Raw genomic sequence first — 99,345 nt, 5'->3', positions numbered from 1 at the left:
AAGGCAACACAGGCGATGGATTGGATATCAATAGCGATCGCAACTTCGTCTCACTTAAGAAAGTAGACCTGAGTGGTAATGGTGTTGGTGCAGCAATCGAAATCGAAGATGGACTCGAAATTGATGGTAGTAACAACACAATCACCATCGCTGACGCCACCATTAACAACAATCCCGGTGATGGTATTGACTTCAACGGCAGCAACAACAAGGTAACTGCTTCCAACATCAGCATCTCTGGTAATGGGGAAGATGGCATCGAAATCAGTGAAGGCAGCAACGATAATGTTCTCAACCTGACCAATGCCGATATCAAAGGCAACACAGGCGATGGATTGGATATCAATAGCGATCGCAACTTCGTCTCACTCAAAAAAGTAGACCTAAGTGGTAACGGTGTTGGTGCAGCAATTGAAATCGAAGATGGACTCGAAATTGATGGTAGTAACAACACAATCACGGTGAGTCACATCACTAGCAACAACAATCCGGGTGATGGCATTGACTTCAACGGAGACAACAACAAGGCTGTCATAACTGGTGCAACTATCATTGGCAATGGTGAGGATGGTATTGAAATCAGTGAAGGCAGCGATGACAACACGCTTACCGTCACCAAGAGCAAGATCAGCAACAATGCAGGTGAAGCGATCGCCAATCGAGGTAGCGACAACATCATCATCCATTAAGGCATCACGTCAAGCTTGCGTCACTACCGATGTAGGGAGTGGTAATCAAGCTTGTTAAAGTTCATAACTGATACTGTGTCAATTCAGGGGTCAGAAACCCTAGAGGTCTGCCAACCCAAAAATGCTAGGTGGAGGTTGGGTAAAGGGAAAAGGGTAAGGGATAAAAAACATGAGTCCCTTTCACCCTTCCCCTTTACCCCGCTTGCGTTGCCTTGGCGTACTACTAGATTCTGAACCCTGAATTTAACAAAAAAATACGCATTTTGCAGATTTTTAGCGAAATCGCGTTGATTCATTCAACAATTCGAGGTGTGATTCATGAAACTTCAAAAATTACCTGTATTACTGGCGATGGTGACTTTTTCATCCATTCCTTTTGTGTTTGCAGTCTCATCCGCTCAAGCTGCTGATTTAGCATTCAGCGCGAATTTTAGCAATGGATATTCAGCTAAAGGTTCGTTTACAACGAAAAGTGGCACTCCGGCTTCTTTCTCGGAAATTAATCCGAATTTTCCATCGGTTCCATTTACAACTCAATTTTTAGAATCCACGTCCCTATCGATTTTCGACTCCACTAATAGACTTCTTCAAAGTGGTAGTGGGGCGAACAACGGCATCTCAACTAATGCGTTCTTGCGTTTAGATTACGATAGTTCTCTAACTGCTAACCTTCCAGCCTTAAATGTCAGCACGGAGACACCTAGTCAGAATCCTTACTACTTTATCGGCAATAACGTTGATCCAAGTGGTAGACGCGTTGCACCTGGTAGCACTAATTACAACCTCTTTTTGTATGACAAAACTACTGACAACTATACTTTCTTAGGTGACACAACTAGCATTAAGGCAATATCCGTCCCTGAACCTTCTTCAGCATTAAGTTCACTCGCACTTGCTGCTTGTGGTGTTGGTGTTGCTTTGAAACGGAAGCTGAATTAATAAAACTTAGAAGCGATCCCCATTATTGAACCGAGGAAATGATGGGGCACAGCTGTTATACGAAAGGATGTAATGATGGAGCGATCGCGTTTTGTAATATTAATTCCGATCAATATCATTAAAAATCAAGAATAATAAGCAATAAAAAGGCGAAAGACGATCAATGCTCCGAAGGTGGCCTTGTACTACTCTAAAGCGTCAGTCTCGGAGAACAATCAGGAATTTAGCCTGATTTTCCGCTTGAGTGACCCGGCACCGTCACTCATCAAAAAGCAAATACCTTCAGCAGTAATGTGAGTGAAATTTTTGTTTAATTAATATCTTGCACCATTCTTAATAATGGAACTTAACCTAATTGCACTGATAATTAAAATCGCCAGCGCGGTTTATTTCCATGCCTAAAATTCGTTGCAAACATTATGGTCTAATTATTAGTTTTTTTATATCAGTCGATTATAGGTTAATAAAGTATCAGATTTGGAATGGACATTATTAGAAGGTTCTTTGAGAGAGTACGCTAGTAGTACTTATTTTCTCATGCCCAAATAGCAATAGTCAATGTTCGCTATCTAGTAGTCAAACTTTTAGCTATTCTCATTGCTGCACCTTGCTTATTGTATTTCTTGTGGAAATTTAGGTAAAACCTAAATCGATGTTTTTCCTAGACTGCCTCTCTAGGTTATCTGTTAAAATATTGCTTTGCTGCTAGTATCTGAAATGTTGTAAGCCACCTGTCTGTAGTAAAAGTTTAGTTAGAATAAACCCTCTACCTCAGCAAATTTCCGCAATCGTGGTATACACTGACGTTGATAGAAACTGCTTAATGTCGCAATTGACAGCCCAAAGTCTTGAGATAATTCTTTCCAGCTAACTTCCGGGGGTAAGCGCTTGAGAATTAATACCTGACAATTTACGTCTGGACGCCCTTTAATGTGAGTACTACGTAGTTCCATATCCGAGTCTGTCTCCACCCATGTCTCCAGGTTTTCCAAAATGGGAGGTGCTTGGGGGGTAGCTGGTATATTATCTATCGGGTCAATAGTTTCACCAATCTCACCCGACTTAGACTGACGAACCCCAAAGGAGACTGTTGTGGCTTTTTCTCGGTTTTGGTTGAGATAAAAATCTTGTAGTCTGCGTTTAAGGTAAGCATCCAGCCAATTAATCACACTACCTTGAGTCGAGTCATAGGCTTGACCTGTCAGACCATCACAAACGTTGCGGCAGAAATACAACCAAGTTTGTTGCAGTGCGTCTTGATAGTAGGGAGTATTTTCCTTCCAAAGTTTACCTTGTGTCAAACGAATGATTTGTGTGAGCAGTTTCTGACGTTGAGGGCTTCCAGGTGAGTGTCTACGGGCTTGGACAACTAAGGATGTTAGCTGTTCATTTAGATCCTCCTTACCTGAGGTTTTAAGCAACAGATGCTTGACTTTCTGGGCTACTGGTAGTGAATGACTCTGAATGTCTAAATCAGTAGTAACATCTTCTACAGTCAAAGAGTTCTTGCTTACTTCATCAGTTTCAATAGCAATACTATCCATGTTTCTTTGCTCAGATGCCTGAATACTGCGATGAATTGTTTCTTCAGGCGGGATAAAATCTTGGTTTATACAATTTTTTCGCATCTTATTTTCTTTCCTCAAATTTCTTTATTGGGCATACTTTGTAGGTTTGATGCAGTACCCAAGCATCTCTTTGCTTGATTTTTGATGCTGTCATTATCTGTCAGATATCAGAGGTAACAATAGCATGGTTGCAATGGGCAATACCCTTTTGCTCACCGACTCAATTCAATCCACATAATCAACTCAGTAGGAGGACATAATTAAATGTAAAACGCAAATCAAAAGAACCTGTTGCTGTTGGGGTTTTCCCTTCTGCTTCTATTTATTAGACGTTCTTGAGGTTCTGGATTGAAGTTTACTTTGACCATATCTTTAATTTAAGTAAATCATTCACTTTTTGACAGCATGAAAAAGTCATAATTCGTCAGGAATTTTGCCGTCAAAGTTTTATTAATTTATGTAAAAAATGTCAGTAACGTAAGAAAAAATCTCTTTTCCCACCTGTGTTAGCAATTTTGGATTATAAGTCTTGACTAAAGGTATCTTCCAGCAATCTCAGACTACATATTCATTTACAGAATTTTTGATACAAAACACTTTAGCGGGTTGCTGAAATAATGTTAGTATAAGGCGATATCGCGGACACTAGCACAGTGATATTCCTGTCCGTTTAACTCCAAATAATTGACAGTTATTTCCACGGCTATGTCCTGACCATCTTGAGTTCTTTGGCTAGACTCAAAAGTGAGAGAGCCTTTTTGTCTAACTTCTTCCCAGTGCGATCGCCAAGCAAGCATCGAAAAATTTGGATTTATATCGTAAACAGTCATGTTCAGCAATTGGGCGCGGGAGTATCCAAGATGACGACAGGCGGCTTCATTCACGTAAACAAGCTGGGCATCAGAATTGACAAAAAAGATAGAATCCTTAAATTTATCTAGATAAAACTGACTCAGGCGCAGGGCTGATTCTGCTTTTTGGCGATCGCTAATTTCCTGCTGCAAAAGTATATTTTGCTGGGTCAGTTGTTTTTGCAACCTTCGGATAGTCAAGTTATTTTCTACACGCGCAAAAACCTCTTCTTCACTAAAAGGTTTGGTAATATAATCCACTCCCCCAACTGCAAAAGCTTTAACTTTGTCAAAAACTTCATCCAAGGCGCTAATAAAAATCACCGGAATATCACGGGTTTTCTCTGAGGCTTTCAAATGTTGACAGACTTCATAACCATTCATTTCTGGCATCATGATGTCAAGCAAAATTAAATCGGGCGGTGCAGCTTGTGCTGTTTTCAAAGCTGTTTGTCCGTTAATAACTCTCCGAATTTCATAGCCAACCTGAGTTAGCATAGCGGATAAAAGTCGCAGATTATCGGGTGTATCATCAACAACAAGAATATTTGCTTTTGGTAGCTGAACTTGATGGTTATCCATATTTATTAGAAATAATTTATTAGAAAATAATTCAGGAGTCAGAAATCAGAATTCAGAATTTAATTGGAGTCCGACTGGTAAATCAATGAGTTTAGTATAAGATCCCTACCAAATCTTCTAGTGCATTCACTACACGAAGATTTAGCGATATTTAATTAGTGGCAGGTCTCAATCCCCACTTTCTTGTTCTGACTTTTGAATTCTGATTCAAAAATCATTTCTTACAGTTGTGTTAAATCAATCACTTTATCAATACGAAAGTTATTAACCCAATCAGACAGAGTGTTTGTTAAAAGAGCAGATTCTTCAGGAATTTGCTCAAGCAAGCTAAAAATCAGCTTTTCATCAGTACACAGTGCCGCTTGGTGGAGCTGTGCTACCCACTCAGTAGGCATTTGAGCCAGCATCTCTTCTAATGATAAAAGTTTAAGGTCGGAATTTTCGGCAAATTCGTCTTTTTGAAGGGGTTTATCTTCATATACATAACGCACCCCTAAATATTTAGACATCATATTCAAGATTACTTCCTCTCGGAACGGCTTACGTACAAAATCGTTGCAGCCAGCCGATAAAACCACAAAGCGCTCCTCATCAAAAGCACTAGCAGTTAGGGCAATAATGACAGTAGCTTGACCTTTTAAAGTAGCTCTAATTTGTTTAGTAGCTTCATACCCATCCATTACAGGCATCCGCATATCCATCCAAATTAGTTGTGGTTCCCAAGTTTCCCAAAGAGTCACCCCTTCTTGACCATTCTCAGCGTAACGTACCTCGAAGCCAAGGGATACTAGCATCTTAACTAGGAGTTCACGATTTTCCCATTTATCCTCAACTACTAAGATTCGGTATTTTGGTTGATTAGGCTCTAAACCAATTACTCGTCGTTTTAGCTGTCGAATTGGAGCTTCAGCTACTTCTGCGAGACTAATTTGAAGATCAAAAGAAAAAATCGTTCCTTGACCCAAAGTACTGCTAACAGTAATACTTCCCCCCATTAGATGCACGAATTGTTGGCTAATAGTTAGACCCAAACCTGTTCCTTGCTGAGATTTCTGACCTGCTTCTGTTTGGACAAAGGGCTTAAATAACTTTTCAATTTCGGCAGATGCAATCCCTGTCCCGGTATCTTCAACTTCAAAATGAAGCCAGAAGAATGAAGGGTGGGAGTTTTTTATTACTTGTGTACCTTCTTGTTGCTGTAGTTTACTTTCTTCCTTCATCCTAACTCGCAAACTCACGCCACCTTCTTGAGTAAATTTGATAGCATTACCAAGGAGGTTAATTAAGATTTGACGCAATTTACTTTCATCTGTATGCACATATCTAGGAACTTCAGGTCTACGCTCAAACATCAACTGTAAACCTTTGGATTCCGCTTTAATTTGAAACATCTCTTCAAGTGAATCAAGTAGAGTGTACAAATCAAAGCTATTGTTGTTCAGTGTCGTTAAACCCGCCTCAATTTTGGACATTGACAACACATCGTTAATCAAGGTAAGCAAATGTTCTCCACTGCGACTGATAATTTCTAAATGTTCCAACTGAGAAGCATTGATAGAAGAATCGCGCATCATTAGCTGAGTAAAGCCAAGAATGCTGTTAAGAGGAGTACGAAGTTCGTGACTCATGTTTGCGAGAAATTCGCTTTTGGCACGGTTGGCAGTTTCGGCTTCTTTGGCTTTTAGTTCTAATCTATGGCTGTAATTCTCTAACTGTTCGCCAGAGATTTTTAACTGCCGCGTTAGCCAAGACACTCCAATCAATAGAAATCCCATTGATAAGAATCCCACTAGCATCATCGTCCCCGCTAATCGCCGAGCCGGCGCAAAGGCTTCTTCCTGGTTCATCTCCACCATTAAGGCTAGGTCTTGATCGTTGAGCCAGTGATATACGCCAATTACTAACACTCCGGCGTAGTTTGGATAAAGTCCTTGGCCACTAATTCCACCCATTGCTGCATCAATACCTTGGCTGCTAACTCCTTGAGAAAAGTCTGGAGTTTTATCTTTATCTTTAGAAATAAAAGCATTTTTAGTTACTAAAGAACCAACTAAATAAGTTTCGCCACTCTTACCTAAACCTGTACGTTCTCGCACAATTTGATCTATTCTGTCTAAATTCAAATCAGCTAAAAGAACACCTTGGCGCACCTTGGCAGCATCACGTAGAGGCGTTGCAAAAGTAACTGATGGCTTGCGAGTAATCGGTGAGACATAGAAGATAGGGGCAAAAGAATCTCCTGGTTGAATTTGTTCAATATAAGTGATATTAGCTGAAATTTCATATTGACCTTCACGCTGCTTATTAGTAGACAAAATAATCCGATTACTACGATCGAGAATAGAAATTTCTCCCAGACTTGGCTTGATTTTAGCCATATTTGCGAGGTAATCAGAAAGAACTTTGTAAGCTTTACGATAATTTGCGTCAGAGGCTTTGGAATTTAAAAGTATTTGAAAATTATTTTGTACGTCTGGAAACTGAGTGACTAAGAGAAAGTCTCGTTGTTGGTCTTCAAACCAACGGGTAATTTCTTCCTCTTTCAGAGTAGCAGCAGCATTGAGTCGTTCAAAAGCAGCTTGCTTTAAAGCTTCCCTCGCATTCAGGAAAGCAAAGCCTCCAACTACACCTACAGTTACCAATGATAGGAATAAGAAGGAACTGGCAACTTTAATAGTTAGGTGCTGATTCCAGAATCTCATATATTTACAAGTTGTTTCTTATTCTAAAGATATTTATATTTTTTTTGATTCATGCAAATAGGCTATTCCTTTAGTTAATATAAATAATTATTGATTACCATTGAGCAAAAATTTGTTTAATCTGCTTAATTGCTTCATCAGTTGCTTGCTCTGAAGAAATTTTATCTACAATTATTCGATTAAGAGCTTTTCCCCAGATATTCTCCTCTAACACTACGCTGTATGCTGGGTTTTGGACATAATAGAACAACCGCGTTGAACCTTCCGTCACTGTGTTTACCGCAGTTGAAACGTGTGGGTCAGCTAGGTTTTTCCAAAATGGGTCTTGCCAAAGTGTCTTGATGACAGGTAAATTACAGCCTCCAGCAGCTTTCAGATACTTACCTATCACCTGTGATTGGGTGAGATATGCAAGAAAATCCAAAGCTTTTTTCTGCTGCTGGGAATCGGCGAACAAAACTGCTTGCCGAAGTGTGAGTAGATAACGCATTGGCTTGCCGTTGGGTTTGTTGGGAAATTTTAAAATACCAAGCTTATTGCGATAGGTGTCGCGATCTTGGCGCACAGAGCAAGGAATTGAAAGGGTGTTGTTAGGAGTCATCATCACCACACGGTTGAGCAAGCTGCGATTATTATCTGGATTTAACCAATTGAGTGCATCTGGTGGCACATAACCTTGTTGGTAAAATTTGGTATACCAATCTAATGCCTGGACAATTTTTTGTCTGACCTTTGGATCGTCGATCAGGAGTTTACCTTTTGAGTCGATAATTTGCACATCGTATGCTTCTAAAATATGCTCAAAAAAGATGTAGGTATCTGAAGCTCCAATAGAAAAAGGAAAACCTAACCCATAAATATTCTGTTTTTGCTGTTTTGCCCGCAGTTTGTTCTGTGCTTGTTTCCAAAACTCCCAAAACCCATCCCAATCTTTGGGGATATTCCTTTTGCTGCGACCTATTTGCTCTAGCAAGTCTCGCCAGTAGAAAATATGAACCGTTGCCTGATTAATTGGAACTGCATAGTAACTTCGCTTTTTTGCAGCATTATTATAATAATTAACAGCTTGCAGGGCATATTCAGGATAAAAATTCTTGACTGGCTCAATTACATCCGTTACATCCGCCAGTTTACCTTCCCAAGCCAAATGCGGATTCAACGCTCTTTCAGCGCCGTAACTCATCATGATATCGGGTGGATTACCCGCCTGAATGGCTCTACGCGCCTTCTGAGGTAACTCATCACCCATATAGAAAGAAAGCTTGACTTGATTACCAGTTTGTTTTTCCCAGTTGCTTACCAATTGCTGGATTGCTTCATCTTCATCGACGGTAAATCCTTTATCCCACCAAATCTTTAAAACTGTATGGTCAGCAGGGGAATGGGTGACTGAAGATTGTTTTAATTTCGGGGTGTTAGTACAAGCAATAATTATCAAACTGAGTGTCAATACGATGAACACATATCTGCGATAATGGTGATATTGTGCCCAATTCTGAGAGCCTTTAGCAATTTGACTAGCTTTTGTTTTGAATGTCATCTTTGTAAAAGCTTACTGCCATTGGTCAAAAATTTGCTTAATTCGTGCGATCGCTTCATCAGCTGCTTGCTCTGGAGAAATTTTATCTACAACAATTTGATTGATCGCCTTACCCCAAACATTATCTTTCAAAACCAAGCTATAAGCTGGGTTTTGGACAAAAGAAAATGGGCGAGTTTCTCTATTGAGAAATATATCAATGGCGGTCGAAAGATAAGGATCTTTTGAATCTTTCCAAAAAGGATCTTCCCACGCTGATGTTAAGACTGGTAAATGACGACCTCCAGAAGCTTTGAGATAATTTCCCATCACCTTTGGTTCTATTAAGTATGCAAGAAACTCCTTAGCTAGTTTCTGCTTCTGAGAATCGGCAAATAAAAACGCTTCCTTAACCGTAATTAAGTAGCGCATTGGCAAGCCATTAGGTTTATTTGGCAACTCTAAGATCCCAAGCTTTTGATAATATGTATCAAGGTTTTGCCGCACAGCAGCAGGAATTGAAAGCGAGTTGTTAGGAGTCATAACCACGCTTTGATTAAGTAAGCTACGATTGTTGTCTGGATTCAACCAATTTACGGCATCTGGTGGGACGTAGCCTTGCTGATAAAAATTTGTGTACCATTTTAAGCTATTAATAATACCTTGACGCACTTTCGGATCGTCAAGGAGGAGTTTATCCTTAGAATCTAAAATTTGCACATCGTATGCTTCTAAAATCTGCTCAAACCAGTAGTAGGTATCAGCAGAACTAATGCCGAAGGTAAACCCTAACCCATAAATATTCTGTTTTTTATCTGGTATTTTTTTTGTTCGTAAGTCATTCTGTATTTGTTTCCAAAACTCCCAAAATGCATCCCAATCTTTTGGTATATCACTTTCTTTACGACCTATTTGCTTTAGCAAATCTCGCCAGTAGAAAATGTGAATAGTTGCTTGGCTCATTGGCAAAGCATAGTAGCTTCGCTTTTGAGTAACATTGTTATAAAACTGAACAGTTTTGAGGATTTTTTCCGGATAAAAACTTTTAAGTGGCTCAATTACATCTGATACATCTGCTAGTTTGCCTTCCCAGCTAAAACGGGGAATAATTTCTCGATCGGCAGTATAACTGGTAACAATATCAGGCAAGTTACCAGCCTGAATTTCTCTTTGAATCTTCCGTGTTAGCTCATCTGTGGAGTATAAAGAAAGCTTGATTTTGTTGCCAGTTTGTTTTTCCCACTGGCTAACTAGTTGCTTAAGGGCTTCATCCTCTTCCTGAGTAAAACCTTTATCCCACCAAATTCTTAAATCGGTACTTTCACTGGATAATTTATTAAGTGGGGAAGGGGATGATTGATATGTGTTGGTGCAAGCAACAATTATCAAGCAGAGGATCAATGCTATGAGTGCGTAGCAACGGGTGGTTAGTCTTGGTACTACGCTAAAAGCTTCCTTAGCTGTTTGCTGATTCTTCAGGACTTGAGTAATCTGACTAGCTTTTTTTCTGGACACCACACTTCTAAAGCTTATATTTAAACTGAATAGATATACTCAATTTAAGGCTTTTTGTTGATCTCTCAATAATTGACAAGCGATCGCTCTTGCAGGAGATGGGCAACTGCTTGATTTTGGATACATAGCCTCGCCATTTGTACTGGTTAGAGTAATTATTCTACCGCGTGGCTTAATAATTCCATTAATGAATCGAATGCGAGGTGCTTAATATAGCACCTCACATTCTGAAGATTTCTATTTGACTGTGGGGTTGAGGATTAAACAACTAGAACGTTATTTTGACTTAGTGACACTCCACTAGATAGTTGTGCAAATTGTACCTGAGTAAATCCACCCGCACTGCCATCTTGGTCAAAATATAGCGCACCTGTAGTATTGTTATAGATAAATCGCTGATTGCTCGTTGTTGCAGATGTTCCAAGGGTAAAAGAGCTAGCTGAGAGTAAACCTGATGATAACCCGCCACCAAAACCAGCAGCCGATACCTGAATCAGTTCATTAGTCGCGTTGAAATTATAAATGCTATCAACGTCTTCATTGAAACTACTGAAAACAAAGGTATCAGTACCAGCTCCTCCATAAAGGTTATCATTGCCTTTGCCACCTTTGAAGGTGTTTTTACCAGAGGCACCAGCGGCTGTGAGAGTATCATTGCCATCGCCTCCATCCAGTAGGTTATTGCCTGATGAATAGTCAACAATCAAGCGATCGTCATTAGCACCACCATTGAGCGTGTTATTGCCAGAGACAGTATAAGTTCCGTATAAAGAATATAAGGAAGCTGAACCCGCGGCTGTGAGAGTATCATTGCCATCACCCCCATTCAGTAGGTTATTGCCTGATGAATAGTTAGTAACTAAGTTATCGTCACCAGCACCACCATTGAGGGTATTCTTACCAGAGATAGCATCGAGATAAAAATTGCCTCGGTAGTCGTCGTAGGAGCCAGAGACGTCAAGAGAATCATTATCATCACCACCAGAGAGCAAATTATTACCATTTGAATAGTCAGCACTCAAGCTATCCTTACCTGCACCACCAAGAATCGTGTTATTTCCACGTCCCCCGGAGAGCGTATCATTGCCATTGCTCCCCACAATCAAATCATCATAATTTGTACCTGAGATATTTAATTGTTCGATATTCTTGTAGCTAACCTGATTCTGTCCTGCTGTAATCGAACCAGTGTTAGTAGCAACATTGAATGTCGTTGTGATTCCCTGGCCGATGGAATAGTTATAGAAAGACAACAAATCGTTACCTTTCCCTCCATCTATAGTATCCTTGCCATCGCCTCCGGTGAGCGTATCATTTCCATTACTCCCTACAATCAAGTCATTGTAGGCTGTACCTGAGATATTTAATCGTTCAATATTCTTGTAGCTAACCTGATTCGTGCCTGATGTAATGGAGCCAGTGTTAGTAACAGCATTGAATGTCGTTGTGATTCCCTCACCCACGCTAGAATTACTGTAATAATAGGCTTCCAATAAATCATCACCTTTTCCGCCATCGATAGTATCATTGGCACTACTTGCGTAGAGCGAGATAGTATCATTGCCATTACTCCCCACAATCAAGTCATTGTAGACTGTACCTGAGATATGTAATGCATCGATATTCTTATAGTTAATCAGATCCGTGCCCGCACTAATGGAGCCAGTGTTAGTAACAGCATTGAATGTCGTTGTGATCCCCCCACTAGGATAGATATACGAAATGCTCAACAAATCGTCACCTGTCCCCCCATCTACTGTTTGAGTCGCTAAGGAAGGTGGAGAAGTATATAGGACGAAAGAGAAGGAATCATTTCCATTCCCTCCATTGAAAATGTTATTACCAAACCGTCCCTGGGCTTTTTTGTCGTCGTAGTAGCCAGAGGCGCTAAGAGAATCATTGCCATCTCCTCCATTGAGGATGTTATCTCCCGTTGAATAGTTAACACTCAATTGATCGTCACCAGCACCACCATCGAGAGTGTTATCACCGGAGGTAAAAGAGGCGGAATAGTCGTATTCGCGAGAGGCGCTAAGAGAGTCATTGCCATCTCCTCCATTGAGGATGTTATCGCCTGTTGAAAAGTTAGCATCTAATTGATCGTCACCAGCACCACCATTGAGGGTGTTAGTGCCATCTGTCTTAGAGGCAGAGAGATTATCATTGCCATCTTCTCCATTGAGGATGTTATCGCCTGTTGAAGAGGTAGCACTTAATTTATCGTTACCAACACCACCGTTAAGGATGTTATCGCTTGTTGAATAATCAACATTCAAGTAATCGTTACCTTCACCGCCAAAAATTGTATCATTGCCATAATTTGAATCGTTGCCACTACTGCCTCCGAAGAGTAAATCGTTGCCATTGCTTCCGACAATAAAATCAGCGTAGGTTGTACCTCTAATGTCTAATTGTTCGATATTGTTGTAATTAATCTGATTTGTGCCAGCCTGAATTGAGCCAGTGTTAGTAGCAGCATCGAAACTCGAAGTGATTCCTTTGGTAGCACGGGTGTAATATACAGACAAATAATCCTGACCTGTTTCTCCATTTACACTTTGAGTCGTTAAGGAAGAGGGGGCAATTTTTGAAGCGGACAAATGGAAGTCATCATTACCAGCGCCTCCATTTAGAGTGTTTCTACCCCGGACTTCATCGGCGTAAAAGGAATCATCGCCGTCTTTGCCTGAAACCGTATTGTTGCCAGCAGAATAGCTAATATCAAGGTAGTCATCCCCTGCATCTCCACTGAGGATGTTATTTCCAGAAGAATAGGAAGCATCAAGGGTATCATTTCCCTCATCACCCCGCACCAGATTATTACCAGTACCACCACGGAGAGAGTCGTTATCTGTGCCACCACGGAGGGAATCGTTATCTGTGCCACCAAGGAGAGTATCATTGCCTGCACCACCAATGAGGGTATCATTTCCGGCATCACCGCTTAAAAGGTCGTTGCCATTTTTGCCATCGATGATATCATCACCCACTTTAGCGTTAATTGTATCTGCATCCTGACTACCCAATAGAGTATCCTTGCCGTTGGTTCCAATGATATTTACCATAACTCTTACCTTCCTGAATCGATTTTTTGAGTAATTTCAGCTATTAACTTGTTGTTAATGTTGTTTAAGGACACACAGAAATCGCCGAGAGTTAACGCTTTCGACATACTTTTATGTCACCCTTGAGAGGTAGCAATTTTCTCGAAGATTTACCTTATTGATAAGCTTGTAAGCAGGACTTATCTAACTGAGTTGAAAAAGGCAGGAGGTTCAAAGTTCAAGTCTTTACCTATTCCTTATTTCCTTTTTCATTCGTTATTTGTGTACCGTTATAATGCTATTTACGACTATCTAAGTCGTTAGCATTGTACATATTTATGAGCGTGTATTTAGAAAAACACATGGTTTCACGCTTTTTTATCATTCTTGATCCGCAGATGAACCCAGCCATCACTGACAAAGTGTCGAAAAATCAAGCTTGAGTGCCTAAAACCCACACTTCATATTTTTTATCAAAGCGTAAGCCCTACTGTCGTAAATATAGAGAATAATTCACTTTCGATAGGGAAAGAATTTTTATGCAGTTGTTGTGGGTTCTTACCCGTGGGTGTGTAGCTTAAAAATAGGGAACATCTAAATAACACTTTGATAACCATATCTGAATATTTACTGAGATGTCCACACTTAAAGACATATCTTTGCATACTCTTCACATTCTTTGCCGATCAGTATAATGTCAGTACTTCTCTTTATGTATTCTTCATGTCTTTAATAGCCATTAATAATCAGAATGCAGCAGCTAAACAGCACCTAAACAGTTGTTTATGCTCATGTAGCGTGTCGTCCCCTCTAGTAGACCAGCAAATTGTAAGAGTTTTTGCAATCTTGGGTTATGCTGCGAGGTTCTGACGACGAGTTACAAGAGTTGAAAGCGATCGCTTCGCTGTAGAGCATTGCCACATTATCAAGAGCTACTTAGGGATAACCTCCACCAAACATACTCTCGTAGCGTAGGCGTAGCCTGTCCTAGCCATCTCAAAGAAACTACTGAGGACGGTGAATCTGAAACTGGATTATATTGGGAAGTTTTGGACAATAATAGATTTTTATTAAAAAAAACAGTCGTCAGGAAATGAAGGCGTATTAAATAGTGGATTTCTTTAACCATGGCAATTTGAAAAAAGAATGCAATATCAATATATAGATACAAGAGAGTGCCCATTATGGTTAGCAAAAATTTTTTGAATTGGCATCAGTATAGTATTCATATAGATGGCAGTAAACGTCAACTAGCACTTATAGATATATAAATTTATTTCCCTTTACTTAATTAATTCTTCATACAATCAATTGGTGTATCGATTTAACGTAGTATATGCTTCTTGTTTACAGCTATTTTCAGGTCGATAGACCACGCGGTAGGGGCGCAAAGCCTTGCGCCCCTACGATAGGTGTGATTCAAATACATGAAAACTGCTCTAAGTAGGCAAAGAAAATAGTTATGTCATATTCAAAGCTCAATCGGCGCTATTTTATTCTGGCAATGCTAACTAGAAGGGTACGATCGCGATCGCATCCTTCCTAATGATGTGGTCGAACCGATCCGTTTTTCACGGTTGGGTGCATTGCAAATACCCATTGCCGAAAGTAGTGGTGGTATCTCTGCACGCGAGCTGTTCGAGATTGTTATTCGAGTAATGCATGAACTCTGATAATTTCAAGGATCGTGCGATCGCAAACGACGAGATCGACAGTACATCACTGCCAACGCCAAGATTCTTCTAGATTAACCACCTTGTATGGTAATTTCTGAGCTTGATAAATAAATGTAAAGAATAAGTTGGCATTGCATAAATTTTGCTTTCTAGCTTGATGAATTAACTAAAAAGCGAAAAAATTGAACGTATATGGAAAAAGACTTGCGGAAACTAGAGCGTGAAACCCTTCTCCAGTTGGCTTTGGAACAACTGGTGGACATCATTGTGAAGCAGGCGATCGACTTTTGTGAGAACTGGGTCAAATAGAAATCGGGGTAGGAACCCTAGTAACCACAAATGAAAGATATAGATAGTGCAGTGGATAAAAGTGTTAACTCTCTCAAAGAGTGGATACAACAGACGCAGCCCAATATCTATGCAGATGAAACACCTTGGGTGGTCAAAGGTGTAAAACAATGGTTGTGGATTTTTGCCAACACAGTTTTTAGTAGCAAATAAGATGCGTTTGCTCTATGCTAGTGATAGCTATTTAGGCAGTGTCTAGACCAAGAAACCAGATATCCGCTCAATAAATCGGGGCAAACTACCAGTTTAGGAACGAGTTTACGCCATTTGAGCCCTTGTTACTGAGCGATTTACCCCGGATTATTGAGCGGTTAAGAAACCAGTTTAAGTAAATGCTGCATTTATTTGAACTACCTATCTAAGGTTTCTCGCCGCTGACCTACGGTGTACACACATCTTTGTATAACAAAATCGTTGAAGATCCCCCTAAATCCCCCTTAAAAAGGGGGACTTGAAGGGCTTTTGCCCCCCTTTTTAAGACTACGGCGTATACACAAGTCCTAAAATCCTTGCCTGGTAAGATACAAGCCTTAGCAGGTAAGGTTTTGAACTGAGCAAGCTGATTATCAATAGTGTCAGCTTATTGATAGAGGTTTAACGGAAAATCAAGGATTTTAAAAATAATTTTCCGTTCTTTTGTGTCCATTTGATTCCCAACTCAACTTGTGTATACACGGTAGCTTTTTAAGGGGGGTTGGGGGGATCAAAAGCTTGTCAGACAATGTTAAAAGACTTGTGTGTACACCGTAGCCCCGCTAGCGGGGCTACTCATAGATGACAACTCTTCTAGCGAATATCTCTGAATCAAACTTATAACCGAGGGGATTGATATGGCAGACATTATTGGAGACAACAGCAATAACACTCTAATTGGCACGTTTGAGAATGACGCTATCCTTGGTCAGGGCGGTGATGATAACCTCTTTGGTCGGAGCGGCAATGATGACCTCTTGGGTGGGGCTGGCAATGACTCGCTTAATGGCGAGGACGGCAATGACCTTCTCAATGGTGAGGACGGCGAGAATACCCTGCTTGGTGGGTTCGGCGATGATGTCCTCCTTGGTGGATCTAGCAATGACCTTATCGATGGTGAGGAGGAGAACGATCAACTCCTTGGCAAAGGCGGTGACGACACCCTGCTTGGTGGGTTCGGTAATGATGCTTTCCTTGCTGGATCTGGCAATGACCTTCTCGAAGGCGGGGACGGAAATGACCAACTCGCTGGAGAAGACGATGACGACCAACTCTTTGGCGGGGAAGGGTTTGACACCCTCAATGGGGGGGCTGGCGATGACCAGATTGATGGCGAGGATGGCAATGACAACTTGATTGGTCAGGCTGGCGATGACACCCTCCTTGGCGCGGCTGGCAATGACCGACTCGAAGCCGGGGACGGGGAGGATCAAATCTTTGGTGGGACTGGCAATGATACTGCTGACTATTCAAATAGCACTGCTGGTGTCACCGTTAACCTAGCGACTGGAACTGCCAGTGGAGGGGCTGGGAATGATGTCCTATTTAATATCGAACAAGTTTTTGGTTCTGGTTTCAACGATTCCCTAACTGGCGGGCGCGGTAATGACACCCTCTTTGGTAGAGGTGGCAATGACCTGCTTGATGGTGGAGTTGGCAATGACCTGCTGGATGGCGAGGAAGGCAACGATATTGTCCGTGGTGGGGCTGGCGATGACACCTTGCGTGGTGGAACTGGCAATAACCAACTCTTGGGTGGAGCTGGTGTTGATACTGCTGATTATTTCAGTGCCACTGCCGGAGTCACAATTAACCTTGCCACTGGAACCGCTACAGGGCAGGGCAGGAATGATGTCCTGTTGGAGATTGAAAGAATCGTTGGTTCTAGGTTCAATGACACCATCCTTGGCGGAGCTGGCAATGACTTCTTCCTCAGTGGTGGGGACGGGAATGACTCTGTCAATGGTGAGGCTGGTAATGACCGCCTCTTTGGCGATAACGGCAATGACACCCTCCTTGGCGGAACTAACGACGACTTTATCAATGGCGGGTACGGCAATGACTCCCTGCTTGGCGGTAGCGGCATTGACATCCTGCTTGGTGGGGCTGGCAATGACCAACTCTTTGGTGAGGACGGGAGTGACACTCTCATTAGTAGAGAAGGCAATGATACCCTGCTAGGCGGCAGCGGCAATGATATTCTGCTTGGTGGAACTGACAATGACCAGCTCCAAGGTGGAGGCGGGGATGACCAACTCTTTGGTGGAGATGGCGTTGATACTGCTGATTATTTAAATGCCACTGTCGGAGTCACCGTTGACCTTGGCACTGGAACTGCCAGTGGGGGAGATGGGAGTGATGTCCTGTTCAATATCGAGCAAGTCTTTGGTTCTAGCTTTAGTGACTCCCTGATTGGAGGAGGCAGTAGTGATACCCTCTTTGGCAGAGGCGGCAATGACACCTTGTTTGGTGGGGATAGCGATGACTTTCTTGATGGTCAGGAAGGTAATGATCTCGTCTTGGGCGAGGATGGGAATGACAGCCTGTTTGGCGGGGCTGGCAATGACCGAGTCGAAGGAGGAGAAGGCAATGACACCCTCCGTGGCGGGGTCGGCAATGACATTCTCCTTGGAGGGCCTGGAAATGATGTCTTCATAGGCGTTGATACTAACGGTTCTGATTCTCCTGGATTAGGGGAGGTTGATACCCTAACTGGAGGGCCTGGGGAAGATCAGTTCTTACTTGGAGATGCTACTAATGTCTTCTATGACGATAACAACAGTGGAAGTAGTGGTTTGGCAGACTACGCTACCATCAGTGGCTTCAACTCCAACGAAGATACAATCCAGCTTAAAGGAACAGTGGCAGACTATCGCTTGCAGACGGTGGGAGCCGATACAAGGGTCTTTCTGGACAACTCAGGAGAGCTAGATGAACTCATTGGTGTTGTGCAAGCGTCGTCTCTGAGGCTTGATAGTGACGACTTCCTGTTCTACGAGAAAGAAGATGCTGGACAAGGGACAAACAACACACTAGCCACTGCTGAGAAGCTAGGTAATTTAACATCAGGTTCAGAAGTTAATACCTCTGCTCAACTGGCAAGGCTTCCAGGGAACAATCCTGATTTTGACTTTTTCACATTTTCTTTAGCTAATCCAGGAACTGTGACTATTAACACGCCGAATTATAGCAATAGCTATCCAGTTCTCGGCCTATTTAATAGTGCTGGGAACTTACAGAGTTCCAGTACTTCTCAATCAATCACCGCTTCATTAGGGGCAGGTACTTACTCCATTTCAGTAAGTGATTATGATTACTTCCCTCAAAATGGCGGAACTTTCAGTTCTGGCTTTTTTGACCCTGGTGCTTATACGCTAGAAGTCACTGTAGCCTAAAGACAAATGGTACTAAGAAAAGCGGAAACAGTTGCCAATTAAGAAGTTCGCAGTTGTTTACGTAATTATTGTCAGTCTACTAATGCAAAACAAGGGTTTTGCATTAGTAGACTTTATTTGTGTAGTAGCGAATTATATTTGCCCAATATTTTTAAAACATCCTCTGAGCTAGGTAGAGTTAAAATACTGGAATCTCGATGACAAATTCTGTTCCTTCGCCAAGTATAGAATTGCAACTCAAGCCTCCATCATGGGTTTCCTCAACAATTTGACGAGCGATGTCTACGACGGGGTACGCCTACGCTAAAAGTAAAAATTCTTGTAAAGACACCAAATCTGGCGTCTGGTAACAAGCAAAATAATCTTTCAGAGAAATCCCACCAAAATCTTCCATTAGCAACGCATAACCATTTTGATACGCCTCCAGGCTGTAGGTTTGGACGATCGCAGATGAGTGAAGATTTTTGGCAATTGTGTACTGATTGCGAAACTGCAACAGATCGCTGAAACTGGGATATGAATTTTTTAGCAGTTTAATTACTACAGGTAATGAGTCAGTTTCTCGAAACCCCCCATAAACTAGAGTTCTGGAACCATTGTAGATTTCTCGTATCTGAGAATACTGACCATACTGCTAAACCCTGGTGATTTCTGAATTTATTGTTTCCAAATCAGTAACATAAATTTATGTGTGTTATTTAATACAAATAATCATAAGAAATCATCGCAGTAGATAAAACTGTATTTGATGTCCCAAATTCAAAGGCGAATAGCCGTTCAGAAACGAGAACATCTTGCTAGAAGAAAGAAAAGTTGTTAGAAAAGCCTTAAATAATACTCAAAGAAGAAACAAAAGGAAAAAGGTGAGAAAAACCCACCTCTTAAGAATCGATATGATAGAAAAGTAAATAAAATTTAAAAAATATTTATCGAATGGTAGATCAATCATCTGGCTTGTCCAAGGTCAAAGATTCAATAACACAAAAACTCTTCTTGGGTAATGAACCAAATGCAGAGTTAATTGCAATTCTCACCGTTTACTTTGTCCAAGGAATTTTAGGGCTATCGCGTCTAGCCGTTAGCTTTTTTCTCAAAGATGAACTACTCCTGAGTCCAGTTCAGGTATCGGCGCTATTGGGAATTGTCTTCCTACCTTGGATGATCAAGCCGGTGTTTGGTTTTATCTCTGATGGCTTGCCTATATTTGGCTATCGTCGCCGTCCTTACTTAATTTTATCCGGGATACTGGGAACTGCATCTTGGATGAGTCTGGCCACAATAGTTAATACTAGCTGGGCAGCTACCTCAGCGATCGCTCTTGGTTCTCTCTCCGTCGCCATGAGTGATGTTATCGTTGACTCGCTAGTTGTAGAACGAGCCAGAGGCGAATCGCAAGCAAAAGCCGGTTCGCTCCAATCTCTGTGCTGGGGTGCTTCTGCGATCGGAGGTTTAATAACAGCCTACTGTAGCGGTCTGCTGCTCCAATACTTTAGTACCCGTACCGTCTTTGGGATTACCGCTTTATTTCCGCTGATCGTTTCAGGGGTGGCTTGGTTAATTGCTGAGTCCCCCGTTAGCAAAGATGCTCAAGATGGTAATCAGACCAACCCATTACCAATCAAACATCAACTAGACCAGCTACGCCAAGCCATTAGCCAAAAAGCAATTTGGCTACCAACGGCATTTATCTTCATCTGGCAAGCTACTCCAAATGCTGACTCAGCCTTTTTCTACTTCGCTACCAACGAACTCCACTTTGAACCAGAATTTTTGGGGCGAGTAAACTTGGTGGGAAGTTTCGCTTCTTTGGCAGGTGTTTGGATTTTTCAACGTTTCCTCAAAAGCATCCCTTTTCGCGTGATTTTTGCTTGGAGTACCGTCCTTTCGTCACTTTTGGGGATGACGATGCTGTTGTTGGTGACTCACACAAACAGGCTATTGGGTATAGATGACCACTGGTTTAGTTTGGGTGATAGCTTGATTCTGACTGTGATGGGTAAAATTGCCTTTATGCAAGTGATGGTGCTAGCAGCAAGGCTTTGTCCCTCTGGTGTGGAAGCGACATTATTTGCCTTGTTAATGTCAGTATATAATTCAGCCGGAACGGTTTCTCATGCATTCGGGGCATTAATCACATATTGGCTGGGGATCACTGCAACAAACTTTGAGTCACTTTGGCTCTTGGTGGTAATTACTAACCTCAGCACACTGTTACCCCTACCATTTATCAAATGGCTACCTGCTGCTGAAGAGCAAGCTGAGACATCCATTGATGGGGAACAAGCGTTTTTGCCAGATTTGATGTCTGAGTTAGTACTGAGAGAACCAGAGTCAAAAATAGTCGAATAGTGTAATAAATCTCACGCCAATTCGAGCCAGTGCGCTGCCTTACCGTGCTAGCAACTGGCGTAGTAAAGTTGCAAAGAAATTATTTTGAGCAACTACAAATTTTGGTGCAAGGTAACAACAAAAAACAAAGTATATGCATTTGAAAAGTAAAGAAAGCCTAGTTACAGAAAAATCCTACACCCGTGCAGACTGGCAAGGAGGATATCAATCTCTCACCCAAGAGTTTGATTATTGGATTGATGATATAGAAGGGCAAATTCCCAGAGAATTACAAGGTACGCTGTTTAGAAATGGCCCCGGTTTGCTGGATGTGAATGGGCAACCTCTTCATCACCCCTTTGATGGGGATGGGATGATTAGCAAAATTACCTTTACCAATGGTCAAGCCCATTTTCGCAACCGCTTTGTCCGCACAACTGGCTATTTGGCAGAGCAAAAGGCGGGAAAAATTCTCTATCGCGGTACTTTTGGTACTCAAAAACCTGGCGGTTGGTTAGCTAATATCTTCGACTTCAACCTCAAAAATATCGCCAATACAAATGTTATCTATTGGGGTGGGAAACTGCTAGCGCTTTGGGAAGCGGCTGAAGCATATCGTCTCGATCCTTATACTCTTGAAACGCTAGGAAATGAATATTTTAATGGTGCTTTGTCAGCAGGTGAAGCTTTCGCTGCACATCCCCGCGTGGAAAATAATTGTGAGCAAGATGGGGGCGCACCTTGCCTAGTCAACTTTTCGATTAAGCCGGGATTATCTACCACAATTACTATTTTTGAGCTAAACCCAGCAGGTGAAATTGTCAGACAGCACGCTCATAGTGTTCCAGGTTTCTGTTTTATTCACGATTTTCTTATTACTCCCAATTACTGCATCTTCTTTCAAAATCCTGTCACCTTCAATCCCATACCTTTTGTCTTGGGAATACGTGCGCCGGGAGAATGTATCAAATTTCAGCCAAATCAGCCAACTCAAATTTTAATTATTCCTCGCTTCCCCAAAGAAGGGCAACTCGATATAAAGTTTCTGGAAACTCAGTCTGGTTTTGTCTTCCACCACATTAATGCTTTTGAGGTAGGAGACGAAGTTTTGATTGACTCCATTTGTTACCAAAATTTCCCCGAAGTGGAACCCGAAAGCGATTTTCGACAAGTTGATTTTGAGGCGCTTTCACCTGGGCAACTTTGGCGATTTTATTTGAATCTAAAGGATGGGACAGTGCGGCGAGAATTGATTGAGAGCCGATGTTGTGAATTTCCCACTATACATCCGGCGAATGTGGGACGCTCTTATCGATATCTATATATAGGTGCGGCTCATGCAGAAACTGGTAATGCTCCCTTACAAGCATTGTTGAAAATTGATTTAGAATCTGGAGAAAGGCAACTTTGGAGTGCTGCACCCCGTGGTTTTGTCGGTGAACCGATTTTTGTCCCGCGCCCAGATTCCGAAAAGGAAGATGATGGTTGGATATTAGCTTTGGTTTATGATGCTACCAATCACCGCTCAGATTTGGTAATTTTGGATGCTAGTGATTTCTCTAAAGGAACGATCGCTCGCCTACATCTCAAGCATCATATCCCTTATGGTTTGCATGGAACCTTTACTTCTGAGGTTTTTGGGGAAATTTGATCGCCTATTTGGGTGAAACCATTTTTTCGCTGGCAATAATATGCAAATCGATGTTTTTGAGCAAGCAGACTAATTTTTGTGTCAAAGATCCTTTGAGGAGCATTTGCCAGCGCGATCGCTAACTCTCTCCGATTACAATTTGGGTAATCCGATATTCGTCGGCGACTTGGGCGATCGCATTAGCTATATTACTGTTGGTAACACGCAGAAAAGTACCTTCAAATTCTTTATAAAGTTTCTCACAAGTGTGGATATGCAAGCTTTCCTCCTTAGTAAGAAAGCGTTCCGGATCGGCAAGAAACAAGGTATAAAGCGGCGCATTCATGTAGTTAGCCAACCTCGCACCCCGGCGTAACAGCTGCACTGAGTTGGGATAGGTAGATACACACACCAAAACCCACTCGTGAATATTACAAAATTGCCCGTTGGGGGTGGAGGCGTTCGCAAAGCGTGCGCGAAGCGCAATCGCATTTTCTTCCACGTTATCTGCCACTTCGCGCAAAGCCAACTCCCGCAAAGCAATCAGGTTACGGCGTTGGAAAAAATTATTGAGGGATTGTTGGATTTTTGGCTGTGCGTAAATCTTGCCTTCTAATAACCGTTCTTGTAGTGTTTCTGGTGTAACATCCACTACTACTATCTCATATGCTTCATCCATAATCCTGTCAGGAACGCGTTCCCGGACGACTACACCTGTAATTCTGGCTACTAAATCATTGAGACTTTCTAAATGTTGGACATTCATTGTGGAGTAGACACCAATCCCGGCTGCCAAAACTATTTCTACATCTTCGTAGCGTTTTTCGCGTGGAGAACCAGGGACATTAGTATGGGCAAGTTCATCGATTAAGACTAATTGCGGCGATCGCTTTAAAATAGCATCTGTATCCATATCCGTCAGCGTCAACTCACCGCGAGGATATTGCTTACGGGGTATAATCTCCAGTCCCTCTGCCTTTTGGGCTGTCTCCTTGCGTCCGTGGGTTTCCAAAAGCCCAATGACAAATAACAAATAACAAATGACAAATGCCCATTTACTGATTTTACGGACGATTAATATCTTGAAAGTCAAGAGCATAATTCAATCGGAAAACATTCACTCCCGGTTCGCCAAAAATCCATAAAAATCTGCCATCAGTATACCTATTAATTAAACGTAGGATCTCGTCTTCTTTTACTCCTCGCGCATTAGCAACCCGTGTCAATTGCTGCCGTGCTGCTCTCAATGAAATATGCGGGTCTAAACCGGAACCAGAAGTATAAATTATATCAGCGATCGGTTGAAGATTTTCGTCTCGCAATTTATCTGCCTCTTCTAGAATCCGCTTTAGTAGTTCTGGATTGCTGGCAGCGAGATTGCTAGCTCCAGATATGCCGGTTGGCTTGGCTTTTTTTCCTTGACTATATCTAACAGTACTAGGACGAGAATGGAAATATCGCTCAGATGTGAATACCTGACCAATCAAAGCCGAACCAATTGGTTCATCATTTTGACCCAGCTTGATGCTGCCGTTAGCTTGATAAGGGAAAAAAACTTGACCCACTACAAGGATTATCAGCGGATAGATGATTGCAGTCAACAACCAAAGCATTAGAGTTATAAAAATTGCTCTGATAGTTTCTCGAATAATAGCCATAAAAAGTTTTCCAATTGCGCCTATAATTTAATTTTTAATTTTTAATTTTTAATTCTTTTGCCCACCTAGCAGGATCTTATAAGATGCTGTTAGCAACAGCATAAACAACTGGGGCATTTACCACATTCAAGCACAGCAAGATAAAAATAGCGAGTGGTAGATGTTGTTTATGCCATTGCGACTAAACAAAGGATATCGCCAAAGCAGTGCTGAGTGAAAACGATGTTTATTCATATTCTTCTTGTCCCTCCTGTCAACAGGTAAAAGTAAAAATGTTTATTATTTTACTTTGGTCAAGATGCGCTCGTTTCCCAGCGTCTCTACTTTTGCTATCCTTAAGCCAAGCCCACAAGTGTAATTAGTACATCGATCAGCTTAATTGCAATAAACGGCGCAATCACCCCACCTAAGCCGTAAATTAAGATATTGCGTTGGAGTAACTGATTAGCTGTCAGTGGTCTAAACTTCACACCCTTTAATGCTAAGGGAATCAAAGCAGGAATAATCAAAGCATTATAAATCAGCGCTGAGAGTACAGCAGATTTAGGGCTAGTCAAATTCATAATATTCAGGCTTTGCAGATTAGCAGCGACAAATATCACTGGGATAATTGCAAAGTATTTAGCAATATCATTAGCGATAGAAAATGTCGTCAATGCCCCGCGAGTAATCAACAATTGTTTACCAATACCAATGATATCGAGTAGCTTTGTGGGATCGGAGTCCAAATCGACCATATTGGCGGCTTCTTTTGCAGCTTGCGTTCCTGTATTCATCGCCACGCCGACGTTAGCTTGGGCTAATGCTGGAGCATCGTTAGTTCCATCTCCCGTCATAGCGACCAGTTTACCTGCTGCTTGTTCCTGTTTAATGATACTGATTTTGTCTTCTGGTGTGGCTTCGGCAATGAAGTCATCAACCCCAGCTTCTTTGGCAATGACAGAAGCGGTAATTCGGTTGTCTCCAGTTAGCATGATGGTACGCACTCCCATCCTTCGCAGTTGCTCAAAGCGATCGCGGATACCAGGTTTAACTATATCTTTGAGATAAATAATTCCATAGATTTCGTTATCTAGGCTAACTGCTAGGGGTGTACCTCCCAAGCGGGAAACTCGTTCATAGGCAGCATCTAATTCTGGCGTATCGCGTCCGTTGCGGGAGCGGATAAATCCTTTAATAGCTTCTACTGCTCCCTTTCTGACCTCATATCCACCAGGCAAGTTTGTGCCACTCATCCGGGTTTTGGCCGAAAAACTCACTCCTTCTGCTTGAGTGGAGTCAAAATCAAACCGTGCGCCCAACTTTTCTGCCAGTCGGACAATGGATTTACCTTCTGGTGTATTGTCAAAGACACTAGCTGCCCAAGCAACATTAGCAATTTCCGACATTGAATGACCGTTGAGGGGAATAAACTCTTCTGCCAGACGGTTGCCGAGAGTAATTGTACCTGTTTTGTCAAGAAGTAAAGTATTAATATCACCACAAGCTTCGACTGCTCGTCCTGATGTGGCAATAACGTTAAATTGGGCAACTCGATCCATACCAGCAATACCGATGGTACTTAGTAAGCCGCCAATGGTGGTAGGAATTAACGCTACTAATAGGGCAATTAAAATTGGGACGCTAACTGGACTGTTGACATAGTAAGCAAGTGCAGGCAAAGTGACTACCACTAACAAAAACACTAAGCTCAGAACTGCCAACAATACCGTAATGGCAATTTCATTGGGTGTTTTGCTGCGTTCTGCCCCTTCTACCAAGGTAATCATCCGGTCAATAAAGCCTTTACCTGGGTCAGTCGTGATACGGATAATTAGTTCATCTGAGATAATCCGCGTCCCACCAGTGACGGAACTAGCAACGTCGGAGCCTGATTCTTTTAATACTGGTGCAGATTCCCCTGTAATTGCCGATTCATCCACTGAGGCAACACCCATGATTACTTCACCATCGGCGGGGATGATATCGCCAGCAACGACGTAGATGGTATCGCCCTGTTTGAGGCTGGTGGATGAAACTTCACTAATTGTGCCATCGGCAGCAAGTTTTTTAGCGATCGCCTCTAACTTTGTTAACCGCAAGGCATCAGCTTGGGCTTTACCCCGTCCTTCTGCCACTGCTTCGGCAAAATTGGCAAACCAAACTGTAAAGAATAAAATCCCCGATAACAAGGCGTTGAAACCTTGTGGGTTCTTTTGAAGAGCTGGGCCAAATAGGTTGGGATCGATCGTTAGCAATAGGATGATAATTGTTCCTACCCAAACCACAAAGATTACCGGATTTTTGATTGCATACTTAGGGTTGAGCTTGACAAAAGCATCTCTAATTGCTCTTAAGTACAGCCACTTATTATTTGCCCTAGTCTTTTTACGTTTTTGGCGGCGATCGCCAGAACGAGAACTTGGGCGTCTAGCTTTGAAGTTAGTTGCCACTTGATTCATAAATAAAGTTAGCAGTGAGAAGTTAGGAGTTAGGAGTTATAGGAACTTCTAATAAAAAAATATCCAACCTGTAGGATGCGTTAGTAACGCATCCTACGAAACCGGATAATTTATAAGATAATGGCAGGGGCCAGGAGGAAATAAGTATGAATGAAAACTTTAGTTCTGAGTAATTACCCAGTTAAAAATAAGATACTGGTACAAGACGCGTAGTGCAAGATATAGCTGAGTAATGTTAGCGGTAGCGGGGTGTTGATCCCGTGCTGAGTAAACCTAGTAGTTCGTTCTCGTGAACTTGGCGGGGTAAAGGGGAAAGGTTTTAAATCTCTTACCCTTTCCCTTTTACCCCTTACCCAGCCCTCACAAGCACACTTTTGAGTTGGCAGACTACTAGTTGCTTCAAGGCTTTGAGCAATCAACACTGTCCTAACATATCTGACTACAGCTATATAACCTTTCTTGCTTGAATCTCACACTTTTAAGTCTGGGTTACTACTTTCTCCTGCCTCCTGAATTATTATTTGATATTTTCTCAATTTCAAACTTATAACTCATAACTTTTCTAACTGCCAGATGCTAGTTTTAAACCCTCAGCTATGGGGCCTAAAGCCAGAACGGGAAAGAAAGTTAATACTCCCAAAACCAGTGTTACTCCAGCCGTGATCCCAGTAAATACCAGAGAATCAGTTCTCAGAGTAGCAGGGGTTTCTTGTACTGGTTGTTTGCGAGACATCCCATCAGCTAGCAGCAGGATGGCAATCATCGGAATGTAGCGTCCTCCAATTAGGCTAACTAAAGTACTCAAGTTCCACCACAGGGTGTTATCCCCCAAGCCCTCTAAGCCCGAACCATTATTTGCTGCTGCCGAGGCATATTCATAAACTACTTGAGAAATACCGTGATAGCCAGCGTTGCTAATTCCAGATAGGGAGATGGGATAAGCCAAAGCGATCGCACTGGGGATCAAAACTAAAATTGGGTGAATCAACAGCACTACACTAGCGAGAACGATTTCCCGTTTTTCAATTTTGCGTCCTAAAAACTCTGGGGTACGTCCTGCCATTAGTCCAGTAAGGAAGACTGTGAGAATTAAGTAAATAAATAAGTAAGCTGTTCCAGTTCCTTGACCACCCCAGATAACCTGGATAAACAAGTTGAAGAGAGTCGAAAATATTCCTTGCGGCATCAAAGAATCGTGCATCCCATTCACAGCACCAGACATAGTAGCAGTAGTCATCACTGCCCAAAATGCTGTTTGTGCCCAACCAAATCGAACTTCTTTGCCCTCTAAATTGGGCTGTTCTAATCCAAAGGCGGTATTAACCAGGGGATTACCTTGCAGTTCTCCCACGGCTGTCACTCCCACCAGAACGACAAAAATCACAAATACCATCCAAAAAAGTAGCCAAGCTTGTTTGATGTTATTGGCAAATATACCGTAGGTGTAAATCAAGGCTGCTGGTATAGAAATCATGGCGAGCATTTCTATCAAGTTAGAAGCGCCATTGGGATTTTCAAAGGGATGTGCTGAGTTTACGCCAAAAAAGCCACCGCCGTTCTCGCCCAAAAGTTTGATCATTTCAAATGATGCCACCGGGCCTCTAGCCAGATATTGCGTCCCGCCTTCTAAGGTTTGCACCTCCATAGTCCCAGCTAAAGTTTGTGGTACACCTGTTACCAGCAAAGCGATCGCGCCAATAATTGAAATCGGCAGCAATATTCGCGTAATTCCACGGACGAGATCGACGTAAAAGTTTCCCAGTCTTCTACCCGTCAACCCGCGAATAAAGGCAATTCCCACAGCTAAACCTGTGGCTGCGGAGGTGAACATCAAAAAGCCTAAAGCCGCTACCTGACTAAAATAACTTAAGGTTGTCTCACCTGCATAGTGCTGTTGGTCAGTATTGGTTACAAATGAAATTGTTGTATGCAGCAATACATCCCAAGTAGGCGCACCGAAACCGTTTGGATTCCAGGGTAAAAGTCTCTGAAAATAGATCAGAAAATACACTGAAATTGCCATGAACGTGTTGCAACAAAGTACAGCCCGGATATACTCCCAACCCGTCATGTCATCTTTTCTCCGAACACCTGCAAGTACGAACATACTTCGCTCTATGGGGTTCATTAAAAAATCAAGCAGTGTTCTTTCTCCCAAAAAGACACGCGCTATGTATTTTCCGAATAATGGAGTGATTGCTATGACAATACACAGCGTTAAGCCAATTTGCAAAAAACCTTGTCCCATATATTTCACGCTAAATTAAATTTCAGTGGTAGCAAGCCAATTCTTAGAAATAATAGATTAACTGTAGGAGTATTTGATTTCAAGGGATTTCCTTAGACAGTACTGAGTACAAAAAGCAATAATCGCACTCAGCATCAAATTAGTTCCGAGTAGTAAATGCCTCGGCTGAGAGTAGAAAAATTCGTAAGTACTAATTCTTACTTATTACTTTTTTCTCTATACAGGCTAAACGTGCCGCTACCGCTAACATAACTCCTGAATATTTTCTGTTATGACTATTTTCCGGATACTTATTAAACTTTTCGTTAAGAATATTTAATTTTGACTGTTAATTTATCTATCTTACTACTTAGGACTATTTGTTTATACAATAGATTTTCCAAGTTTGCTACTTCAAAGAATATAAATATCATAAAGTATTTTCTTAATGGGATTAGGGATTGGGAAGATAGTGCTAGAGACTGCACTTCTTGTGGGAATTACCCAGTTTCTAGTCTCCAGTTCTCCTTTGCTGCATTTGGAAAATCGGAATTTTCGGGTTATATCATGTTCGCATAATTAGTTATGATTTCCACAGTCATTGCACCCCACACGCCAGATGCTCCACTTGGGGAGACCCCAAGACCGCACTGGCTCCCCTTAATCCCCTCCCCGCTCTTCGGGAGGGGAGACGAAGCGTAGCTTTGGCGGGGTGGGGTTCTTCGGATTTAATAAGTAATCAAGCGAACATGATATTAATTCTTAAATTGGCATTTGCAGATATAGATTGTTGTTAACTCATAATTGATGAATTAAATCGTTATACAGATTGTATAATCATGATTTTTTAGTAAATCATAAATGACGGTATTAAGTCGGTTATTGACTATCAAAGAAGCTATAAATAAGCGACTAAAAACGTATGGGCTAATAGCGATCGGATGGCAAAAGCAATTAAGAAAATGCTGAAATTCTCTACATTGCCCCTGGTAAAGTGCGGGTTCATGTCCATGCTATTTTACAGAAATTAGAAGTACGCGATCGCACTCAAGCCGCAGTCTTAGCTATCCACAAAGGATTGGTAGCACCAGAATTATTGATTAATTAGATTTATCGGGAAAGAAAATCTTTCAAGATTTTGAAAATTGTGATGAGATATCAGGCTGCTGCTCTATAGGAATTTCGATCGCAAACTCTGCTCCTTTGCCCACAGATGAGTTACAGCTTATATTTCCTCGGTGTTTTTGGACGATAATTTGATAACTAATAGATAATCCTAACCCACTACCTTTACCTACAGGTTTCGTGGTAAAAAATGGGTCAAATAAACGCGATCGCAACGACTCTTCAATACCAAGGCCATTATCAGCGATCGTAATTTTGACTAGATTCAAGTTTGTCACCTCTGTATGAATCCGAATTTGGGGAGTAGGTTTTAGAGAATAAGGAGTGGAAGATTGATTCCCCACCCCCCAGTCACCACTCCCCACTCTCTCCTCTATTGCATCAATAGCATTATTCAACAAATGCATAAATACTTGATTTAGTTCACTTGCATAACAAGTGACTAGGGGCAAGTTACCATAATCTTTCACTACAACAATTGCCGGACGATCGACTCCTTCTCTGAGCCGATGTTGTAACATCACTAAAGTATTTTCGATGTCTTCATGGATATTTACCCGTTTCATCTCTGCTTCATCATGCCGAGAAAAATGTTGTAGCGCCAGTACAATTTCCCGAATGCGATCGGAGCCTCTATACATTGCACCTATCAAATTTTGTAGATCCTTAATGATAAAATTCAAGTCTACATCTTTGGATATTTGCTGAACTTTTGGTGTGGGTTTGGGATATTCTTGCTGATAGACCTCAATCATCTTCACTAGGTCTTCCACATATTGGCTAGCATATTGGAGATTTCCATAAATAAAACTGATCGGGTTATTAATCTCATGAGCCAGTCCAGCTACTAACTGTCCCAGCGCCACCATCTTTTCGTTCTGAATTTGTTGAACTTGAGAGGCTTTCAAGTTGTCAAGAGCCTGTTGGAGTAAAAAGTTTTTTTCTTGCAGTTTTACTTGGAGCAAACGTAAATTAATTTGATTTTCAATTCGCAAGACCACTTCTGCACCATGAAAAGGTTTTGCAATATAATCTACACCACCAACATCAAATGCCTTTACCTTATCGACAACATCATCCAGAGCGCTAATAAAAATTACTGGGACTTCGCTAGTTTTATCGTCAGCTTTTAATTGTTGACAAACTTGGTAGCCATCCATACCTGGCATATTAATATCCAGCAAAATCACATCGGGCAAAACCATTTGACATGCAGTCAGTGCCATTTTACCGTTTAAGGCTTTGCGAACTTCAAAACCTTGTGCAGTCAACATCGCCGATAAAAGCCGCAAATTATCTGGAGTATCATCGACCACCAAAATATTTCTTTTTTGATGGTTATTTTGATTAAAATGCATTATTGATCAAAAGTTATGCGTATAATTATTGAGGATAGTAAACCCTTCTTTGAAATAACCTTAAAATTTGTTGACCGATTTCAGCGAAATACTTATATTTATAGTCTAACTCTCATGTGGCTGGAGAGTTTTGCAGATTATTGAAGCTATTGGTCATTTATCACCTTTGGCAACCGGATAAACTGCTGTAAGGATTATAGTAGATAGTATTCACAGATATCTAGCCAAAGAGCAACAATGAAATTTTTCCCCGGTGCTACTTGATAGCTACCATTGAGGTGCTGAAGTGAGCAATTTAAGAGCCAGTTCTTGTTCTATGGGTTTAGAAAATAAATATCCTTGAGCAAAATTACAGTTTAAACTTCTCAATTGGGCTAACTGTTCTTGTGTTTCGACACCTTCAGCGATCGCACTCATCCCCATTGAGTTGGCAATGCCAATCATTGCTGGTACTAACCCCATATTCTCTTTATTTTCCTGCATCCGTTTGACAAAGGATTTGTCAATTTTGAGTGCATTTAAAGGAAAGCTGTGCAGGTAACTTAAAGAGGAATATCCTGTACCAAAGTCATCCATAATCAACTTAATTTTTCGCTGCTTTAGTTGTTCAAGAATTATTTTGATCGCATCGGTATTTTCCATAATTACACTTTCGGTAATTTCTAATTCTAAATATGCCGGATTTATTTTATTTTCATAAATTATTCGGTCAATTTGCTCTACTAAATTCGGCTGCAAAAATAACCTTGCACTCAAATTGACACTCATAGTTAGAGGTTCTGGTGTAACTGGATAATGTTGCCAGATGCTTAATTGATGACAAGCTGACTGTAATACCCAAATATTGATGGCATTAATTAAACCTGTTTCTTCGGCCACAGGAATAAATTCTATGGGAGAAACCAAACCACGAATTGGATGTTGCCAGCGCACCAAAGCTTCAAATCCAGAAATTCTGCCTGTAACCAGGGAAATAATTGGCTGATAGTAAACGAGGAATTCTCGCCTTTCAACAGCCCTCCGCAGGTCATTTTCTAACTCTAAAAGCTGAATAGCTTCCTGATGCATCGCTGGGTTAAAAACGTGGTACTTAGCCCTTCCTTGAGCTTTAGCCCGATACATTGCCGTATCAGCATCTCGCAGCAAATACTCTGGGCGATCGTAATCTTTATTGCCCCAACTAATACCAATACTGGCATTCATAAATACTTCATATCTGGACAGTTGAAAAGCCAGCGATAACTGTTGCAAAATCCTTTCTGCAACTTGGATTGCTATATTGATATCTGTGATATTTTCTAAGAGAATTCCAAATTCGTCACCGCCCAATCGTGCTAAAGTATCAACAGGGATCAGACATGCTTGTAAGCGTTGAGCAATAGCTATCAGCAATTCATCTCCCACCGGATGACCAAGGGAATCATTAACAACTTTGAAGCGATCACAGTCCAAAAAAAGTACTGCAAACTGATAATCAGATTCTTGTTTCGCCCGATTTAGAGCATTTTCTAGTCGCCTAATAAACAAAACTCGGTTTGATAATCCAGTCAAGGAGTCATGCAGTGCTATATCTAGCAGTTGACTTTGCAATTTCTGGCGGGAATGGATTTCTTGCTGGAGTTTTTGGAGAGTTTTTTCTAGCTCTCCAGTCCGCTGTTTTACCCGATGTTCTAGTTCAACATTTAGTTTCAATATTTCTAATCGCGCCGATCTCAATGCCAGTTGATTTTGGACACGCACTAAAACTTCTTGAAACTCAAAAGGTTTGGTGATGTAGTCTACACCACCCGCTTTAAAAGCTTTAACTTTGTCAAAAACATCATCTAAAGCGCTAATGAAAATTATTGGGATATCGGCTGTTAACTCCCAAGCTTTAAAGGTCTGGCAAATTTCATAACCATCTACTTCTGGCATCATGATATCGAGTAGAATCAAATCAGGTAATAATGTTTGAGTTGCTGTCAGTGCCATTTGCCAGTTCAAAGCTTTACGAACGTTATACCCTTCCCTTGTCAATATGGAGGATAAAACCCGGAGATTATCCGCCATATCATCAATGATCAAAATATCTTTTTTCTTAGGGTCTAAATGCTCGTAATTCATTCTAAGTTTGTTGTAGTCAATTCCATGATTTTCTCAAACTGGTAGTTATTTGCTAAATCCCTGAGAACTTGGAAAACTTGAGCATTATCTGATGGAATTTGCTTGAGTAACTCTAAAATCAGTTCATCGCTACAGCTAGCTGCGGCATAATGAATCTGTTGGAGCCACTCAGGTGGCATTTGTGATAAATGGCCCAGGAGTTCGGCAACACTTACAAAAATCTGTGTAGCTTGATCGACAACTACTGTGTTTGTAGTTTCTACTTGATTGGTATATTTTAAACCCAGATGTTTGCTCAGTTTTTCCAATAATACTTCCTGTTTGAATGGCTTGCGAATAAAATCATCACAGCCAATGGACAAAATTTTCTGGCGTTCTTCCTCAAAAGCGCTAGCAGTTAGGGCAATAATGATTGTATTTGTATTGGAGCGATCCGGCATTGTTTCAGAGAAGTCGTAAGGGGGAGCCAAACCTGTTGGCAGCCGCGATCGCAAAGTGGACGCACTAGAAGTATCATTTTCTATGACACCAGTTGTTTCTGGTGTGGAAGACTCTTTGCGTACAACTTTCAGAACCTCACCCTCGACTGAATCGGTTAACTCCTCTGCAAGGTACTGGCTCCCCGATGACACCAGTTGTTTCAATTTTGGGAACCTCCGCGACTTATTGGCTCCCCCATGCCCGATTTCTCTAGCTTTAATAATTCTTGTAGCTTCGTAACCATCCATGACTGGCATTCGCATATCCATAAAAATCAAGTGTGGTTGCCAAGATTGCCAACTAGCGATCGCTTCACTACCATCTGTAGCTTCATTAACTTCAAAGCCTAAAGATGTGAGAATTTTAACTAGCAAGATACGGCTTTCTTTGGAATCGTCAACTACTAGAATGCGGTATACCTTTTCACTGGGTGCTAAAGCTCTAATTTGTGATTTAATTTGGTTTATCGGCATTTCTCTAGGGCAAGTTAGAGCAATCTGAACATCAAAGGCAAATGTACTACCGACACCAGGCATCGTACTGACAGTAATATCACCTCCCATAAGTTGCACATATTTACGGCTAATCGCTAAACCCAATCCCGTCCCTTGTTGGAATTTTCTGCCGATTTCGGTTTGTTCAAAAGCCTCAAACAGCAAGTCAAGTTCTTGTGGAGCAATACCACAGCCAGTATCTTGTACCTCGAAGAACAGAAGAGAGGGATAAGAAAGATTTTGCTCCCCCTGCTCCCCTGCTACCCTTGCTCCCCTGCTCCCCTGCTCCCCTGCTCCCCTGCTCCTCTGCTCCCCTGCTCCTCTGCTCCCCTGCTCCCCTGCTCCCCTACCCCCCTGCTCCCCTGCCCCCAGTCTCACCCGTAGCGTCACTCTCCCTTTATCGGTAAATTTGATAGCATTTCCCAAGAGGTTGAGCAATACTTGACACAATTTATTTTCGTCCGTTTCTATGTATTTAGGAATATCTGGCGCATATTCAAACACTAATTCTAAATTTTTAGATACAGCACGCAAGTGCAACATCTCTTCTAAGTTCTTCAACAAATGAATTAAGTCAAAGCTGTTGCAATTTAAGGTGATTTTGCCAGCTTCGATTTTAGACATTTCGAGAATATCGTTAATTAATTTGAGTAGATGTTCGCCAGCACGATTAATTATTGCCAAGTTTTCCTGATGTTCGCTAGATAGCGAATAATCTCGACTCATGACTTGGGTGAAACCAAGAATGGCATTGAGTGGAGTACGCAGTTCGTGACTCATGTTAGCCAGGAATTCGCTTTTGGCCAGGTTGGCGGCAGTACTTCGCGCCGCTTCCCGAACAGCTGCTTGTTGTTCTTGTGCAGCGATTTTTTGCGATTGAATCAGTTCTTCTTGGGTGGTTTGCAGTTGCTCGATAACTTGCTGAAACTCTTCGGTACGTTTTTTTACTTGAGCTTCTAAGGTGCGATTGTATTCTGCTAATAACTTTTCTGTTTGTTTGCGTTGAGTGATATCAAAAAATGTGGCGATCGCAAAAGCCACATTCCCTGATTCATCATAAATTGGCTTTCCTAAAACCTCAATGCGAGTAATCTTGCCACAACGGCGAATTTCCATATCATCAACCCTGATGCTTTCCCCAAGCAATGCTCTCAAAATCGGCAAGCGATCGCTGGGGTAAAGTTGATTTGTCCCGGCAAGGTAAGCTTGATATATCTCTGATAATTCTGCGACTTTAACTTCTGCGTAGACGCCTAGCGGCTTGTCGTTAGACATCGCTCCTTGACCGAGAATTTGCTGCCCAATCTGATTTGTATAATAAGGTTTACCTTCAGCATCGATGATAAAGATACCGACCGGTATGGCTTCTAAAAATTGAGTTAGCTGACTCTGATTATGAAATAGCGCCTCATTTAAAACTTGCATCTCGGCATTCTTTGCTTCTAAAGCACTAAAGGATGCTTGTAGTTGCTTTGCCATAGTTTCAAATGATTTGGCGAGTTCCCCCAGTTCATCGGAACGCTGAATATCTGGTGTTTCCTCCCATTCACCTTGAGCAATTTTCTTCGCTGATCTGTTTAATTGTAAAATCGGCTTAATTACCCAACGAGCAGTCAAAATCCCAATTCTTGTAGCCACTAAAAAAGCAACTATGCACAGCAAAATCGTGATGCGGGTGTTGGCATTAATTTGCTCCATAAATTCGCCTTCGGGAATCACCGCCACAATTAGCCAATCTAAACCCAGTTCGTCCTTCCAACTTTTTACCTGTACAAAATAACGCATTCCATCGGCGGTAAAACTTAGCTGTTGCTTCCCCACAACAAACTTAAGATTGCCAAAGCGTTCGATTAAAGACTGTGTTGTGAGTTTAATTAAAGGATTTTGACTATCTAATGCTGATAGACGTTTTCCTTTACCATTAACGATCGTATATGGTGGCTCGCTAGTAGAAGAAGCTACTATATACCCAGAACGCTCTAAAATAAAAGTTTTACTCGACTCTTTGATTTTTAACTTAGCTAAAAACTTGCCGATTTGTGATAAGAGCAAATCAACACTAATCACCCCAACAAATTTGCGATTTTTATCGTAAACAGGATAGCTGGAAGATATGGATAAAATTTCTGGTTTATCTTCCCATTGATAAATTTGACTCCAAACTCGTTTGCTTCTCTTAACTGGATCTGTATACCAAGCTTCTAGGCGAGGATCGTAATTTTTGACTTGCTGTAAATGGCGGCGATTTCCCTGCTTGTCTGTAGGATAAACATAAAGTTTGCCTATACCATGCTTGGCGCTAACTTCATTAATTAACAGCTGGCCATTATCTAGACGCTCAACACCGATAAATTCACCTTTGGTATTGGCAAAGCTGTTGTAGCCAACATTGAAAACCTGCATTTGTTTCCAAAAGTAATTGCCAGTGGTTTGAAAGTCCGAAAGGTTGAGCAAACCTAGCTCAATTGCATCTAAGTTGATTTGATTAATTTGCTTCGGGGTTGTTAAATAGCTATCAAGATGCTGTTCAATGCGATCGCAGATTTCATTTTCTAATTGAGTAGCAAGCTCCCTTACCGCTTTTTGCCCGTTTTGATACGAAAGATAGCCCACAAGTCCTACCGCACCACAAATTTGCAAGATAAAGGGCACAATCAGAACATATCTCAGGGGCATCTTGGCATAAACTTTGCCAACTAAGCGATTAAATGATTTGACGGGCTGAAGTTTGGATAACATTGTAGTTTTTTTCTTCCCCAGCATCTACTAGGTGCATTTTGCAGTGCTAGCTACATTTTATATAAGTAGAATTACGGCAGACATCGCTCTTTATGAAAATTTTATATTATTAGTATAAAATTTTACGAAATACCTATAATTGTTTGACTGGCTGACTTCCTCCAACGCCTAATTTTCAAACTTTGTACAGGAGTAGTCCACTATATAAATCGTCAACGTGGGTACGCGATCGCACCTGAATTTGCTCAGTTTTATCTGGCGATATTTCCACAAATTTTCTCAGATGAACTGAAATTTAACCAATAAGCTCCAGTATGCCATTCTAAAATTCAGGTTGCCATTAGCACCCAATTTTAAATTTAATTTTTAATTGCTGACGTGTTGATTTTCTGTCCTGGAAACCCCTGGACTTATAAAAGGACTTATATTTAACTACAGCAATTTTAGAATTGTTATGCAAATACACAGCATAAATAAAAAAAATCTAAAAAAATTTACTTTGTATTGTTTATTTTGACGAAGCGTTAACTTTGTTGTACATTTATGTCAACTCTATGGCCGATTTGTAAAATTTTTCCCGCTGACGACGAAGGCAATTGAGTATTTATACTCAATCTGTAAAAGTGATTAAAAGGCGATGAAGCAACCCAATTTGGCAGAGTTGCTTGTCGCTGGGTTGTAAAGATTTTCTGAAAGTTTGGGTAAGCTTCCCCTAAGTAAGAATTGCGTGTTGGGACTATACAACGCTGACATGGGTTAACCCCAAAAAAGTCTACATCTCCCACTCGAAAAGAGACTAAATCACCTTGTTCGCTAAATAGCCGATCTTCCCAAAATGCTGGTACACCACCAATCTCGATGTTGGCACGCATCCGACGGCGCATTTCATCTACACTTAAACCAGGAAACCAAGAAGCTACCTCTGCCAATGTGGCTGTACTAATTACCGTTGGTCCAAGTGAGTGTGTATCGTCAGGAAAACCCATCAAAGAGTTTTGTCCCAATGTAACAGCAAACTCAAAATAATCACTCAAAGCTGCTTCTAATGCTTGCCGTTCCTCATCCAGATGAAAAATTTGTTGTAAGTTGCGATCGGGGATTTGCAACGAGATAGTTCTATTTAAGAGTGCAAATTGTGCCCTTAGTAAATGAATTTTAGCATGACGCTTGCCATTGACAAATCTACCTTGTTCGTCAAAAATAGCAAACTCGCGATCATACTGTAGTGCGCCACTGGCAAGAACTCTAGCGTTCTCAACTTCAACACCATCCAGTGATTTAACTGGATACAGTAAAATCTTAGCTAGGTAAGGCTTCATAGCAATATTTGGATTTGAGATTTGGCAAAAAGTCGCAGTATCTTGCAAAGAGCGAACTGAACTTTTCAAGACGGATTTTGGATTTTAGATTGGTGATTCAGTAGACTTCTTGGCATTTGTCGGGGTAAAGGGGAAGGTGGGGTCCCCTCTGGGGATAAGGGGCAGGGGAAAAGGGTAAAAAAACTCAAAATCCTTTCCCTTTAACATGCACCCTTTTCCCTAAGAGTGCAAAAATATATTTTTGCAAGAGGTCTAGTAGTCCCCAATCTAAAATCTAAAATTCTTTTGTTCATGAGCTATTTGAGCAATATTGTTTGTTAATTATGGATATACTGGCGATTTATCGATTCCGCCAACATGATTTAAAGGCCAGAAACGAACTACAGCACGTCCAATAATATTCTGGCGGGGGACAACACCCCAGCAGCGGCTGTCATAACTACTGTTACGATTATCACCCAGTACTAAATATGAATCAGCTGGTATAGTCTGGGGTTTGGCCAAAAAAGGTGGCTGTGGCCCTGATTGGCAAACATCAATAACCGTAGTCTGCCCAGAACCGAGGTAATTGGCTTCTGGGAGAGGTTTGTTGTTGATATAGACTTTGCCATCCTTAAGTTGTATTTTTTCTCCAGGTAAGGCAATTATACGTTTAATAAAAGCATCTTGATATTGTTCTTTTTGCAGCTCTTTCGTCGGTGAAAATACTACTATGTCTCCCCGCTGCGGGTCAGCAAATTTATACTTCAACTTATCGACAATAATTTTGTCTGCCTCCCACTGGTTTGGCGTACCATGTAGAGTCGGTTCCATTGAACCAGAAGGAATCCAGCGTGCTTCAGCAACAAAGGTACGAATTCCTAGAGCTAGAACAATACTCAATACAATTGTTCTACCTAGCTCTGCGATCCAAGAATTATCGGGTTGTTGACTAGAGTTGTTATCAGACACTTGATTATGCATGAAATTACTTAACTTAACGAAAGATGTAGGTAATTAACTCACCTAGTGAGGCTTTATCTGTTAATCTTAACGGGAAAATTTTAATTTCCTAGTTATGTTTGCATCTTGACTACCAATTTTAGAGGAAGGAGGGAGGAGGGAGGAGGCAGGGGGTAGAAGGTTTGAATTTAGATGAGGCTTTTATATGAGACGCTCTCTTATTCAACCCTATTTAATTCCAGTCCACCAAATCGGATATATTGTGGGGAACTTAAACTCCTGCTGCCTCTCTTGTTAAAAATAAACTTTTTTTTAAGGCGCGGCAAAAATTGGTTACTCCGATCGCGAATAAGTTTAACCTAAAAGCATGGTTCTCTGTAATACATAGCTCGCTCTCTAAACTTGGTTATCCCTATGTCATCTCCAAAAATGTTACTGATTCGCCGCGCTCGCATAATCTTACCCAATGGTGAACTGATGGTTGGGGATGTGTTGACGCGCGATCGCCAAATAGTCGAAGTTGCGCCAGAAATCTCCCAAACAGCACTAGCCACTGAAATTGACGCAGAAGGCTTAACTTTGTTGCCAGGAGTTATCGATCCGCAGGTACATTTCCGCGAACCTGGACTAGAACACAAGGAAGATTTATTCACCGCTAGTTGTGCCTGTGCTAAAGGGGGAGTCACTTCTTTTTTAGAAATGCCCAATACGCGCCCCCTAACTACGACACAACAGGCTTTAGACGACAAGCTAGAACGGGCCTCACACAAATCCTTAGTTAATTATGGCTTTTTTATTGGGGCAACAGCAGAGAATTTACCAGATTTGCTTTTAGCAAAGCCAACACCGGGAATTAAGATTTTCATGGGGTCGATGCATGGTCAGTTGTTGATTGATGGCGAAACAGCATTGGAGGGGATATTTGCCAAAGGCGATCGCTTAATTGCCGTTCATGCTGAAGACCAAGCTAGAATCAACCAACGCCGCCAAGAATTTGCCAACATTCACGATCCAGCCGTTCACTCGCAAATTCAAGATAATCAAGCGGCGTTGCTGGCAACCCAACTAGCATTAAAACTTTCTCAAAAATATCAACGTCGGTTGCATATTCTCCACATGTCAACAGCTGAAGAAGCAGATTTGCTGCGTCAGGAGAAACCGAGTTGGGTGACAGCAGAGGTGACACCACAGCATTTGTTATTAAATACTAGTGCATATAAAACAATTGGCACATTAGCACAGATGAATCCACCTTTGCGATCGCCCCACGATAACGAAGTTCTCTGGCAAGCTTTGCGCGATGGCGTGATTGATTTCATTGCGACAGATCACGCACCGCACACCTTAGAAGAAAAAGCTCAAGAATATCCCAATACTCCTTCAGGAATGCCTGGGGTAGAAACTTCCCTCGCTTTGATGTTAACTGCGGCGATGGAGGGAAAGTGTACTGTGGCTCAAGTTGTAAACTGGATGTCTAAAGCTGTAGCTGTGGCTTATGGTATTCCGAATAAGGGAGCGATCGCCCCTGGTTATGATGCCGATTTAGTGCTTGTAGATTTAAATACATACCGCCCAGTCCAGCGCGAGGAACTTTTAACCAAATGCCATTGGAGTCCTTTTGAAGGCTGGAACCTGACCGGCTGGGCTAAAACTACCATTGTCGGCGGTGAAATAGTTTATGACAAAGGCCAGGTAAATACGCAAGTGCGGGGTCAAGCTTTAACTTTCTTGTAGCAAATATTTATTTAACCTTACTAAAACCCTGAATTTACGGCAACTACATAAGATATATTCCTCCCCAACCTTCATGCCAGATTGCGCGGGTGGGATATTTTTTTACCTCACAACGTAGAAATTTGCTCTATTTCTAAGTGTTTCAAGTTAAATCTTTAATAACTACTCCATTCCCGCGATCGGATTACCTATTTAGATCGCTAAAGATGTAATAAATCATCACAAAGGCGCGATAAATTGCCGTCAAGACGAAAGATTGATTATTGTAGAGACGGCGATTCATCGCGTCTCTTGCCTTAACCGAATAGTATTGCGCGAGGCGGAGTCTGGGAACGAGACAATATCTAAAAGCTGTTTCTAAGCTGGCTTTCACGTTAAGTTGACAACCAATACTACGCATACCCCCTCTACGCAGAAGCTATAAGTAGTGTCTCGTAGAGAAGGCGCTTTGTTAAAAAAAAACTTAGGTATTCTTCCAGTCGGATAAGTCGGATAAGTCGGATAAGAGTAAACAAGCTAATGGAACCGTATTGTGATTCATCTCATGATGCTTGTCCACAAAAAAATAATCAAAGAGAATTGCTTATGTCCTTCAGAATTTTGGCTTTAGACGGTGGCGGTATTCGTGGAGTTGTTGCAGCACGAATACTTCAACAAGTAGAACAAGAAATTAGAAATCAGGGAAAAGGAGAGTTTTTACACGAATATTTTGACATGGTTGCTGGTACTTCTACTGGTTCGATATTAGCAGGAGGGATTGCTATGGGAAAGGAAAGTGATGAACTCATTAAAATGTATAAAAATAGAGGTAAAGATATATTCCCTCTGGAGATAAAAGAACGCTACAAAAACTTTCCGTCCATCATCAAATCAATTATTAATGTATTTTCTCCATCTAAATATTCTCATGATGGAATTACTAGCGTACTCAAAGATGCCTATCAATCCACAAGAATCAAGGATATCGAAAAACCCATTCTTTTGATTCTTGCTTACGATACGCTATATCGCAACACAACCTTTTTTACAAATTGTCATCCTGATTTAGGAGACAGATGGTACGATGACTGTTATTTATGGGAAATATGTACCGCCTCTGCCTCAGCGCCTACTTTTTTTCCACCATATAAATTAGAACCTGTAGATAAACAAAAATTTGGTGACTGGGAATTCCCACACATTGATGGAGGAGTTTCTGCTAACAACCCTGCTCTTGCAGCTTTGAGTCTATTGATGAGGATCGGTCAGTCTTCAGTATCTCCAACAATCAAGCAAAAATATAAACTAGATAATTTGCAATTGGAAGATATTTCTATTCTTTCTATTGGCACAGGTCAAACTGGTGAACCATATCAATATAAGCAAATCAGTAAATGGAGAGGTTTAGACTGGATCAAAAATCTTACTAACATCTTTATGGAACCTACATCTGAGATTGATAGTACGATTTGCCGACAGATCATGGGTGGATATGAGTCTAAACGTTACTTACGTCTTCAGTTTGACTTAAATGAGACATTTAAACCCAAGCCAAAAGAAACTTATAAAGATCCTCGCATTGTATTACCTCCAGAAGATCGGAAAAATAAATTTACAGGGCAAAAAGTCACTGAAGAAATAGATGATACTAATTCTGAGACTATTCAGCAGTTAATAGATACTACCTCTGCATTTATTGAGCAAGGTCTTACGTACTATACCAGAGACGATTCTGGTTCTCCGATAAAAAAGGCGATCGCGTCTTTTATTAAAGATAACTAGCGAACTGTGTCATTATTTACAATAGTCTACAATTGGTTGGGGTTTGAATACCCATCCAATTGATCCCTACGCCCTGTTCAATACTTTTTCTGGCACGTTCCATCAACTTAGATAATCAAGGGGCGATGCCCTTCGACAGGCTCAGGGTAAGACCTACGGCGGTAAACTACGCACGTAAGCTCTAGCAAGAACTGCCTTCTTTTATAAATTCTATAAATTGTATTTAATTTACTAATTAAAATTTGTTTTTCTGATAAAGTTTAGTAAAGTCAAGCTATACCTCTTCTTTGTACTACTACTATCACATCGTAATAATACCTAAGTTTTTTAATTAAAAATTAACGAGGAGAAGATATAAAAAATCTTTTAGCAACAAAATAGAATGTGTAATCCAATACATTTTTCTCAGCCCTGTTTTGTGTTGTTGCCGCAGTATTTACCGAATGTTTTCCATGAGAACTGAGGCAGAGAAAATTATATGTTTTTAGACATTTTAGCTAGCCTGCAACGGTTATTTGTTGGTTATATTCCAGCCGCTGTATTGGGTAGTTTTATCGGATATTTCATCGGGATAAATAGTATGGTTTATCAGCTATTTCGGCTGATATTTCAGATACCTCATAGTATCCCTCCTATCGCTTTGCTACCTATTGCTCTCATCGCGTTTCAAGAGAGCGACTCGGCTGCTATTGTAGTAGTTTTTCTGGGAACTCTCTGGACAATGATTATTAATACAGCAATAGGGATGCGGCATTTCAGGAGACAGAATAATAACTTTCGAGTAGCTATTTTTCATATATTTCATGCCTTGAAAGTTAGCATTTGGGTAGCCTGGTTTATCGTTATTGCCACAGAAATGTTAACAGGCCCAAGAGGACTTGGCTTTACCCTCTGGGATGCTTATAAAGCTGGCAATACTGATTACATAATCCAGGAAATATTATACATCGGTATTATTGGCTTTTTGCTGGATCAGTTACTAGATTTTGCAGCCTATATTCTCTCGCAAATGGTTTCAGATGGGAAAAAATCTTCTTAAACTTTATCTAGGCTTGCGGATTGCACCCTGCCAACGAATAGTTTGCTTGGCAGAACGTATTCCTAAAGAACGAGTTGCTACGACTTCAATATCAACGTTGACACCAGGGCGTAAAGCGTCGTCAGGAATTTTGAGCTTGCCCAAAGCTAGAGTAAAACGGTTGTAGTCACGAGTCACAAGTTCGGTGGGAATATCCCCTTCAAATTCAGTTTTGTAGCCAGAAAAACCGTGCAAGCTATCTTGGGCGCGGAATTTCACGCGAAATTGAGTATTAATAGCATCAGACTTGGCTGCCAAATCGACTATTTTTAAGTTGAGATTTTGTCCGGCATCGGCAAACTCTGCTACAGCTAACCGGGTGACATCTTTTTTGGGAATGGCATGGTTAACGGTAAATGTTGTCAAGTTAGCCTCACTTTTGCTGTTACCTTCAACCCATAATTCTTCAGAAAAAGTAATTTCTACTTGTTTGTTATCAGTTAAATTTAGTGTTACGGCTTGATTGCCAAAGCTGGTAATGGGTTGTCTTTCTTGCCAAACTATTTGAAAAGCCTCTTCTAGACGCTGTTCAAACTCAAGGTAATCATCGGCGATCGCAGAACCAGGCGCAAGTAGAGAAGCTGCGCCTATGCGTTGATTCCACTTATTCTTCGAGAGGTGGAACTGTTTGTTTATCAGTTCCGAAATTGCTAGCTGCACAGTTGGAGTATCAGCTGCCAAAGGTTCCTTGCTATTGACAATACTCAAAGTTCCTAAGCGCCCTTGGCTACCATCGCTACCATCGCTGCCATCTCGCCCATCGCTACCATCGCTACATCGATAAACCTTGTCAGTACACTTATAATCAGGGCTACCAGGAGTTCCCTCGCAGGTTTTTACTTCCCATCTCCGTCTGTGACAGTTACAGCCCTCCGTACCGTCACCGCCTCTACCACCGCGCCCGCCTTCGCCACCAGTTGCCCGAACAGAAATATTCCGTAAGTCTGCCAAATTGCTGTAATACACTGTGAGGGAACCACCATTTCCCCCATCTCCTCCCTTGCCACCATCACCGCCACTACCACCGTCTGGTGCATTTATGTCATGGCTAACGCGATTGCGTCGGGAACTACAGTCAGGTTGATAACCATGTTCACCGTCTTCCCCGTCTTCACCATCTTTACCCGACAAGTCAAGATTTACAGGTGAACCATTGACAAAAATATTTTGGTTTTCACCGCTGCTACCATCTCTACCCGATCGCCCATCGGTTCCTGCGCGTCCATCTCTGCCATAATCTCTGGCTAATTTATAGTATTTGTCAGAGACAATGGTTGGACATAAAACTGAACCAGAGGCAGGCAAAAAGCTTGTAAATAAGCAGAATGTCAACAGTAGTGGCAGCTTACTCCTAAAACCATTGTGCATCTATTTACACCTAAAACTTTAGTTGAATTATCTACTCCTGACGCTGACTTTCAACAATTTGCTCCCTCTTGTCCAGTGAGATCGTGTTTGGTTAAAGACTTATCATTAAGACCGCAGAGGGGCAGAGGGGCAGAGGAGCAGAGGGCAATTGTCCCAAAGCGATCGCTCATAAGAGTAACTAACAACTTGGGTTAAACTTGTGCATCCTAAAGCGAAGTAGTGAGTGTCCAAGTGTGACACACTTATGAAAAAGGATTAGCTTCTGTCACCACTTCTGGCAGTGGGATAAACTCTGTTTCATCTGGCACGCTAGCAAAACGAGAGTCGCGCCAATCAGCTTTAGCTTGCTCTATTCGCTCTGGTCGGCTAGAGACAAAATTCCACCATTTGTAGCGTGTACCTAACGGCTCACCGCCAATAACAACACATCGAGCATCACCTATAGCAGAAACCTCAACCCGATCGCCTGGCTCTAGAATAGCGAGACGATATTGCTCCATCGGTTGATCGTTAATCCTCAATCCCTGCGTGACACTGTATACTGCCCTTTGTGAATAATCTGTAGGGATAGTGAAGTGGGTGTTGGCAGACAACACTGCATCTAAATAGAGAATAGGTGAGAGGACTTTTACAGGTGAGGTATAGCCAAATGCTTGCCCAGCAATAAGTTTGATGATAACGCCATTCTCTTCCCAAGTGGGAAGGATTTCAGCCGGATAGTGAATGAACGCTGGCTCGGTTTCTTCGTGTTCAACAGGCAGGGCAACCCAGGTTTGAATGCCATGAATAGTAGTTTCTTGGTAACGGTCAAAGTCAGGTGAGCGTTCTGAATGGACAATCCCCTTTCCCGCTATCATCCAGTTGACTGCACCTGGTTGGATTTCCTGCACAGTACCCAAACTATCGCGATGCATCAAAGCACCATCAAATAAATAAGTTACCGTTGCCAGATTGATATGAGGATGCGGTCGGACATCAATGCCTTGATTGGGGGGCATAACGGACGGGCCAAGATGATCGAAAAAGATAAACGGCCCAACCGTTTGGCGATTAGGATATGGCAAACTGCGGCGGGCAGAAAAACCACCCAGATTTTTAACTTCGGGTTCAATCAGTTGAAGAATTGCCATAAATAATCGCAGGTGATTAGTAAATGCTGTAATTATTATAAGTATATTTACTTGCAAATAAGCTAATCTTGATGAGTTATCTGTTTGTTTTGGAGAGTTGATGCCAATGCGATCGCCTGTTCTTTGATAGTTTTTTACTATTAGAAGTATTGTTTGCAAACCAGAGAGTCTTTTGACAAGTGCGATCGCTCACGTTTAACTTTCTTAAACTTCTGATTAGATTTCAGTTTCCTACTGTTGAGGAAATTGATTGCAACCAATTAGCTCAATTACTATCAGATTCTGCAAAGCCTCGTCCATTAGTGCTAGATGCACGAAGTCAAGCTGAGTATGCAGTTAGTCATATCGAAACAGCAGTACGCATAGATCCTCTCACAGAGGACTTAGCAGCAGTTGCAATTTTCCAAGATAGACCAATTGTTGTGTACTGTGCTGTTGGCTATCGGAGTGCAAAATTAGCCCAAAAACTTGATGAAGCCGGGATTAAGTGCATTTATAACTTGAGTGGTGGGATTTTTCAGTGGGCAAACGAAGACAGGCCGATTTTTCAAAATGGTCATCCGACAAAGGTTGTACATCCTTACAATGCAATCTGGGGAAAACTGCTAAAAACTACTTACCATGCTCAGGAGTGTTGACCTTTGGACTAAGAGCTTGTCAACATTAAGCAAGTAGAATAAAAGCAACGATAAAACTACTTATACTGCATGTCTCAAGTTTCGATTGTCATTCCTACTTTAAACGAAGCAGTTAGCTTAGGGCGTACATTAGCCCAATTGACTTTACTTAATCCGCCTGCTTTTGAAGTGATAGTAGTAGATGGTGGCAGTGATGATGAGACAGTGGCAGTTGCAAAGCAATGCTTTGGGTCATTCAATCAGTCGCTATGCGTACAAGTTCTCTCATCTGAACAGCGTGGGCGTTCTATTCAGATGAATTACGGAGCATCGGTTGCAACTGGAGATATTCTTTGCTTTCTTCATGCAGATACTTGGGTGCCGGATGACTTAATCACCGTAATAGAGCAAACCCTAGCAGAGTCAACCATTGCCTGTGGGGGGTTCATTTCTCTGATGAGTGGATCTCAAACGACTCGCTGGGGCATCTCTCTACATAATTATTTAAAAACCTACTATGCACCACTGCTATTTAAACCTCACCTGTTTTTTCGAGGATTGCGCCTGTTGTTCGGAGATCAGGTAATGTTTTGTCGTCGCACTGACTTTTGGGATTGCAATGGATTTGATGAGGCATTACCGATTATGGAGGATGGAGATCTATGCCTGAAATTGGTTAAAAAAGGACGTATTTATCTGGTGAACCGCATTGTTCACTCTTCAGATCGCCGCGTCGCAAAATGGGGTAGCTGGAGAGCAAACGCAATCTACCTTTATATCGGTTTTTTGTGGGGGATTGGCGTTGATGCAAATTATCTCAAACAATTTTATCAAGATATTCGCTGATTCAGGCTCCAGTCATAGTAGAGATAGGAAATCGGCGTTGAGGCATTTATTGGCAGGTCTGTTTCTAGGTAGGAGCGGATATATTCTGGAATAGAGGATTTGACCTTAAGAAAATCTTGACGATACCATTTAAAGATTTTGCTACAGTAGAGCGTTTTACTATCTGAGTCATAACGAACTTTTTCAGGATTGTTTATGAAGCGACGGGTATCTTCATCTAACTGCTGAGTAACTTGTTGAGGAAAATAAGCTCCAGCACGCAGTAACGGGCAACCAACCGAAGCGCAGACAATTGCAAAATGAATTTGTGGCTCCTGTAATTGATTCCGCAGAATCTGGTTCTCTATTTGGGCTAAACTATAATGTTCGTCAAATATATAATAAGCAGGACGTTGGAAAAACCACAAAAAAGCCAACCAGTTGGGAATGCCTAAGATTCGCGGACGAATTGACTCAAGCGGGTATCTTTCTAAAATTGTCGAAATGGTGAACGCATTGTAAAGGTTGATCCACAATGCCAATTGCTCAGAAGTGTTGCTATTAGATGTAAAAGCCAGATTTTTTTGACTCGACAACCAATCTGCGATCGCTTGAGGTTGCTCAGTTTTCCAAGCAATATAGTTTACACGACCCTGTTGATCGACATACTGACGCAACAACCTGTCCCAAGGTTCAAAATCTATCATTATTGCTGTGTTTATATGTTGGCTGTAGCTAAAAGAATTCTTTGCTTTCGCGATCGCAACGTACAGTTGAATTTGTACAAGTATTTATTTAACGAATTATAACAATACTATCTTTGGCAACTTAAAATCAGCGATACACTGAGGAAAATTCCTTGAGGAAACGTTGATGGCACGGTCAAACGGGGTTACAAGTGAAACGTCTGTAGAGGAATTGCCTACAGCTTCAGACAAAGATACGATCGCAATTGAAAATCCACCTGAGCCAGTGGAGGATGCCCAGGATATTGATGACATATTGAACTCACTAAAAACCTTACTGAGTTCTTTAGAAAAGCTCCAAAAAGTCCGGCAGGAAGTGGGCGATATAAAACCTTTAATTGGGCGGATGCTTGATGGCGAACTAGTTGCTGGCGAAGAACTGGAGCAACTCAAGACAGGTGTGAGCAGTCTTTCTCGCCTTGTTCGTGCTTATAATGACCATCAAGTAGCGTTAGCTAAAGCACAATCTGCTAGAGACTTGTTAGATCAAGTGCTGAAAGAGCGTAAAGCTAATTGAGTTGGGATTGGGGATTGGGCACAAGAGGCAGAGGGGAAAGAGGTAATTTTTTATTCTCCCCCTTTCGCCCTGCTCCCTAGTGTCCAATTTAACAAGCGATCGCACTCCTAATTCTCTCAGAAGTGCGATCGCTATAACTGAAGGAATTCTCCAAGCTTGTAAATGTGAAGTCGCTACATATCTAAATCTGTGGTTTCATTTGAAGGATATCAAATTTTGCAAGATATCTATTTATGATGAATGTTGCACCTGCCATTGTAATACTGGGTCAAAATAGCGTGACGGTAGCACGCAAAATAATCAGCGTCTTACCAGGGGCAACACTATACGGTTTAGAGGGTCGCACATCGGAAGTTGATGTCAGCTTTACAAATTTTGGCGAGACGCTCCGCGAGTTATTTATGCAGGGAAGGCCGCTGATTGGCATTTGTGCCGCCGGCATTTTAATTAGGACGTTAGCTCCGGTAATCTCAGATAAACGACAGGAACCACCAGTGCTAGCTGTGGCTGAAGATGGTAGCGCTGTTGTCCCTCTTTTGGGTGGACTTGGTGGAGTAAACGATTTGGCTCGTCGCATTGCCGAAGCGCTGGATGTTAAACCTGCAATTACGACGACAGGCGATTTACGTTTGGGTACAACGCTGTTATCTCCTCCCCCTGGATACCATTTAGCAAACCCAGATGATGCGAAGAAATTTATCTCAGATGTGCTAGCTGGGGCGCAAGTTAAGCTCGAAGGAATAGCGCCTTGGTTGAGTGATAGTAAATTACCGATAGATCCCAAGGGAGATTTGACCATCCAAGTTACAGAACGTTTGGTGACTCCTACAGCCAACTGCCTTGTCTACCACCCAGCAACGATCGCGATCGCAATTAGTGGCATCATTGATGATGCAGTCGCTTTAGTACAACAGCTACTAGCTGATGCCAAACTAGAAAAAGCATCAGTCGCCGGGATATTTGCGCCCATTACCGCCGCCGCCGATCCCGCAATCCACGCGGTAGCTAGCGCCTTAAAAGTGCCCACCCGCTTTTTTACCCCAAATCAGTTAGAAAGTCTACTTTCACAAGGTTATAGCCCCGCCCAAGCCGCAGCGATCGCCGCCACAGGCACATCTCCCATTACTGCTTCAACTCCCCATATTGCGATCGCTATTGCCCCTCAAGTAATTGACCCCAACACCATCGGTCAACCACGCGGACGGTTAGCAATTATTGGCACGGGTCCCGGTGGTTCGCTGTGGATGTCTCCAGAAGTGAAGGAGATACTCAAGTCGGCAACTGATCTGGTGGGTTATAAAACTTATTTAGATTTAGTTGGTTCTCTGGCTGATGGCAAGCAACGGCATGAATCTGACAACCGCGAAGAAGAAGCACGAGCAAAGATAGCCCTTGATTTGGCTGCATCTGGGCGATATGTAGCTGTAGTTTCATCTGGCGATCCCGGCATCTATGCAATGGCAGCAGCGGTTTTTGAGGTATGCGATCGCTATGCTAAACCAGAATGGGACAGTATCGACATTCATGTGGCCCCAGGCATCTCTGCAATGCAGGCAGCAGCAGCAGCCATTGGTGCGCCCCTTGGGCATGACTTCTGTGCTATTTCTCTCTCTGATATCTTGAAACCTTGGTCTGCGATCGAGCAACGAATTGCTGCTGCTGCTGAGGCTGATTTTGTCATTGCTTTCTACAATCCTGTTTCCAAAGAGCGTACTTGGCAACTGGCAGAAGCGAGAAATATTTTGCTACGATATCGAACACCAGATACACCGGTAGTATTGGCCCGGAATCTCGGTCGGTCAGGACAAACGGTAAGAGCGATCGCACTTGACCAGTTAACGCCAGCAAGCGCTGATATGCGGACAATTATTATTGTTGGTTCCACAAAAACCCGAACTATCAAGCGCCGCGATGGTAATATCTGGGTTTATACGCCGCGTCGCTATAGCGAATAGTAGGCACAATCGGCGCTGTCACCGGAGAGCAAAAAAGGCAAGATAAGCACTTTTTTAAATCCACTTTTCTAAGCGATCGCATAATCAAACCCCAGGATTAGAACTTTCTTTCTGGGGATAAAGTAATTCTGTCTATTAAGATAGTTTAAATAAAAAATCCCAGTAGAAATCTGTAGACTAAATGATCTCTATCATCTACTCCGAAAAATTTCTTCAACATGAAACAGGGTATATGCACCCTGAGCAGCCAGAACGACTAACTGCAATTGTAGATAGGTTAAGAAGCTCAACAGTAGCAGATCAAATTCAATGGTTAAATCCTGACACTTCTAGAAATGTAATCAAAGAGATTGAACGGGTTCATTCCACCAAATACATTGAGCAAGTTCGCTCCTATTCTGCAAGAGGTTGGGGTTGTTTTGAGTCAACACAGATTTCTCCTCAAAGCTTTGAAGTTGCCTGCCTTGCTGTGAATGCTTGGTTGGATGGGGTTGATACTGTTTTGCAGGTGGGAAAACCGAGCTTTGTTCTGGCCAGACCACCCGGACACCACGCACTTAAAGATGAAGGGATGGGATTTTGCATTTTCTGCAATGCCGCGATCGCTGCCCTTTATGCTATGGAAATAGGAGAAATCAAGCGAGTTGGAATTCTGGACTGGGATGTACATCACGGTAACGGAACACAAGCAGCCGTAGAAAATGTGCCCAACATTGCTTTTTGTTCAATTCATCAATCACCAGGCTATCCACACACAGGAAAATCTGACGAACATGGCAAATTTAACAACGTATTGAATCTTCCAATAGCTCCAGCTAGTTCAATACAAGACTACTGTAAGTTATTTGAACAGAGGGTTATACCCTTTTTCAAAGATTTCCATCCAGATATATTGATTGTGAGTGCAGGATATGATGCAAACGAGGTAGATATGCTTTCTAAAATCAATTTACAGCCTCATGATTACGCCATTTTGACTGATTATTGCTTAGAGATTACACCGCGAATTGTTTTTGGTCTAGAGGGAGGTTATGAACTAGAAAGTCTCTCTGTCTCTGTCCTTGAGACAGTCAAGCAGTGTTTAAAACTTTTCCTTTGAGACGTATAAAAATTGCGTGCATCCCAGTTTTTATTTCGCGTCTAGAGAATAAAATCTTAATCCCCGTAGAATGCATGGTTTGACAATTAGTACTTTTACTCCATTCAAAAAAGTAGAATGCTCCCTTACAGTTGTGCTACCATACAACTCGTGTATGTCCTTAATTTAAACAAAAATACCAATATGTCTCACCTACCTACTATGTAAATAAGTAAGTAAAAATAATTTATGATTACGCTGTGAAAAATAAATTATTATCAAACAGAATCCATCTGTCAAAAGTCATAATTAATTCTAAATTATGTACTACTAGCGAATGAATCATCAGGTCTAAAAACCTCACAAAACAAGAAACATTGGTGCTGCAACAATTCAGTACTTGGTCTAAATCCCCAATTCATAACCAAGTTCCTTCTCTACGAAAGGCTTTACCAACCAGTCCGCAAGTGTCTTGATTCTGACTTTTGAATTCTTCGTTCAACAAATTTTCATTGGAATTTTCACATTTTAATCTAAGCATGTAGTGATTAGTCAGGAGTTTAGTTTCATGAATCCTAAAGTCTCTGTAATTATCCCTGCTTACAATACTGAAGTTTATATTAAGAAGGCAATAGAGTCAGTCTTAAATCAAACACTCACTGAGCTTGAAGTTATCGTTGTCGATGATGGTTCAACTGATAAAACTGTAGAAGTTGCAAAGAGTTTTACCGATCAACGTCTCAAAGTGATAGTTAATCCACAAAACCTTGGGGTTTCTGCTGCGCGTAATCTTGCTATCAGAGCAGCCCAAGGAGAATGGATTGCTGTTCTTGATTCAGATGACTGGTATGCTCATGAAAGATTAGAAAAGCTTGTGTTGCTAGCAGAACAAGCAAATGCAGATATGATTGCAGATGATGTTTATTTTATCAAAGATGGTGCAACATCTCCTTGGAGTACATTGATTCAAGAAAGTGGAGAACATATAGATAAAATTCTCCAAATTGATATCGTTTATTTCGTAGAGACTGATGTCTATGGCAAAACAGGGCTGCATCTTGGTTTAAGTAAGCCTATGTTCAAACGAGAATTTTTGGTTAAACACAGCATCGAGTATGATGAAACCCTAACCATAGCTGAGGATTTTTGGCTTGACATGAAATGCTTAATTAATGGCGCTCGCTTTTTTCTAGTGCCAGAACCCTATTATTTCTACCGTTCACGCTCTTTTTCTCTTGTACGTGAAAGCCCATTGAAACGTCTAAATCAATATTGCATAGCTACTTATTCTTTCATGCAGCAAAAAGTTGTGAAAAAAAATCTAGCTTTAATACGTGCTTTGTCTTCTAATCTTACAGTTTACAACAGAACTTTAGCTTACTATCAAGTTTCATTCTCTATCAAAGAAGGAAAATGGTTATTAGCATTGAGAGAACTCACGAAAAATCCGAGCTTTTTTTATGATTTTATTTCTAAATTTAACAATATTATCAAACGCCGATTTCAATACTATGTAATGGGTAATAAATTAGTTTTTGAAATGCCTTATAATATCCAGAGAAAAGGAAGAAAACCAATGCATCCCAGTTTCTATTCTCCCAGCAATAATAAATAAGACCAAAAGATTGTTACATAAATATAAATATGAGATAAGGGAGTAATTGGAAAACCCTGTGACTGGAAAGGTTATAAAGCTGTACGTCTTCACAACTTGGTTGCGATCGCAGCCTCATTCTAAGAGGATGTTTGAAAAGTCATGATTGATGTATCAAATATTTTTTACCCCACCCTAACCCTCCCCTTATAAAGGGGAGGGAACCGGATTTTATTGTTTTCCCCCTTTATAAGCGAGGGATATTACTCTCCCTATTGAACACCGCGAAATACTCGATTGAGTAATCATGTTCTATTTTCCAACCATAGGACTGTTATGATACCTATTGCATAAGCAATAATATCTTTCCAATCAAATACACTTCCCAAAGCAACAGCCAGAATTTTGTATTTTCGTAATCCTAAATTATTTACAAAATTAAAATATTGCAGAATCTCGATTGTACAAGAAAAGGCAAAAACTGATAAAGCGACGATGGATGAATGTATATTCCAAAAAGCTTTGACAAAGCAATAAATTAATATAACTACTAAAACATCACCAATAAAAGGACGAATAAAACTATCTTTTATAAAAACAGCAATACATACTTCTATTAAAAATAGTAAAACTGTGAAGTAAAAATATTTTTTATTGAAGATAAACATGGCAATTAATAGCGCTTAAAAAATCCCTACTTTGACTATTAACCTCTTTAATTTTTGATAGACTTAGTTGGAAATTCTATTATTACTGAATAGGTTTCCAAATAACAATGGGAGATAAAAATTGTATAGCAATAAACTTCTCTGTTTTGCCTTCCCTTTAGCAACTTCTGCTTTAACACTTTTGTGTTTTGCGTAGCCTGTAGGAACTTCCGTCTTCCCTGTAAGAGCTTCCGTCTTCACGTTTCCGTGTTTTGCGTAGCTTGTAGGAACTTCCGTCTTCCCTGTAAGAGCTTCCGTCTTCACGTTTCCGTGTTTCGCGTAGCCTGTAGGAACTTCCGTCTTCCCTGTAAGAGCTTCTGTCTTCACGTTTCCGTGTTTCGCGCAGCCTGTAAGAGCTTCTGCCTTCGCGTTTCCGTGTTTTGCGTAGTTTATAGCAACTTCTGCTTTGACGTTATCAGAAACAAACTTGCGTTGTATGACAATACGTTTCAATAGACTTCTTGCAGAAGTGGGGAAAAGGGGAAGGTGGGGCCCCCTCTGGGGATAAGGGGCAGGGTTAAAGGGTAAAGGTATGGAATTTTCCCAAACCCAGTAACCTTTAACATGCACCCCAACATCTTGGCATTTGTTACTTTTGCAAGATGTCTAATCTTTGTTTTATATCATGTCCGCCAAATTACCCATAATAAAAGAACCCCACCCCCAACCCCTCCCCGCTCTTCGGGAGGGGAGACAAAGCACAGCTTTGGCGGGGTGGGGTTCTTCGGATTTAATAAGCAATCAAGCGGACATGATATTATTCGGCTGATGGTGAAGCTTTTATGCTTTCAGCCGGCTCTTGCACTCAATAGATTTCTGGGCATAAGTCGGGAAAAGAGTAAAGGTTAAAGGGGAAGGGGACAATACAGAATTTTTTCCCCTTACCCTTCCCTTTTCCCGATTTATGCAAGAAGTCTACTACCTACACAGCGATAGGATATTTTTTGAGTTGAAAGTTCTTTGACCTTTCAAGACGCAATAAATCGCATCTCTACATCTGGATTTTGGGCTATTCCTGATAGACATTTACTTGCACTGTAAGATTTAATCGGATAATCTGAGCAATCGAGATTGTTTTTCAGGAAAACCAATGAACAAATTCATACTGAGTTTGCTTTCTTCTCCTGTGCTGATTAGCTCTCTTCTCTCTATGGGAGTAATGCTGAATCACGCACAAGCTATGGAGCCAGAACCAGGAGCCAAAACCACAGATCGTCTATCTTGTATACGCAATAAACATAAAGTGGGTTTAGTGTGTGCCAGAGCTTCCGTATTGGCTCAAATTCCTAACTATCAACGTGAAATAGAGTTTTCTAAAGAAGATGCTCCCATGCTGGAATTCAATGATGAAGAAAGCAATGTGGCAATCGACTTATTTGGCTGTGATTGTCCTGCTTGTATAAATTCTTTACGTCAAATGCGCGGTGCGACACCCTTAGTATATTAGGATTTTGCAAATTTATCTTTGTTTATAAGCAACATCCGCAAACTTTTATAAGGGCATAACAATCTTATGCCCTCACTGCGTGTTTTATTCAAAAGAATTAGGCTAATTTTTCCACTCGCAAACCAAAGTATGTCAAAACAAGTTCGGTTGAGCCACTATTGACAACTTCGTGTACTTCTCCCGGTTCGATGGCTACGCAGTTTCCCGGAAGCAAGGGGTATTCTGTACCATCAATGTGAATTACTCCTGAACCAGCTTCCACAAAGAATACCTCGCACATATCTTGATGCGCGTGTGCTGGTGCGGTTTGTCCAGGAGCAAAACGTGCTTGAGAAAAGTTAGTTAAGTGAGGTAAATCGCCGAAGCGTAACATCACCTTTTTCTTGATTTCGGCATTGTGAGAAACTGACTCTTCAGGCAAGTCTTTCAGAGAAGTGGTAATCATTCGGGTCTTAAATCATTAGATAATTCCACAATACCCCTAGACCCATCAATCCTGACTCGTTGACCATCTTGCAAAAGCCATGTAGCACCGCGAACATCCATCACGGCGGGAATTCCATATTCACGAGCAACGATCGCACCGTGAGAAAGTCTTCCTCCAGCTTCGGCAATTAATCCTCCAGCCTTTAATAACAATGGTGCCCAGCCGGAATCTGTGTAAGGTACTACCAGAATCGTATCTCGGTCGATGTCTGGAATGTCTTGTAAATTTCGCAACACTTTCACCCTACCTTCGGCTTGCCCATGACTGGCTCCAATACCTTGTAAAATTTGGTCAGAGTAAAGTTCAGAGGGAGCTAACGGGTGAGGAGGTGTATTGCCGTAGACTAAAAGAGGTATTTGAATGATCTCGCTATCTTGCAGGAATTGCGATCGCCTAAATTCTACTAACTTATCTAACTGCTCTATTAAGCTAGAATCTTCATCTCCAATTAGACGCCGCACTTCATCAAAGTTGAGAAAAAAGATATCGCCTGTTTGCCTAAGTAAACCAGACTCTAACCAAATTTTCTCTAAAGCCAGAAAACTCCAACGCAATTCAGCCAAAAGTCGGGAATAAACTTCGGTAACTCGTCCTTTGATATCCACACGCCGTTGCACAAAAGAGCGTTTGCGCTTACTTGCAAAGATACTATTAATCGCGTCTTTAGCACCTGATTGTGGTTCGTTCCCCTGCATTAGCTGCACAAACATCTGCTGAATCATCTGGGGATTTTCCCGCCAAGTGGGAACGGAGATATCGGTTCCTACTTCGCTTAAGTAGCCGTAATCTTGAAGCAATTCGTTAAATGCTTGGAGGATTTTCTCTCCTTCGGGGGTTTGCTTTAATTGCTCAAATACTTGCTGTGGCTCAAACTCAACCAATACCTGCTTGGCATCTGTAGCGATCGCACTGAGCGATCGCAATGCTGCTACCTCTGGGGTGACGCTATGATCGATTTGCCCATCTTTTACCCGAAAAATCGCCTGTCTTAGGGCAGCACTCAAGGGAGCTAAAATGCTGTAATACGTTCCATGACGCAGCAACTCCAGAATAAAATCAACTCTTGCCAACAACGCGGGTGGTTCCAAGCTATCTATATCTGACTGCGCCAACTGCGACAACCCAGGAATGAACCGTTTGTGATAATCTTCCTTGAAGTCCTTTTCTAAATTTAATTCCCGCTTCAGCAACTTTCCTAGTCCTGGCAAATTTTCCCAAGTTGACTGCAAGGAGGGTTTACTTAATTTAGCTCCTCTGGTTAAAAATTCCAGACTTTCCGGCGGCAGTCCCATACGAAGAAAAATGTCTCCTAAGAGGGACGCATTAAAGTAAGCTCTTGAATAGTGCAGAGTTGCTGTTTTGGTGAAATCTAACCCCAAGGCGCGATCGCCTAAAACTAAAGTAAAAAATTCTCCCCAAACTCCACAAGTTAAAGGACGATTAATTGACCATGTTAAGGGGTGAATTACTCCAGGAATCACTTCAGCAGCGATTTTGCGTGTCCAGATAGGCAACAGAGTGGTGATCGGTCGAGATTGCAACACCCAAAGCGTTTGTCCGTCATAACTCCACTCGATATCTTGAGGAGTGCCATGATAACGTTTTTCGAGTCGGTAAGTAAGGTAAGCAACTTGCTTAATTAATGATTGTGGGACTCGTCCTTGACCCTCTAATTGTACAGAGTAAGAATTTTCTGTTTCAACGACAAAAGCGCGATATTGTTCTGGTGTGATTTTTCCCGAAACGACTTGCGTTGCGCTGCCTGGAAGGGCTTCAATGATGATCGCATCGCCTTGCTGGGTAATGGGATCGCGACTGAAAGCAACACCAGAATATACACTCTGGACTTGTTGTTGAATCAACACAGCCATTGCTGTATCATTTAAACCGCGATCGCGCCGATATTGGATAGCAGATGGATGATTGTAGGAAGCTTGAACTTGGGCGATCGCTTCTTGTAATGCCTCTTGGCTAGTAACATTTACAACTGTTTCATACTGTCCAGCAGCAGAAGCGTGTTCTGAGTCTTCTCCAATAGCGGAGGAACGCACCACCAAGGGAGATAATTCTGATGGTTGGAGAAATTCTGTTAACCCTTCTGGATTGTCGATAGGTACTAGTACCCATCCCTTCGGCACTGGATAGCCCCAGCGCTTAATTTGAGATAATGTGGCCGCCTTTTCTCCGACTATGGCAGCATTCAACTCTTCATCTAGAGAAACCATTGTGCGTTGGCGTAGCCCGTCGTAGACATCGCCGCGTAAAAACTCCAACATCCCTTGCGATTCTGTTTGCGCCTCTTGGGCTGGCAGTTTCATATCATCAGCAATTTTGGTGTAAATCCAGCCCATTAAACCAGCTAAGGCCACAGCAGCAAATATTCTGGGAATATCGCTCAGGTGCAGAAGTGCCACAAACAAAGGAAAAAGCAGCAAAACCCCAAATTTAACTATCTTTCTTGATTGCAGAATTGTAAAAGTAATACCTGCAAAGAAAGATACAAATATTGCAACCAGTGGATCGTGTACGACAAATCCCCAGACAACATTTGTCGTACCTGCTCCTCTGCCTATCCAGTATCTACCGATTACCAGAGCGATTAGGGCAACTAATTCCCAAGACGATCCATCTGGGAAGAAAATGCGGCTGAGTAAGACTGCCGCAACTCCTTTAAAAGCTTCTGACAAGACTGCCAGAATTCCGACAATTTTACCGCCATGAAAAAAGGCAGCTGATACACTAATGTTTCCTGTACCAACTTGTGATAACTGCTTGCGTTTGAGGGCGTAAGTTATCCATGCAATCAGGGGTAAGCCGCCCAAAAGGGGGCAGACAATTAAAATAACGAAAATACCCCAAGGTTCAAACATTCTGGATTTTGGATTTTAGATTTAAATTTTCCATCTAAAACCTCAAATCTAAAATCTAAAGTTTTGCTGAAATTTTTGATGGTTATAAAAGAGTTTTTATTTATTAGTTGCTAAATGGACACTTGGCTAAGACGGAAACCGTTTAAGACAAGTGTCCTTCTAGACTACTAATGGTTTTAGTTTAGCGCATAGGCAGCTTGTAGCGCCCAAATGACGAGAGCAGCGATCGATCCCAGAAGCAACACGGTAGAGATAGTGACTACTTTTGGGGAATCTGCTCCCTTAAATTTCATAATTCCGCGATTTAAGTCGGACACAGCTTTGTAATCCTCTGTTGTTGAAGCAAGAAACATTTGTCCGTTTTGATTGTAGTCCTTCTATTTGCGGATGATGTTAAATTCACTTTAAAAATTTAGGAGCGGGGGCAGGGGAGCAGGAAGAGGCAGGGGAGCAGGGGAGCAGGGGAGAAATTACAGTAAGTTTTTCCTCCTTGCCCCTCTGCCCCTCGGTCACTGAGCGTTGGCCATTGAGCGTAGCCGAAATGAGCCGAAGTGCTGCCCCTCTGCTTCTTGTGCCCAATCCCCCAGTATCATTGAAAAGCAACTCAGTATAAGAGGGTGTGAGTAGGTGAAAATAGCACTGAGCGTAATTTTGGCGGTGGTTGTGGGATTGTTTCTGGTAATCGAGGTTGGATTGCGATCGCTGTTTGGTTTTGGTAATCCCCTGATTTATATTGGCGATGAGCAGATTGGTTATTTGTTGGCTCCGAACCAGCGTACCCGTCGTTTTGGGAATCGCATTGAAATTAATGAATATTCTATGCGAGGTAGTCCGATCAAAAAGCTACTTGCACCTACTGGGCTGCGAATTCTCCTCTTAGGTGATTCTATTGCTAATGGTGGTTGGTGGACAGATCAGACTAATACAATATCTAGTTTGATGATGCGTTCTTTACTATCATCCACTAATAGTAATTATCAGGAAGTAGAAGTGCTAAATGCTTCAGCTAACTCTTGGGGGCCAAGAAATGAATTAGCTTATTTAGAGAAGTTTGGCAATTTTAACGCGCAAGCAGTGGTGTTATTAATTAATACCGATGATTTGTTTGCAACTCCTCCCACTTCTTTACCAGTAGGACGCGATCGCAATTATCCCGATCGTAAACCTCCCCTGGCATTAGTGGAAGTATGGCAGCGTTATATCGTCAAGCAAAAGCCAATACCAGAACTGCAAGCCGTGCAAAATGAATCAGGCGATCGCGTAGGGATTAATTTGGAGGCGATCGCTAAAATTCAAGCCTTGACTCGCCAATCCAACAGCAAATTTCTGCTGGTAATGACTCCTTTGCTACGAGAAATTGGTGAACCAGGCCCCCGCGATTACGAAATTAAAGCACGTCAGCGCTTGAGCGATTTTACCAAAGCACAGCAAATTAACTATATAGACTTTTTACCGAATTTCAATTCAACTACCAACCCCCAAGGTTTGTTTCACGATCACATTCACCTCAATTTGCAAGGAAATAAATTTGTCAGTGAAGTTATGGAGCGATCGCTTTTGGAAATATTAGGAAATTCCTCACTTCGCCACTAATATTCGTGTTTGATATCAAGTCCGGCTAATTAGGGTTTGCTTCCCGAATCTATGCAGAAAGCCCAAAAGCCCCTCTGCTCCTCTGCTCCCCTGCTCCCCTGCTCCCCTACCCTCCTAATAATAAGTCTTTAACCGGACATGATATTAGCTAGATTCCTGAGTATCTCTAACCAAATTATTTAACTCTTCCTGCATTTGACTTTGAACTATTTCATAACAAGCATTCACATAGTTCCGATCTCTAGCTGCATCTCGACCATATCTTTCAAAAGTAATTGGATGACAGACACGAGTGTGAATCTGCACAGGTAGAGGAATATTTGGCAGAGGGCCAATAGCCAAGCCCCAAGGCAAACCTAAGTAAATTGGGAAAACTTTAGGGTCTATTTGATATAACCACGGCAATCCCCACTGATGCAATTGTTTGACGAAATCATAACAATCACATAAAACTATCAAGCTATCATGAGCGCCTACCGAGATTACAGGAATAATCGGAACTTCTTGTTTTAAAGCCAGCTTGACAAAACCCTGATGACCAGCAAAATGAATTTTATGGCGTTGGCTATGAGGACGAAACATATCATATTGTCCTCCAGGATATACCAGAACGCTAGCACCTTGATCGAAAGCCGCACTAGCCATTTTGGGATGTGCAACAATTGCTCCGAATTTCTGGGCTAATCCTGCTATTTCTGGACTCACTTTCCAAGCGGAAGGGTGCATTAGACCATACACCAAACGCTCGGTTCCAAATCTCGAAAACCAATCGTACATCATCATTATTAAATCTGGAGAAGCCATTCCCCCATTATGAGAGCCAACCAGTAGTACTTTCCCTGTTGTTGGTATATGGTGCCATCCATCAGTTTTTACTTGAAAGTAATAACGGTAAAACCATTCCCATATAGGCATCAATGATTCAATAAACTGAGTATCTCGCTGTGTTAATGAGTGATGAATCTTTTTCGAGAATTCTGATGTTAAAGAATTGTCAGCGCTGACAGAAATTTTCTCTACCTGTTTTGGAAATTCCATAATTAATCGCCCATCTTCCATCACTAGTCTTTTTTGACCGCTGCATAATACTGTTACTCATTATTTAATAACAGTTGTTCTTTTTTTTAGGTCTATCATCGGTCGGACATGGTTTGCAGACATGGTGGAATCTGGTACGCGTAGGCATAACCCGTCGTAGACATCGCTCTCAATTCAAGCAGTAGCAAATACTGGGGATTTTTATTTACAAAGATTCGCCAAAGTTATCAGTGAACCTGTTCCCGTTGGTGCAGCTCCAAAATAGGATATAGGGCGATCAGAATAAGGAAAGGAATAATTACTAACACTTGAGTATTAGCACTAACTTAAGATACAGTCATTGTCCCAACTGGTTAAGAGCCTCTAAGAATACATTCCTAGCCTTAAAACTTGGAACGAGGCTACACGAACCTTTAGGCTTTACAAGGGTGCCATTCATGAAATACTTTCTTGGAGACGAGTAAGCAAAAAATTTACAGCTTCAACAAATTGAAAACACTACCTACAATCTATTAATCAATCGAGAGAGATCCAACCACCATTAGTCAATTCAACTAGTTTTTCTTCTAACCAGGCTTCAAAGAGTTCATCTAGCAGTCGCTGGCGCATTGATTTATCTAGTAAAGCTGGGATAAGTATCTCTAGTTTTACAATCACCAGCCATTCTCCTAAACGAGTAGGACGCCATAGTTGACCCGGTTTACTGCCATACAACATTTGTGCTAGCTTTGGGGAGATTTTGCCGAGTTCGACTGGCCCACACCAACCTCCGCTTTTTGCTTCTGGCCCTTGCGAAAATTGTCGAGCTAGTTCAGTAAAGGATTGCTCTTTTTCCTGAAGTCGGAAATAAAGCTCGTCAGCAAGCCCTTCATCTTTCGTCCTAATTAAAGAATAAATTACTTTATTGAGTAAAGACTTATGTTTCAGGAAATGACTTTCAATTTTCGACCCCCAGTTAGCTTGTTTAAACTTCTCAATTCTTAGTTCTCGAATAGCTATAGTTTCTAGTTGCTCTGGAGTCATTTCATAGAGTTCTAGCCATTGCTGACGTTGTAACTCGGAAGTCAGCTGCCATTTCTCATAAAATTGCTCGCAAGCACTGGCTTTTTCTTCGAGCGTACAGGTAAAGGAAGCGATCGCCTGGTCAGTGATAATCTCACGTAAAAATTGCGGAAACAGCTGATAGCTCGCCAACAAGCTAACAACTTTTTCCATCGGAATTTTTTGATTTTTAACTTGCAAAATCTGAGCCATATCTGAAAAACCCAAAGGATTTATTCATATTTGGATCTGTTTTGCAAGCAGAGACCAAGCCTCTGCTTGCAAAACTCATCTGGGCTTTGAAAGATAATTTTCAGCTACAAGCACACAAGAAATTTTTACTTATCTATGTAACTGAAAATTCTAATGTATAGTTGCCCCCATTGCCAGAAAACGTGAATCCATAATAGCCAGGTGTTCCATCAAAGTAAATTCCGCCGTCTTTGATTGTGCCTGGATCGCTACCGAAAGTTTGGCGTATGGATGTAAATTTGTCGTCACCACTAGGATCGTCTTCCCAGAGTGTAAAAAACAGAGGATCTGATTTAGTTGCCGGATCGTTTTCGAGTAGTTTGCCTGGGAAACCGTAGTCAAAGTCTTCACCAGCATCAAAACTATTACTCACTGTATTTTTCCTAGAACCACCCTCAACTAAGTAATAAATTTCATCATTGTTATCACCACCACGGGGATCTTGCTCGTCGATAGATTTTATATACGATAAGTAGACTTTAGCCATGATGCTTATTCTCCTTCAACATTTTTTAAATGCCATTTTATACTTGAGCTTTGGCTAGTTTGCGGTGCGCAACCCAAAAGCTCTACAGTAATTGAGATAGGGCAAAATGCAGTCAATTGCAAGGCTTAATTCCTATTGAAAAGATATCACGCTGATCAATATAAGTGCTGGTTCTAGTCATAAAATTTCATATTGACTTATACAAGCGTCTCCCATCCATAAAATTTGCTCATCTATCTACACTTTGTGATAAAACGTTGTACTGCATCTGAATAGAAACCGCTATAGGCTTATTCATCCTCAGAGTTATTTGTCAACTCACGTAATTTGCGTATGTTTTTAGGCTCGATCGAATATTACTAAGAAAAGCTCTCAACTATACGGAGTAAACATTTAAACTGTTAATCAATAAGTAGTGAGTGGGCAGATGGAGCGATCGCATGATTACACTAGCTGAAACCCAGCCAAAATTTTCTTCACTTTCTAAACAAGATTGATACAAGTCTGGGTGGTTTATTTTTATCCTGTTCATGCCACCACTCTTTGAAGTCTTCAAGTTGGAAACCATGAACTTTCGCTGTGTTAAAAAAGTCTGATAAATGATGCACAAATGCCGGAATTTCAATGGACTCTTGCTGTCTTTGAAAATTAGCTTTTGTTCCTTGATATTGCTTGAATGGATGAAGCTCACAGATGAAAAAGTATCCTCCTTTAACTAATACACGAGATGCTTCTGAAAATATCAAGCTGAGGTCTTCGATGTGTTCTAGAACAAGATTACAAGTGACTAAATCGGCAGACTCATTATCACAAGTCCATTGCTTGGTAATGTCTTCTGTAATAAACACCACATTAGTAGACCTCACTTTCTCTTTCGCTTTTTCAATCATCTGTGCTGAAAAATCGATCGCACAAACTTTCAAAGCAATTTGTGAAAGCAAAAGCGTATTTTTACCTGTGCCACAGCCAATTTCCACGACTGATTTACACCTCAAACCCATCAAAGTTTCCCTAGTGACGGTTTGATCGAGATCGCGCGTCAGATTTTCGTCAGCATCGTATGTAGCTGACCAATTATCGTATGCTGCTTGAATACTCATATAGCTTCATTTTACTGAGCAAAGGGTATTATACCTATTCATCATTCCTATTTCACTGTGCGATCGCACAGTCCAAGTATAAGTGCTGCTGCAAGTGCCGCTATTGTCCGAACATGGTTCCAGAACGTCCAATTGGTAAGGTATCTAGCCCATAGGTTCGCGCCTTCAGTACTATCCGGTTTGGTGATCGCTAAGGCATCATTCAGTGGCACATTGAAAGCGATCGTCACTAGAACGGTGCCAATGAGATAGATCAAGCTACCGATAAGCAAATAGGCAGCACCAGGTTGATGCCACTTTAACACCGAGGAAACCGCTAGAAAAATGCAAGCCACAGCCGTTCCGAAGAGTGCCAACATAAACAACGGATTGATCGCAGTGATATTGATGGATTGCATAGCGATAATGCCCTCCTTTGGCTGGAGTCGTGCAAGGGCATTCATCACGAAAGTCGAGAAGGCAAAGAAGACACCAGCCACCAATCCGCAGCCTAGTGCTGTGAAAAGCGTCAAAGGGAAGCGCAAATTATCAAAAATTACCATAAAGCCTCCTGTTAATTACTGCCCAATGCCTTATTCGCAGTAGATGATTGGTCTTTGAAGATGCGATAAATCGCGTCTCTACATCTGGGTTTTGGGCTGATCCGATCGCACACGATATTATTTTATTTGCTGTTGCTCCCATCGCTAGTCTTATTACTGTGTTGCGACGCAAGCAGTTTGTTTGACGAGCGATCGCACTGCTTGCGACAATGTATTTACAACCTTTTGATATTAACGAGCTACAGACTACATTACTGTGAATTTGAAACAAATATTTTAGCTGTATAGCTTGATAAGTCAGTAACTAAACCATCCTCTCCAGATTTCACTTCTTGATTGCTAACCCAATCTCGCCAATACTCAGCAGTTGGGAAGCCTGAAATTTTATATTGATTTAGATTTTGGTCGGAGAAATTTACCACGACAACAACATGAGAATTATGCTCATCCCAACGGGTGTAAGCCAGCGCTTTCTCAGCTGCATTTTCGTAGAAAAACTTAATATTGTCACTTTGTAAAGCTGGAGTTTCCTTGCGTAAAGCAATCAGCTTTTGATAATACTCAAATAAACCATGATTCTGTTCGCGTGACAACAAAGACCAATTAATCTTCTGCGGCTTAGTCACATCTTCGCTTTTTTGCTGGTATTCGCCAAACTCTTCTCCCATCCACAGCATCGGTATACCCATCGCTGTGATTAACAGAGTAGCTGCTAACTTGGCTCGTTCAAATGCCGCTGCCTCAAAGATGCCGCAATTGCCTAATTCTCGTAATAGACGTTCGCGATCGTGGGTTGCCAAATAATTGATCGTATTGGTAGCGATCGCATAACCCTGCTGTTTGGGATCTAAAATCTGTTTGAGTTGTTCTAAATCAAATGATTTCCCACAAATATATGGAACTAGAAAGTAGCGAAAACTCTCATGCCAACAAGCATCTAATGGGCCATCTGGCTTGACTACAGTTTTTGTATCGGGAATGTGTTCAGCAATGTTGTAAAACTGTTTGGGTACAGCATGGTTTTTCGCTTCTTTAGTCAGCCAGTTGAAAAATTCAAAGTTAGCCAATTGCCGCACTGCATCAAAGCGAATTCCATCAATGTGATACTCCTTAATCCAAAATTCTACCACATCGCCGATGTATTCCCATGCAGGTTTAATATTTAAATTTTTATCGTAATTATCATAGTTAAACTCTGGCCCCCAGTAATTATCTGGATCTTCAGGATAATGCTTGTTTTCGTAATACCAATAATTTCGGTCAATTAGTATTAAAGGGCATTCTTCATCTGTATGGTTATAAATTCCATCCATAAAGACGCGAATGCCTCTACCATGACACTCGTCAATCAACCGCTTTAAATCTTCTGTTGAACCGTAACTAGATTCTGTAGCAAAGAAGTGGCGAATTTTATAGCCCCAGTTATAATCACCAGGGTATTCATTAACTGGCATTAATTCAATTGCGTTAATTCCCAATTCGCAAAGATAATCTAACTTAGCAATTATCCCTAAATATTTGCCTTGCTCGTTAGAATCAACTTCATCACCAGTAAAATCGGCAACGTGTATTTCATATATTACTAATTCTCGGTTATCAGGCAACGGTATTTCATTGTTTTGCCAAAGGTAATTATCAACAATGCGTTGCCCATCTCGAATGCGTACTATGCTGTATTTTTCTGTTTCATTAACATCTGTTGCTTTGGGATCGATAACATCTATCCATTCATCAACTGCAAAATTTGGGCTTTTGGTTTGAATGCGAAATTTATATTGATAAACCCCATCTTCCAGTTTGATTTTCGTGCGAAAATAACCATCTTCACCTTTTGACATGGGAATTTCTTTCCAATCTGAAAAAGACCCAATTAAAGCTGCTCCTTTGTTGCGAGGAGCAAATAATGTAAATTCAGTTAAATTTGCCATTTTCACACTTTTAAATTTTAGCTAGTTATAGTCACTAAAATTATTGTGTAATATAAAATAAGTTGCAGCTTCTTTCTTAAGTATTATCAATATTTTCCTAATCTGATGGACTTAAACCAGATATTGCGATCGCTATTATTATTAAAGGTAAAGTGACTATCTAAATCGTAACTAATTATGCGGACATGATATGATAGTTTCGCTCAATCGTCTCTGGGGTTTCGTTATCAAAACCCACTCCATGCGTTCTTGAATTAAATGTCTATTTAAAGACAGTAAACGCAATGGCTTTTTCTAGCATCACATTACTCCCTCTACTGGCTGATTTTAAAATACCTATCCTTGAAAGATAGATAGTGGGGAGCAGGCGAGGAAGGGTAGGAGAGCAGGAGAGGATAATTAATGACAAATGACAAATGACCAATGACTATTTACCAATATCTTCATTCCAAAGTTCGGGGTTAGTTTCAATAAACTCACTCATCATTTGTTCGCATTCGTCAAGATTAAGATCGATAACGTCCACACCGTGAGATACCATAAATTCTTTAGCACCAGGAAAAGTTCTAGATTCTCCAGCGATGACTTTTTTAATGCCAAATTGTACCACTGCCCCAGCGCATAGGTAACACGGCATTAAAGTTGAATAGAGTGTTGTCCCTCTGTAGCTACCAACTCTCCCAGCATTGCGGAGACAATCGATTTCCGCGTGGGTGACAGGATCGGCGTCTTGCACGCGTTTATTGTGTCCTCTGCCGAGAACTTTACCATCCTTGACAAGAACCGAACCAATAGGAATTCCACCTTCTTGTCTGCCTTGTTTTGCTTCTTGAATTGCAGCTTCCATAAACTCATCCATATAATTCTCCTTTTATGACAAAACAACTTGTATTAATGGATCACGATGGCGGTGTAGATGATTATCTGGCAACTATGCTGCTGTTGACGATGGAGCATATTGAACTCCTTGGTGTTGTTGTCACTCCAGCAGATTGCTACGTTCAACCAGCTGTTAGCGCCACACGTAAAATTATAGATTTGATCGGATTTTCTCATATCCCGGTAGCAGAAAGCACTGTGCGCGGTATCAATCCATTTCCTACTCTCTATCGCCGTGATTCCTTTATCGTTGACCATCTCCCCATTCTCAATCAAAGGGAAACCATCACTACGCCTCTGGTTGCCGAAACAGGTCAAGATTTCATGATACAGGTGTTACGTGAGGCATCAGACCCCGTAACGTTGATGGTAACTGGGCCATTGACCACGGTTGCAGTGGCTTTAGACAAAGCACCAGACATTGAAGCCAAGATTCACAAAATTGTCTGGATGGGGGGCGCATTAAATGTCGGTGGCAATGTAGAAAAAAGTTTAGAAGCAGGACAAGATGGTTCTGCTGAATGGAATGTTTATTGGGACGCAATTTCAGCAGCACGGGTATGGCAAACCCAAATTGAAATTATTATGTGTCCTTTGGATTTAACTAACAATGTCCCAGTTACATCGGAGTTAGTATACAAAATGGGACGACAACGCCACTATCCCATCTCTGATTTAGCCGGACAATGTTATGCACTAGTCATCCCCCAAGATTATTATTTTTGGGATGTTTTAGCAACAGCTTATCTAGGACATCCAGAATTCTATCAATTGCGCGAATGGGAAACAGAAATTATCACCACTGGAGTCAGTCAGGGACGAACTAAAGTAGTTCCTAGCGGGCGAAAAATTTATGCGATGGATAAGGTACATAAAGAAGCGTTTTATGATTATATTTTGCAACAATGGGCAAGATGAAAAATTGTTTTATAAATAAGTTTTCAGAAGTCAAATACATTATATTCACGTCTAATTGTCACTTTTTCCAACTTATTAATGTAAGAATTTTTGATATTTTTAGAATAATCATGCTCTTATTTTATGAAAAAAATAACTTTAAAACGAGTATACATTACTTGCGCCGAGATTTCATGATTGATATTGATTAATTCTGGTTCGATACTTTGGTGGGACACGAACACAATTAGGATCGAGAAAATCAATTAAGTCAATTAGTCTATGATGAATTCTGATGAGTCGTTCCTTGTTCACCTTTGGTTCATTTGCCATCATTGCAATATCATCTTTAAGTTTTGTAAACCAACGGGCAAACTCCGGATCGCTCAGTTTCTTGACAAACATAGCATAACCGATACACTCGTATGCAATAGAACTATCTGTGGATTGAGGTACTAACATTATTTCCCCAATTGCACGTTGTTCCCCGGTAAATAGCCGAAAAGTAGATTCAAGTTTTGCTGTCCCAAATGCTTGATTAATATTGACTAAAAGCTCACTAAGACGACGATTCATTTCAAGATCGCCTAGATCCAAGAACTGAATTTCTCGCCGCAAAATCTCAACCCATGCAAGAAACTCTGCAATGACATATAGCGTATTTTTAATTGTGTAATCCTGCTCAGATTCTGAGTGGTGATAGAAGCGTTGCAAGAATTTTGCCTGAACGATGTTAAACAGGCGACTTTGGAGATCAATCGCCGATCGCAGCAATGGATCTCGATACTTTGACATCAAAGCAGCAGTTTGGGTTTCACGAGATTCAGCTTCGCGCTGCTTTGCAAGTCGATCGGCAAGTCGTGCAATACGAGTCTGCCCGTAAATACTAATGATAGCGCTGATGACTGCAACAATAGCAGAAATAATTGCTGTGACAATTTCGGGTTTCATGGTTACTGATTCTTAATAATTAATAAAGTTTAAACCTAAAAAAAGAGCCGCAATAGTTCCCGCCACAGAAATTTCACCTTGGGCAATTTTATCTAAAACTGATTCTACTGGAATCAATAAAACTTCAATTTCTTCTGTAATATCTAGTTGCTGCTCTTTGACTTTGCTCACATTTTCTGCTAAAAATAAATGTATTTGATTAGTATCTTTGCTTGGCTTATCGTATAAAGTTCCGATTTTTCTAAATTCTTGGGGAATATAACCAGTCTCTTCTCTCAGTTCTCTAATTGCTGCTATTTCTGCACTCTCTTTTGTCGGGTCGAAATTACCTGCCGGCAGTTCTAAGAAAAATTCACCTACGGCGTGTCTATATTGCCGGACAAAAATAATTTCTCTATTACTCGTGATAGGTAAAATCATTGCAACGTCAGGTTTAATACTGACAAAATAATCATCTATAATTTTACCATTTGGTAATTCTATTTCATCTTGCCTCACCTGACACCAAGGATTATCTAAAACCATTTTTGATTTTAAAATCTTCCATTTTTTGAAGTTGTTCATAAACTAAATAACAAATAAAATGTATGTATAAAAAGTTTGTAATGAATGTAAAAAAGTATAACAGATGTATCCGATAATTTAAATTTTGAACTTACACTGGCTTTTGCAATAACATAATATGTAAAATAAGTATGCAAATAAATGTAAATTTATTTACAGTCAACAAGAGATTTCCGTTGACTATTAGTCGAGGTACAACGGCACAGACAACGAATGTATGGGTGAGAATTTCACACGATCGCATCGAAGGCTGGGGGGAAGCATCACCATTTGGTGTGGGTAATCATCGGCAATCAACTGATGCAATCAAAGACGCCCTACAGCAAGTTGTGCCACTGTTGCAAACATTCAGCCCTTTACAACGTCAGGAAATTGAGCAAGTTTTAACACAAAACCAAGTTCCTTCTGCTGCAAGGGCTGCCCTAGATATGGCAATGCATGACTGGTTGGGTAAGCGCGTAGGTTTACCTTTGTGGCAACTTTGGGGACTTGATCGCAATCAAATAGTCCCGACTTCAGTCACAATTGGGATTAATTCGCCTGAAGGCGCTAGGGCAAGAGCGCGAGACTGGTTAAAATTTACAGATGTCCGTCTTTTCAAGGTGAAGCTAGGTAGTCCAGATGGCATAGATGCAGATCAAAAAATGCTCTTAGCTGTGCGAGAAGAAGCGCCTGAACTAGAATTTTTCGTTGATGCCAACGGGGGCTGGAGTTTAGAAGATGCGATCGCCATGTGCAATTGGTTAGCTGATTTAGGTATAAAGTATGTAGAACAGCCATTGCCACGGGGAGAAGAACCAAGTTTAGTAAAACTCAAAGAACACTCTCCCCTCCCCATCTTTGTCGATGAAAGTTGTTTCACAAGCGCTGATATTCCCGATTTGGCAAACTATGTAGATGGGATTAATATCAAACTGATGAAATCAGGGGGACTAACAGAGGCAATGCGAATGGTACATACAGCACGAGCATATCGGTTGCAAGTAATGTTCGGTTGCTATTCTGACAGTTCGCTAGCTAATACAGCAGCATTACAGCTAGCACCACTAGCTGATTATTTAGATTTAGATAGTCACCTGAATTTAATTGATGACCCTTTTACGGGTGCATTGCTAAAAGAAGGAAGAGTTTTGCCAAACGATTTACCAGGCTTGGGAGTACAACACAGTGCGTCTATCACTTAATCAACGAGTAGCTATCTTGCTACATGAAGGGACTATTGGGACTCACGGCAAAACAGGGCTAGCAATTTTACGTTACAGTGAAGCCCCAATTGTAGCCGTAATCGATCGCGAGTGTGCTGGTAAATCCCTACCAGAATTAACAGGTCTCAAGCGTGATGTGCCGATTGTGGCATCGGTAGCCGCAGCCCTAGAGTACAAGCCAGAAGTTTTAGTAATTGGTATTGCTCCAGGGGGTGGTGCTGTACCAGATGATTACTGGCTGGAAATTAAAGACGCTTTAGAAGCGGGAATGTCTTTGGTGAATGGTTTACATACACCAATGGCAAGTATCCCAGAATTAAATGCATTGCTCAAACCAGGGCAACTAATTTGGGATGTCCGAAAAGAACCGTCTAATATTAGTGTTGCTAGTGGAATGGCACGTACCCTTCCGTGTCGGCGGGTGTTGACAGTGGGAACCGACATGGCGATCGGTAAAATGTCAACTAGCCTAGAGTTACATTGGGCGTCAAAACTGCGGGGCTGGCGTTCTAAATTCCTCGCCACGGGGCAAACTGGGGTGATGTTAGAAGGAGATGGTGTGGCTTTAGATGCCGTGCGGGTAGACTTTGCCGCCGGTGCTGTGGAACAGATAGTTATGCGCTATGGCAAAAACTACGACATCTTGCACATTGAAGGACAAGGTTCGCTGTTACACCCTGGTTCAACAGCAACTCTACCCCTAATCCGTGGTTCGCAACCAACCCAACTAGTTTTGGTACATCGGGCAGGACAAGTCCATGTACGCAATCATCCCCATGTAATCATTCCACCTTTACCAGAGGTGATTCGACTGTATGAAAGTGTAGCTAATGCAGGTGGTGCTTTTGGAAGCGTTTCTGTGGCGGGTATAGCGCTAAACACAGCCCATTTAGATGAGTCTGCGGCTCAGGAAAGCATCGCTCAAACAATAGCAGAAACGGGGCTACCTTGCACCGATGTAGTCCGCTTTGATGCCAATGTGCTTTTGGATGCGGTGATGAAGAGTTAAGTTATGGCTAGTAACAAAAATGACATTTAGAGAGTACTTTTTGCAAATCGAACACGCTGTTAGGCAATTATTTGATACGCTTTGATTATACCACAGTCTGGCGCAGTATAGACCGCTTAATACCGCGATCAATCACCCTCATGCACTCAACTTTTTGGACTCCTTCGTGCCTCTTGGGGAATGTTTGCGTAATCGGGTTGGCTCCACGCATTTATTCCCCAAGATATATTTAGTGAACTTCGACAAGCATGGGCTAATTTCAGAGATAACTTCTGTAATTGCTGCTTGGGTGCCGAATCCTCTATGGCTTTGCCCAGTGCCACCATTGCAGCCTCTACATCTTTGTTCTCCACTAGAGCTAACTCACCCCAGTAAAGTTCCCAAAAACGCTTATTGGCGTCAGCAACCTCGTTTACATTCGTTGATGTGGCGATTTTTGCGGCAACCTGAGAAGCCTCTGTGTATAGCTTCAACTGGCGATCAAGAAATGGCTTTGTAGCTTCAATACGACGGCTTTCAGCAAATCTTTCTGCCTCAGTCTCTGCCTGGGCAAGTTCAATACGGCGGTTTTCAGCAAACCTTTCCGCCTCAGTTTTTGCCTGAGCAAGTTCCTTGTCCGATTTGTCGCGCCAAATCATAACTCCCCAAAGAAAACTACCAAATGCTCCTAAAGGAGTTAGTAGTTTTAGTGTTTGTTCAAACGAAGACGGAAATAAACTCAAGGTTTACCTCTAACCATTTATTCAACTGTACTTTGGTGGTCTAACCTCTATATTAAGCCTTTAGGGAAGTCTAATACCCTTATTGTTAGTAAGTATTATTTTGCACTTAAAGTCTAAGTTCAAAGACTTTATCAGCCGTCCGATGCCGCGCATATTAGATGGCTTAATTTGCAATCGCCTTTCAGCAACTGTCTAACTGCTGAAGGGCGAAGTATTACACTGGTTTGACAATAATTCTAGCTTGAGGAGCTTCACCTCTTAGAGGGTGTAGGCTGTGATGGATAACATCCGTAACTACAAAATAAAGGTATCTTCCCTGTGGAGTTGAAAAAGAAATTTTTTCTCCAATGCTAGGTACTCTAGTAAATTCATGCAATTCATAATGCTCAGGTTTGCTACCATGTAGCATTACTAAAACTTTTACAAACATCTCTTATATTGTTCTTGGATCTTTGATATTTAAACTTGTGTTTGGTTCAAGTAGAAGACTAATGCTTTACCTCACAGTCGAGTTTAGCCTTTGGTAAACACTGATGCGTCGTTCCATGCATTGTTGGGCTATGCTTTGGGAGGTACTTTCCCCCCCATTACAACAATTGCAACAGTAGCTACTACTCCAGCAACTGGCCCCACCACCTTCAGTACATCACCTACAACATTAAGTGCGTGCCACCAAACGTTATTATTATCTGTGTTCATATCTTTGATAATTTCGCTGATTTTTATCCCAAGTTTTCCAACTTCTAATGTTTGCTCGGCAATTTTCAGGCGTGTTTCATCTGTTTGAGCAGATCTAGCTAAAATCTCCATTACATTGGAAACTGTATTCAGACAGTTACTCACACCACTTAGTGCTGCTTTTTGACTGTCTTTGGCTGCACCAACAACCTCTTTTAATCCTTGAACAGTCTCTTTCAGCAGTTCAATAAACTGCGGCATATTCTGTATTAAAACTTCTAGATGTCTTAGGCTGAGTTGCCCTTTTATCGCTAAAATCTGAATTTCTTTTAACTGTTCCGGTGTAACATTTTTCAGGTCTTTCAATCCAGTTATTTGTTTGGCTTCCTCAAGGACGTGCTGATTGTTTGGTTCCATATAGATAAGATAGTTACAGGCTATGGTAACTACCACTGTGCTTTTGTCAGTTCCGGAAAATTAGAAACTTCTCTTTAGAGTTGCTGCCATCCTAAAAACAAATCACCAGTTACCTAGACGAGCACTTGCGATCGCACCTGTGGAATGTCAGTTGTTAAACAACAGCGTTCGCTCTAGGCGTAGATGAGTTTGCGGCTGAGGATGCGATCGCTTGGCAGCAAAACTGCGAGAATTAAATATAGATCCAGATACCATTTAACTTCCACGCTGTCTTGCTTGTGCCTGTTAGCTCGAATGCTATGGATCTTCAGGAAAAACCCATTTTGGCGGTTCTGCCATTTTTTTCCGCAGACGTTCTTGTGCCAACTCCAGCATTGTCTCTAAGGGAGTCTCTTCAATAAATTTTGCAGCTGACTCTCTAAACTCGGTATTGGGGCATTTATCCCCTAAAACACACCCATTAACACAGGCTACAGCGCAGTTAATCTTTTGCTCCACAGTACATTCCTCTCTCTAAAAGTTATGAGTTATAAGTTGTGAGTCATGATTTTCATCTCTAACTCTTAACTCTTTACTATCAGGCATGACCTACAGGTAAATTTTACCTTGCCAGTTGGTATCTCATTAGTCTAAATACTCACTATTTAGAAAGTTATGAGTTATGAGTTATGAGTTATGAGTTATGATTTTTACTCCTAACTCCTCACTCCTCACTTTTATAAAGGGCGCTCATGTCAGAACTGTTTGCTACTACTGGAACTATAGCCGCGATCGCCACTGCTGTTGTCCCCCAACAGGGTAGTGTTGGGATTGTGCGGGTGTCCGGTTCTCAAGCAATGGCAATCGCCCAAAGTCTCTTTCATGCACCAGGGCGACAAGTTTGGGAAAGTCACCGGATTCTCTACGGTTACATTCGCCATCCCCAGACGCAACAACTGGTAGATGAAGCCCTGTTGCTGATTATGAAAGCACCCCGTTCTTACACCCGTGAAGATGTTGTAGAATTCCATTGCCACGGGGGAATTATGGCAGTGCAGCAAGTGTTGCAACTGTGTTTAGAAAATGGGGCTAGACTAGCGCAACCGGGAGAATTTACCCTCCGCGCCTTTTTGAATGGACGGTTGGATTTAACTCAAGCCGAAGGTATTGCTGATTTAGTGGGAGCTAAATCGCCCCAAGCGGCTCAAAGTGCCTTAGCTGGTTTACAAGGAAAATTAGCTCATCCGATTCGGCAGTTACGCGCTAACTGTTTGGATATTTTGGCAGAAATTGAAGCTCGGATTGATTTTGAGGAAGACCTTCCGCCGTTGGATGATAAAGCGATTGTATCAGAAATTGATAAAATTGCCGCAGAAATAACTAAGTTATTGGAAACCAAAGATCAAGGTGAGTTGCTACGCACTGGTTTAAAAGTGGCAATTGTTGGGCGTCCAAACGTGGGTAAGTCGAGTTTATTGAACGCTTGGAGCCGGAGCGATCGCGCCATTGTGACTGATTTACCAGGTACAACCCGCGATGTGGTGGAATCTCAGTTAGTTGTCGGTGGAATTCCCGTACAAGTGCTAGATACTGCGGGGATTCGGGAAACAACAGACCAAGTGGAAAAAATTGGCGTCGAGCGATCGCATCGTGCTGCAAATGCAGCTGATTTAGTCTTGCTTACCATTGATGCTTCCGCAGGTTGGACAGAAGGCGATGAAGAAATTTATGAAAAAGTACAACACCGTCCGTTGATTCTAGTGATTAACAAAATTGATTTATTGGAAGAAAGTGATAGGAAAAGTCTTCAAGCCAAAATCCCAAATGTAAAATCTAAAATTGTCACAGCTGCAGCCCAAAATCAAGGTATTGACGCTTTAGAAACAGCAATTTTAAAGATAGTTCAATCTGGGAAAGTACAAGCTGCTGATATGGATTTAGCTATTAACCAAAGACAGGCAGCAGCCTTAACTAAAGCTAAAATGTCTTTGGAACAAGTGCAAGCAACAGTTACCCAGCAGTTACCTCTTGATTTTTGGACAATTGACTTACGAGGTGCGATTCAAGCTTTAGGAGAAATTACTGGAGAGGAAGTAACAGAATCCGTTTTGGAAAGGATTTTTAGCCGTTTCTGTATTGGCAAATGACTTTATATAGAACCCAAAGTTTTCCTTTGTTAATTTCATAAAAAAGCAGAGAAATATTATGCCACTTTTTAGAGAAAATGTTGATTTCTTCTTTGAAGAATTTATCAAAGTTAGTATTGGAGGAGGTGGGGATGCTAGTGTCTGGGCAGTCGGCAGTTATCAGGGAGAATTCATTTTAACTGTCATTGAGAAAAAAATAGATTCTTTAACTATAAATGACATAGTTGATAAACCAGCTTTTTTTTTGTTACAAGACCTCATGAAATTTTCTCCTTGTTGGGAATACGATGGGGCAGCACTTGCTTTAGCGAATAAATTGGCAGTAGGAGTTAAAAGTTATGAGTGATGAGTTATAAATTTATAACTCATCACTTATAACTCATAATTCATAACTCATTTTCTGTAGCGATCGCTCTTGGGATATTACCAGCAGTTGCCAGTTGCACTGTAAAAGTAGAACCTTCAGATAATTTACTTTTTACAGAAACAGATCCACCACAGCGCAGCAGCAATTGCTGTACTATCGTTAACCCTAACCCAGCACCACCATTATCTTCGGTTGCTGCTGTACGCACGCGATAAAAGCGATCGAAGATTTTGGGAATTTCGTTTTCCGCAATACCGATACCTGTGTCGCGGAATTCTAATTGGACATAATCGCCTTGATTACGGGCACGCACCCATACTTGACCTCCATTAGGGGTAAACTTAAGACTGTTGTGTAGTAGATTAATTACAATTTGTCTGAGTTTACCAGTCACGCACCAAACAGATGGGAGTTCAGTCGGTACGGTGTAGGCTAGCATAATTCCTTTTTCTTGGGCTACAGGTTGGTAGGTACTGACTACTCCAGGTACTATATCTGAGAGACGCACCAACTCCAAAGTCGTCCCGTCCAAATTCTGTTCTAGCTGCACCAGTTCCAAGAAACCAGTAATCAGGGAGTTTTGCTGATCGCACTGGGTATTTAACATCTGTAAATAACGTTGTCGTTGTGGTGGTTTAAGATTAGGGGAATTTAATAATGAAAGTGCTGTTTTCATGTGCGTCAAAGGTATACGCAGTTCCTGACAGACATTTTTCAGGTATTCATCTTTGAGTTGCTCTTTGTTGTGCAGTTCTTGATTTTGCTGCTCCAACTTATTAGTGCGTACTGTGATGATTTGACGATTAATTTCATCTTGTCGGAGGAGTTGTTTTGCCAACAGTTGATTCATAAGTGCGGCTTGAGGCACGGTTGGACAAATAAAACTAGTAGGTAAAATTGAGGATGATTCTGGTGCAATCGCTTGTTGGATACCATTTAATACTTGTTGAATTACTCTCCCCTCAACAGTAGTTATAATCAGCAACGGCTGGTTTTTATTAGTATTTACCTTCCCCGATGTCTGATTTTTGCGTTTTTTAAGTGGTCGATGAGCCAAAATTAAACTGCAAAACTGGGGCGATAACACCATTAGAAAGTTTTCCCGTCGCATTTGGCTATCTGGTGGTAGGTAAACGGGAACATAATTAGATGATGGGGATGAGAGAGATGAGGAGATATTTAATCTTTCTTCTTCCTTATCTTCCCCTGCTTCCCCTTTCCTACTCTCGTCAATCTGGCAAGTATAAATGAGACTAGACGCACCTACCGAGGATTGATAACGCGCTAATTCTGATTGCCAAATTTTATCTGGTGGTAGCTTCACCCAGAGAGTGGCTGCAATTTGCTGCTCAATGAGTAAGTCAATTTGCGCTCTCACCAGTGATAGCAGAGTAGCAGGACTGAGGGACAATGGTTTAGGAGGCGCTTGCACTCCCATAACCAGTTGATAAACAGACAGATCCTTAGCCAGAGAAACATTCATGAGTCAAGCACAATTTGGATGAAGCAAGAAATAATTCTGTCTTCGATTTTCACCTTTATGTGTGCATTTTTTACAAAATCACCACGGAAAGAAACATTAACTATAAAAAACTCTACCCACGAGGGGGCAGGGGGCAGGGGAGCAGGGGAGCAGGGGAGCAGGGGAGCAGGGGAGCAGGGGAGCAGGGGAGGCAGGGGAGCAGGGGAGCAGGGGAGAAGTTGCAGAAAGTTTTTCTCCTCTGCCCCTCTGCTTCTTATGCCCCTCTGCCCCTCTGCCTCTTCCAATGCCCAAATTAAGCTTGTACGTTAAGTCTTTCGTTTAAAGCGTCGCGTGCGTGTTCTCGGTCGTCAAAATGGATTTTTTCGGTGCCGAGAATTTGGTAGTCTTCGTGACCTTTACCAGCAAGCAGCACTCCATCACCGGGTTGTGCTTGTAAAATAGCGGTACGAATTGCGATCGCTCGATCGCAAATTACTGTTGGCTGCACTGTGTCAGCTATTCCCGCCAAAATATCTTGCAAAATCCTTTCTGGGTCTTCAGTGCGGGGATTATCTGATGTCACCACTGCCACATCAGCTAATTCAGCAGCAATTTTACCCATTTTTGGGCGCTTAGTGCGATCGCGATCGCCTCCACAACCAAATACACAAATCACTTTTCCAGGTATAAAGGGACGCGCAGCTTTCAATAAATTTTCCAAGCTATCGGGCGTGTGGGCATAATCCACAATCACGCTAATATCCTGCTCAGTACTAATTTGTACCCGTTCCATCCGTCCGGGAACTCCAGGGAATTCAGGTATCACAGCTGCCACTAACTGCAAATCTAGCCCTAAGTGCAAAACTGCTCCGACAGCTGCTAAAAGATTTTCTAAATTATATTGTCCGACTAGGGGCGATTGAAAAGCCACATCACCTTTTGGTGTATGTAGTGTCCCACTAACACCATTTGGCTGGTAACTTAAATCGCTCATCCATAAATCAGCGCTGTTGTCGTTGACGCTGTAACTCCAAACCCGTTCGGAATCCAACGAGGCAATTAACCGCTTCCCGTAAGAATCATCAGCATTAATTATTGCCCGTCCCTTGAGATAATTAGGACTAAACAATAACGCTTTGGCAGCAAAGTAATCTTCCATATCGCTGTGATAGTCGAGATGGTCTTGAGTAAGATTACTAAATACTGCCACCTCAAATTCACAACCCAACACTCTACCTTGGGCCAAAGCGTGAGAACTGACTTCCATCACCCCGAACTCACTCCCAGCCTTTACCGCCTCTGCTAGCTGTTGTTGCAGTTCCACTGCAAAAGGGGTAGTGTGGGCAGCAGTTTGCTCAAAACCTGCCCAACGAGTGTAGAGAGTTCCCATCAAAGCTGTAGCTAAATTAGCTTTGTTGAGTATAAATTCAATTAGATGAGTAGTTGTAGTTTTGCCATTTGTACCAGTCACACCTACCAACTTGAGTTTTCGCCCTGGATAACCATAAAAAGCACTGGCTATCTGCGCGCAAGCTTGAGTGATGTTACTTGCACTAATGACCACAGCCTGATTTGTGGGAGGATTTTTTTGTGCAGCTTCGGGAGAAACGATCGCAGCTACAGCCCCCGATGCGATCGCACTTTGCCAAAATTCCCCACCATCAACCCGCGTTCCTGGCATGCCAATAAACAAATCACCCACGCGACAAGCATGAGAATTCGTCTTTAAACCCCTAACTTCCACATCCTCTAAAGTTGGATAACTAGGCAATTGCTCAACACTGTCTACCGCCGTTAGTAATTCCCGCAATTTCATTTTGTGAACCTCGTCACATTCTTGATCTTGCGCTTATTCTGCATTATTTTTTTCTAATTGGCTAAATATTTACGCAACATTTGCTCTAACTGCTGCACACTAGCACGAGGAGAAGGACGCGGCAATGGTTTCTCACTTCCTTCCTCATCTTCTACGCCTCTGTAGTTCGATAAATAAAGTACTGGCACTTCATACTCATACGCAGAAAACCAATCTTCACGAGTCGTAATATCCCTAACTTCCAACTCGAAACTGAGATTTTGGATTTGTTCTAGCTTTTCTTGCAAGCCTTCACATAAATGACAGCCGGGTTTACTGTATAAAATTAATTGCATTCTTGATATGAGTTGGCGCAAGAAGTTATAAGTTTAGAATAACGTAGACGCTTGGGCTTGTCGCAGGCTACCGCAGAGGGCACGGAGGAGAAGGGTGAAAGCTCATTGATTCATGAAAGTAGTCTAATGACCAAATTCTGTGACAATGATTAACAACCAATCAGAATACTGTATTTAAGCTACTCATGAGCCAAAGTTCTCAAAACAGCCCTTTACCAGGCAAACCTGTTCAATCATATTTCCAGTGGTTATACGCCTTCTGGAAATTCTCTCGCCCTCACACAATTATTGGTACAAGTCTGAGTGTTTTGGGTTTATATTTAATTGCCATTGCCATCAGTAGAGACGCGATTAATCATATTTCTACAGACGCGATGAATCTTGTCTCTACGTATTCCCTACTCCCTGTCTTCGGTGCATGGATTGGTTGTCTGTGTGGCAATGTTTATATTGTGGGGCTGAATCAATTAGAAGATGTAGAAATTGACAAGATTAATAAGCCTCATTTACCCTTAGCGTCTGGTGAGTTTTCTCAGCAAACTGGGCAATTAATTGTCGCTTCTACTGGGATTTTGGCGCTGGTTGTGGCGTGGCTAACTGGCCCGTTTTTATTGGGCATGGTAGCAATTAGTTTGGCCATTGGTACTGCTTATTCTTTACCACCAATTCGCTTAAAACAGTTTCCCGTTTGGGCGGCGCTGTGTATTTTTTCAGTGCGCGGTACGATTGTTAACTTAGGGTTATATCTGCATTACAGTTGGGCATTGCAACAAAGCCAAACAATTCCGTCTGTGGTATGGGTGCTGACGTTATTTATATTGGTGTTTACCTTTGCGATCGCCATCTTTAAAGATATCCCCGATATGGAAGGCGATCGCCTCTACAATATTACTACTTTCACTATCAAACTTGGCCCTCAAGCTGTGTTCAATCTATCTCTTTGGGTAATAACTGCCTGCTATGTGGGAATAATTCTGGTTGGGGTGCTAAACGTCGCCTCAGTTAACGCTATATTCCTGGTAGTTACTCATTTGGGGCTGTTGGCTTGGCTGTGGTTGCGGAGTTTGACGGTAAACTTACAAGAGAAAAGTGCGATCGCTCAATTCTACCAATTTATCTGGAAACTCTTTTTTATGGAATATCTGATTTTTCCTATCGCCTGTCTTTTGGCTTAGACAATGTTAGAAACCTTTCCCACTAGTTCGATTATCGCTGCTGTTGTAGTTGTTCTGAGTCTGTCAATCCTTGGCTATTTCGCTTGGAAAACTTTGATCACCTCAGACTTGTTTCAAAAAGGTATCAATCTTGCCCAAGCTAAAGATTACCAAGGTGCAGAAGCGGCCTTTCGCAAAGTGATTTCTATCAACTCTACTAATGATGTAGTGCGCTTGTTTTTGGGAGATGTTTTAAACCAGCAAGGACAAGTAGAAGAAGCAACAGAATTATTTCGGGAAGTAATTCGCCGCAGTCCGAAAAATCCTGATGCTTACTTGCGTCTGGCGAATATCCTTATGCAGCAAGAGCGAGAAGAAGAAGCTAAAACTAACCTGCAAAAAGCTAAAGATTTATTACAAAAACAGCGCCAACCTGAAAAAGCTAAAAAAATCACTCAACTGTTAGATAAAATGAGTGCTAAGTCAAATGAATCTTAACTTTAATCAGAATTGCCAAGATTAAATTTTCCTGTTGTGTCTCCTAATTTTTTGCCATTCCCATCATTATGGTGAGAATGGTTTTTATTTGGTAATTTAGTATTGTATACCATAATTATGTCCGCAATTTTCGCACGTTTGACCAATCTCTTCACAGACCTTATAATTTCCATCGGATGCGCCACAAGCTTCATAGCTACAATTAATTCATTTAGGCTTTATAAGAAAAAATATTGTGAATTTTAAATTATATCATGTCTGCTTGATTGCTTATTAAACCCGAAGAACCCCACCCCGCCAAAGCTGTGCTTTGTCTCCCCTCCCCGCCTGCGGGGAGGGGTTGGGGGTGGGGTTCTTTTATTATGGGTAATTTGGCGGACATGATATTATTTATGTTTGCAAAACAGTGATGATACTAACAGCCTTTTTGTTTTGTAAAGACATATTGTAGTTTATTTAAGCAGTACAGAAATTAGACACACTGTATCACTAATATTTTGGTACTAGAATAGTATTCAGCAAAGGTAGATATTTAGTAGTAGATTTTATAAATTAAACAATCCAGTCTTTATGTCAAATATAATATCAGAATTGTGGACTAACTTTTTGACATCAGAATCATTTATTCCACATGGACACTGCTATTTATGGCAAACGAATTTAGTTTGGTTACACATATTATCTGACGGATTCATTGCACTAGCTTATTACTCGATTCCAGCTACACTCTTTTACTTTGTTCGCAAGCGACAAGATTTGCCCTTTGATTGGATTTTTTTGCTGTTTAGTGGATTTATCGTAGCTTGCGGCACTACTCATTTAATGGAGATTTGGACACTTTGGCATCCAACTTATTGGGTGTCGGGGTTTATCAAAGCAGTAACTGCAACAATATCTGTAATTACCGCGTTAGAGCTTGTGTCTTTAGTTCCACAAGCACTGGCACTTCCTAGCCCTACTCAATTAGAAGAAGCAAATCAAGAACTTCAAACCCAAATAGCTGAACGCTTATCGGTAGAGGAAGAACTGCGAAAATACCAGAATCATCTTGAAGAAATGGTTGCTGTTCGCACCAATGAAATTACTAAAACTAACGAGCAATTACAACAAGAAATTCTTGAACGTCAACGCATCTTAGAAGTTCTCCGACAAAGCGAAGAACGCTACCGTTACTTGGCTGAGGCAATTCCTCAACTTGTTTGGACAACTAAACCTAACGGTGAATGCGATTATTTTAATCAAAATTGGTGCGAATACACTGGGCTAACACTAGAACAATCTTTGGGTTCTGGTTGGTTGGCCGCATTGCATCCAGATGATGTTCAAAAAGCTGATAAGGCGTGGTCTGATGCTGTCAAAAATAGCACTATATATAACAATGAATATCGCTTTAGACGAGCTGCTGATGGCTCTTATCGTTGGCAGCTAGCACGAGGTCTACCACTCAAAGATGAGCAAGGTTTTGTAGTCAAATGGTTTGGAACCTGTACAGATATCCACGAACAAAAACAAATACTTGAAGAACGAGCGCACCTACTGGAATTAGAACAAGTAGCACGAGCGAAAGCAGAAACAGCCAATCGAATTAAAGATGAATTTTTAGCCATCCTCTCTCACGAATTACGTACTCCACTCAACGCAATTCTCGGCTGGTCTAAGTTGTTGCAAACCCGCAGGTTAGACCAAACAAAGGCATCTGAAGCCTTAGCCACAATCGAGCGAAATGCTACCTTACAAGTTCAACTCATTGAGGACTTGCTGGATATTTCCAGAATTTTACAAGGTAAACTGACGCTGAATATCACGAAGATTAACCTCAACTCTACGGTATTGTCGGCACTGGAGACAATGCAGTTAGCAGCAGAAACAAAATTGATTGAGGTGAATACAGTATTTGAACCGGGTGTGGGACAAATTATGGGCGACTCGACTCGTTTGCAACAAGTCGTCTGGAATCTCCTTTCTAACGCAATCAAATTTACACCCAGGGGAGGAAAGGTAGAAGTGCGGCTCCAAGAAACTGATGGCTATGCTCAAATAATCGTTAGCGATACAGGTAAAGGAATTAGCGCTGACTTTTTGCCATTCGTGTTTGATTACTTCCGCCAAGCAGATAGCACCTCTACAAGAAATTTTGGTGGATTAGGGCTGGGATTAGCAATTGTGCGTAATATCATCGAAATGCATGGCGGCATTGTCAAAGCAGATAGCCACGGTGAGGGTCAAGGGACAATATTTACTGTTAGCTTACCGCTTCTACCAGATGAAAGTCCAAGGCTGACGGATGAACAAAATTACCCTACATTCTTAGCTTCTAATTCCTTACCTCTGAATGATATCAGGATTTTAGTTGTCGATGATGATACTGATTCACGAGATTTTGTTGCTTTTGTATTAGAGCAAGATGGGGCTTTTGTGATGACAGTATCTTCCGCTGAAGAAGCATTACAAACTTTAGCAGAGGTCAAGCTAGATGTGTTGGTAAGCGATATTAGTATGCCCGATATGGATGGCTATATGTTAATACATGAAGTGAGAACTCGGACACCAGAACAAGGTGGGCAAATCCCAGCAATTGCCTTGACTGCCTTTGCGAGAAACGATGACCAAGAAAAAGCCCTAGAAGCTGGGTTTCAGATGCATTTATCCAAACCTATTAATCCAGAAAAATTAATTGCAGCGATTGTTAAATTGATGGAAATAAAAGTTTCAGTAATTACCTAAAAATGAATTTTTACTTTTAATAAGTTACCATTTATTAGACTTCTTGCATCAATCAAAAAACCCTCACCCTAAATCCCTCTCCCAACTTGGGAGAGGGACTTTGAAATGTCTCTTGTGTAGAAATAGACATTTATATGAGATTACACTTGTATCAAGTTAGCTTAATCACTTATAATTCCTGCTATAACTCCGCCAAAGCTACGCTTTTGCTCCCCGAATAGCTAGTGAGGAAGGGCTGAGATGGGGTATTTTTATGATCGCAATTAACCGAACTTGATATTAGATGTAAACCAAGCAGGTAAGGTAAGAAAAATGCTGAAAAACAAGAATCTACTGATAGCAGCTATTATCTGCTTGTGTTTGAGCAATGGAAATACTGCCTTTGGTCAAAATGTTGGCGTTATCTTAGCAAAAATTCAAAATACTCAGTCCGCAGTTATTCGGAACAAAAATGCAGTTGCTAACTTTGAGCAAGGAAGCAATCTCTATAAACAGGGAGATTTAAAAGGAGCGGAGGCGGCTTTTCGAAAGGCAATTGAACTCGAACCCAATTTTGCACAAGCTTATATTGCCTTGGGAAATACTCTCGACGATCGCGGTAAACCACAAGAAGCGATCGCTCAATACAATAAAGCCATTAGTCTCGATCCTCAAGACTCTAGAGCATATTTTAATCTGGGTTTGACTTTAGCAAGACTGAATCAGTTAGAACCTGCGATCGCCCAATATCAGAAAGCCATCAGCCTTGAACCCAAGTATGCTGAAGCTCACTATAACTTAGGAAACGCTCTCTACGCTCAAGGCAAGCTCAAAGAAGCAGTTACCGAGTATACAGCAGCTATTCGCCTCAAACCAGACTATGCGCCGACTTACACCCGTTTAGGAAATGCTCTCTACGATCAAGGTGAGCTAGCAGAAGCAGTTACTCAGTATAAAAAATCTATTAGCTTCGATCCTAACTATGCAGACGCTCACTATTACTTAGGAAACGCCTTGTACGCTCAAGGAAAGCCAGCAGAAGCAATCGCCAACTATACCGAAGCCATTCGCCTCGCTCCGAAAAATCCAGCAGGTTATAATGCCTTGGGAAATACTCTATACGCTCAAGGCAAACTAGAAGAAGCGATCGCACATTACCAAAAAGCCATCAGCTTCGCTCCTAACTATGCAGACGCTCACTATAATTTAGCAAGTGCTTTTTACGCTCAAGGCAAGCTCACAGAAGCAATCGCTGGCTATACCGAAGCGATTCGTCTCGATCCCAAACACGCACAAGCTTACACAGGTTTGGGAAATGCGATGGACGATCGAGGTAAACCTCAAGAAGCGATCGCACATTACAAAAAAGCCATTAGTCTCGTTCCCAATGATGCATTCACTTACTATAATTTGGGAATCACTTTGGGAAGACAACAACAGCCAAAAGAAGCGATCGTTAATCTCAAAAAAGCCAGAGAATTATTCCAAGCTGAGAAAAACAAGGAGATGGTTGAGCAAGTCGATCGGCTAATCCAAAAAATTAATACCCAAACGAATTGAATAAAGGTATGGGGCATGAGGAGGGGAGGAGCAGGGGAGCAGGGGAGCAGGGGAGCAGGGGAGCAGAGGAGCAGAGGAGCAGAGGAGAATAACTACCTGACAAATGACAAATGACAAATGACAAAGGCAAAGTGTACCTCGTAGGTGCTGGGCCTGGAGATGTAGCATACTTGACAGTAAAAGCTTACAATCTTTTAGCTACTGCTCAGGTGTTAGTTTACGATGCTTTAGTAGATGCTCAATTATTGCAGTGCGTACCAGATGATTGCTTGAAGTTAGATGTTGGTAAACGCGGTGGCAAACCCAGTACAAGCCAAGCAGAGATTAATAAGTTACTGGTAAAACACTGTCTGCAAGGAAGACAAGTTATACGGCTCAAATCAGGCGATCCGTTGATTTTTGGGCGTTGCACTTCCGAAATTGAAGCGTTGAAAGCATCCGGTTGTGATTTTGAACTAGTACCAGGAATTTCCTCAGCCCTTGCAGCGCCTTTGTTGGCAGGAATTCCCCTGACAGATCCGGTGTTAAGCCGCACTTTTGCAGTGCTTACAGCTCACGAACCAGAGGTTTTAGACTGGGAGGCACTGTCACGCTTAGAGACGCTGGTAATTTTAATGGGAGGGCGACATCTACGAGAGATTGTAGATCAGCTGGTGCAGCATGGGCGATCGCACTTAACACCCATTGCCATCATCCGTTGGGCAGGAACTCCCGATCAACAAATTTGGACGGCGCAACTGGGCAATATTCTAGAACTTACCGCCGGATTATCCCTTTCCCCAGCAGTAATTGTGATTGGCGAAGTTGTTGGGCTACGCAAGTACTTACAACCTGAGAAAATAGATTGTCAGGTTTCTACTACAGCCAAAACTTTTAGCCCCCCTGCTATGTCAAGCAATTTTCCCCTATCTCCTCTTCCCCTTACTGGTAAAATGATCTTGGTAACACGTTCAGTTGGCCAATCGAGTCAATTTAGCGATCGCCTCATTGCATCAGGTGCAACCGTCATCGAAATGCCTACCTTAGAAATCGGCCCCCCCTCCAGTTGGGAAGCTTTGGATAATGCGATCGCTCATTTATCTGACTTCGACTGGTTAATTTTCACTTCTACCAATGGCATAGACTACTTTTTTGAAAGGCTAACTACTCAAGGTAAAGATAGCCGTGCCTTAGCTGGCATCAAAATTGCCGTCGTTGGTGAGAAAACAGCCCAAAGTCTCAAACAACGCTCTTTGCAAGCAGATTTTATTCCCCCCAACTTTGTTGCCGATTCTTTAGTGGAAAATTTCCCAGATAAATTAGATGGTAAAAAGGTGTTATTTCCCAGAGTTGAAAGCGGCGGCAGAGAAGTTTTAGTTAAGGAATTAACTCTCAAGGGAGCAAAGGTGATAGAAGTTGCGGCATATCAATCTTGTTGTCCTAGTAGTATTCCACCTGCGGCAAAGTTAGCTCTCCAAAACCGCAAGGTAGATGTGATTACCTTTGCCAGTTCTAAAACTGTACAATTTTTCTGTCAACTTACTAATAATATATTTTCCCACAACTCTGATGCTAGCCAATTCTTAGAGGGAGTTTGTATTGCCTCTATCGGCCCCCAAACCTCCAAAACTTGTCATGATTTATTCGGACACGTGGATGTAGAAGCCCAAGAATACACTTTAGATGGTTTAACCCAAGCACTGATCGCATGGGCAACTTCGTAGATAAGGGAGCAGGGGAGCAGGGGAGCAGAGGGGCAGGGGAGCAGGGGAGCAGGGGAGCAGAGGAGAATGACAAATGACAAATGACAAATGACAAAACGTATAATCGGCTTAACTGGAGGTATTGCCTGTGGCAAAACCACTGTCACTAATTATTTAGCTAGCACTTATAACCTGCCAATTTTGGATGCAGATATTTATGCTAGAGAGGCAGTATCTTTAGGTTCGCCTATTCTACGTGCGATCGCTCAACGTTACGGTGAACAAATTTTACTACCAGATGGCAGCCTCAACCGTCAAAAGCTAGGTGAAGTTATCTTTAATCGTCAAGATGAACGCAACTGGATAGAGGATTTGATTCATCCTGATGTACGCGATCGTTTTCTCAAAGCAATTGCTCAATCTTCATCACAAATACTGGTGTTAGTAGTGCCTCTATTATTTGAAGCTGGGATGACTGATTTGGTAACAGAAATCTGGGTAGTGCGTTGTTCCCAAGAGCAACAACTACAAAGATTGATACAACGAAACCATTTAAGTCCAGAACAGGCACAAGCTAGGATTAACAGCCAATTATCCATCGAAGAAAAAGTGGCTCATGCAGATGTGGTTTTAGATAACTCTTCTACCCTAGAAGTACTACTGAAGCAGATAGATGTAGCTCTAGCTACGACGAGTAGTGACTAAATTATATTGATATTCAAATATATACATATATGACATTTTCAAGACATAAAAAGCTTATTAATTAATACTAGATAGTTAAGCAAAAAACTTATATCTCACCCAATATTGTCTAACAGTTAGGTGATTTTACAGTTGAATCTGCGATTAATAGTACTGTAAATTTAAAAGAATGGCTTTTAAATAAATTATAACTTCTATTTTTTAAATGTTTTTAAGTGCCTTCTCTTCAATCATAGCAGGTATGAACTTAAGTTTTAGTTTTTTAAATAAATTAGCTCTGGCTATCTCTCCAGTAACAGAATTAAAACAAAAGAATAAAATCCATGATTACAGACAACAAGTTTGTGGAGGCGACTACATATTTGAGCGTCTCAATGAAGGAACAATCGGGTACATGACTGGAGTAGGGAAAAGCGTTAAAGCTTGCGATCGCATTATCTTACGAGAAGGTTGTGAATCTTATCAATATCAAGTTGAAGAAATTGATTACTATTCAGATCCATCTGATATGTGGATAGCTTTACTCAAGCAAATACCGAATGACTAAATATAAGGTGATTTCTCACGAAGAATATACCCAGGTTGACGAGTTTCGACTTCACTCAACTCTCAATCCCTTAGTTGGTTGAGCGAAGTCGAAACCAACGGCGACGGTAGATTTATTAACGGAAATTGCCTAAAAAGATGCAAAAGATTTGGGTTATCTTTATCAAGATGCATTACTAAACCATCAACTGCTAAGTGATGATGATCTATCCACTGCTCCTGTGAATCTAGTAAAAAACTAAAGTAGGGGTTGACCTCTGGATGATTTTTAGTTAATTCTTCATAGCTTTGATAAACCAAAACTTTTACCCAACAAAGTCGTTTACTTTCCTTAATTAGATAAAGTCGGACTAAGCTGTTGAAGAAACTCAATATTTAAATTTAGCTTTTCTCCTAACCATAGGGAATGAACTGCGTGGTCTGCCACAGCATTCCCTGTCTCAGGATGAACGAGAATATCCAATCCATCACGATTGAGCATTAACCAAGGAACGACTTTATCAAACTGATTTGGTAAGAAAGCAACTTGATACATCGCTTTTGGATGGGGCCCGATGGGCTTGTCAAACCAGCGTCCGAGTTGCACGTCAAACCTAGCGCCTAATCCTTCGCGTACACGCGCAGCTACATCTCGACTCGCAGGATCGAAGTAAACATGAGCATGAAAACCAGCGATCTCGATAGTATCTTCTTCCATAGATCCACTTTTCGCTCTCAACTCTAATTTTGGGTAGCGGGCTTTTTATTTCTTACTAAAAAAGCAATGTCTGTGACGGGCTACGCCTACGCTCAATTTTAACCCAATACAGTGTAGTTAGGGAGCGGTTGTGGAGATTGAATTTACAGAGATCATTGATTGAGATAACTAACTTTTGTGGGGTAGGCAGCATACTAAACATTATCGTTAGCGCAGTCTCTCGCAGAGAAGTAGTGATCGCGCCGAAGTCTTGCCTACCCTAATTATGCAAGTTAAATGTGGAATAGCTTAGTAGTTAGTTAACGCTGACAGCGCTTGTAGTTTCTTTGACAACTTCATCTATTTTAGGAGTAACTGAAAGATGCACAACATGCACTGAACAAGGAGCATGGTGAAGAACATAGTTACTCACACTACCGAGAAATAGTTCCATCAGCCGAGAATGACCGCGACGCCCCATAACAATTAGGTCAGCGTCACAACTATGGGCTAAATCACAAATAACGCGACCAGGATTACCAACATTTTGTGTAAATTCCGTAGTCACACCTGCTGCGTTTGCTTGGGCACAGAAAGATTGCAACATCTGGATTCCTAGATTTTTAAAGGTATCCCACTGTTGTTGGTATAACTCAAAGCTTTGACTGGTCAATCCTGGATAGTAGTCCATATTAGACAGCATAGGTACATAAGGACTACCCTCTTCTTCTGAAGATAAAACATGAAGTAACATTAAGCTAGCTTGTGTTAACTTTGCTAAATCTAATGCTTCCTCAAAAACCTGCTGCCCTATTTCCGAGCGATCTAATGCAACTAGAATCTTTTTAAACATCATATAGACCTCCGATTTCATTGGTAATTGGTCTTTACGGTTTCGGGTTTCCAGATGCTGGATTGTCAAAAATGACTAATCCCTCAACTATGTTTACGACTTTTGAATTTTAAATCTCTTAAAGGTTTTCGCCTTATATTTATATTTATAGCAAAACAATTTGAGGAACTTGTGAGGAAAGCAAGCATTGCTTTTTGAGCATTAGAGAGCATCCCTTTTGGAATAAATATCTTTGGGTTCTGAGCCTAAATCCATATTTCAAAATTGCTATGCAGCATTAGTCACATCTTTCTTAAGATTGCTGGAAATAAGTCAGAAACAGGATTTTAGAAGAAGGCGATATGTGGATACTTGACAAAGGCAGAAGAATGTAAATGACGAAAATTTTCTAGGCGATCGCTAACTACAAACTGGAAAATTTGAGTGGATAACTATCAATGCTTTTGCTCTTGTTTTAAGTAAGTTATATTTTTGTTGAGAAATATTTGGATAATGAATAGCATAAAACGAGAGAAGTCAATATATTGCATACAACCGAAAAGGCTAAAGCATTAAACAATCCGGTTGACAATTGTCCATACTTCCCCATCAGAGCGGACGTAAGGAACGGAGATTGTCTTAAAGCCAGTAATAAAGGGCTTGTAATAAATTTGCCAATACATTGGACTCAGTTGATTAGCACAAGCCTTAAGAAAACGGACTTCTGCGGCCAGTTCACTTGCTAGTTGATTAATGCGTTGAGCATGAACCTGAGCCACTTCTTTGGCTTCCTCTAGCTGCTGCTGTTGGATAAGTTGTTTGGATTCACCTTGCGAACGCACTAACTTACCTTGTTTTTGTTTAATCTGGCCTTCCAAGGCGGCGATCGCTGCATCTATACCTTGGAGTTCAACAGATAATTGGGCATTTTCTCTAGCTTGACGGCGGTAAGCTTCCACCATCGCCTGGGGTGAATCATTCTCGCCAGAGATGACATTATTTTTTATCGTGAGTGCAGCGCGTTCTTCTAAAAGAATCTGAATTTGAGAGTTAAGCGCCGCTATTTCAGCCTGAGTTTGCTCCATAAATCGAGTTTTAAGTGCTGAGTAAATAGTTATCTAATTTTTTAAAAGCTTTTTGCGCCTTGGGTATCGAGAGAAAGCGATCGCACCTCGGCTGTAATTCCTTCTTCTTGCCAAGTAGCTAACATCGCCGCCTCCACAGCCTTTGAGTGTAACTTATCCGCTAAAGCTAACAGTGTCGGCCCCGCACCACTAATCACCATACCATAAGCACCAGCACTAACAGCTGCGATGTTGAGAGCATCATAACCAGGAATCAAAGCTTTGCGATAGGGCTGATGCAACTTATCTTGCAAAGCTGTCTTTAGCCATTGTGCGTTACCAGTTTCCAAGCCGCGCAACAATAATCCCAAATGTGCTGTATTGAAAATCGCATCGGCGCGACTTACCTCAGTAGGGAGAACACCCCGCGCCTCGGAAGTAGAAAGTTCAAAATTAGGAATAGCCACAACTGGTACAACATCTTTATGCCAGGGGACATCACAAATTTCCCAACTTGCGCCACTGGTAGCAGCAAGACGACATCCTCCCAACAAGGCTGGAACTACGTTATCAGGATGTCCTTCCATCGCGATCGCTAACTCCATCACCTGTGACTGGCTCATAGGCGTACCTTCAAGTTGATTAGCCGCAACCAACCCACCAACAATTGCTGTGGCCGAACTACCCAAACCCCGCGCCAACGGGACACCTAACTTAATCTCTATTTTCACAGTCGGCGGTGTTTGCTCTATGTGTTGATAGAACTTGACAAACGCTTGGTAAAGGAGATTGCTCTCATCAGTTTGGACTCGTTGGGCTTCTGTACCAGTGACATGAATAGTTAGCCCACCTTCTTCTTGGCGAGTGAACTTGAACTCGTTGTACAGTTTTAAAGCTGCACCGATGCAATCAAAACCAGGCCCCAAATTCGCAGTTGTGGCGGGAACAGTAACAGTAATGGTAGAAACAACAGACATTGGCAAAACTCACTAATCATCAACTAGCATCCCATGTAAAGGGTTGATTTGCTCATGAATTATGGTAGTTTTTTGTATGTAAGTTGCTAAATTGAGGTTAAAGAATACTGATTGAATGCAGTCTATCAGCCTAAAGTTGTTCTAAATAAAGAAAAAGTCTATTATATCTGCTACTAAACCCAACTTAAAGTATCCTCACTGATAGTTTAAAATGTATTTAACACGGTTAAAAAATCATTTGAAGAGTAAAAATATTCGCATTTTGGCAGTCATAAATAATTTTTAATCGCAAAGACATAAATAACGTTAGTAAAAATATTGTTTTTACACTCGCACGTTGATATAGCGTTTACTAATCACATGAGGTACATCATATTCCCCTCCTCGCTTGCGGGGAGGGGGTTGGGGGTGGGGTTCTTGTATCTCACTCAACTGAGAACCGCTGTAATAGTTTTAATTACTATAATTTCTAAAATTCAGCGAGCATATATTTTAATATCAAGTATTATGGCTTTTTACGTATTGATTATAAAAGAAAAGGAGGATGAGACCGGCGTCACTTACCGCTTTGGCCCACATGAAGATCGTCTCGGCTCTTTGTGGATAGATAAATTTAGTGGGGAAGTTAAAGAACTTCAAGAAACACCAGAGCAAAACTCGCAGGCATTTTTTCAACGATCAGCAGTAAAGGTTTGGCAAGATTGGAAAAAAGGATCTTTCCCAGAAAAAATATCTTGGGCATCTTGAGAATGATTGGGGATTGATAGCCTATCCATAGCGATCGGCTATCAATACTTTGTTCTTCCTCAGAAATGTACCTAGAAGTTCTCGAAGTTAGCGATCGCTCTTTCCACAGAAGAAAAGCTTACTTCAAAGTTCCCAAAACGGGCGCTACTTCAACCTCGGAAATTTGCGGCGGAACTAAGAGTCCCTTAGCATAAATCTGGGGATTGGTTTGCGAGACTATGGCATAAGACTGGCGAAGATTAGCATTGACTGCAACAGTCTTCACGTCGTACATCTGCATCGCCATCTTAGGATAGAAACCAATACCAATAATCATCAGCAGAAAACAGGCAGCGATAAACACCTCACGGGGTCTAGCATCTTCGTAGACTGCATCTTCTGGCACGAGACAGTCTGTACCAAAACAAACTGTTCCCTCATCTTCTTGATTTTCCAAGCCTGCATTATTAATGTCGCATAGCAGTGCTGCGTCTTTTCCATAAAATACCTCTCGCAGCATGGAAAGTAGATAAATCGGTGTGAGAATAACTCCAACGGCGGCGAGAAAAACTGTTACGGTGCAGAAAGTTGAACTGTAAACGTCACTGCTTGTCATCCCAACAAATACGGAAAGTTCGCCAGCAAAGCCGCTCATGCCGGGAAGTGCCAGAGATGCCATTGCTCCGATTGTAAACAGGGCGAAGACTTTGGGCATGGCTTGACCAATACCGCCCATATCTTTCATTACCATTGTGTGGGTGCGATCGTAAGTAACACCTGCTAAGAAGAACAGCACCGATGCAATCAAACCATGCGAGATCATCTGCAACATCGCGCCGTTGATTCCCAAATCAGTGAACGACGCAATTCCCAGCAGCACAAACCCCATGTGAGAAATTGACGAATAAGCTAAACGTCGCTTCATATTCGTCTGAGCAAAGGAGTTCAATGCACCATAGATAATGTTGACAACACCCAGAATGGCTAAAACCGGCGCAAAGTAAATGTGTGCATCGGAAAGCAACTCAAGATTCAGGCGAATCAGCCCGTACCCGCCCATCTTCAGCAACACACCAGCCAGAATCATCGATACAGGAGATGATGCTTCACCGTGAGCATCAGGCAACCAGGTATGCATCGGGAAAACAGCAAGTTTGACACCAAATGCAACCAGTAACCCTGCATAAAGTAGCAGTTGTAGTCCAAGGGGATATTCCTTCTTAGCTAGGGCGGTTATATCAAATGTCATATCACCGCCGCCGTATAGCCCCATTGCCAGGGCTGCCACTAAAATAAATATAGAAGCAGCTGCGGTATACAACAAAAATTTCGTAGCTGCATAACGACGCTTTTGCCCACCCCAAATGCAGACTAGTAGGTAGACGGGGATTAGCTCTACTTCCCACATAATGAAAAATAGTAGCAAGTCTTTGGCAACAAATACCCCCACTTGTGCAGAATACAGCACCAGCATCAAAAAATAGAAGAGGCGAGGTCGATGATCGACTTGCCAAGCCGAAAACATCGAGAGTGTGGTGACAAATCCTGCTAGCAGCACAAGTGGTACTGATAGTCCATCGACTGATACCGCCCAGTTCAAACCCAACTGAGGCATCCAGGCATAATTTTCCACCATTTGAAAACTAGCACTGCTGGCATCGTAATGTTTCCAAAAGGCGTAACACATCAAGGCAAAGTCTGCAATACCTATACCTAATGCATACCATCGAACGCGCTTACCATCTTTATCAGGCAGCACAGGGATAAGCAGGGAAGCAATGAGTGGCAGCAAGACAATTGCGGTAAGCCAGGGAAATTGATCCGCTATCATGTATATGAGAAAAAATACTTATTTGGGATGATGTCATTGTACTAAACTTTGTAACAATTTCTTCATAAGTATTTATCCTAGTTAACCATAAATATTTATCCCAGTTAACCGCTTTGACTCAAAGACAATTGACTTGAAAATGGCGACTGGGCTTGCCGTGACTTGTACTGAGCGCAGTCGAAGTAGCGTAGCCGAACGGGACTGGGGAAGAAAGATTTTTAGTTGTTCACGGTACTAATCCAGCCCGCAAGGCACGGACGGCAGCCTGTGTCCGGTCAGCAACACAGAGTTTATTGAGAATACCTCGAACATGAGTTTTTACAGTACCGACTGTTAAGTAGAGCCTTTTCGCAATTTCTGCATTGTCACACCCTGCGACAATCAACTCTAAAACATCCATTTCCCTATGAGTTAAAGGATAGGTGACTATGCTTTTTTCAACATCTGGGTCAATACCTTCAATCAAGACTCTTTTCCCAGATGCACCTCTGCTACCATCGGGGAAATCTTGGCGTATTTGTTGTAGTACAAGGTCTGCGATCGCTGGATCGATCCATGAGCTACCTGCATAGGTCGTTCGCACAGCCTCAACTAGTCTCTCAGTTTCTATATCCTTCATGCAATAAGAATCTGCACCTGCTGCAAATGCTGCTAAAACTGCTTGTTCGCTATTTTGCATCGTTAAAATTAGCAGCTTTGTTGTGTAGTCCTCATTCTCTGCCTGATATTGCCTAAATGTGCGTGTTAGCTCAATACCATCCATATCAGGCAAACCAATGTCAATAGTAGCAACATCCGGCTTGAGAGTTTTCAGAAGCTTGATGCCATCGGTTGCATTGGCTGCTTCACCAACAATATTGAACTCTGGCTGGGTTTGTAAGGCAGACCTTAAGCCGATTCTTGTCAGGTTGTGATCTTCAATCACAAGGATCTTGATTTCACTCATAGTTACTTAACTTTACTGTTATTTATCTCAAGTACAGATTAAAATAATCTCGTTCTTCTATTCGGGATCTTATACAAAAAGCAATGCGTTTGGTATTATTCCCTGAACTTCATCTACCATTAGACATAGATAACCTTATCTCGTAAGCCTTTCTAAGGCAAGGGTTTCGATATGATAATAAAATTTAATCAAAAAATATTTCTATACATTAACCTAATGCTTGATGTTTTATGCTAAACAACTTTTCATTAAAAATTTGGTAGCAAGTAAGAATTTTATTAAGCAAATAGCACATTAAATAAAGAAAAAACCAGTTAAATTACGTAGACAGCAGGTATTTAACTGAGGAAACTCTAAAAGAAAATGTCAATCCTTAATAATCTCAGCGCTAGTGAAGTAAGCTATTACTAGATTTGCTAGGGATAGCCAAGCACTTCTTTTTTTATTTAGCCATGTCTTTATCTAAAACTGTCAAAAAAGATAAAATTCTCGTTGTCGATGATGTTTTTGACAATCTACTGGTCTTAGAAGCAGTCCTAGAAGATCAGGACTATGAAATTAGCTTGGTAGAAGATAGTAAGATTGCTCTGGCTATGGTTGAGGAGTCACCGCCAGACATAATTCTCTTAGATGTGATGATGCCGGAGCTAGATGGCTATGAATTTACTCGGCGCATCCGACAGAATCAGGCGTTACCATTTATCCCGATTCTGCTGCTCACGGCTCACTATGAGTCTAGCGTTGTTGAAGGACTTGACGCTGGTGCAGATGACTTCATTCGCAAACCATTCGATCCTGATGAACTACATGCAAGGGTGCGATCGCTCCTGCGCCTCAAGCATAGTATCGACGAACGAGATCAGATGGCAAACCTCCGGGCAGATTTTGTCTCCCGTTTTACTCACGATTTACGTATACCCTTAGTAGCCTCTAACCGCGTATTAAAATTATTGCTGGAAGGCAGGTTTTGCGATGTTTCGCCACAATTGCAAGAAATAATTGATACCATGATTGGCAGCAATCAAGACCTGCTGGAAATGGTAAATACCTTGTTAGAAGTTTATCGTCATGAAGCGGGCTGTAAAACCTTAAAAATTTCTCCTTGCAATATTCAGGAATTAGTTGGTGAAGTTTCGCAAGAATTAACTCCTTTAGCTGAAGAAAAAGGATTAGCTGTAAACATCGATCTAAGTGAAACTGCAAGCACCATTATGGGCGATCGCGTAGAATTGCGGCGAGTTTTGACGAATCTTATTGGCAATGCTATCAAATTTACAGACCAAGGCTCTGTAAATATTCACTGTTATCTGACTCCAGTAGCTGTGAATATTGATATCCAAGATACAGGGCCAGGAATTTCTAAACCAGATCAGGCAATATTATTCGAGCGATTTCGTCAAGGGAAACATCAACGTTCTGGTAGTGGTTTGGGACTATATTTATCTCGCTGCATTATCGAAGCACATCATGGCACAATCGATGTGAAATCTGAACCAGGACAGGGTAGCACATTTACTATACGTCTACCTGTGGCTGGCGAAAACTAAAAGAGTTGATGCGCTAGCGGCTCAAGATCCATATTTGCAAAAGTTTTTAACTTGGAGAAGTCAAAAGTCTGTCGCTGCTCCTGTGCCTGCTGCAATTTGGGCGTTTTATCTTGCTCTGGTTAGGACTCCTCACCTTACCCGGCACTTTGCTCTTGTCTGCATTCTCGATCAAGATATTTTTTTGGATGCGGCATTAAATAACCTAGTAATGGAATGCAAATCTAATTTTGCCGATGTCTATGGGTGCAATGATGCTCTGAGTAGTGCTTTAGTAATTGTTCAAGATGCTGGCTTACATCAAGTTTTGCAACAACTTAAAGACCTACTGCCCGATCCAGAACAAAGTAGAGAAAGCATTCATATCATGTCCGGCTAATTAGTTATAATTCCCTTTCTCTATGCAGAAAGCCCAAAAACCCATCCCCTCTGCCCCTCTGCCCCTCCGCTCCTCTGCGGTCTTAATGATAAGTCTTTAACCAGACATGATATCAGACATGGTGGCAAACAAGTTATCCTGCTTGGATGGAACGGTTAAAAACTGCGATCGCCAAGCATCGAAACATTCAGCATCACTGGCATTTCAGCCCACAGCAACAGCAAGTATTGCAACAATATTACAATGCCAATCAGTTGCTTATCGATTGTCTTAATAGCAACTGTGAAATCACAGACGTTGTGCGGCAGGAGATTGAAGCCAGTTTGTTGCCGATAGAAGAACTCTCCAAGCGGGAATGGCAGGGGGCAGGGGAGGCAGGGGGAGCAGGGGGAGCGTGGGGAGAGGAGATATATTTTAGAATGCAACAATGAGCCTTTGATATTCATTAATGAGGCTCGGAACTCCATTAATGAGCCTTTGATATTCATTAATGAGGCTCGGAACTCCATTAATGAGTCTTTGATATTCATTAATGAGGCTTGGAACTCCATTAA

The 99,345-nt window shown here is 41.5% G+C and carries 79 protein-coding genes and 4 pseudogenes; 35 read left to right on the top strand and 48 right to left on the bottom strand.

The genetic code is table 11. The annotated features are described in order from the left end of the window. Together RMY27_RS14900 and RMY27_RS14895 are read left to right on the top strand one after the other, a co-directional pair. Positions 1-689: right-handed parallel beta-helix repeat-containing protein (locus RMY27_RS14900; protein ID WP_322664410.1), on the top strand; the 689-nt coding region annotated here is incomplete at its 5' end. 318 nt (positions 690-1,007) lie between these two features. Continuing rightward, positions 1,008-1,628: a hypothetical protein gene (locus RMY27_RS14895; RefSeq protein WP_322664408.1), complete on the top strand. Its 621-nt coding sequence runs from the start codon at positions 1,008-1,010 to the stop codon at positions 1,626-1,628. Between the two features lie 752 nt (positions 1,629-2,380). Here RMY27_RS14895 and RMY27_RS14890 read toward each other — a convergent pair. The 6 genes from RMY27_RS14890 to RMY27_RS14865 all read right to left on the bottom strand — a co-directional run bounded on the left by RMY27_RS14890 (position 2,381) and on the right by RMY27_RS14865 (position 13,430). After that, positions 2,381-3,049: a sigma-70 family RNA polymerase sigma factor gene (locus RMY27_RS14890; RefSeq protein ID WP_322664435.1), complete on the bottom strand. Its 669-nt coding sequence runs from the start codon at positions 3,047-3,049 to the stop codon at positions 2,381-2,383. Positions 3,050-3,816: 767 nt separating this feature from the next. Further along, positions 3,817-4,629 (bottom strand): response regulator, encoded by an 813-nt coding sequence (locus RMY27_RS14885; protein WP_322664406.1) that lies wholly within the window; start codon positions 4,627-4,629, stop codon positions 3,817-3,819. Between the two features lie 221 nt (positions 4,630-4,850). Further along, the gene (locus RMY27_RS14880) at positions 4,851-7,331 is read right to left on the bottom strand and encodes a hybrid sensor histidine kinase/response regulator (protein WP_322664404.1); all 2,481 of its coding nucleotides are present in this window, start codon (positions 7,329-7,331) and stop codon (positions 4,851-4,853) included. A gap of 94 nt (positions 7,332-7,425) precedes the next feature. Continuing rightward, entirely contained in the window at positions 7,426-8,871 is a 1,446-nt protein-coding gene (locus RMY27_RS14875) for an ABC transporter substrate-binding protein (protein ID WP_322664402.1), read from the bottom strand. Between the two features lie 12 nt (positions 8,872-8,883). Continuing rightward, positions 8,884-10,365, bottom strand: coding sequence for an ABC transporter substrate-binding protein (locus tag RMY27_RS14870; protein ID WP_322664400.1), 1,482 nt, complete (start codon positions 10,363-10,365; stop codon positions 8,884-8,886). A gap of 260 nt (positions 10,366-10,625) precedes the next feature. After that, positions 10,626-13,430 carry a calcium-binding protein gene (locus RMY27_RS14865; RefSeq protein WP_322664398.1) on the bottom strand — a complete coding sequence of 935 codons (2,805 nt, stop codon included), beginning with the start codon at positions 13,428-13,430 and terminating at the stop codon, positions 10,626-10,628. 1,948 nt (positions 13,431-15,378) lie between these two features. On the opposite strand from RMY27_RS14865, the pseudogene RMY27_RS14860 reads away from it, so the two are divergent. Beyond that, a pseudogene (locus tag RMY27_RS14860) lies at positions 15,379-15,574 on the top strand (IS66 family transposase); the annotation flags it as partial. 689 nt (positions 15,575-16,263) lie between these two features. Beyond that, positions 16,264-18,801, top strand: a complete 2,538-nt coding sequence (locus RMY27_RS14855) for a hypothetical protein (RefSeq protein ID WP_322664396.1) — start codon at positions 16,264-16,266, stop codon at positions 18,799-18,801. A 301-nt stretch (positions 18,802-19,102) separates the two neighbouring features. Here the strand turns inward: RMY27_RS14855 and RMY27_RS14850 are convergent. Beyond that, positions 19,103-19,414 (bottom strand): annotated as a pseudogene (locus RMY27_RS14850) (hypothetical protein); the annotation flags it as partial. A 320-nt stretch (positions 19,415-19,734) separates the two neighbouring features. Here RMY27_RS14850 and RMY27_RS14845 point away from each other — a divergent pair. Both RMY27_RS14845 and RMY27_RS14840 read left to right on the top strand, forming a co-directional pair. Further along, a complete protein-coding gene (locus RMY27_RS14845) occupies positions 19,735-21,150 on the top strand; it encodes a folate/biopterin family MFS transporter (RefSeq protein ID WP_322664394.1) in 1,416 nt (471 codons plus the stop codon). Positions 21,151-21,283: 133 nt separating this feature from the next. Beyond that, on the top strand, positions 21,284-22,780 hold the full coding sequence (locus RMY27_RS14840; RefSeq protein ID WP_322664392.1) for a carotenoid oxygenase family protein: 1,497 nt from the start codon (positions 21,284-21,286) through the stop codon (positions 22,778-22,780). A 4-nt stretch (positions 22,781-22,784) separates the two neighbouring features. Here the strand turns inward: RMY27_RS14840 and RMY27_RS14835 are convergent. From RMY27_RS14835 to kdpA, 4 genes and pseudogenes are all read right to left on the bottom strand, one after another. Further along, positions 22,785-23,783: pseudogene (locus tag RMY27_RS14835) on the bottom strand (sensor histidine kinase KdpD); the annotation flags it as partial. 40 nt (positions 23,784-23,823) lie between these two features. Next, the gene (kdpC, locus tag RMY27_RS14830) at positions 23,824-24,417 is read right to left on the bottom strand and encodes a K(+)-transporting ATPase subunit C (protein ID WP_322664389.1); all 594 of its coding nucleotides are present in this window, start codon (positions 24,415-24,417) and stop codon (positions 23,824-23,826) included. 335 nt (positions 24,418-24,752) lie between these two features. Further along, positions 24,753-26,858 (bottom strand): potassium-transporting ATPase subunit KdpB, encoded by a 2,106-nt coding sequence (kdpB, locus tag RMY27_RS14825; protein ID WP_322664387.1) that lies wholly within the window; start codon positions 26,856-26,858, stop codon positions 24,753-24,755. A 562-nt stretch (positions 26,859-27,420) separates the two neighbouring features. Continuing rightward, positions 27,421-29,106 carry a potassium-transporting ATPase subunit KdpA gene (kdpA, locus tag RMY27_RS14820; RefSeq protein ID WP_322664385.1) on the bottom strand — a complete coding sequence of 562 codons (1,686 nt, stop codon included), beginning with the start codon at positions 29,104-29,106 and terminating at the stop codon, positions 27,421-27,423. Positions 29,107-30,043: 937 nt separating this feature from the next. On the opposite strand from kdpA, the pseudogene RMY27_RS14815 reads away from it, so the two are divergent. After that, positions 30,044-30,193: pseudogene (locus tag RMY27_RS14815) on the top strand (LuxR C-terminal-related transcriptional regulator); the annotation flags it as partial. A gap of 22 nt (positions 30,194-30,215) precedes the next feature. Here RMY27_RS14815 and RMY27_RS14810 read toward each other — a convergent pair. From RMY27_RS14810 to lepB, 5 genes are all read right to left on the bottom strand, one after another. Next, positions 30,216-31,568 carry a response regulator gene (locus RMY27_RS14810; protein WP_322664383.1) on the bottom strand — a complete coding sequence of 451 codons (1,353 nt, stop codon included), beginning with the start codon at positions 31,566-31,568 and terminating at the stop codon, positions 30,216-30,218. Positions 31,569-31,835: 267 nt separating this feature from the next. Next, positions 31,836-33,671 carry an EAL domain-containing protein gene (locus RMY27_RS14805; protein WP_322664381.1) on the bottom strand — a complete coding sequence of 612 codons (1,836 nt, stop codon included), beginning with the start codon at positions 33,669-33,671 and terminating at the stop codon, positions 31,836-31,838. Beyond that, positions 33,668-37,384, bottom strand: coding sequence for a response regulator (locus tag RMY27_RS14800; RefSeq protein WP_322664379.1), 3,717 nt, complete (start codon positions 37,382-37,384; stop codon positions 33,668-33,670). Before RMY27_RS14800 ends, RMY27_RS14805 begins: the two co-directional genes overlap by 4 nt. Before the next feature lie 524 nt (positions 37,385-37,908). Beyond that, positions 37,909-38,703 (bottom strand): MOSC domain-containing protein, encoded by a 795-nt coding sequence (locus RMY27_RS14795; RefSeq protein WP_322664377.1) that lies wholly within the window; start codon positions 38,701-38,703, stop codon positions 37,909-37,911. Between the two features lie 321 nt (positions 38,704-39,024). Continuing rightward, on the bottom strand, positions 39,025-39,666 hold the full coding sequence (gene lepB / locus RMY27_RS14790) for a signal peptidase I (protein ID WP_289796525.1): 642 nt from the start codon (positions 39,664-39,666) through the stop codon (positions 39,025-39,027). 393 nt (positions 39,667-40,059) lie between these two features. Here lepB and RMY27_RS14785 point away from each other — a divergent pair, with 393 nt between their 5' ends. Beyond that, positions 40,060-41,379, top strand: coding sequence for a dihydroorotase (locus RMY27_RS14785; RefSeq protein WP_322664375.1), 1,320 nt, complete (start codon positions 40,060-40,062; stop codon positions 41,377-41,379). 184 nt (positions 41,380-41,563) lie between these two features. On the opposite strand, the gene RMY27_RS14780 is transcribed toward RMY27_RS14785, so the two are convergent. Further along, a complete protein-coding gene (locus RMY27_RS14780) occupies positions 41,564-41,779 on the bottom strand; it encodes a hypothetical protein (RefSeq protein ID WP_322664373.1) in 216 nt (71 codons plus the stop codon). Positions 41,780-41,898: 119 nt separating this feature from the next. Between RMY27_RS14780 and RMY27_RS14775 the strand changes: the two genes are divergently transcribed. Both RMY27_RS14775 and RMY27_RS14770 read left to right on the top strand, forming a co-directional pair. Beyond that, entirely contained in the window at positions 41,899-43,140 is a 1,242-nt protein-coding gene (locus RMY27_RS14775; RefSeq protein ID WP_322664371.1) for a patatin-like phospholipase family protein, read from the top strand. A 478-nt stretch (positions 43,141-43,618) separates the two neighbouring features. Further along, positions 43,619-44,179 carry a nitrate transporter gene (locus tag RMY27_RS14770; protein WP_322664369.1) on the top strand — a complete coding sequence of 187 codons (561 nt, stop codon included), beginning with the start codon at positions 43,619-43,621 and terminating at the stop codon, positions 44,177-44,179. A 3-nt stretch (positions 44,180-44,182) separates the two neighbouring features. On the opposite strand, the gene RMY27_RS14765 is transcribed toward RMY27_RS14770, so the two are convergent. Further along, positions 44,183-45,586: a collagen-like protein gene (locus tag RMY27_RS14765; RefSeq protein ID WP_322664367.1), complete on the bottom strand. Its 1,404-nt coding sequence runs from the start codon at positions 45,584-45,586 to the stop codon at positions 44,183-44,185. A 242-nt stretch (positions 45,587-45,828) separates the two neighbouring features. Then, positions 45,829-46,716: a pirin family protein gene (locus RMY27_RS14760; RefSeq protein ID WP_322664434.1), complete on the bottom strand. Its 888-nt coding sequence runs from the start codon at positions 46,714-46,716 to the stop codon at positions 45,829-45,831. A gap of 179 nt (positions 46,717-46,895) precedes the next feature. On the opposite strand from RMY27_RS14760, the gene RMY27_RS14755 reads away from it, so the two are divergent. Beyond that, positions 46,896-47,354 carry a rhodanese-like domain-containing protein gene (locus RMY27_RS14755; RefSeq protein ID WP_322664365.1) on the top strand — a complete coding sequence of 153 codons (459 nt, stop codon included), beginning with the start codon at positions 46,896-46,898 and terminating at the stop codon, positions 47,352-47,354. Between the two features lie 69 nt (positions 47,355-47,423). After that, positions 47,424-48,179 carry a TIGR04283 family arsenosugar biosynthesis glycosyltransferase gene (locus tag RMY27_RS14750; RefSeq protein WP_322664363.1) on the top strand — a complete coding sequence of 252 codons (756 nt, stop codon included), beginning with the start codon at positions 47,424-47,426 and terminating at the stop codon, positions 48,177-48,179. Here RMY27_RS14750 and RMY27_RS14745 read toward each other — a convergent pair. Then, the gene (locus tag RMY27_RS14745; protein WP_322664361.1) at positions 48,164-48,865 is read right to left on the bottom strand and encodes a DUF547 domain-containing protein; all 702 of its coding nucleotides are present in this window, start codon (positions 48,863-48,865) and stop codon (positions 48,164-48,166) included. The genes RMY27_RS14750 and RMY27_RS14745 overlap by 16 nt on opposite strands. Before the next feature lie 166 nt (positions 48,866-49,031). On the opposite strand from RMY27_RS14745, the gene RMY27_RS14740 reads away from it, so the two are divergent. The 4 genes from RMY27_RS14740 (at position 49,032) to RMY27_RS14725 (ending at position 54,069) form a co-directional block, all read left to right on the top strand. Beyond that, positions 49,032-49,421, top strand: coding sequence for a hypothetical protein (locus RMY27_RS14740; protein WP_322664358.1), 390 nt, complete (start codon positions 49,032-49,034; stop codon positions 49,419-49,421). 233 nt (positions 49,422-49,654) lie between these two features. Continuing rightward, complete coding sequence (gene cobJ / locus RMY27_RS14735; protein ID WP_322664355.1) at positions 49,655-51,376, top strand: precorrin-3B C(17)-methyltransferase; 1,722 nt, start codon at positions 49,655-49,657, stop codon at positions 51,374-51,376. 232 nt (positions 51,377-51,608) lie between these two features. Further along, positions 51,609-52,475 (top strand): histone deacetylase, encoded by an 867-nt coding sequence (locus tag RMY27_RS14730; RefSeq protein WP_322664354.1) that lies wholly within the window; start codon positions 51,609-51,611, stop codon positions 52,473-52,475. 547 nt (positions 52,476-53,022) lie between these two features. Further along, entirely contained in the window at positions 53,023-54,069 is a 1,047-nt protein-coding gene (locus RMY27_RS14725) for a glycosyltransferase family 2 protein (RefSeq protein WP_322664352.1), read from the top strand. Positions 54,070-54,353: 284 nt separating this feature from the next. On the opposite strand, the gene RMY27_RS14720 is transcribed toward RMY27_RS14725, so the two are convergent. Both RMY27_RS14720 and RMY27_RS14715 read right to left on the bottom strand, forming a co-directional pair. After that, complete coding sequence (locus tag RMY27_RS14720) at positions 54,354-54,716, bottom strand: DUF2809 domain-containing protein (protein ID WP_322664351.1); 363 nt, start codon at positions 54,714-54,716, stop codon at positions 54,354-54,356. A gap of 63 nt (positions 54,717-54,779) precedes the next feature. Next, positions 54,780-55,208: a hypothetical protein gene (locus tag RMY27_RS14715; protein ID WP_322664350.1), complete on the bottom strand. Its 429-nt coding sequence runs from the start codon at positions 55,206-55,208 to the stop codon at positions 54,780-54,782. Between the two features lie 637 nt (positions 55,209-55,845). Between RMY27_RS14715 and RMY27_RS14710 the strand changes: the two genes are divergently transcribed. Next, positions 55,846-56,202 carry a hypothetical protein gene (locus RMY27_RS14710; RefSeq protein ID WP_322664349.1) on the top strand — a complete coding sequence of 119 codons (357 nt, stop codon included), beginning with the start codon at positions 55,846-55,848 and terminating at the stop codon, positions 56,200-56,202. Between the two features lie 97 nt (positions 56,203-56,299). On the opposite strand, the gene RMY27_RS14705 is transcribed toward RMY27_RS14710, so the two are convergent. The 3 genes from RMY27_RS14705 to RMY27_RS14695 all read right to left on the bottom strand — a co-directional run bounded on the left by RMY27_RS14705 (position 56,300) and on the right by RMY27_RS14695 (position 59,912). Beyond that, entirely contained in the window at positions 56,300-56,647 is a 348-nt protein-coding gene (locus RMY27_RS14705) for a cupin domain-containing protein (RefSeq protein ID WP_194040214.1), read from the bottom strand. Next, positions 56,644-59,559 carry a glycerol-3-phosphate acyltransferase gene (locus RMY27_RS14700; RefSeq protein ID WP_322664347.1) on the bottom strand — a complete coding sequence of 972 codons (2,916 nt, stop codon included), beginning with the start codon at positions 59,557-59,559 and terminating at the stop codon, positions 56,644-56,646. The genes RMY27_RS14705 and RMY27_RS14700 overlap by 4 nt, the downstream gene beginning before the upstream one ends. A gap of 176 nt (positions 59,560-59,735) precedes the next feature. Beyond that, positions 59,736-59,912 carry a hypothetical protein gene (locus tag RMY27_RS14695; RefSeq protein WP_322664439.1) on the bottom strand — a complete coding sequence of 59 codons (177 nt, stop codon included), beginning with the start codon at positions 59,910-59,912 and terminating at the stop codon, positions 59,736-59,738. 274 nt (positions 59,913-60,186) lie between these two features. Between RMY27_RS14695 and RMY27_RS14690 the strand changes: the two genes are divergently transcribed. Further along, positions 60,187-61,152, top strand: a complete 966-nt coding sequence (locus RMY27_RS14690) for an SGNH/GDSL hydrolase family protein (protein WP_322664345.1) — start codon at positions 60,187-60,189, stop codon at positions 61,150-61,152. Positions 61,153-61,296: 144 nt separating this feature from the next. On the opposite strand, the gene RMY27_RS14685 is transcribed toward RMY27_RS14690, so the two are convergent. The 5 genes from RMY27_RS14685 to RMY27_RS14665 form a co-directional block, all read right to left on the bottom strand. Further along, a complete protein-coding gene (locus tag RMY27_RS14685; protein ID WP_322664343.1) occupies positions 61,297-62,190 on the bottom strand; it encodes a lysophospholipid acyltransferase family protein in 894 nt (297 codons plus the stop codon). 516 nt (positions 62,191-62,706) lie between these two features. Next, entirely contained in the window at positions 62,707-63,444 is a 738-nt protein-coding gene (locus RMY27_RS14680) for a peptidylprolyl isomerase (protein WP_322664341.1), read from the bottom strand. 133 nt (positions 63,445-63,577) lie between these two features. Continuing rightward, the gene (locus tag RMY27_RS14675) at positions 63,578-63,970 is read right to left on the bottom strand and encodes a hypothetical protein (RefSeq protein WP_322664339.1); all 393 of its coding nucleotides are present in this window, start codon (positions 63,968-63,970) and stop codon (positions 63,578-63,580) included. A gap of 476 nt (positions 63,971-64,446) precedes the next feature. Continuing rightward, a complete protein-coding gene (locus RMY27_RS14670) occupies positions 64,447-65,070 on the bottom strand; it encodes a class I SAM-dependent methyltransferase (protein ID WP_322664337.1) in 624 nt (207 codons plus the stop codon). A gap of 47 nt (positions 65,071-65,117) precedes the next feature. Further along, positions 65,118-65,612 carry a DUF1772 domain-containing protein gene (locus tag RMY27_RS14665; RefSeq protein ID WP_322664336.1) on the bottom strand — a complete coding sequence of 165 codons (495 nt, stop codon included), beginning with the start codon at positions 65,610-65,612 and terminating at the stop codon, positions 65,118-65,120. Positions 65,613-65,659: 47 nt separating this feature from the next. Between RMY27_RS14665 and RMY27_RS14660 the strand changes: the two genes are divergently transcribed. Next, positions 65,660-65,797: a hypothetical protein gene (locus RMY27_RS14660; RefSeq protein WP_322664334.1), complete on the top strand. Its 138-nt coding sequence runs from the start codon at positions 65,660-65,662 to the stop codon at positions 65,795-65,797. A 66-nt stretch (positions 65,798-65,863) separates the two neighbouring features. On the opposite strand, the gene RMY27_RS14655 is transcribed toward RMY27_RS14660, so the two are convergent. Both RMY27_RS14655 and RMY27_RS14650 read right to left on the bottom strand, forming a co-directional pair. Next, the gene (locus RMY27_RS14655; protein ID WP_322664332.1) at positions 65,864-67,540 is read right to left on the bottom strand and encodes an alpha-amylase family glycosyl hydrolase; all 1,677 of its coding nucleotides are present in this window, start codon (positions 67,538-67,540) and stop codon (positions 65,864-65,866) included. A gap of 427 nt (positions 67,541-67,967) precedes the next feature. Further along, positions 67,968-68,399 (bottom strand): nucleoside deaminase, encoded by a 432-nt coding sequence (locus tag RMY27_RS14650; RefSeq protein ID WP_322664330.1) that lies wholly within the window; start codon positions 68,397-68,399, stop codon positions 67,968-67,970. A gap of 14 nt (positions 68,400-68,413) precedes the next feature. On the opposite strand from RMY27_RS14650, the gene RMY27_RS14645 reads away from it, so the two are divergent. Further along, entirely contained in the window at positions 68,414-69,337 is a 924-nt protein-coding gene (locus RMY27_RS14645; RefSeq protein ID WP_322664328.1) for a nucleoside hydrolase, read from the top strand. 171 nt (positions 69,338-69,508) lie between these two features. Here RMY27_RS14645 and RMY27_RS14640 read toward each other — a convergent pair whose 3' ends face one another. Both RMY27_RS14640 and RMY27_RS14635 read right to left on the bottom strand, forming a co-directional pair. Further along, on the bottom strand, positions 69,509-70,267 hold the full coding sequence (locus RMY27_RS14640) for a hypothetical protein (protein ID WP_322664326.1): 759 nt from the start codon (positions 70,265-70,267) through the stop codon (positions 69,509-69,511). Between the two features lie 12 nt (positions 70,268-70,279). Then, a complete protein-coding gene (locus RMY27_RS14635) occupies positions 70,280-70,831 on the bottom strand; it encodes an NUDIX hydrolase (protein ID WP_322664324.1) in 552 nt (183 codons plus the stop codon). A gap of 131 nt (positions 70,832-70,962) precedes the next feature. Between RMY27_RS14635 and RMY27_RS14630 the strand changes: the two genes are divergently transcribed. Next, positions 70,963-72,015 carry a dipeptide epimerase gene (locus tag RMY27_RS14630; RefSeq protein ID WP_322664322.1) on the top strand — a complete coding sequence of 351 codons (1,053 nt, stop codon included), beginning with the start codon at positions 70,963-70,965 and terminating at the stop codon, positions 72,013-72,015. After that, positions 71,999-73,045, top strand: a complete 1,047-nt coding sequence (locus RMY27_RS14625; protein ID WP_322664320.1) for a DUF1611 domain-containing protein — start codon at positions 71,999-72,001, stop codon at positions 73,043-73,045. The genes RMY27_RS14630 and RMY27_RS14625 overlap by 17 nt, the downstream gene beginning before the upstream one ends. Positions 73,046-73,191: 146 nt before the next feature. Here RMY27_RS14625 and RMY27_RS14620 read toward each other — a convergent pair whose 3' ends face one another. The 4 genes from RMY27_RS14620 to RMY27_RS14605 form a co-directional block, all read right to left on the bottom strand. After that, positions 73,192-73,767, bottom strand: a complete 576-nt coding sequence (locus tag RMY27_RS14620) for a hypothetical protein (protein WP_322664318.1) — start codon at positions 73,765-73,767, stop codon at positions 73,192-73,194. Positions 73,768-73,981: 214 nt separating this feature from the next. Continuing rightward, the gene (locus tag RMY27_RS14615) at positions 73,982-74,197 is read right to left on the bottom strand and encodes a hypothetical protein (protein ID WP_322664316.1); all 216 of its coding nucleotides are present in this window, start codon (positions 74,195-74,197) and stop codon (positions 73,982-73,984) included. Between the two features lie 128 nt (positions 74,198-74,325). Beyond that, entirely contained in the window at positions 74,326-74,862 is a 537-nt protein-coding gene (locus RMY27_RS14610; RefSeq protein ID WP_322664314.1) for a hypothetical protein, read from the bottom strand. A 297-nt stretch (positions 74,863-75,159) separates the two neighbouring features. After that, a complete protein-coding gene (locus tag RMY27_RS14605; RefSeq protein WP_322664311.1) occupies positions 75,160-75,360 on the bottom strand; it encodes a hypothetical protein in 201 nt (66 codons plus the stop codon). A 233-nt stretch (positions 75,361-75,593) separates the two neighbouring features. On the opposite strand from RMY27_RS14605, the gene mnmE reads away from it, so the two are divergent. Both mnmE and RMY27_RS14595 read left to right on the top strand, forming a co-directional pair. After that, entirely contained in the window at positions 75,594-76,988 is a 1,395-nt protein-coding gene (gene mnmE / locus RMY27_RS14600; RefSeq protein ID WP_322664309.1) for a tRNA uridine-5-carboxymethylaminomethyl(34) synthesis GTPase MnmE, read from the top strand. A gap of 58 nt (positions 76,989-77,046) precedes the next feature. Then, positions 77,047-77,334: a hypothetical protein gene (locus tag RMY27_RS14595; RefSeq protein ID WP_322664307.1), complete on the top strand. Its 288-nt coding sequence runs from the start codon at positions 77,047-77,049 to the stop codon at positions 77,332-77,334. Positions 77,335-77,374: 40 nt separating this feature from the next. Here the strand turns inward: RMY27_RS14595 and RMY27_RS14590 are convergent, their stop codons facing one another. From RMY27_RS14590 to RMY27_RS14580, 3 genes are all read right to left on the bottom strand, one after another. Continuing rightward, on the bottom strand, positions 77,375-78,838 hold the full coding sequence (locus RMY27_RS14590) for a DICT sensory domain-containing protein (protein ID WP_322664306.1): 1,464 nt from the start codon (positions 78,836-78,838) through the stop codon (positions 77,375-77,377). A gap of 292 nt (positions 78,839-79,130) precedes the next feature. Continuing rightward, complete coding sequence (locus RMY27_RS14585) at positions 79,131-80,633, bottom strand: UDP-N-acetylmuramoyl-L-alanyl-D-glutamate--2,6-diaminopimelate ligase (protein WP_322664304.1); 1,503 nt, start codon at positions 80,631-80,633, stop codon at positions 79,131-79,133. Positions 80,634-80,686: 53 nt separating this feature from the next. Then, positions 80,687-80,968, bottom strand: coding sequence for a glutaredoxin family protein (locus RMY27_RS14580; RefSeq protein ID WP_322664302.1), 282 nt, complete (start codon positions 80,966-80,968; stop codon positions 80,687-80,689). Positions 80,969-81,153: 185 nt separating this feature from the next. Between RMY27_RS14580 and RMY27_RS14575 the strand changes: the two genes are divergently transcribed. The 7 genes from RMY27_RS14575 (at position 81,154) to RMY27_RS14545 (ending at position 89,817) form a co-directional block, all read left to right on the top strand. After that, positions 81,154-82,143, top strand: a complete 990-nt coding sequence (locus RMY27_RS14575; protein WP_322664300.1) for a homogentisate phytyltransferase — start codon at positions 81,154-81,156, stop codon at positions 82,141-82,143. Between the two features lie 3 nt (positions 82,144-82,146). Next, positions 82,147-82,620, top strand: a complete 474-nt coding sequence (locus RMY27_RS14570; RefSeq protein ID WP_322664298.1) for a tetratricopeptide repeat protein — start codon at positions 82,147-82,149, stop codon at positions 82,618-82,620. 570 nt (positions 82,621-83,190) lie between these two features. Further along, positions 83,191-85,344, top strand: a complete 2,154-nt coding sequence (locus RMY27_RS14565; RefSeq protein ID WP_322664296.1) for an ATP-binding protein — start codon at positions 83,191-83,193, stop codon at positions 85,342-85,344. A 312-nt stretch (positions 85,345-85,656) separates the two neighbouring features. After that, positions 85,657-86,883 carry a tetratricopeptide repeat protein gene (locus tag RMY27_RS14560; protein ID WP_322664294.1) on the top strand — a complete coding sequence of 409 codons (1,227 nt, stop codon included), beginning with the start codon at positions 85,657-85,659 and terminating at the stop codon, positions 86,881-86,883. A 110-nt stretch (positions 86,884-86,993) separates the two neighbouring features. Continuing rightward, a complete protein-coding gene (gene cobA / locus RMY27_RS14555; protein ID WP_322664291.1) occupies positions 86,994-88,586 on the top strand; it encodes a uroporphyrinogen-III C-methyltransferase in 1,593 nt (530 codons plus the stop codon). Between the two features lie 87 nt (positions 88,587-88,673). Next, complete coding sequence (gene coaE / locus RMY27_RS14550) at positions 88,674-89,270, top strand: dephospho-CoA kinase (protein WP_322664289.1); 597 nt, start codon at positions 88,674-88,676, stop codon at positions 89,268-89,270. 241 nt (positions 89,271-89,511) lie between these two features. Continuing rightward, positions 89,512-89,817 (top strand): hypothetical protein, encoded by a 306-nt coding sequence (locus RMY27_RS14545; RefSeq protein WP_322664287.1) that lies wholly within the window; start codon positions 89,512-89,514, stop codon positions 89,815-89,817. Between the two features lie 62 nt (positions 89,818-89,879). Here the strand turns inward: RMY27_RS14545 and RMY27_RS14540 are convergent, their stop codons facing one another. The 5 genes from RMY27_RS14540 to thrB all read right to left on the bottom strand — a co-directional run bounded on the left by RMY27_RS14540 (position 89,880) and on the right by thrB (position 93,365). Then, on the bottom strand, positions 89,880-90,116 hold the full coding sequence (locus RMY27_RS14540; protein ID WP_322664285.1) for a hypothetical protein: 237 nt from the start codon (positions 90,114-90,116) through the stop codon (positions 89,880-89,882). A gap of 31 nt (positions 90,117-90,147) precedes the next feature. Next, positions 90,148-90,513, bottom strand: coding sequence for a DOPA 4,5-dioxygenase family protein (locus RMY27_RS14535; protein WP_322664283.1), 366 nt, complete (start codon positions 90,511-90,513; stop codon positions 90,148-90,150). A 295-nt stretch (positions 90,514-90,808) separates the two neighbouring features. Beyond that, positions 90,809-91,345 carry a universal stress protein gene (locus RMY27_RS14530; RefSeq protein WP_322664432.1) on the bottom strand — a complete coding sequence of 179 codons (537 nt, stop codon included), beginning with the start codon at positions 91,343-91,345 and terminating at the stop codon, positions 90,809-90,811. 551 nt (positions 91,346-91,896) lie between these two features. Beyond that, on the bottom strand, positions 91,897-92,409 hold the full coding sequence (locus RMY27_RS14525) for a hypothetical protein (protein ID WP_322664281.1): 513 nt from the start codon (positions 92,407-92,409) through the stop codon (positions 91,897-91,899). Positions 92,410-92,450: 41 nt separating this feature from the next. After that, on the bottom strand, positions 92,451-93,365 hold the full coding sequence (thrB, locus tag RMY27_RS14520; RefSeq protein WP_322664279.1) for a homoserine kinase: 915 nt from the start codon (positions 93,363-93,365) through the stop codon (positions 92,451-92,453). A gap of 417 nt (positions 93,366-93,782) precedes the next feature. Between thrB and RMY27_RS14515 the strand changes: the two genes are divergently transcribed. Next, on the top strand, positions 93,783-94,112 hold the full coding sequence (locus RMY27_RS14515) for a hypothetical protein (RefSeq protein WP_322664270.1): 330 nt from the start codon (positions 93,783-93,785) through the stop codon (positions 94,110-94,112). 118 nt (positions 94,113-94,230) lie between these two features. Here RMY27_RS14515 and RMY27_RS14510 read toward each other — a convergent pair whose 3' ends face one another. Continuing rightward, on the bottom strand, positions 94,231-95,922 hold the full coding sequence (locus RMY27_RS14510) for an NAD(P)H-quinone oxidoreductase subunit 4 (protein ID WP_322664268.1): 1,692 nt from the start codon (positions 95,920-95,922) through the stop codon (positions 94,231-94,233). A 226-nt stretch (positions 95,923-96,148) separates the two neighbouring features. Continuing rightward, complete coding sequence (locus RMY27_RS14505) at positions 96,149-96,868, bottom strand: response regulator transcription factor (protein ID WP_322664266.1); 720 nt, start codon at positions 96,866-96,868, stop codon at positions 96,149-96,151. Positions 96,869-97,320: 452 nt separating this feature from the next. On the opposite strand from RMY27_RS14505, the gene RMY27_RS14500 reads away from it, so the two are divergent. The 3 genes from RMY27_RS14500 (at position 97,321) to RMY27_RS14490 (ending at position 99,222) form a co-directional block, all read left to right on the top strand. After that, the gene (locus tag RMY27_RS14500) at positions 97,321-98,415 is read left to right on the top strand and encodes a hybrid sensor histidine kinase/response regulator (protein ID WP_322664265.1); all 1,095 of its coding nucleotides are present in this window, start codon (positions 97,321-97,323) and stop codon (positions 98,413-98,415) included. 34 nt (positions 98,416-98,449) lie between these two features. Beyond that, positions 98,450-98,791 carry a hypothetical protein gene (locus RMY27_RS14495; RefSeq protein ID WP_322664263.1) on the top strand — a complete coding sequence of 114 codons (342 nt, stop codon included), beginning with the start codon at positions 98,450-98,452 and terminating at the stop codon, positions 98,789-98,791. A 146-nt stretch (positions 98,792-98,937) separates the two neighbouring features. Next, a complete protein-coding gene (locus tag RMY27_RS14490; RefSeq protein ID WP_322664261.1) occupies positions 98,938-99,222 on the top strand; it encodes an NACHT C-terminal helical domain 2-containing protein in 285 nt (94 codons plus the stop codon). Positions 99,223-99,345 lie beyond the last annotated feature (123 nt).

This window comes from Nostoc sp. DedQUE09, from assembly GCF_034530915.1.
GTDB lineage: Bacteria > Cyanobacteriota > Cyanobacteriia > Cyanobacteriales > Nostocaceae > Nostoc.
The sequence above is the reverse complement of the archived record's forward strand: the minus strand, read 5'-3'. Positions and strand labels throughout refer to the sequence as shown.

Excerpts from the sequence above, each read along its gene's own strand:
- RMY27_RS14535 (WP_322664283.1), bottom strand. The coding sequence starts at position 90,513 with ATGGAAGAAGATACTATCGAGATCGCTGGTTTTCATGCTCATGTTTAC.
- RMY27_RS14675 (WP_322664339.1), bottom strand. The coding sequence starts at position 63,970 with ATGGCTAAAGTCTACTTATCGTATATAAAATCTATCGACGAGCAAGAT.
- RMY27_RS14865 (WP_322664398.1), bottom strand. The coding sequence starts at position 13,430 with ATGGTAAATATCATTGGAACCAACGGCAAGGATACTCTATTGGGTAGT.
- RMY27_RS14875 (WP_322664402.1), bottom strand. The coding sequence starts at position 8,871 with ATGACATTCAAAACAAAAGCTAGTCAAATTGCTAAAGGCTCTCAGAAT.
- RMY27_RS14615 (WP_322664316.1), bottom strand. The coding sequence starts at position 74,197 with ATGTTTGTAAAAGTTTTAGTAATGCTACATGGTAGCAAACCTGAGCAT.
- RMY27_RS14505 (WP_322664266.1), bottom strand. The coding sequence starts at position 96,868 with ATGAGTGAAATCAAGATCCTTGTGATTGAAGATCACAACCTGACAAGA.
- RMY27_RS14580 (WP_322664302.1), bottom strand. The coding sequence starts at position 80,968 with ATGCAATTAATTTTATACAGTAAACCCGGCTGTCATTTATGTGAAGGC.
- RMY27_RS14565 (WP_322664296.1), top strand. The coding sequence starts at position 83,191 with ATGTCAAATATAATATCAGAATTGTGGACTAACTTTTTGACATCAGAA.
- RMY27_RS14845 (WP_322664394.1), top strand. The coding sequence starts at position 19,735 with ATGGTAGATCAATCATCTGGCTTGTCCAAGGTCAAAGATTCAATAACA.
- RMY27_RS14895 (WP_322664408.1), top strand. The coding sequence starts at position 1,008 with ATGAAACTTCAAAAATTACCTGTATTACTGGCGATGGTGACTTTTTCA.
- RMY27_RS14775 (WP_322664371.1), top strand. The coding sequence starts at position 41,899 with ATGGAACCGTATTGTGATTCATCTCATGATGCTTGTCCACAAAAAAAT.
- RMY27_RS14740 (WP_322664358.1), top strand. The coding sequence starts at position 49,032 with ATGGCACGGTCAAACGGGGTTACAAGTGAAACGTCTGTAGAGGAATTG.
- RMY27_RS14695 (WP_322664439.1), bottom strand. The coding sequence starts at position 59,912 with ATGTTTCTTGCTTCAACAACAGAGGATTACAAAGCTGTGTCCGACTTA.
- RMY27_RS14665 (WP_322664336.1), bottom strand. The coding sequence starts at position 65,612 with ATGGTAATTTTTGATAATTTGCGCTTCCCTTTGACGCTTTTCACAGCA.
- RMY27_RS14780 (WP_322664373.1), bottom strand. The coding sequence starts at position 41,779 with ATGCGTAGTATTGGTTGTCAACTTAACGTGAAAGCCAGCTTAGAAACA.
- coaE (WP_322664289.1), top strand. The coding sequence starts at position 88,674 with ATGACAAAACGTATAATCGGCTTAACTGGAGGTATTGCCTGTGGCAAA.
- RMY27_RS14545 (WP_322664287.1), top strand. The coding sequence starts at position 89,512 with ATGAACTTAAGTTTTAGTTTTTTAAATAAATTAGCTCTGGCTATCTCT.
- kdpA (WP_322664385.1), bottom strand. The coding sequence starts at position 29,106 with ATGGGACAAGGTTTTTTGCAAATTGGCTTAACGCTGTGTATTGTCATA.
- RMY27_RS14670 (WP_322664337.1), bottom strand. The coding sequence starts at position 65,070 with ATGAGTATTCAAGCAGCATACGATAATTGGTCAGCTACATACGATGCT.
- RMY27_RS14810 (WP_322664383.1), bottom strand. The coding sequence starts at position 31,568 with ATGCATTTTAATCAAAATAACCATCAAAAAAGAAATATTTTGGTGGTC.
- RMY27_RS14880 (WP_322664404.1), bottom strand. The coding sequence starts at position 7,331 with ATGAGATTCTGGAATCAGCACCTAACTATTAAAGTTGCCAGTTCCTTC.
- RMY27_RS14590 (WP_322664306.1), bottom strand. The coding sequence starts at position 78,838 with ATGAATGTTTCTCTGGCTAAGGATCTGTCTGTTTATCAACTGGTTATG.
- RMY27_RS14650 (WP_322664330.1), bottom strand. The coding sequence starts at position 68,399 with ATGGATGAGTTTATGGAAGCTGCAATTCAAGAAGCAAAACAAGGCAGA.
- RMY27_RS14585 (WP_322664304.1), bottom strand. The coding sequence starts at position 80,633 with ATGAAATTGCGGGAATTACTAACGGCGGTAGACAGTGTTGAGCAATTG.
- RMY27_RS14710 (WP_322664349.1), top strand. The coding sequence starts at position 55,846 with ATGAACAAATTCATACTGAGTTTGCTTTCTTCTCCTGTGCTGATTAGC.
- RMY27_RS14785 (WP_322664375.1), top strand. The coding sequence starts at position 40,060 with ATGTCATCTCCAAAAATGTTACTGATTCGCCGCGCTCGCATAATCTTA.
- RMY27_RS14525 (WP_322664281.1), bottom strand. The coding sequence starts at position 92,409 with ATGGAGCAAACTCAGGCTGAAATAGCGGCGCTTAACTCTCAAATTCAG.
- RMY27_RS14770 (WP_322664369.1), top strand. The coding sequence starts at position 43,619 with ATGTTTTTAGACATTTTAGCTAGCCTGCAACGGTTATTTGTTGGTTAT.
- RMY27_RS14510 (WP_322664268.1), bottom strand. The coding sequence starts at position 95,922 with ATGATAGCGGATCAATTTCCCTGGCTTACCGCAATTGTCTTGCTGCCA.
- RMY27_RS14530 (WP_322664432.1), bottom strand. The coding sequence starts at position 91,345 with ATGTTTAAAAAGATTCTAGTTGCATTAGATCGCTCGGAAATAGGGCAG.
- RMY27_RS14570 (WP_322664298.1), top strand. The coding sequence starts at position 82,147 with ATGTTAGAAACCTTTCCCACTAGTTCGATTATCGCTGCTGTTGTAGTT.
- RMY27_RS14855 (WP_322664396.1), top strand. The coding sequence starts at position 16,264 with ATGGCAGACATTATTGGAGACAACAGCAATAACACTCTAATTGGCACG.
- RMY27_RS14680 (WP_322664341.1), bottom strand. The coding sequence starts at position 63,444 with ATGGCTCAGATTTTGCAAGTTAAAAATCAAAAAATTCCGATGGAAAAA.
- RMY27_RS14750 (WP_322664363.1), top strand. The coding sequence starts at position 47,424 with ATGTCTCAAGTTTCGATTGTCATTCCTACTTTAAACGAAGCAGTTAGC.
- RMY27_RS14725 (WP_322664352.1), top strand. The coding sequence starts at position 53,023 with ATGAATCCTAAAGTCTCTGTAATTATCCCTGCTTACAATACTGAAGTT.
- mnmE (WP_322664309.1), top strand. The coding sequence starts at position 75,594 with ATGTCAGAACTGTTTGCTACTACTGGAACTATAGCCGCGATCGCCACT.
- RMY27_RS14595 (WP_322664307.1), top strand. The coding sequence starts at position 77,047 with ATGCCACTTTTTAGAGAAAATGTTGATTTCTTCTTTGAAGAATTTATC.
- RMY27_RS14885 (WP_322664406.1), bottom strand. The coding sequence starts at position 4,629 with ATGGATAACCATCAAGTTCAGCTACCAAAAGCAAATATTCTTGTTGTT.
- RMY27_RS14490 (WP_322664261.1), top strand. The coding sequence starts at position 98,938 with ATGGAACGGTTAAAAACTGCGATCGCCAAGCATCGAAACATTCAGCAT.
- RMY27_RS14645 (WP_322664328.1), top strand. The coding sequence starts at position 68,414 with ATGACAAAACAACTTGTATTAATGGATCACGATGGCGGTGTAGATGAT.
- RMY27_RS14635 (WP_322664324.1), bottom strand. The coding sequence starts at position 70,831 with ATGAACAACTTCAAAAAATGGAAGATTTTAAAATCAAAAATGGTTTTA.
- RMY27_RS14685 (WP_322664343.1), bottom strand. The coding sequence starts at position 62,190 with ATGGAATTTCCAAAACAGGTAGAGAAAATTTCTGTCAGCGCTGACAAT.
- RMY27_RS14840 (WP_322664392.1), top strand. The coding sequence starts at position 21,284 with ATGCATTTGAAAAGTAAAGAAAGCCTAGTTACAGAAAAATCCTACACC.
- RMY27_RS14655 (WP_322664332.1), bottom strand. The coding sequence starts at position 67,540 with ATGGCAAATTTAACTGAATTTACATTATTTGCTCCTCGCAACAAAGGA.
- RMY27_RS14800 (WP_322664379.1), bottom strand. The coding sequence starts at position 37,384 with ATGTTATCCAAACTTCAGCCCGTCAAATCATTTAATCGCTTAGTTGGC.
- kdpC (WP_322664389.1), bottom strand. The coding sequence starts at position 24,417 with ATGGCTATTATTCGAGAAACTATCAGAGCAATTTTTATAACTCTAATG.
- RMY27_RS14560 (WP_322664294.1), top strand. The coding sequence starts at position 85,657 with ATGCTGAAAAACAAGAATCTACTGATAGCAGCTATTATCTGCTTGTGT.
- RMY27_RS14705 (WP_194040214.1), bottom strand. The coding sequence starts at position 56,647 with ATGATTACCACTTCTCTGAAAGACTTGCCTGAAGAGTCAGTTTCTCAC.
- RMY27_RS14575 (WP_322664300.1), top strand. The coding sequence starts at position 81,154 with ATGAGCCAAAGTTCTCAAAACAGCCCTTTACCAGGCAAACCTGTTCAA.
- thrB (WP_322664279.1), bottom strand. The coding sequence starts at position 93,365 with ATGTCTGTTGTTTCTACCATTACTGTTACTGTTCCCGCCACAACTGCG.
- RMY27_RS14500 (WP_322664265.1), top strand. The coding sequence starts at position 97,321 with ATGTCTTTATCTAAAACTGTCAAAAAAGATAAAATTCTCGTTGTCGAT.
- RMY27_RS14610 (WP_322664314.1), bottom strand. The coding sequence starts at position 74,862 with ATGGAACCAAACAATCAGCACGTCCTTGAGGAAGCCAAACAAATAACT.
- cobA (WP_322664291.1), top strand. The coding sequence starts at position 86,994 with ATGACAAATGACAAAGGCAAAGTGTACCTCGTAGGTGCTGGGCCTGGA.
- kdpB (WP_322664387.1), bottom strand. The coding sequence starts at position 26,858 with ATGAATCAAGTGGCAACTAACTTCAAAGCTAGACGCCCAAGTTCTCGT.
- RMY27_RS14745 (WP_322664361.1), bottom strand. The coding sequence starts at position 48,865 with ATGATAGATTTTGAACCTTGGGACAGGTTGTTGCGTCAGTATGTCGAT.
- RMY27_RS14795 (WP_322664377.1), bottom strand. The coding sequence starts at position 38,703 with ATGAAGCCTTACCTAGCTAAGATTTTACTGTATCCAGTTAAATCACTG.
- RMY27_RS14730 (WP_322664354.1), top strand. The coding sequence starts at position 51,609 with ATGCACCCTGAGCAGCCAGAACGACTAACTGCAATTGTAGATAGGTTA.
- RMY27_RS14700 (WP_322664347.1), bottom strand. The coding sequence starts at position 59,559 with ATGTTTGAACCTTGGGGTATTTTCGTTATTTTAATTGTCTGCCCCCTT.
- lepB (WP_289796525.1), bottom strand. The coding sequence starts at position 39,666 with ATGCATAATCAAGTGTCTGATAACAACTCTAGTCAACAACCCGATAAT.
- RMY27_RS14640 (WP_322664326.1), bottom strand. The coding sequence starts at position 70,267 with ATGAAACCCGAAATTGTCACAGCAATTATTTCTGCTATTGTTGCAGTC.
- RMY27_RS14805 (WP_322664381.1), bottom strand. The coding sequence starts at position 33,671 with ATGAATTACGAGCATTTAGACCCTAAGAAAAAAGATATTTTGATCATT.
- RMY27_RS14630 (WP_322664322.1), top strand. The coding sequence starts at position 70,963 with ATGCAAATAAATGTAAATTTATTTACAGTCAACAAGAGATTTCCGTTG.
- RMY27_RS14765 (WP_322664367.1), bottom strand. The coding sequence starts at position 45,586 with ATGCACAATGGTTTTAGGAGTAAGCTGCCACTACTGTTGACATTCTGC.
- RMY27_RS14720 (WP_322664351.1), bottom strand. The coding sequence starts at position 54,716 with ATGTTTATCTTCAATAAAAAATATTTTTACTTCACAGTTTTACTATTT.
- cobJ (WP_322664355.1), top strand. The coding sequence starts at position 49,655 with ATGATGAATGTTGCACCTGCCATTGTAATACTGGGTCAAAATAGCGTG.
- RMY27_RS14760 (WP_322664434.1), bottom strand. The coding sequence starts at position 46,716 with ATGGCAATTCTTCAACTGATTGAACCCGAAGTTAAAAATCTGGGTGGT.